84 protein-coding genes, 1 other RNA gene, 1 pseudogene and 1 riboswitch (1 of these 87 cut by a window edge) are annotated in these 115,343 nt (G+C 34.1%); of the genes and pseudogenes, 69 read left to right on the plus strand and 17 right to left on the minus strand.

Annotated elements, in window-relative coordinates; genetic code table 11:
* From JMUB898_RS07000 to JMUB898_RS07105, 22 genes are all read left to right on the plus strand, one after another.
* Positions 1–972: the 3' portion of an NAD(P)H-dependent glycerol-3-phosphate dehydrogenase gene (locus JMUB898_RS07000; RefSeq protein ID WP_002442972.1), read on the plus strand. 27 nt of this gene lie to the left of the window's left edge; the window shows 972 of its 999 coding nt (coding positions 28–999); its start codon lies off the left edge, out of view; it ends in the stop codon at positions 970–972.
* A 170-nt stretch (positions 973–1,142) separates the two neighbouring features.
* Positions 1,143–1,415, plus strand: coding sequence for an HU family DNA-binding protein (locus tag JMUB898_RS07005; protein ID WP_001043863.1), 273 nt, complete (start codon positions 1,143–1,145; stop codon positions 1,413–1,415).
* Positions 1,416–1,750: 335 nt separating this feature from the next.
* Positions 1,751–2,332: a hypothetical protein gene (locus JMUB898_RS07010; RefSeq protein WP_002442970.1), complete on the plus strand. Its 582-nt coding sequence runs from the start codon at positions 1,751–1,753 to the stop codon at positions 2,330–2,332.
* Positions 2,325–3,050: a demethylmenaquinone methyltransferase gene (locus tag JMUB898_RS07015; protein ID WP_037541456.1), complete on the plus strand. Its 726-nt coding sequence runs from the start codon at positions 2,325–2,327 to the stop codon at positions 3,048–3,050. Before JMUB898_RS07010 ends, JMUB898_RS07015 begins: the two co-directional genes overlap by 8 nt.
* Before the next feature lies 1 nt (position 3,051).
* A complete protein-coding gene (locus JMUB898_RS07020) occupies positions 3,052–4,011 on the plus strand; it encodes a heptaprenyl diphosphate synthase component 1 (protein ID WP_172594857.1) in 960 nt (319 codons plus the stop codon).
* Positions 4,012–4,156: 145 nt separating this feature from the next.
* Positions 4,157–4,606 carry a nucleoside-diphosphate kinase gene (gene ndk / locus JMUB898_RS07025; protein ID WP_037541453.1) on the plus strand — a complete coding sequence of 150 codons (450 nt, stop codon included), beginning with the start codon at positions 4,157–4,159 and terminating at the stop codon, positions 4,604–4,606.
* 197 nt (positions 4,607–4,803) lie between these two features.
* Positions 4,804–5,970 (plus strand): chorismate synthase, encoded by a 1,167-nt coding sequence (gene aroC / locus JMUB898_RS07030; RefSeq protein WP_037541452.1) that lies wholly within the window; start codon positions 4,804–4,806, stop codon positions 5,968–5,970.
* A 27-nt stretch (positions 5,971–5,997) separates the two neighbouring features.
* On the plus strand, positions 5,998–7,062 hold the full coding sequence (gene aroB, locus JMUB898_RS07035) for a 3-dehydroquinate synthase (protein ID WP_002442959.1): 1,065 nt from the start codon (positions 5,998–6,000) through the stop codon (positions 7,060–7,062).
* A 9-nt stretch (positions 7,063–7,071) separates the two neighbouring features.
* A complete protein-coding gene (aroA, locus tag JMUB898_RS07040; protein WP_037541451.1) occupies positions 7,072–8,373 on the plus strand; it encodes a 3-phosphoshikimate 1-carboxyvinyltransferase in 1,302 nt (433 codons plus the stop codon).
* 3 nt (positions 8,374–8,376) lie between these two features.
* On the plus strand, positions 8,377–9,621 hold the full coding sequence (locus tag JMUB898_RS07045) for a tetratricopeptide repeat protein (RefSeq protein WP_002442955.1): 1,245 nt from the start codon (positions 8,377–8,379) through the stop codon (positions 9,619–9,621).
* 19 nt (positions 9,622–9,640) lie between these two features.
* Positions 9,641–10,204 (plus strand): YpiB family protein, encoded by a 564-nt coding sequence (locus JMUB898_RS07050; RefSeq protein ID WP_126501959.1) that lies wholly within the window; start codon positions 9,641–9,643, stop codon positions 10,202–10,204.
* Positions 10,201–10,800: a DUF1405 domain-containing protein gene (locus JMUB898_RS07055; protein WP_002442950.1), complete on the plus strand. Its 600-nt coding sequence runs from the start codon at positions 10,201–10,203 to the stop codon at positions 10,798–10,800. The genes JMUB898_RS07050 and JMUB898_RS07055 overlap by 4 nt, the downstream gene beginning before the upstream one ends.
* Before the next feature lie 44 nt (positions 10,801–10,844).
* The gene (locus JMUB898_RS07060) at positions 10,845–11,540 is read left to right on the plus strand and encodes a zinc metallopeptidase (RefSeq protein ID WP_002442948.1); all 696 of its coding nucleotides are present in this window, start codon (positions 10,845–10,847) and stop codon (positions 11,538–11,540) included.
* A 165-nt stretch (positions 11,541–11,705) separates the two neighbouring features.
* Positions 11,706–12,023: a nucleotide pyrophosphohydrolase gene (locus JMUB898_RS07065; protein WP_002442946.1), complete on the plus strand. Its 318-nt coding sequence runs from the start codon at positions 11,706–11,708 to the stop codon at positions 12,021–12,023.
* A gap of 27 nt (positions 12,024–12,050) precedes the next feature.
* The gene (gene bshA / locus JMUB898_RS07070; protein WP_126501960.1) at positions 12,051–13,181 is read left to right on the plus strand and encodes an N-acetyl-alpha-D-glucosaminyl L-malate synthase BshA; all 1,131 of its coding nucleotides are present in this window, start codon (positions 12,051–12,053) and stop codon (positions 13,179–13,181) included.
* Position 13,182: 1 nt separating this feature from the next.
* On the plus strand, positions 13,183–14,385 hold the full coding sequence (locus JMUB898_RS07075) for a CCA tRNA nucleotidyltransferase (RefSeq protein ID WP_037541449.1): 1,203 nt from the start codon (positions 13,183–13,185) through the stop codon (positions 14,383–14,385).
* Positions 14,372–15,343, plus strand: coding sequence for a biotin--[acetyl-CoA-carboxylase] ligase (locus JMUB898_RS07080; RefSeq protein ID WP_002442939.1), 972 nt, complete (start codon positions 14,372–14,374; stop codon positions 15,341–15,343). Before JMUB898_RS07075 ends, JMUB898_RS07080 begins: the two co-directional genes overlap by 14 nt.
* A gap of 25 nt (positions 15,344–15,368) precedes the next feature.
* Complete coding sequence (locus JMUB898_RS07085) at positions 15,369–18,071, plus strand: helicase C-terminal domain-containing protein (protein WP_002442937.1); 2,703 nt, start codon at positions 15,369–15,371, stop codon at positions 18,069–18,071.
* A gap of 126 nt (positions 18,072–18,197) precedes the next feature.
* Positions 18,198–19,490 carry an asparagine--tRNA ligase gene (asnS, locus tag JMUB898_RS07090; RefSeq protein ID WP_002442935.1) on the plus strand — a complete coding sequence of 431 codons (1,293 nt, stop codon included), beginning with the start codon at positions 18,198–18,200 and terminating at the stop codon, positions 19,488–19,490.
* Between the two features lie 97 nt (positions 19,491–19,587).
* Positions 19,588–20,280 carry a DnaD domain-containing protein gene (locus JMUB898_RS07095; protein ID WP_002442934.1) on the plus strand — a complete coding sequence of 231 codons (693 nt, stop codon included), beginning with the start codon at positions 19,588–19,590 and terminating at the stop codon, positions 20,278–20,280.
* On the plus strand, positions 20,270–20,929 hold the full coding sequence (gene nth / locus JMUB898_RS07100; RefSeq protein ID WP_002442933.1) for an endonuclease III: 660 nt from the start codon (positions 20,270–20,272) through the stop codon (positions 20,927–20,929). The genes JMUB898_RS07095 and nth overlap by 11 nt, the downstream gene beginning before the upstream one ends.
* Positions 20,930–20,933: 4 nt before the next feature.
* Entirely contained in the window at positions 20,934–21,269 is a 336-nt protein-coding gene (locus JMUB898_RS07105; RefSeq protein WP_002442932.1) for a YpoC family protein, read from the plus strand.
* Positions 21,270–21,389: 120 nt separating this feature from the next.
* Here the strand turns inward: JMUB898_RS07105 and JMUB898_RS07110 are convergent, their stop codons facing one another.
* Both JMUB898_RS07110 and recU read right to left on the minus strand, forming a co-directional pair.
* Complete coding sequence (locus JMUB898_RS07110; RefSeq protein WP_002442931.1) at positions 21,390–23,636, minus strand: transglycosylase domain-containing protein; 2,247 nt, start codon at positions 23,634–23,636, stop codon at positions 21,390–21,392.
* Positions 23,633–24,259 (minus strand): Holliday junction resolvase RecU, encoded by a 627-nt coding sequence (gene recU / locus JMUB898_RS07115; protein ID WP_002442930.1) that lies wholly within the window; start codon positions 24,257–24,259, stop codon positions 23,633–23,635. The genes JMUB898_RS07110 and recU overlap by 4 nt, the downstream gene beginning before the upstream one ends.
* A 348-nt stretch (positions 24,260–24,607) precedes the next feature.
* On the opposite strand from recU, the gene JMUB898_RS07120 reads away from it, so the two are divergent.
* The 9 genes from JMUB898_RS07120 to ebh all read left to right on the plus strand — a co-directional run bounded on the left by JMUB898_RS07120 (position 24,608) and on the right by ebh (position 63,785).
* Positions 24,608–24,940 (plus strand): DUF1798 family protein, encoded by a 333-nt coding sequence (locus JMUB898_RS07120; RefSeq protein ID WP_002442925.1) that lies wholly within the window; start codon positions 24,608–24,610, stop codon positions 24,938–24,940.
* Between the two features lie 11 nt (positions 24,941–24,951).
* Positions 24,952–25,518 carry an SLOG family protein gene (locus tag JMUB898_RS07125; protein ID WP_037541447.1) on the plus strand — a complete coding sequence of 189 codons (567 nt, stop codon included), beginning with the start codon at positions 24,952–24,954 and terminating at the stop codon, positions 25,516–25,518.
* 11 nt (positions 25,519–25,529) lie between these two features.
* Positions 25,530–25,868 carry a cell division regulator GpsB gene (gene gpsB, locus JMUB898_RS07130; RefSeq protein WP_037541446.1) on the plus strand — a complete coding sequence of 113 codons (339 nt, stop codon included), beginning with the start codon at positions 25,530–25,532 and terminating at the stop codon, positions 25,866–25,868.
* Between the two features lie 51 nt (positions 25,869–25,919).
* Positions 25,920–26,303, plus strand: an RNA gene (rnpB, locus tag JMUB898_RS07135) — RNase P RNA component class B.
* A 200-nt stretch (positions 26,304–26,503) separates the two neighbouring features.
* Entirely contained in the window at positions 26,504–27,640 is a 1,137-nt protein-coding gene (locus JMUB898_RS07140; protein ID WP_002442920.1) for a THUMP domain-containing class I SAM-dependent RNA methyltransferase, read from the plus strand.
* 152 nt (positions 27,641–27,792) lie between these two features.
* Positions 27,793–28,437 carry an SDR family oxidoreductase gene (locus JMUB898_RS07145; protein WP_269471255.1) on the plus strand — a complete coding sequence of 215 codons (645 nt, stop codon included), beginning with the start codon at positions 27,793–27,795 and terminating at the stop codon, positions 28,435–28,437.
* A gap of 172 nt (positions 28,438–28,609) precedes the next feature.
* Positions 28,610–32,050 (plus strand): dynamin family protein, encoded by a 3,441-nt coding sequence (locus JMUB898_RS07150; RefSeq protein WP_126501962.1) that lies wholly within the window; start codon positions 28,610–28,612, stop codon positions 32,048–32,050.
* A gap of 21 nt (positions 32,051–32,071) precedes the next feature.
* A complete protein-coding gene (locus JMUB898_RS07155; RefSeq protein ID WP_002442914.1) occupies positions 32,072–32,950 on the plus strand; it encodes a 5'-3' exonuclease in 879 nt (292 codons plus the stop codon).
* Positions 32,951–33,323: 373 nt separating this feature from the next.
* The gene (gene ebh / locus JMUB898_RS07160; RefSeq protein ID WP_126501963.1) at positions 33,324–63,785 is read left to right on the plus strand and encodes a hyperosmolarity resistance protein Ebh; all 30,462 of its coding nucleotides are present in this window, start codon (positions 33,324–33,326) and stop codon (positions 63,783–63,785) included.
* Between the two features lie 68 nt (positions 63,786–63,853).
* Here the strand turns inward: ebh and JMUB898_RS07165 are convergent, their stop codons facing one another.
* On the minus strand, positions 63,854–64,246 hold the full coding sequence (locus tag JMUB898_RS07165; RefSeq protein ID WP_002442902.1) for a ribonuclease HI family protein: 393 nt from the start codon (positions 64,244–64,246) through the stop codon (positions 63,854–63,856).
* Positions 64,247–64,450: 204 nt separating this feature from the next.
* A complete protein-coding gene (locus tag JMUB898_RS07170) occupies positions 64,451–65,155 on the minus strand; it encodes a queuosine precursor transporter (protein ID WP_002442901.1) in 705 nt (234 codons plus the stop codon).
* 273 nt (positions 65,156–65,428) lie between these two features.
* On the opposite strand from JMUB898_RS07170, the gene JMUB898_RS07175 reads away from it, so the two are divergent.
* The 30 genes and pseudogenes from JMUB898_RS07175 to JMUB898_RS07315 all read left to right on the plus strand — a co-directional run bounded on the left by JMUB898_RS07175 (position 65,429) and on the right by JMUB898_RS07315 (position 94,371).
* Positions 65,429–65,623, plus strand: coding sequence for a zinc-finger domain-containing protein (locus JMUB898_RS07175; protein WP_002442900.1), 195 nt, complete (start codon positions 65,429–65,431; stop codon positions 65,621–65,623).
* 12 nt (positions 65,624–65,635) lie between these two features.
* Entirely contained in the window at positions 65,636–65,890 is a 255-nt protein-coding gene (locus tag JMUB898_RS07180) for a NifU N-terminal domain-containing protein (protein WP_002442899.1), read from the plus strand.
* Positions 65,891–65,923: 33 nt separating this feature from the next.
* Positions 65,924–67,036 (plus strand): conserved virulence factor C family protein, encoded by a 1,113-nt coding sequence (locus JMUB898_RS07185; protein WP_002442898.1) that lies wholly within the window; start codon positions 65,924–65,926, stop codon positions 67,034–67,036.
* A gap of 19 nt (positions 67,037–67,055) precedes the next feature.
* A complete protein-coding gene (brxA, locus tag JMUB898_RS07190; RefSeq protein ID WP_002442896.1) occupies positions 67,056–67,493 on the plus strand; it encodes a bacilliredoxin BrxA in 438 nt (145 codons plus the stop codon).
* A 187-nt stretch (positions 67,494–67,680) separates the two neighbouring features.
* On the plus strand, positions 67,681–68,637 hold the full coding sequence (locus JMUB898_RS07195) for a thymidylate synthase (RefSeq protein ID WP_002442894.1): 957 nt from the start codon (positions 67,681–67,683) through the stop codon (positions 68,635–68,637).
* 51 nt (positions 68,638–68,688) lie between these two features.
* Complete coding sequence (locus JMUB898_RS07200; protein ID WP_002442893.1) at positions 68,689–69,174, plus strand: dihydrofolate reductase; 486 nt, start codon at positions 68,689–68,691, stop codon at positions 69,172–69,174.
* Positions 69,175–69,184: 10 nt separating this feature from the next.
* Complete coding sequence (locus JMUB898_RS07205; protein ID WP_002442890.1) at positions 69,185–70,027, plus strand: DegV family protein; 843 nt, start codon at positions 69,185–69,187, stop codon at positions 70,025–70,027.
* A 115-nt stretch (positions 70,028–70,142) separates the two neighbouring features.
* Positions 70,143–70,670, plus strand: a complete 528-nt coding sequence (gene msrA / locus JMUB898_RS07210) for a peptide-methionine (S)-S-oxide reductase MsrA (RefSeq protein WP_037541445.1) — start codon at positions 70,143–70,145, stop codon at positions 70,668–70,670.
* Complete coding sequence (gene msrB, locus JMUB898_RS07215; protein WP_002442886.1) at positions 70,663–71,091, plus strand: peptide-methionine (R)-S-oxide reductase MsrB; 429 nt, start codon at positions 70,663–70,665, stop codon at positions 71,089–71,091. The genes msrA and msrB overlap by 8 nt, the downstream gene beginning before the upstream one ends.
* Before the next feature lie 14 nt (positions 71,092–71,105).
* A complete protein-coding gene (locus JMUB898_RS07220; RefSeq protein WP_002442884.1) occupies positions 71,106–71,606 on the plus strand; it encodes a PTS sugar transporter subunit IIA in 501 nt (166 codons plus the stop codon).
* Positions 71,606–71,830, plus strand: coding sequence for a YozE family protein (locus JMUB898_RS07225; protein ID WP_126501964.1), 225 nt, complete (start codon positions 71,606–71,608; stop codon positions 71,828–71,830). The genes JMUB898_RS07220 and JMUB898_RS07225 overlap by 1 nt, the downstream gene beginning before the upstream one ends.
* 386 nt (positions 71,831–72,216) lie before the next feature.
* Positions 72,217–73,614 carry a S41 family peptidase gene (locus JMUB898_RS07230; protein WP_454271643.1) on the plus strand — a complete coding sequence of 466 codons (1,398 nt, stop codon included), beginning with the start codon at positions 72,217–72,219 and terminating at the stop codon, positions 73,612–73,614.
* A gap of 231 nt (positions 73,615–73,845) precedes the next feature.
* Positions 73,846–74,349: a GNAT family N-acetyltransferase gene (locus tag JMUB898_RS07235; protein ID WP_002442879.1), complete on the plus strand. Its 504-nt coding sequence runs from the start codon at positions 73,846–73,848 to the stop codon at positions 74,347–74,349.
* Between the two features lie 18 nt (positions 74,350–74,367).
* Complete coding sequence (locus JMUB898_RS07240; protein WP_002442878.1) at positions 74,368–75,441, plus strand: undecaprenyldiphospho-muramoylpentapeptide beta-N-acetylglucosaminyltransferase; 1,074 nt, start codon at positions 74,368–74,370, stop codon at positions 75,439–75,441.
* 12 nt (positions 75,442–75,453) lie between these two features.
* Positions 75,454–76,068, plus strand: coding sequence for a phosphatase PAP2 family protein (locus tag JMUB898_RS07245; RefSeq protein WP_002442877.1), 615 nt, complete (start codon positions 75,454–75,456; stop codon positions 76,066–76,068).
* A gap of 351 nt (positions 76,069–76,419) precedes the next feature.
* Positions 76,420–77,511 (plus strand): ABC transporter ATP-binding protein, encoded by a 1,092-nt coding sequence (locus JMUB898_RS07250; RefSeq protein ID WP_002442876.1) that lies wholly within the window; start codon positions 76,420–76,422, stop codon positions 77,509–77,511.
* Positions 77,508–78,464 (plus strand): ABC transporter permease, encoded by a 957-nt coding sequence (locus JMUB898_RS07255; RefSeq protein WP_002442868.1) that lies wholly within the window; start codon positions 77,508–77,510, stop codon positions 78,462–78,464. Before JMUB898_RS07250 ends, JMUB898_RS07255 begins: the two co-directional genes overlap by 4 nt.
* A gap of 11 nt (positions 78,465–78,475) precedes the next feature.
* Positions 78,476–80,164, plus strand: coding sequence for an extracellular solute-binding protein (locus JMUB898_RS07260; protein WP_002442866.1), 1,689 nt, complete (start codon positions 78,476–78,478; stop codon positions 80,162–80,164).
* A gap of 15 nt (positions 80,165–80,179) precedes the next feature.
* Entirely contained in the window at positions 80,180–81,076 is an 897-nt protein-coding gene (locus JMUB898_RS07265) for a carbohydrate ABC transporter permease (protein ID WP_002442864.1), read from the plus strand.
* Between the two features lie 13 nt (positions 81,077–81,089).
* Positions 81,090–81,944, plus strand: coding sequence for a metallophosphoesterase family protein (locus JMUB898_RS07270; RefSeq protein WP_002442862.1), 855 nt, complete (start codon positions 81,090–81,092; stop codon positions 81,942–81,944).
* Complete coding sequence (locus JMUB898_RS07275; RefSeq protein ID WP_044466265.1) at positions 81,931–83,256, plus strand: MATE family efflux transporter; 1,326 nt, start codon at positions 81,931–81,933, stop codon at positions 83,254–83,256. Before JMUB898_RS07270 ends, JMUB898_RS07275 begins: the two co-directional genes overlap by 14 nt.
* Before the next feature lie 6 nt (positions 83,257–83,262).
* Positions 83,263–84,030, plus strand: a complete 768-nt coding sequence (locus JMUB898_RS07280) for a DeoR/GlpR family DNA-binding transcription regulator (protein ID WP_002442858.1) — start codon at positions 83,263–83,265, stop codon at positions 84,028–84,030.
* Between the two features lie 587 nt (positions 84,031–84,617).
* Positions 84,618–84,754, plus strand: a pseudogene (locus tag JMUB898_RS12845) (hypothetical protein); the annotation flags it as partial.
* Positions 84,755–84,962: 208 nt separating this feature from the next.
* Positions 84,963–85,622 carry a response regulator transcription factor gene (locus tag JMUB898_RS07285; RefSeq protein ID WP_002442853.1) on the plus strand — a complete coding sequence of 220 codons (660 nt, stop codon included), beginning with the start codon at positions 84,963–84,965 and terminating at the stop codon, positions 85,620–85,622.
* The gene (locus JMUB898_RS07290; RefSeq protein ID WP_044466266.1) at positions 85,619–86,989 is read left to right on the plus strand and encodes a HAMP domain-containing sensor histidine kinase; all 1,371 of its coding nucleotides are present in this window, start codon (positions 85,619–85,621) and stop codon (positions 86,987–86,989) included. Before JMUB898_RS07285 ends, JMUB898_RS07290 begins: the two co-directional genes overlap by 4 nt.
* Before the next feature lie 208 nt (positions 86,990–87,197).
* Positions 87,198–90,002, plus strand: coding sequence for a 2-oxoglutarate dehydrogenase E1 component (locus JMUB898_RS07295; RefSeq protein ID WP_037541444.1), 2,805 nt, complete (start codon positions 87,198–87,200; stop codon positions 90,000–90,002).
* A 17-nt stretch (positions 90,003–90,019) separates the two neighbouring features.
* Positions 90,020–91,294 (plus strand): dihydrolipoyllysine-residue succinyltransferase, encoded by a 1,275-nt coding sequence (gene sucB, locus JMUB898_RS07300; protein ID WP_002442845.1) that lies wholly within the window; start codon positions 90,020–90,022, stop codon positions 91,292–91,294.
* 190 nt (positions 91,295–91,484) lie between these two features.
* The gene (locus tag JMUB898_RS07305) at positions 91,485–92,693 is read left to right on the plus strand and encodes a Fic family protein (protein ID WP_002442843.1); all 1,209 of its coding nucleotides are present in this window, start codon (positions 91,485–91,487) and stop codon (positions 92,691–92,693) included.
* A gap of 149 nt (positions 92,694–92,842) precedes the next feature.
* Positions 92,843–93,673 carry an ATP-binding cassette domain-containing protein gene (locus tag JMUB898_RS07310; RefSeq protein WP_002442841.1) on the plus strand — a complete coding sequence of 277 codons (831 nt, stop codon included), beginning with the start codon at positions 92,843–92,845 and terminating at the stop codon, positions 93,671–93,673.
* A complete protein-coding gene (locus JMUB898_RS07315; protein WP_002442839.1) occupies positions 93,670–94,371 on the plus strand; it encodes a hypothetical protein in 702 nt (233 codons plus the stop codon). Before JMUB898_RS07310 ends, JMUB898_RS07315 begins: the two co-directional genes overlap by 4 nt.
* 45 nt (positions 94,372–94,416) lie before the next feature.
* Here JMUB898_RS07315 and JMUB898_RS07320 read toward each other — a convergent pair whose 3' ends face one another.
* Positions 94,417–94,587 (minus strand): hypothetical protein, encoded by a 171-nt coding sequence (locus tag JMUB898_RS07320; protein WP_002442837.1) that lies wholly within the window; start codon positions 94,585–94,587, stop codon positions 94,417–94,419.
* Positions 94,588–94,784: 197 nt separating this feature from the next.
* Between JMUB898_RS07320 and JMUB898_RS07325 the strand changes: the two genes are divergently transcribed.
* The 5 genes from JMUB898_RS07325 to brnQ3 all read left to right on the plus strand — a co-directional run bounded on the left by JMUB898_RS07325 (position 94,785) and on the right by brnQ3 (position 100,175).
* Positions 94,785–95,594, plus strand: a complete 810-nt coding sequence (locus JMUB898_RS07325; protein WP_002442836.1) for a VOC family protein — start codon at positions 94,785–94,787, stop codon at positions 95,592–95,594.
* Between the two features lie 29 nt (positions 95,595–95,623).
* A complete protein-coding gene (locus JMUB898_RS07330; RefSeq protein WP_002442835.1) occupies positions 95,624–95,827 on the plus strand; it encodes a DUF6501 family protein in 204 nt (67 codons plus the stop codon).
* Between the two features lie 112 nt (positions 95,828–95,939).
* Positions 95,940–96,731: an ATP-binding protein gene (locus JMUB898_RS07335; RefSeq protein ID WP_002442834.1), complete on the plus strand. Its 792-nt coding sequence runs from the start codon at positions 95,940–95,942 to the stop codon at positions 96,729–96,731.
* A 12-nt stretch (positions 96,732–96,743) separates the two neighbouring features.
* On the plus strand, positions 96,744–98,633 hold the full coding sequence (locus tag JMUB898_RS07340; RefSeq protein ID WP_002442833.1) for a vWA domain-containing protein: 1,890 nt from the start codon (positions 96,744–96,746) through the stop codon (positions 98,631–98,633).
* Positions 98,634–98,831: 198 nt separating this feature from the next.
* Entirely contained in the window at positions 98,832–100,175 is a 1,344-nt protein-coding gene (gene brnQ3, locus JMUB898_RS07345; RefSeq protein WP_002442831.1) for a branched-chain amino acid-like transporter carrier protein BrnQ3, read from the plus strand.
* 144 nt (positions 100,176–100,319) lie between these two features.
* Here the strand turns inward: brnQ3 and JMUB898_RS07350 are convergent, their stop codons facing one another.
* The 3 genes from JMUB898_RS07350 to JMUB898_RS07360 are packed head-to-tail and all read right to left on the minus strand — an operon-like array spanning position 100,320 to position 102,397.
* A complete protein-coding gene (locus JMUB898_RS07350; RefSeq protein WP_037541557.1) occupies positions 100,320–101,453 on the minus strand; it encodes a toxic anion resistance protein in 1,134 nt (377 codons plus the stop codon).
* Between the two features lie 22 nt (positions 101,454–101,475).
* The gene (locus JMUB898_RS07355) at positions 101,476–102,102 is read right to left on the minus strand and encodes a 5-bromo-4-chloroindolyl phosphate hydrolysis family protein (RefSeq protein ID WP_037541443.1); all 627 of its coding nucleotides are present in this window, start codon (positions 102,100–102,102) and stop codon (positions 101,476–101,478) included.
* 25 nt (positions 102,103–102,127) lie between these two features.
* Positions 102,128–102,397 carry an acylphosphatase gene (locus JMUB898_RS07360; protein ID WP_002442828.1) on the minus strand — a complete coding sequence of 90 codons (270 nt, stop codon included), beginning with the start codon at positions 102,395–102,397 and terminating at the stop codon, positions 102,128–102,130.
* A 159-nt stretch (positions 102,398–102,556) separates the two neighbouring features.
* Here JMUB898_RS07360 and msaA point away from each other — a divergent pair, with 159 nt between their 5' ends.
* Positions 102,557–102,865 (plus strand): regulatory protein MsaA, encoded by a 309-nt coding sequence (msaA, locus tag JMUB898_RS07365; RefSeq protein ID WP_037541442.1) that lies wholly within the window; start codon positions 102,557–102,559, stop codon positions 102,863–102,865.
* A gap of 182 nt (positions 102,866–103,047) precedes the next feature.
* Positions 103,048–103,248 carry a cold shock protein CspA gene (cspA, locus tag JMUB898_RS07370; protein WP_002433901.1) on the plus strand — a complete coding sequence of 67 codons (201 nt, stop codon included), beginning with the start codon at positions 103,048–103,050 and terminating at the stop codon, positions 103,246–103,248.
* Between the two features lie 364 nt (positions 103,249–103,612).
* Here cspA and lysA read toward each other — a convergent pair whose 3' ends face one another.
* The 9 genes from lysA to JMUB898_RS07415 form a co-directional block, all read right to left on the minus strand.
* Complete coding sequence (gene lysA / locus JMUB898_RS07375) at positions 103,613–104,878, minus strand: diaminopimelate decarboxylase (RefSeq protein ID WP_002442824.1); 1,266 nt, start codon at positions 104,876–104,878, stop codon at positions 103,613–103,615.
* The gene (locus JMUB898_RS07380; RefSeq protein WP_126501965.1) at positions 104,879–105,955 is read right to left on the minus strand and encodes an alanine racemase; all 1,077 of its coding nucleotides are present in this window, start codon (positions 105,953–105,955) and stop codon (positions 104,879–104,881) included. It lies immediately after the preceding gene.
* Between the two features lie 5 nt (positions 105,956–105,960).
* Positions 105,961–107,112, minus strand: a complete 1,152-nt coding sequence (locus JMUB898_RS07385; RefSeq protein ID WP_126501966.1) for a M20 metallopeptidase family protein — start codon at positions 107,110–107,112, stop codon at positions 105,961–105,963.
* A 182-nt stretch (positions 107,113–107,294) separates the two neighbouring features.
* Complete coding sequence (gene dapD / locus JMUB898_RS07390; RefSeq protein WP_002442818.1) at positions 107,295–108,014, minus strand: 2,3,4,5-tetrahydropyridine-2,6-dicarboxylate N-acetyltransferase; 720 nt, start codon at positions 108,012–108,014, stop codon at positions 107,295–107,297.
* A 26-nt stretch (positions 108,015–108,040) separates the two neighbouring features.
* The gene (dapB, locus tag JMUB898_RS07395; RefSeq protein WP_002442816.1) at positions 108,041–108,766 is read right to left on the minus strand and encodes a 4-hydroxy-tetrahydrodipicolinate reductase; all 726 of its coding nucleotides are present in this window, start codon (positions 108,764–108,766) and stop codon (positions 108,041–108,043) included.
* Positions 108,763–109,650, minus strand: coding sequence for a 4-hydroxy-tetrahydrodipicolinate synthase (dapA, locus tag JMUB898_RS07400; protein ID WP_002442813.1), 888 nt, complete (start codon positions 109,648–109,650; stop codon positions 108,763–108,765). Before dapA ends, dapB begins: the two co-directional genes overlap by 4 nt.
* Position 109,651: 1 nt before the next feature.
* Positions 109,652–110,641 carry an aspartate-semialdehyde dehydrogenase gene (locus tag JMUB898_RS07405; protein WP_002442811.1) on the minus strand — a complete coding sequence of 330 codons (990 nt, stop codon included), beginning with the start codon at positions 110,639–110,641 and terminating at the stop codon, positions 109,652–109,654.
* Between the two features lie 68 nt (positions 110,642–110,709).
* The gene (locus JMUB898_RS07410) at positions 110,710–111,912 is read right to left on the minus strand and encodes an aspartate kinase (protein WP_002442809.1); all 1,203 of its coding nucleotides are present in this window, start codon (positions 111,910–111,912) and stop codon (positions 110,710–110,712) included.
* Positions 111,913–111,998: 86 nt separating this feature from the next.
* Positions 111,999–112,175: riboswitch (Lysine riboswitch) on the minus strand.
* Between the two features lie 305 nt (positions 112,176–112,480).
* Complete coding sequence (locus JMUB898_RS07415) at positions 112,481–114,088, minus strand: ABC-F family ATP-binding cassette domain-containing protein (RefSeq protein WP_002442807.1); 1,608 nt, start codon at positions 114,086–114,088, stop codon at positions 112,481–112,483.
* Between the two features lie 217 nt (positions 114,089–114,305).
* On the opposite strand from JMUB898_RS07415, the gene cvfB reads away from it, so the two are divergent.
* Complete coding sequence (gene cvfB / locus JMUB898_RS07420) at positions 114,306–115,202, plus strand: RNA-binding virulence regulatory protein CvfB (RefSeq protein ID WP_002442805.1); 897 nt, start codon at positions 114,306–114,308, stop codon at positions 115,200–115,202.
* Positions 115,203–115,343 lie beyond the last annotated feature (141 nt).

Below are 115,343 nucleotides of genomic sequence, written 5' to 3' on the forward strand. Positions count from 1 at the left end.
GGTAGTTTTGGTACTGCACTAGCTAATGTCTTAGCACAAAATGGTCACGATGTATTAATGTGGGGTAAAAATAACGATAGTGTAGAAGAATTAAATACACACCACATGAATAAGAACTATTTAAAAGAAGCAAAATTAGAAGAATCTATTCAAGCGACGACAGATCTTAAACAAGCTACACAATTCTCAGATATTTTTCTTATGGCATTACCTACAAAAGCAATGAGAGAAGTCGCTTCAAACATAGATGAAATGCTTGAATCGAAGAAAACATTTATCCATGTTGCTAAAGGTATTGAGAATGGGACGTTCAAACGTGTATCTGAGATGTTAGAAGATTCTATTTCACCAGAGCATAATGCTGGTATTGGAGTGCTTTCTGGTCCAAGTCACGCTGAAGAAGTTGTAATTAAACAACCAACAACTGTAGCAGCATCTTCTAAAGATAAGAAGATTAGTGCTTTAATTCAAGATTTATTTATGAATGACTATCTTAGAGTCTACACAAACAACGACCTTGTCGGCGTAGAACTTGGTGGTGCACTAAAAAATATTATTGCTGTCGCAAGTGGTATTGTTGCAGGTATGGGCTTTGGAGATAATGCTAAGGCTGCATTAATGACACGTGGATTAGCAGAAATTAGTCGCTTAGGCGAAAAGTTAGGCGCTGACCCTATGACTTTCTTAGGTTTAGGTGGTATAGGCGATTTAATAGTTACATGTACGTCAACACATTCTCGAAATTTCACACTTGGTTATAAATTAGGCCAAGGTAAAACAATGGACGATGCATTAAAAGAAATGAACATGGTTGTTGAAGGTGTTTACACTACAAAATCTGTTTATCACTTAGCTAAAGAAGAAAATGTAGATATGCCAATTACAAGTGCATTGTATCGAGTATTATTCGAAGATATACCTGTTAAAGATAGTGTTAAAGAATTGATGGGAAGAGATAAAAAAGCTGAATAATTAGTGTATTATTACTATTTTTGAGCGAATATTTATAAATTTAATTGCAAATCGCGTAAAATCAACGTTTCTGTTGTATAAATCGTTGCGATGACAGTAATCAGTGTGTTAAAGTCATAGCATAATGATATCAAGCATATCATTATAAAACCTCAGGAGGTGAATTCATAATGAATAAAACTGATTTAATTAATGCAGTTGCAGAACAAGCAGACTTAACTAAAAAAGAAGCTGGTTCAGCAGTTGACGCTGTTTTCGAATCAATCCAAAACTCACTTGCTAAAGGTGAAAAAGTACAATTAATCGGTTTCGGTAACTTCGAGGTACGTGAACGTGCTGCTCGTAAAGGCCGTAACCCTCAAACAGGTAAAGAAATTGACATCCCTGCAAGTAAAGTACCAGCATTCAAAGCTGGTAAAGCATTAAAAGATGCTGTTAAATAATTTTACTTACAAAAAGCCCCTCAGGGGCTTTTTTAATTATTTTAGAACGCCTAATTTTTAAAAATTATAGGCGTTCTTATGCATTAGTCATTAGACTAATGTAATCCTTTATATTTTTTAAAATATAGGCGTTCCAATTATATAACATTTAATCTGAACCTATGAAGGCCCACAATGTAATAGGTTCATTTTTTTACATAACTAAATATAAATGTGATTTTTACAACCTAACATATAAATAGATGCGTAATTACTACAAAAGAACAACTCCTATAGATTTTATTTTCATACATATAATGTTACTATTAGTTATGATAATATCGTGAGGTGTGAACATGGAAACGACAATAAGCAAACTAAACAGACAAATAGAACATAAGCTTAAAGGGATTAATGATTATGAATCAATACATATTAATTCATCTTTAAGTGCTTTATTAGATTCATATCAAATTCCTGAGATAGCTAAACTTGCTTGCCTCACTATTGACACTTCAATGCGTCATTTAGATGATATTACTAAAAATAACTTATCAAAGAACGCAATTTTAATAGGTGATTTATTAAGTGCTCATTATTATACCTTGCTAGCAGAAATGGATGATCCTTCATATCAATTAAATATGAGTAAAGCTATAGTAAAAGTGAATGAGCTTAAATCTTCGCTTCATCAACACGCCCTGCCTAAACGAGACATGAATGAAGCTATCATCGATATTGAAGTGCTATTCCCATATATTACGATTTCTCATTTCAAAGATGACGTTGATAAATTCGTTTTATTTGAAGACTTAACTTCAAAATATGATGGTTATTATCCATCATATTTAAAACAATATACGAAAGATGCAATTGATCAATTTTTCAAAGATATTAATCAAAGCTATACAAAAAGAAGAGGTAATGAACATGGCTGAAAATCAAGCAAAAAAAGAACAAGTACATACAGTTTTTCAAAATATTTCGCAAAAATACGATAGATTAAATAATATTATTAGCTTTGAACAGCACAAAGTTTGGAGAAAACATGTGATGAAAGACATGCGTGTCGAAGAAGGTAGCAAAGCCCTAGACGTATGTTGTGGCACAGCTGACTGGACAATTGCGCTAAGTAAAGCAGTAGGTGACAGCGGTCAAGTGACTGGTTTAGACTTCAGTGAAAATATGCTCGAAGTTGGTAAGGAAAAAACGGCTTCATTAAATAACGTTGAACTTGTACATGGTGATGCGATGAATTTACCATTTGAAGACAATACATTCGATTACGTGACTGTAGGATTTGGACTTAGAAACGTCCCTGATTATTTAGGCGCATTAAAGGAAATGCACCGTGTACTTAAACCAGGCGGTAAGGTCGTATGTCTTGAAACAAGTCAACCAACATTACCAGTATTTAAACAAGTTTACAGTCTTTACTTTAAATTTGTTATGCCTATTTTCGGAAAAATGTTCGCAAAATCAAAAGAAGAGTATGAATGGTTACAACAATCGACATTTAATTTTCCTGATAAACAAACGTTGAAACGTTTATTCTTTGAAGCAGGATTAAACGATATCAAAGTACGTAGCTTTACAGGTGGCGTTGCTGCAATGCACCTTGGCTATAAAGAAAAAGATTCTACCAAAGGTGATTAACGTGGCAAAGTTAAACATTAATAACGAAATTAAAAAGGTTGAAGACCGTCTACAACATGCGATTAAAAGTTCTGATCAAACTTTAGAGGATGCTGCTTTCCATTTATTATCTTCAGGTGGTAAAAGGGTTAGACCTGTTTTTGTTATTTTAAACAGTCAATTCGGTGATAGTAAAGACACTTCAGAGAATACGTATCGCGTTGCCGTAGCTTTAGAACTTATTCATATGGCGACTTTAGTTCACGACGATGTTATAGATAAGAGCGACAAGAGACGTGGACGTCCTACGATTTCTAAGAAATGGGATCAAACGACAGCCATTTTGACAGGTAACTTTTTACTTGCTTTAGGTCTTCAACATTTATCTGAAATTAAAGATAGCCGTGTACATAACATCATCTCTAAATCTATCGTTGATGTATGTAAGGGTGAATTGTTCCAATTCCAAGATCAATTTAATAGCGACCAAAATATCACTAATTATTTGCGACGTATCAACCGTAAAACTGCGTTGTTGATTCAACTAGCCACTGAAGTTGGCGCTCTAACTTCTAATGCTTCAGACGAAGTGGTTCGTAAATTAAAAATGATTGGTCATTATATTGGAATGAGTTTCCAAATCATTGATGACGTATTAGATTTCACAAGTTCTGAAAAGAAATTAGGCAAACCTGTAGGGAGTGACCTCATGAATGGTCATATTACTTTGCCTGTACTTTTAGAAATGAGAAAAGATCAAGCGTTCAAACAAAAAGTTGCTGATTTAAACCCTGAAAGCCCACAATCAGCATTTGATGAATGTATCGAAACGATCAGAACATCACAAAGCATTGAAGAGTCAAAAGTTATAAGCGAAAAATATTTAAATAAAGCAATTAAGCTTATTGACGAGTTAGAGGACAACCCAAATAAAGCACTATTTAGAAAATTAATTAAAAAAATGGGCAGTAGAAATAAGTAAGTTCTGTGACAAGAGTTGAAAGCGTTTTACTATCCTGTTACTATGGAAAGGTGGCAGGATAAATTGCTTATCTTGTTAAATAGGATTTATTACCTATACATATTTCGGTAAATGAATGAAACATATTCACAGGGGGAAGCACAAAGTGGAACGTACATTTTTAATGATTAAACCAGATGCAGTACAAAGAAATTTAATTGGAGAAATTGTTTCTAGAATTGAAAACAAAGGGCTAAAACTTGTAGGCGGTAAACTAATGCAAGTTCCTAAAGAATTAGCTGAAAAACACTACAGTGAACATGAAGGAAAACCTTTCTATGAAAAGTTAATTTCATTTATTACTTCAGCTCCTGTATTTGCAATGGTGGTAGAAGGTGAAGACGCTGTTGCAGTATCTCGTCACATTATCGGTAGTACAAATCCTTCTGAAGCAGCACCAGGCACTATTAGAGGTGATCTTGGTTTAACAGTAGGAAGAAATATTATTCACGGTTCTGATTCTGTTGAATCCGCACAACGTGAAATTAAATTATGGTTTAGCAGTAATGAGATTGCTGACTACACTTCACCAAGAGAAGATTGGTTATACGAATAAAAATTTATATAAATGAATTTCATTTTATCCACATAGAACTGATTTAACTTATGTTAAGTCAGTTCTTTTTGTGTTTTCTTTTGGAAAATATAATTGACGATGAGAACTTCCAAGACTTATGTTGTGTGAATGAATATGATAATATATTAAACATATTACAATTTAATGCAATAAAGAATAGAAAGGAGTGTGCGCTCATGAGATACCTCACTTCTGGTGAATCACATGGTCCACAACTTACAGTCATCATTGAAGGTGTACCAGCTAATTTAGAAATTAAAGCTGAAGATATTAATAAGGAAATGTTTAAACGTCAAGGCGGATATGGACGAGGACGACGCATGCAAATCGAAAAAGATGCTGTCGAAATTGTATCTGGTGTAAGAAACGGTTTTACACTTGGTAGTCCAATCACTTTGGTCGTCACTAATGATGATTTTACGCATTGGAGAAAAATAATGGGCGCCGCACCAATCAGCGATGAAGAGCGAGAAAACATGAAGCGTACAATCACGAAACCAAGACCCGGCCATGCCGATCTTGTTGGGGGAATGAAGTATAATCACCGTGATTTACGAAATGTTTTAGAACGTTCATCCGCAAGAGAAACTGCAGCACGTGTTGCAGTCGGCGCTGTGTCTAAAATTTTACTAGAACAACTAGATATTCATATGTACAGTCGTGTTGTAGAAATCGGTGGTATTAAAGACGAAGGGCTATATGATACTGAGACGTTCAAAGCAAATATAGACAAAAATGATGTACGTGTGATTAATGAAGACATAGCACAACACATGCGCGACAAAATCGATGAAGCGAAAAAAGAAGGAGACTCCATCGGTGGCGTAGTCCAAGTCATGGCAGAGAATATGCCTGTAGGTGTGGGAAGTTACGTTCATTATGATCGTAAACTAGATGGCCGAATTGCACAGGGTGTCGTCAGTATTAATGCCTTTAAAGGGGTCAGTTTTGGTGAAGGATTTAAAGCAGCTGAAAAACCTGGTAGCGAAATACAAGATGAAATACATTATGATAGCGAGAAAGGTTACCATAGAGGCTCTAATCATCTCGGAGGATTTGAAGGCGGCATGAGTAACGGAATGCCTATTATCGTCAACGGGGTAATGAAACCAATTCCTACACTGTATAAACCTTTAAATTCTGTTGACATTAATACGAAAGAAGATTTCAAAGCGACAATAGAACGATCTGATAGCTGCGCTGTCCCTGCTGCAAGTGTAGTTTGTGAACATGTGGTTGCTTTCGAATTAGCGAAAGCTTTACTGGAAGAATTCCAATCTAATCATATCGACCAATTAAAAGCTCAAATTGAAGAACGTCGCCAATTGAACATTGAATTTTAACCCCACCATGCTAATAGAGGTGATAAGATGAAACTTGAAACAACTTATGAAAATAACAACTATCCGATTATAGTAGAAAATCATGCCATTAAATATCTGGACACATATATTAAAGATTATGACAAAGTATTCTTAATTATTGATGACAATGTGTACCATCAATTTTCCGAAAAAATCAATAGCTTGATTTCTAAACATCACGCAGAACACATCATCATACCTGCTGGTGAACAATCTAAAACATTTGCACAATATCAACAAACAATTGAATCATTATTAAGCAAACAACTCACACGTAACACATGTATCATCGCATTAGGCGGCGGTGCAACAGGGGATTTCGCCGGATTTATTGCAGCTACATTATTGAGAGGTGTTGGATTTATCCAAGTTCCGACGACAATATTAGCGCACGATTCAAGTGTCGGAGGTAAGGTGGGCATTAACTCGCAGCACGGTAAAAATCTGATAGGTGCATTTTATCGTCCAAATGCCGTCATCTATGATTTAGATTTCTTAGAAACTTTGCCTTATAGCGAAATATTGAGTGGATATGCAGAAGTTTATAAGCACGCCTTACTGAATGGTAAGGAAGCAACCACTCACATCGAGCACAACTTCAATACCCACGACGATTTATCATCTTTGAAGAACTTAGACGACTACCTATTCAAAGGCATTCAAACGAAATTAAACATTGTCGTTGAAGATGAAAAAGAAAAAGGTACAAGAAAATTCCTTAATTTAGGGCATACTTTTGGTCACGCAGTTGAATATGAACATAAAATACCACACGGTCATGCTGTAATGATTGGTATTTTATATCAATTTATCGTTGCAAATGAGATATTGGGTACAAATTATGATGTTCAACACTTTATCCAATACATGCAACGTTTGGATTATCCCTTAGACATCATATCTCAACTTAATTTTGATGACACATATCGCTTCATGTTACTAGATAAAAAGAACAATAAAGAAGGTATCCAAATGGTTTTACTTCAAGATTGGGGTAAACCCACTGTTGTTCATGTTGATAAGGCAACACATATTAAAGCATTTCATGTATTACAATCATATATAAGGTAGGTGAACAACATGTCCACAAGTGAAATCATTGATATTCACGGCCCACTGAAAGGTGAAATTGAAGTTCCCGGCGATAAATCTATGACACATCGCGCGATAATGCTCGCCTCTCTAGCCACTGGGCAAACAACAATATTTAAACCTTTGTTAGGCGAAGATTGTCGCAGAACCATGGAAATCTTTAAATTATTAGGCGTTTCTATCACTGAAAATGAAGACACAATCGTTATCGGTTCCCCTGGTTATCAACATTTTCATACGCCACATCAAGTGTTATATACTGGTAATTCTGGTACAACTACGCGTCTGCTCGCTGGGTTACTCAGCGGATTGGGTATCGAAAGCGTACTTTCAGGTGATGTTTCAATTGGTAAACGTCCAATGGATCGGGTGCTTAAGCCATTATTAAAAATGAATGCACGTATATCAGGAGTAGAAGATAATTACACACCTTTAATTATTAAGCCATCAACCATTAAAGGTATCGATTACCAAATGGAGGTTGCGAGTGCTCAAGTAAAAAGTGCGATTCTATTTGCGAGTATCTTTTCAAAAGAAGCAACGACAGTAACTGAAATTGATGTAAGTAGAAACCATACTGAAACAATGTTCGAGCATTTCAATATACCAATCAAAGTCGACGGCAAAACAATCCAAACATCTCCAAACGCCATCCAACATATTAAAGCAAAGGATTTCCACGTCCCTGGGGATATCTCATCAGCGGCATTCTTTATCGTTGCAGCACTCATTACTCCAGGTAGCGACATCACAATTCATAATGTTGGCATTAACCCTACACGTTCAGGTATCATAGACATCGTTGAACAAATGGGAGGAAACATTGAACTCAGTCATGTCACTGAAGAAGCTGAACCCACAGCATCGATTCGCGTGAAATATACACCGAATTTAAAGCCATTGACGATTGAAGGCGATATCGTTCCAAGAGCGATCGACGAACTACCTGTGATTGCGTTATTGTGTACACAAGCTTCAGGTACATGTATCATCAAAGATGCAGAAGAATTAAAGGTCAAAGAAACGAATCGTATCGATACGACTGCAGATATGCTAGGTATGTTAGGATTTAGATTGCAACCTACAAGTGATGGTTTGATTATACATCCATCTGAATTTAAAGCGAGTGCAACAGTTGATAGTCAAACAGATCACCGTATTGGCATGATGTTGGCAGTTGCTTCACTTTTAAGTTCCGAGCCTTTAACCATTGAGCAATTTGATGCTGTCAATGTCTCATTCCCAGGTTTCTTACCAAAATTTAAGCTTTTAGAAAATGAGGGAAAATAAACCATGGAAGATATCTATAAATTAATAGACGATATCAATCTACAAAAATTAGACAATTTAGACTCTCGTGTGAATGAAGCATTAAGTTCTAACAATGACGATGCATTATTCATTCTTGGTGAAACCCTCTACAATTTCGGGTTAACACCTCAAGGTTTAGAAGTTTTTAGAACGTTGTATCATAAATATCCAGACGAAAGTGAGTTACTCATTTACTTTATCGAAGGACTCATGTCTGAGAATCAAACAGATGAAGCATTAGAATATTTAGCTGAAGTAGAAACGTCTACAGAAAAATTAATGCTCGAAGCTGATTTATACCAACAAATCAATATGTTGGAAGTCGCGATTGATAAACTTCAAGACGCATTAGAACTTGAACCAAACGATCCGATTATTCATTTTGCTTTAGCGGAATTACTTTATTACGATGGCCAATATTTACGAGCTACAACAGAATATGAAACTGTTTTAGAAACTGGTGAATATCAAGTCAATGGTGTAAATTTATTTTCAAGAATGGCTGATTGCAGTTTACAAAGTGGTAACTATACGGATGCCATTGGTTTATTCGATGAAATCAGTGAAGAGGAAATGGTTTCAGAAGATTATTTCAAGAAAGCTATTGCATATGAGAAGAATGACCTCACTCAAGAAGCAATTAAAATTATGAAGACTTTACTTTCTAAAGATCCAGACTTTATACAAGGGTATTTCTATCTTCAATCTCTCTACGAAAATGAAAAAAATTACCCTGATGCGATCGAAACTGGTAAAGAAGGGCTTCGACTTAGCCAATTCTATAAAGAATTGATGGTTTCTACAGGTAGCTTGGAAATTGAACATGGCGATGCCAATGAAGGTGTCGAATTATTAAAACAAGCATTAGAAGTTGACAATGCGTACCATGAACCGTTATTAATCTTAAGTGATTTATATCGTAGCGAAGAAGATTACGAAGCGATTATTGAACTTCTCACTTTCGTGGATGAGGAAGATTTAGACCCTGTATTTATGTGGCATTTAGCGTATGCATATGGTCAAGAAGAAAGAGACAAAGAAGCACAACATTTCTTTGAACTCGCATATCCGACATTACAGACGCAATCGGAATTCTTAGGTGACTATTACTTCTACTTATTAGAAATCGGTCACAAAGACAAAGCGAAAGCGATTTTAAATCAATTATTAGACATTGATCCTAGTAATGAAACTTGGCATGATGAAGCTATGAGAATGCAATCGTAAGTGGAGTGGGTGAATATAAATGAATGAATCGCTCATACGAATGAAACAAAGTTTTCTAGAATACCTGTTGTTTCATTATCGATTCAAATCGAGAATTACCGTTTGGGTGTTAAACTATTTGAAAGCCAATCATGATAAACTCAATTTGGTACATTTTGTAAATGACAAAATTAAACAGCATCATACATTAGAAATTGCAGAAGTGAACACACACGCTTCTGCAATTCAATTTACGACAGAAGATGAAACGTATATTAATACAAATGAAATCTTTGATTATATCGCAAACCATACTATTCGTTTAGATATTCAGATTCATTTTGCAAAAAACCACCAAGAACCACGTCTCGATGATTTAATATTAGCGCAACTCGTGCATTCGTCTAGTTATTCTTCTTATGTGCAAGATTTATACGCCATTTCTATGAATCAAAGAAAGCAAACGTCACTAATTGAGAATATTCAAGATAATATCGATTTAAGTTTACAAATGAATGAACCTGAGCGGTTTTATCAGCTCACACAAATACTAAATGCCTTAAAAGCAAGACATGTGGATTCAACTTATGAGGAAGAGCGATGAATACGTACAAGTGGATATGGGAGACAAGCCTTTACCAAAGATGGATAATCATCATACTGCTCATATGTAATATATTAGGAACCATCTATGGATATGATTGGTATAGCGGACAACTATTTATCACACCAAACTATTTCAAACCATTTGTACCAGATAGTCCTACAGCTTCACTATTCTTGTGTATATCCATCCTATTCATGCTATTTAATAGAAATATAGCTATCATTGATGCTTTAGCATTTGTGACACTGTTTAAGTATGGTGTATGGGCTGTGATTATGAATATTTTAATGATTGCAGAACAAGGCGAAGCTACAATCAATGGTGTGATGCTGATACTTTCACATGGCATAATGGCGTGCGAGGCAATCTATTTTTATCCGAGATTTAAAGTGACTATTTTGGGTTTTATTGTTAGTTTTATATGGGTGTGCATCAACGATGTCATAGACTATGGTTACGGACAATTCCCATACTATGATTTTATTGCTTCACATACAGCACAAATCGGGGTATTATCAGTATGTCTCAGTTTCATTGCTTTAATTTTATATTTATTTTTAAAGCGATTTTTGAAAGTTAAAACATTTGATTAAACATTAATTTGACAGTAAAATAATACTAAAGGAGAGTGAGTTTATTGTCTTTAATATCTATGATTATATATTTCGTAATATTAATGGTCATCCCAATGTGGGCTCAACACAAAGTTAAATCTAATTATGAAAAGTACTCACAAGTGAGATCCACAAGTGGTAAAACTGGACGAGAAGTTGCTGAGGAAATTCTACATGCTAATGGCATTTACGATGTCGATGTAGTTAAAGGTGACGGATTCTTAACAGACCACTATGACCCTAGTAAAAAAGTTGTTTGTTTATCTCCTGCAAACTACGATAGACCTTCAGTTGCTGGTACAGCAATTGCAGCCCACGAAGTTGGACACGCAATTCAACATCAGCAAGGTTATGCACCATTAAGATTTAGAAGTGCATTAGTACCTCTAGCAAATATCGGTAGTTCATTAAGCTACATTGTTATTATGTTAGGTATCGTGTTAACTGCATTCGGTAGTGTATTTGGTTCAACTGCACTTTGGATTGGTGCTGGGCTAATGTCACTTGCAGTATTATTCTCAATCGTGACATTACCTGTAGAGTTTAACGCAAGTTCTCGAGCTATGAAGCAAATTACTGCGTTAAATATCGTAAATGAGAAAGAATACAAACATGCTAAGAAAGTGCTATCTGCCGCTGCAATGACTTATGTAGCTTCTACAGCAGTAGCATTAGCTGAACTTGCACGTATTATTTTACTTGCAAGATCAAGCGACTAATTAAATACGAACACTTCAACCTGGTTGAGTTTACATTCCGATGTAACACTTGCCAGGTTTTTTTATTTTTCAAAATAACAAATGATTCTAAATTGCACTTGAAATGCATCAGCCACTAAATTGTAATATACTATATGAGAAACGCATTAAAGGAGATTGTCATTTATGAAATCGATGGAGCAAATGCAAAGGGAAGTCGACGAATATATTAGTCAATTTAAAGCTGGTTATTTCTCGCCACTCGCAAATCTTGCAAGAATGACAGAAGAAGTTGGAGAATTAGCGAGAGAAATTAATCATTATTACGGTGAAAAGAAAAAGAAAGATTCCGAAGCTGACAATTCAATTAAAGCAGAATTAGGCGATAACTTATTTGTATTATTATGTATCGCCAATTCACTAGGTATAGACATGACCGAGAGCTTTAATGAAACAATGGATAAATTTAATACACGTGATAAGAATCGTTTCGAAAGAAAATAAGTTAAGTTAAAGAAAGGATGGGCGCAAATGAAAATTGGTATTACTTGTTACCCGTCCATTGGAGGCTCTGGAATTATTGCTACAGAGCTAGGCATCAAATTGGCAGAACGCGGTCACGACATTCATTTTATTACTTCAAATATTCCTTTTAGAATCCGCAAGCCATTGCCAAATATTACTTTCCACCAGGTTGAAGTAAATCAGTACGCTGTTTTCCAATATCCACCTTATGATATTACATTAAGCACGAAAATATCAGATGTTATCCAAGAGTATGATTTAGACATCTTACATATGCATTATGCTGTACCACATGCAGTTTGTGGTATTTTAGCGAAACAAATGTCAGGAAAAGATGTCAAAATAATGACGACACTTCATGGTACCGACATTACTGTTCTCGGTTACGATCATTCCTTGAAGAATGCCATTAAATTCGGTATTGAAGAAAGTGATATTGTAACAAGTGTAAGTCGTTCGCTCGCACAACAAACCTATGAAATTATAGATACAGATAAAGAAATTGTACCGATATATAATTTCGTTCGTGAAAATGAATTTCCAACATGTCATAACGAAGAATTAAAAGAAAGTTATGGTATCGCACCTGAAGAAAAGGTCTTAATCCATGTTTCAAATTTCCGAAAGGTCAAACGTATCGATACCATTATTGAAACGTTTGCGAAAGTACGTGAACGTATACCAAGTAAATTAATATTACTGGGTGATGGTCCAGAATTATTAGATATGCGTCAAAAAGCGCGTGAGCTCGATGTAGAAGAACATGTGTTATTCTTAGGCAAACAAAATGATGTCAGCGCATTCTACCAATTATCTGACCTTGTGCTACTTTTAAGTGAAAAGGAAAGCTTTGGTCTCACATTATTAGAAGCAATGAAAACAGGTGTATTACCGATTGGTACAAATGCAGGTGGCATTAAAGAAGTGATTAAACATGAAGAAACAGGTTACATCGTGGATATTGGCGATAGTGAGCAAGCAGCACAATATGCAATACGATTATTAGAAGATGAGGCACTTTATACAGAGATGCAATCACGTATGCTTGATGATATACGTGACCGCTTCGCTTCAGAACTAATTACAGATCAATACGAGCACTATTATCAAAAAATGTTAGAACAAGGTGAAAACTGAGATGAGATACGAGTTATTTGAACGTGCTAAACCTATCTTAAATCAAATACAACAACACGGCTTTGAAGCTTACTATGTTGGTGGATCTGTGCGCGATTATTTAATGGGACGTGAAATTCATGACATAGATATCACGACCAGTGCTACGCCAGATGAGATTGAAGACATATTTGATAAGACGATACCTATCGGGAAAGAACATGGCACAATTAATGTCGTTTATAACGATGAAAATTATGAAGTAACCACGTTCCGTGCCGAAGAAGACTATGTCGATCATCGAAGACCAAGCGAAGTACATTTCGTACGTGATTTATATCAAGATGTTCAACGTCGCGACTTCACAATCAATGCCATCGCCATGGACACGAATTACAACACATATGATTACTTTGATGGGGAAGACGATATCAAAGCAAAACAGATTCGTACTGTAGGGGTAGCCCGAGAACGCTTTGAAGAAGATGCACTTCGTATTATTCGAGGTCTTCGCTTTCAATCTCAGCTTAATTTTCAAATAGTTAATGAAACGTTTGAAGCAATGGCCACTCAAATCTCAGATATTCAATATTTATCAATCGAGCGAATTGTTGTTGAATTAAAAAAATTAATCAACGGAATCAATGTTTCTGAAAGTTTTAAAAATATGAAAGAGATTCAGGCATTTAATTATATTCCGTTTTTCAAGGCGTTCAATATGAATAAAGTGTTCATAAACGAACCGCTGTCCTTTGAAATCTGGATTGCATTGATGTTAGCGCAACAACCAATAGAAGACTCACTCAAAGCACTTAAAATTAGTAATCTAGAAAAATCTAATATCCAAAATTTTGTCAATCTCATCAAAATCTTGCCAAAGGTAGAATCTAAACAAGATTTAATTACAGTCGTCTATGATTACAATCTGAGTGACATAGAATGCGTATTAACAGCAAATGACACATTAAAGGAAAACGGTTTAGAAATTGCCAATCCTTTAATAATCAATGCGACATCAATCAAGGAAACCGATGCACAATTACCAATCCACACTCGAAAGGAAATGGACGTAAATGGGGGAGATATCATCAAACACCTCCAAGTCAAATCAGGACCTTGGTTAAAAGATGTATTGAGACAAATAGAACTTGCGATTATTACACAACAAATGAATAACACTAAATTAGAAATACTGGAATGGGTGGATGCGAATGTCAAAGTATAGCCAAGATGTTGTAAGAATGTTATATGAGAATCAACCAAATCATATTTCCGGACAATTTATCGCCGATCAACTGAATATTTCTAGAGCTGGCGTTAAGAAGATTATCGATCAATTAAAAAATGACGGTTGCGATATTCAATCGGTGAATCACAAAGGACACCAACTGAATGCCTTACCTGATCAATGGTACAGCGGTATTGTTCAACCAATTATTGAAGAATTAGATACCTTCGATCAAATTGAAGTGTATAGCACAGTAGATTCTACACAATTAAAAGCGAAACAAGCACTCGTTGGGAACAAAAATTCATTTTTAATCTTAAGTGATGAACAAACAGAAGGGCGAGGACGCTTTAATCGCAATTGGAGTTCTTCAAAAGGAAAAGGGCTGTGGATGTCCCTAGTATTACGACCTAATGTTCCATTTGCACTTATACCTAAATTTAATCTTTTTATTGCATTAGGCATCCGAGATGCGATTCAACAATTCTCTAATGATCGTGTGGCAATTAAATGGCCAAATGATATTTACATAGGCAATAAGAAAATTTGTGGTTTCTTAACTGAAATGGTTGCTAATTATGATGCTATAGAGGCCATTATTTGTGGTATAGGTATTAATATGAATCATGTTGAGAACGACTTTAATGAAGAGATTCGTCATAGAGCCACAAGTATGAGAATGCATGCTGACGATAAAATAAATCGGTATGATTTTCTTAAAACGTTACTTTATGAGATTAATAAACGTTACAATCAATTCCTAAATCAACCATTTGAGACGATTCGAGAAGAATACATTGCTGCGACAAATATGTGGAACCGTCAATTGCGCTTCACGGAAAATGACCATCAATTTATAGGTGAAGCCTTTGATATAGACCAAGACGGATTTTTACTTGTGAAAGATGATGAAGGTAACTTACATAGGTTAATGAGTGCAGATATAGATTTATAAACGATAAAGACAAGGAGAGAGCGCTATGGGAATAGCAACATATGCAGTTGTAGATTTAGAAACGACTGGTAATCAGTTAGATTATGATGAAATCATTCAAATCGGGATTACTTTCGTACGTAATCAACAAATTATTGATACGTATCATTCAATGATTCGCACTGATCTGGAAATCCCACCATTTATCCAAGCCTTAACATCGATTGAAGAGGAAATGCTTGCGCAAGCACCTTATTTCAATGAAGTGGCTGAGGATATATACAACCAAATTAAAGATTGCATTTTCGTTGCTCATAACATTTCGTTCGATCTAAATTTTATTAAAAATGCGTTCGACAATTGCAACATTCAATTCAGACCCAAAAAGGTCATGGACACGCTTGAATTGTTTAAAATTGCATTCCCGACAGATAAAAGTTACCAATTGAGCGAACTCGCACAATCACACAATATTCCATTAACCAATGCACATCGAGCTGATGAAGATGCAACGACGACAGCTAAACTGATGATTAAAGCATTTGAAAAATTTGAAAACCTGCCTTTAGATACGCAAAAACAACTTTACTATTTAAGTAAAGATCTGAAGTATGATTTATACAATATTTTGTTTGAAATGGTTAGAAACAATCAATCTAAACCATTAGATGAGAAATTTGGTCAATTTGAACAAATTATTTATCGTAAACAAGTTGACTTGAAAGGGCCAGTCACACGTTTCGACGGTTCACTCAAGACGCTCTACACTAAAGCCATAAAAGCACTCGGTATGACATACAGACCTCAACAACTTTACTTATCTGAAATTATTCTTGATCAATTGATGCATAGTGATAAAGCAATGATTGAAGCACCACTAGGCAGCGGTAAATCACTGGCATATCTTCTTGCAGCACTCATGTACAATATAGAAACAGGCAGACATGTCATGATATCTACCAATACCAAGTTGTTGCAAAGCCAATTACTTGAAAAGGATATCCCTGCACTTAATGACGCACTTAACTTTAAAATTAATGCATCATTAATCAAAAGTAAAAATGATTACATTTCATTAGGATTAATTAGTCAAATTCTCAAAGATGAAACAAGTAATTACGAAGTAAGTATTCTAAAAATGCAATTATTGATTTGGATCACGGAAACAGCGACAGGCGATATTCAAGAATTAAACTTAAAAGGCGGACAAAAAATGTACTTTGATCAGAAGATTGAAACGTATGTTCCAGTTCGTCATGACATTCATTATTATAACTTTATTAAGCGCAATGCTCAGAATATACAAATTGGTATTACAAACCATGCACATTTAATACATTCAGACGCTGAAAATTCTATTTATCAACTTTTTGATGATTGTATTATTGATGAAGCCCATCGCTTACCTGATTATGCACTTAACCAAGTTACAAACGAGTTGAATTATTCAGATATTAAATATCAATTAGGTTTAATTGGTAAAAATGAAAATGAAAAACTTCTTAAAGCTGTTGATAAACTAGAACAACAACGTATATTAGAGAAACTTGATATCGCACCAATTGACGTCTTCGGATTAAAGACAAATATCACTGAAATTCATGATTTAAACGAACAATTATTCAATACGATCTACGAAATCATTCAGTCTTCTGAAGTCTACGATGACGATGTTCATAAATACCATTACGTCTATCAATTTGAAACTGACAATATTTTAAAAGATTTACATGCGATTATTGATAAACTGAATAAGACGCTTGAAATTTTTAATGGTATTAGTCATAAAACAATCAAATCTATTCGTAAGCAATTGTTATATCTCAATGACCGATTTAAACAAATTGAACAAAGTTTAAAAGATAATCATACAAGTTATATTTCAATTAAAAACTTGTCTCAAAAGTCTACCATTCGCTTATTAGTCAAAGACTATGAAGTTAAAGATATTTTAACAAAGCAAGTGCTTGATAAATTTAATTCACTTACATTTATCTCAGGTACGTTAACATTTAATCATTCATTTGATGCCTTCAAAAATTGGTTTAATGATCATACAGAATTTAACACTTACGAAGTTTCAACTTCGATGACAGCAGCGAAAAATACCAACGTATTTATTCCTACTGATGTTGCATCATACAATTATAAGAACATCGAAGACTATGTTGCTTCAATTGTGGATTATCTAGTGGAATATGTATCCATCACCAATTCAAAATGTCTTGTCTTATTTACAAGTTATAAAATGATGCATATGGTACAAGACATGTTAAATGAATTACCTCCATTTGAAGACTACGTAGTACTAACTCAACAACAAAATCAAAATTATAAAATTGTTCAGCAATTTAACAACTTTGATAAAGCGATATTGCTAGGTACTTCAACATTTTTCGAAGGCTTTGATTTTCAAGCAAATGGTATCAAATGTGTCATGATTGCGAAATTACCATTTATGAATAAACATAATACGAAATATTGGCTTATGGACACTGAATTCACGTCGACATTCAAAGAATATGTGCTTCCAGATGCTGTGACACGCTTTAGACAAGGCTTAGGACGTCTGATTCGCCATGAAGATGACAAAGGACTTATTGTGTCATTTGATGATCGACTCGTAAATAGTAATTTCAAGAATTTCTTTGCCCAAACCTTGGAGAATTATCGCCAGAAAAAAGGGAATATCAAACAATTTAATAAATTAGTCGGACAAATTCAAAAGTCCATGAAAAAGAAAAAATAAATTCGAATTTCTACTGAGGCAGACATTTTCAGCAAAAGATACAAAAAGTCAACATGTAGAAGTTAAACAGAGATTTTGTTAAAATAAATGAGTATTAAAAAAGAATAGAAAAATAGGAGTTTAGTTATGAAGACTACGATTAAACAAGCAAAACAACATCTTAACCAAGAAGTGACAATTGGTGCTTGGTTAACAAATAAACGCTCTAGTGGTAAAATCGCGTTCTTACAATTACGTGATGGTACTGGATTTATGCAAGGCGTTGTAGTGAAATCTGAAGTGGATGAAGAAACATTCCAATTAGCTAAAGATATTACGCAAGAATCTTCACTCTATGTGACAGGTACAATTACTGAAGATAATCGTTCAGATTTAGGATATGAAATGCAAGTGAAATCAATTGAAGTGATTCATGAAGCACATGACTATCCAATCACGCCTAAAAATCATGGTACTGAATTCTTAATGGATCATCGTCATTTATGGTTACGTTCTAAGAAACAACACGCCGTAATGAAAATTAGAAACGAAATTATTCGTGCTACTTATGAATTCTTTAATGAAAAAGGCTTTACTAAAATTGATCCACCTATCTTAACAGCAAGCGCACCTGAAGGTACGAGCGAACTATTCCATACTAAATACTTTGATCAAGATGCATTCTTATCTCAAAGTGGTCAATTATATATGGAAGCAGCAGCCATGGCTCATGGACGTGTCTTCTCGTTTGGTCCAACTTTCCGTGCTGAGAAGTCCAAAACACGTCGTCACTTAATCGAATTCTGGATGATTGAACCAGAAATGGCATTTACAAATCATGCTGAAAGTCTTGAAATTCAAGAACAATATGTGACACATGTCGTACAATCTGTACTTAAAAATTGTGTTTTAGAACTTAAAGCATTAGATCGTGATACAACTAAATTGGAAAAGGTAGCAACACCATTCCCTAGAATTTCTTATGATGATGCGATTGAATTCTTAAAACAAGAAGGCTTTGACGATATTGAGTGGGGCGAAGACTTTGGCGCACCTCATGAAACAGCTATCGCAAATCACTACGATTTACCGGTATTTATTACGAACTATCCAACGCGTATTAAACCATTCTACATGCAACCAAACCCAGATAACGAAGACACTGTACTATGTGCAGATTTAATCGCACCAGAAGGTTATGGTGAAATTATTGGTGGTTCTGAACGTATTAATGACTTAGATTTACTAGAAGAACGTATTAAAGAACACGAATTAGACGAAGAAAGTTATAGCTACTACTTAGATCTTCGTCGTTATGGTAGTGTACCTCATAGTGGCTTTGGTCTTGGTTTAGAAAGAACAGTCGCTTGGATTTCAGGTGTCGAACACGTACGTGAAACGTCACCATTCCCACGATTATTAAATCGTTTATACCCATAATAGAAGCGAATTTTGCGCTTCATTTTAGAAGGATTAGCAGAAACGTCCAGTCAATTCAAACGGCTGGGCGTTCATTTTAAATAGGAGGGAATCGCACTTGGATTTGTTTCAACTTAAAACGCGTCCTGTCGTTATTCGAAGAGAATTGTTGGATCACTATGCAGAATTAGGTATGGACGAACAAGATTTAGTCATCTTAATCAAACTCATTTATGCTTCAGAGACGTCTAATAAACAACCCTCTATAGAAACACTTCAACAAGGGTCTTCGATGCAACCGCGTCAAATCACTTCCGTCATCCAGAATTTAATTCAGCGTGAACTGTTGGAATTAAATGTGAGGAAAGATGAGGAAGGTAAATTCACAGAATATATGAATTTGGACCCATTTTATGAAAAGTTAAGTCAAATACTGAAAAAGCAAAATTTAGATCATCAAGAATCGGATAGTGTAGAACAATTTAAACAATTATTTCAATTGATGGAACAATCTTTCGGCAGACCACTTTCGCCATATGAAATAGAAACTTTAAATCAATGGATTGATGTAGACCAACACGATTTATCTGTGATTCAAGCAGCGTTAGACGAAGCACTTAGTCAGAATAAACTAAGCTTTAAATACATTGATCGTATCCTATTAAACTGGAAAAAGAACAATGTCAAAACAGTAGATGACTCAAAAAAAATAAGAGAACAATTTAATCAAAATCAACCCAAAATGAAACATGTTGTAAAAAAAGTACCCAAATTTGATTGGTTAAATGGAGAGAAGCCAGATGATAAGTAAGAAAAAAGGTTTAGAAATGATAGATGTCATCGCTGATATGTTTCCTGATGCTGAATGCGAATTAAAACACGATAATGCATTTGAACTCACCATTGCTGTATTATTATCTGCTCAATGTACGGATAATCTAGTCAATCGTGTAACGCGCACACTTTTTGAAAAGTATAAAACACCGGAAGATTATTTAAACGTCAGTGATGAAGAATTACAAAATGATATTCGTTCCATAGGTTTATATCGCAATAAAGCTAAAAATATTAAAAAGTTATGCCGTTCTTTACTAGATCAATTCGACGGAGAAATTCCTCAAACACATAAAGAATTGGAAAGTTTAGCTGGTGTAGGACGTAAAACTGCGAATGTAGTGATGAGCGTTGCATTTGGCGAACCCTCTTTAGCTGTCGATACACACGTAGAAAGAGTATCTAAACGTTTAGGTATTAACCGCTGGAAAGACAATGTAAGACAAGTTGAAGATCGTTTATGTGACATCATTCCTCGCGAACGATGGAATAAAAGTCATCATCAACTCATATTCTTTGGAAGATATCATTGCTTAGCCAGAAAGCCAAAATGTGATATTTGTCCGTTGTTAGATGATTGTCGCGAAGGGCAGAAACGTTATAAAGCAAGTTTGAAAGAAGCGTGATTCCATGATTGAAAAAAGTGATTTCGAACAACTTGAAACACAATTAGATGCATATGCAAGTCAGAAAAAATTAAAATCACAAGAAGCTCAACCAGTCATTGATGATTACTTTGAAATGATATTGAATTACTTTAAACAAATTAACGAAATTGACCACATCAACTTTGATAAGCTTAGCGAATATCCTGTAGTACCAATGAATTTTGACGAACGTTATCATTATATGGTCTCAAGAAAATATCATTTTATGGGGTATCGCCAGATGAAAACGTTAAAATCTGAGTTGATTAAAATGAATGCATCTTATCAAATAAGAAAGAAACGACAAAACAATAAATAGTAAATAAACCCTCACTTATGACTAAAAGGCATTAAGACCTATAAAGTGCATAAATGAGGGTTTTTGTATACAAAAAGAATCCCAATTTTGAAGTTCAAAATTGGGATCTTTTTAAATGAATTATGATGCTTTATCATCAAAAATTGCATTTAAGTTAAATAGTCGTGTCAGTGCATTACCTGAGCTACTTTGAGATGAGCCGTTAGTATTGCCTGAACTACTGTTAGAGCTTGATGATGAACCGTTGCTTGAACTTGAAGAAGAAGTATCGCTATCTCCGTGAACACTGCGGTTCGTAGTGTTATTGTCAGGGTGTCCTGCAACAGATAAGTTATCACCATCGCTACCATTAACATCTTTAGGTTTCTTGAAGTCTTCGCCATCTTTAGAAGAAATATCTGACATTACATCTTGGAAAAGATATTGTGGATATTCTTGTTGAGAGTGGCCGACAAATGAGTTAGTACCGTATTGTTTAACTTTATTGAAGCCCATCCATACTGACATTGTGTATTGAGGACTAAATCCGTTAATCCATACGTCTTTAGCTGCACTATCTGGTAGGTTATATTGTTGATAAATTTCAGCACCATACGTACCAGTACCAGTTTTCGCACCTAAATTAACTCCAGAAACACCGTGTCCATACGCTGAACCGTATGCTTTAAATGTACCTTTTAAGATTTCAGCTAACATGTAAGCTGTATAATCTTTCATCGCTTTGTGACTAGAATGATCATATTCAATCGTGTCACCATCGTGAGTAACAACTTTTTGAATAGAGTGGGCATTGTTATAAGTACCACCATTAGCAATTGCAGCGAATGCAGAAGCTAATTGAGTAGGTGAGAATTCAGAAGATGAACCACCGAGTACTTCTGATGGACCTATTTTACCACTATAATCTAAGCCAACTTTTGAAGCGAATTTCTTAGGTGCATCGTTTCCTGCTGATTTTTTAACTTGTTGCCAAGTTTTAAGGGCAGGAATGTTGAAACTTTGACGTAAAGCATCATAAGCAGATACATTACCATGACTCTTAGTGTCATAGTTTCTAAATTCTGAGCCATCAACCCAATATGATGATTCGTCTTGAATCGCATGGTTTGTAGCCCATTGCATGTTTTCAATAGCTGGTCCATAAGCTAAGAATGGTTTTAATGAAGAACCAGTAGGGTGTGCATCAGTAGCTTGGTTACGTTCAACTACGTTTTTGTAATTACGTCCACCAGATATAGCTACGAGTCCACCAGTTTTACTATCTAAGATAGTTGCACCGACTTGTTGGTCATCATTTTTATAGTAGTTAGAACCACCATTATCAATACGATCTTGAAGCGTTTTTTGAACATCTTTGTCCATGTTAGTGTAAATCTTAATACCACTTTGTAAGACATTACCTAAGTTTTTGTCTTTGAAGTATTTGTTGTTCATTAATTCTGATTGAACAAAGTTAACATATGAATCATACTCTGTATCTTTTTCATTACCGTTAACTTGACGTTCTTTCTTAGTACGTTCAACTAAGTTCGCTTTAAGATTGATCTTCTTAGCATCAGCATATTGCTTGTCACTAATTCTATGATGTTTATGCATTAAGTAAAGAACTGTATCTTTACGATCGTTAGCTTCTTTTGGATTGTTATAGATGTTATAAAGGTTTGGAACCTGTGGTAAACCTGCAAGATAAGCTTCTTCAGCTAAGTTTAAGTCCTTCAAGTCCTTGTTGAAGTAATACTTAGCAGCAGCTTTAACACCTGTTACACCGTCAGAATAGTAAATTTTATTCAAGTAAACTTGGAAAATTTCATCTTTACTATATTCTTGTTCAAGACGGTAGGAGAGGTAAGCTTCTTGAGCTTTACGACCGATAGATTTTTGTTGCGTTAAGAATGAGTCTTTAACAACTTGTTGTGTTAATGTTGACGCACCTTGAGCACCGAATCCACCAGTTAAGTTTTTCCCAACAGCACCAAATAAACGTTTATAATCTAACGCACCATGATGATAGAATCGATTATCTTCTGTAGCTAAAACGGCGTATTTCATATTTTTAGGCACGTCTTTAATATTGACGTGTTCATGACGTTGGCCGTTATCCAATGTTTTAACCAGATCTCCATTTTTATCGTAAATCTTAGCTGGAATTGGATCTTCTAATTTGGACTCGGTAAAAGCTGGTGCTTTCCATGCATAATAAGCAAACAACAAGATACCAAGTAGCAACAGAACGAAAAATGCGATAATCATAAAGCCAATGATCTTGATGATCGTTCTCTTAACATTCCTATTCTTTTTTCCGTCGGACTTCCCACCAGTTTTACTATTATTCTTTTTAGGTTGAGAAGACCCTTTATTTTCCGTCATACGCGGTCCTCACTTTCATCTAATATCAACTTATCAACTGCTTTGAGGTAATCCAATCTTGGTTGATATTGATAAGGAATATGGTAACCATTTTTCCGAATTTCTTCAACAGTAATCGATTTTTTAATTTCTTGGATGTATCTTTCCCAATAAAATTCAAATTTTGAATAAGGCAAAATATAGACTTCATCAAGCGTTTTAAAACGTATCATAAGAAAAACAATTCCCTTTTGAAGATATGTATTTTTCATATGTTCAACTTGATGCGAGTGAATATTATTTAATGGAAAAGAAGTTTTATTCTTCGTTTCCTTTGCCTCAAAATCGATATAATAACCATTATAAACACCGTTATAATCGGTTGTTGAAGGTGTACGAAAATAAGCTTCATTTATCACAGCCTTACTTCGTTTAGGATAGTGAACATTCACTATTTGAACGGGGGTAGGCTTTTTGTGAATGACTGCTATGCCACTCTTAAGATAATAAGCATTAGAGTGCTCAATATCTTTCTCCAGTGACATCCCGCGTCCACCGTATTCAATGTTACTTGAAAATGGCGATGGGTTGCGTCCGTCCAAAGACTTATTTTTAGAGTATGGTTTACCATTAGGATAATTCATTATATTCACCACACAAGTTTGATTAAAAAATAACTGCTATATAATAAGAAAAGATTCAATCAAACTCTAGTTTTTGAATGTATATGTCATTAAACAAACATACATCATTCACTATTTTAACGTGATTAAGTTATTCTGTCACGGTTTCTTTCACAAATGAAAGATAAATGTAACCTTTAAGTTATTCAATTTTTATAATTTAAATGACGCTCTCAATAATTTTTCAATTATCATTTTCCAACATCTATTAACATCCTCTCGCAAAAGAAAACATTCAATGAAATTATATACGTTTACATGACTTACGCTTTCATGTTGTGTTAAATTAATTTTGTAGGAGGCATCCTTATGCAACATTTAATAGAACAACTCATCATAGAAATCACTGAAATGAATCATCGTTTTGAAAGAGTTAAAGCATCAGAGATAGATTACGATTTTTACGACGTCGTACAACCTTACACAAAATCAATCGATAGCAAACTCGATGATTTAAAAAATTATGATAAACAGATAATTAATATGCCGTATATGACACCAACAAAATTCAATTTACTCATATCTAATATTCAATCTTTATCTGTAGAATGTCATTTTAAACGTACAAGTCGAAAACTTTTCACTGAGAAAATCAAAAGTGTACAGTACGATTTAAAAAATATTTTAACGCATCATGTTTAATGAGGGTGAATATGGTTAAAACTGTTTATGTTACTGGATACAAATCTTTTGAATTAAATATATTCAAAGATGATGCTCCAGAAGTTTCATATTTAAAGAAATTCATAGCACATAAATTAGAACAATTATTAGATGAAGGTCTAGAATGGGTTCTGATTCAAGGACAAATGGGTATTGAATTATGGACTGCTGAAGTTGTAATTGAACTTAAAGAGAGTTATCCAGAATTAAAGTTAGGAATTATTACTCCTTTTCTCGGCCATACGAATAGATGGAATGAACAGAATCAGGCAAAGTACACATCCATTGTGCAGCAAGCTGATTTTACGGAAAGCATTCATCATTCAGAATACCAAGGTCCATATCAGTTCAAACAAGCTGATCAATTTATGCTAGATCATACAGACTATACCATTCTAATTTATGACGAAGAACAAGAGGCTAGCCCAAAGTTCTTCAAAAGGATGTTAGTTGAATTTATGGAAAAAACAAACTATACTTGTGATATTGTGACGTTTGATGAACTCACTGACTTCATCAACGACTTGCAGTGGTCTCAAGATCAAAGTTTCGAATGAGGTGGAAAAAGATGTCAGATGTTTCATTAAAATTATCAGCAAAAGATATTTATGAGAAAGACTTCGAAAAAACTATGGCTCGTGGCTATAGAAGAGAAGAAGTAGACGCTTTTTTAGATGATATTATTACAGATTATCAAAAAATGGCAGACATGAATAATGAAGTTGTTAAACTATCAGAAGAAAATCATAAACTAAAAAAAGAACTTGAAGAATTAAGACTTCGTGTTGCTACAACAAGACCACAAGAAAATAAAAACTTTTCTTCTAACGGTGCCAATAACTCATCAAACAATGTAGATATTTTAAAACGTATTTCTAATTTAGAAAAAGCGGTATTCGGTAAATAATCAAATTTATTTACTTATCGACTTAAAATTGTGTTATAATCGCAAAAGTGATATTTCGGGTAATCGCTATAGCAATATAGAGGAAAGTCCATGCTCACACAGTCTGAGATGACTGTAGTGTTCGTGCTTGATGAAACAATAAATCAAGGCATTAAATTGACGGCAACGAAATAACCTAAGTCATTTGATATGGTTAGAATAGTTTGAAAGTGCCACAGTGACGTAGCTTTTATAGAAATATAAAAGGTGGAACGCGGTAAACCCCTCGAGTGAGCAATCCAAATTTGGTAGGAGCACTTGTTTAGCGGAATTCAACGTATAAACGAGACGACTTTCATACGAACGTGAAAGTATGTAGACAGATGGTTACCACCGACGTACCAGTGTAACTAGTACACGATATGAGTACAACGGTACAGAACATGGCTTACAGAAATATTACGACTAGTTTAGCTCTCCCCATTGTGATGGAGAGCTTTTTTAATTTTTAAAAATTACCATTAAACACCTCAATGTCATCAATCAACGCAGACATTTTCCTAAATAACAGTAAAATGATTACAATAAATTGAAAGTATTAAAATTGATATATAAATTTGATAAAATACAGACAACACGTATAAAGGAGTAAAGACATGTTTCAATTATTAGCAGTGTGCCCAATGGGACTTGAAGCAGTTGTAGCTAAAGAAATACAAGAGCTTGGATATGATACACAAGTCGAAAATGGACGCATCTTCTTTGAAGGAGACGAAACAGCAATCGTCAAGTGCAACTTGTGGTTACGAACGGCTGACCGTATCAAAATTGTCATGGGCCGTTTTGATGCGAAAACATTTGACGATTTATTCGAACAAACTAAGGCGTTACCTTGGGAAACAATTATCGACAAAGAAGGTAATTTCCCAGTGCAAGGACGTAGCGTTAAATCAACATTACACAGTGTACCTGATTGCCAAGCCATCACTAAGAAGGCAATAGTTGAACGCCTTAAGAAAGCGTATCAAGAAAAAGGTTGGCTTAATGAAACCGGCGCCAAATATCCAGTTGAAGTAGCGATACTCAAAGACAATGTGTTATTAACAATTGATACTTCAGGATCTGGACTCAATAAACGTGGCTACCGCATGGCACAAGGTGAAGCTCCGATTAAAGAAACATTAGCTGCGAGTTTAATTCGTTTAGCAAATTGGAAGGGAGATACGCCACTTATCGATCCTTTCTGCGGTTCAGGTACCATCGCAATTGAAGCATGTTTAATTGCTCAAAACATTGCGCCAGGATTTAATAGAGACTTTGTATCAGAAGAGTGGAATATGATGCCACCAAATATTTACGATAAACTACGTGACGAAGCTGATCAAATGGCTGATTATGATAAAGAAATAGAAGTCTATGCTTCTGATATCGATCCAGAAATGATTGAAATTGCGAAACGTAACGCTGAAGAAGTAGGACTCAGTGACATTATTCAATTTTCAGTTAAAGATGTGAATACGTTAACCATTGATTCTGAAGGCCCTGTAGCCCTAGTAGGAAATCCACCTTATGGTGAACGTATCGGCGACCGTGAAGAGGTTGAAGAAATGTATCGCTATATCGGAACGTTAATGAAAGAACATCCTTACTTATCTACTTATATTTTGACAAGTAATAAGGAATTCGAGTATTTAGTCAATCGTAAAGCGACGAAACGCCGTAAATTATTTAATGGATATATTGAATGTACGTATTATCAATATTGGGGTAAAAAACCTGAATCTAAATCATAAGGTTTACTTTTTGTTCTTTTCGTGTAATAGTAATAACCTTGTAAATCAATTCATTCGCACTCTTATCGCTACTGTAGTACAGTTGAATAAGAGTGTTTTAATTTTTTAAAAAATAATAATATAAAATAAATAAGACGACCAGAAAGGGGAATATCAATATGAAAACTGTATTAATTATCGGCGCTAACGGTAGAGTTTCTATCGAAGCTACTAAAATTTTTCTTGAAAACTCTAGCTTTAACGTAGACTTATTCTTAAGAAATGCACATCGTATCCCTGACTATGCTTCTAATAGAGTGACAGTGTACGAAGGAGATGCCAAAAATAAAGAAGATCTCGAAAAAGCTTTAAATGAAGTTGATGTTGTATTTGCAAGTTTATCCGGCTCTTTAGATAAACAAGCTGAAACAATTGTCCAAGCTATGGTTAGTAAAAACGTTAAACGTTTAATCTTCGTTGCGGCTCCTGGCATCTATGATGAATTACCAGAGTCATTTAATGAATGGAATAAACAACAATTTGGAGAAAAATTAAGTCTCTACCGTAAAGCTTCTGATATTATTGAAAGCTCAGATTTAGACTACACAATTATTCGTCCAGGTTGGTTAACTGATAAAAATGAAAATGTCTTTGAAATTACAACAAAAGACGAAATATTTAGAGGTACGGAAGTTTCAAGAAAAAGTATCGCATCATTAGCTGTTCAAATCGCTAAAAATCCAGAACTTCACTCAAAAGAAAACATCGGTGTAAATAAACCTGGAACAGAAGGCGATAAACCCGCATGGTTTGAATAATAAATCTAGTATTTTAACATAGGTTTTATTCAGCCTATGTGATAAAATTTAAAATATCATAACTTTTGAAAATTAGGGTTTGTCATTGAGACTAACCTAATTTTTTTAATTTTTTTCGCTAAATAAACCAAGCGTTATCTTTTATCGATGGAACTAAAGGGGATTCAAACACATGGATAATACTGAACAATTAGACATTTTATATAAATTAAAAAAAGAAGTAGAGAAATCAAATAATGATGCATTAGTTAATACAATTAATCAGGTTATAAAAAAGGTATATCTCAATCAATTTACCGCTTCGTTTGTGGGGCACTTTTCAGCGGGTAAATCAACATTAATCAATTTATTACTTGAACAAAATATATTACCAAGTTCACCTGTGCCAACGACAAGTAACACGGCGATTGTTTCAGTTGCTGACGAGCCAGGCATCATCGCAAATCTACCACATCAACAATACACAAAATTAAAAACGTATGACGAAGTGAAACAAATGAATCGTCAAAATGTCGATGTAGAATCAGTTGAGATTAATTTCCCATCAGACAAATTTAACAATGGATTCACGCTTCAAGATACACCTGGTGTAGATTCCAACGTCGCAACACACCAATCTAGTACAGAACAATTTATGTACACAAGTAATATTTTATTTTACACAGTTGACTATAATCACGTGCAATCTGCATTAAATTTCAAATTTATGAAACGCATTAACGAAGTAGGGATTCCTGTCGTTTTCGTCATCAATCAGATTGATAAACACAATGAGGAAGAAATTACATTCGACACATTTAAAGCACGTGTTGAGAAATCAATCAATGATTGGGATATTCATCTTACTGATACATACTACGTCTCTAAATTTGATCATCCGGAGAATCAAATTGATGAATTATCCAACTATCTCGTTGAAATGGATAATAACCGTGAATCTGTAGAAGATTATGTTCATCGTACGGTCGAATTCATTACTGATGCGCAACTCGCTTATATTCAAAATGAAATCCAAGATATTCTCGACACATTGGACATCGAAGAAGAGGGTTTCGAGCAAGCCTACGTTAAGTTCCAACAGAATCAAGAAGTGAGCGAAGAAGCACAACTCTTAAATGATGACGATAAATTGCTCAATTATTTGAAACAAAAGCGTAAAGATATTCTAGAGAATGCGTATATTATGACACATGACATGCGCGAATCATTGAGATCTTACTTAGAAAGTAAGTCTGATGATTTTAAAGTTGGTGGACTGTTCAATAAGAAAAAGAAAAAAGAAGAAGAACAAGAACAGCGTTTAAATAAAGCCACTGATGAACTACAAGATAAAGTCGATCAACAAATTCGTCAGCCTCTTCGCGAAGATATGTCGTTCTTAACGCGATTCATCAATAGCAGTGAGGTCAATGAACATATTTTAAATCAGGATTATCGTATTCAACCCAAGCTTATTTCTGATTTATACCAACCGCAAACAAGTATTAGTAACACTTATGTTTTAACATTCTCAGATGAAGTGGTAAAAGCTTTAAATAAATTCATTGAAAATGAATCCAACCTAATCTTTAAAGAAGCAGTGAACCATGCGCACGCTAGCGAACTCACTACTGATGACAATGAAGATAAACAAGAATATGAAAAGTTCATCGAATTCAAAAACTTAAGAGAGTCGCTGACAACGAAGAACTATCAGCATTATTACATTCATTTAGATGATTCTCTTGATAAATTAATCGGAAGAACTGAAGCGAATTTCGAACTTAAAGAAGAAAACTCGACAGCTTTTCATCAAAAGCATGAAAAAAGAGAACAAGTTGAGGCAGAAACAGCTAATCAAGTTGATATTCAAAATGCACTTGAAGTTGTCGAAGACGTTCCACTCTTCGATCGAACTAAAAAAGATATTAAAGATACGATGCATCGCCTTAATCACCAAATCACTAAAATTGGTGTGTTTGGTACATTTAGCGCAGGTAAAAGTAGCTTAATCAATGCATTACTCGGTGGACAATATTTAGTAAGTTCACCTAATCCAACAACTGCCGCTACTACAGAACTGTCATATGGCGATGAAAGTCAAATTACCCTAAAATCTGCCGACCAATTACTCGAAGAAATTAACAACGTACTAGAATATTATGATACATCGTTCGATTCTTTAGAAGCTTTCATTCATAGTGATTTAAAGAAATTAAAGGCACAACTTGAGAAGAATCAACTCGCATTTATAAATGCGGTTGAGCAGCATTACGATATGTATCTAGATATGCTTAATGAAGGCGAAGTTCACACCGTTTCTCAAGATGATGTTAAAAAATGGAGTGCCGAAGACGAATATGCGACATTCGTTAAGACCGTCCATCTTAATCTGCCACTCGAATGGCTCAAAGGTAAAATCGTCGTCGATTCGCTTGGTTTACATTCAAATAACCAACGTCATACTAATGAAACTGAACAAATTCTTACATCATCAGATTTAATTCTATATGTAAGTTATTTCAACCATTCATTCACTGATAATGACAAAGCCTTTATCGAACACATGAAAGATATGAACCAATTAAATGAGAATCAAGCCTTTAAGATGGTTATCAATGCGGTTGATTTAGCTGAAAATGAGGACGACCTTAACGCAGTACATGATTATGTCGCTGATGCACTAGGACAAGTGAATCTACATTCTGAAATATTTAATGTCTCAAGTCGTAAGGGGCTTAAAGAAGGCGATCAAGGCATAGACGATTTACGAAATAGTATCCAACGTTTCGCTGATGTAGAATCTAAAACCATTTTAGAACAACAAATGGTTCATCAAATTCAGCAAATGAATGATTCATACAAAGAAATGATAGAAGAATTCCATAACAACAAAGATCAAATTGCAGCGAGACAAAATAAATTATCACAAATTAAAGATGAAGATAGACTCAATCAACAATTAATTAATACTACGTCACAACATACGTCTAATGAAGTGGAAGAACAAATTTACCATTTAAATGGTCGCTTAAAATTACAACTTCTAGATGAAGTTAAATCGGTTTACAACAGTCAAATGACTCAAAATAGTGACTTTAATGAAGAAAAGAAAATTTCATCTAAAACGTACTTAGACCAAATTCATCAACGTCTATATTTAGAACAATCATTAATTACTGAAAGAATTAAAAAATATTTTAATACACAATTAGAAGAACAAGTTGCTCCTATAATTAAGAAGTTGAATAATATTCACGTGTTAGTTAAGGCGGATTTCAATATAGAATCTGATGTAGAAGAAGCACCATTTTTAAGAATAGATTTAAACGAGATGGTCGGTGCACTTCCGAAACAATTAACCAAACGTAAATTATTAAATCCAAATTCACAACGTGACATTCAAGAACAAATTTCAGATACGACATTGAAATTATTGCAAAATGGCATGAGCGCGTTTAAACAACAACTTGATAGTTATGTACATCAAATGTCTCGACAAGCCGAAGATCAATTTAAAGAATTAGAACAACATATTCAAGAACAAATTGATGAACTGTTATCATTCAAACTTGATGATTCACTGATTCAACAACTTGAAACAAAATCAAAACAACTAGACGAAATCTTATAAAGAAGAAAGAAGGACGCTTTAATGGAACAAAGAGTATTACTTGTAGATGGAATGGCGCTACTCTTTAGACATTTCTATGCGACAAGTTTACACAATCAATTTATGTACAACTCTAAAGGGATACCGACAAACGGCGTTCAAGGGTTCGTTAGACATATTTTTAGCGCGATTAAAGAAATCAACCCTACACATGTTGCAGTATGTTGGGATATGGGACAACAAACCTTCCGAAATGAAATGTTTGAAGGTTATAAACAGAATCGACCAGCTCCACCAGCCGAACTCATCCCTCAATTCGATTATGTCAAAGAAATCTCTCAACAATTCGGATTCGTTAATGTAGGCGTCTCTAATTATGAAGCGGACGATGTGATTGGTAGCCTTGCCAAAGAATACTCAGAACACAATAATGTTTATATCATCACTGGAGATAGAGACATACTTCAATGTATTAATGACAATGTAGAAGTTTGGCTTACTAAAAAGGGGTTCACGATTTACAATCGATATACGTTAAATCGTTTTAGAGAAGAATACGGATTAGAACCGAAACAATTAATAGATGTTAAAGCATTCATGGGAGATACAGCAGATGGGTATCCAGGTGTTAAAGGTATAGGAGAAAAAACAGCGATCAAATTAATTCAGAATCACCATACAGTTGAAAATGTAATCGAAAATATTTCAACGTTAACGCCTGCACAACAGAAAAAGATCAATGATAACATTGATAATCTGCATCTATCTAAATCATTAGCAGAAATCCATACACAAGTTCCTATTGAAACAGAAAAGCTATTCGAAGAGATGACATACGCTCATGAATTAAATGATATCTTGTCGATTTGTAACGAACATGAGTTATACGTTTCTGGAAAATATTTAGCAAGCAATTTTTAAAATATAAACCAAATGATTCGTTGGAAATTTTTTCCGATGTATCATTTGGTTATTTTTTTACATTTTAATGATAGTCACTAACAACATTCACTTTTATTTTATAAAAGTTATGTGAATTAATTTCACAATCCTATATTAAAATGATATTATTATTTAGAACGAATAAAATATTGTTCCAGACGCTATTGTGATAAATGAGAGGGCATACCGATATCAAATTAATTTTGAAATGACGTCAATTGCTCTTTTTTATTGAGTGCAATTTGAACGATATCATTTCATTTAAACAACTTCGAAATACTTATTTGCTCAGATTCGACTATCACATTAAACACCAAAGACAAAACATCAAGAAGAGGAGTGGACAATAGCTTTGAATAATCGAGACAAACTACAAAAATTTAGTATTCGTAAATACGCAATTGGAACATTTTCTACAGTCATTGCGACACTAGTGTTTGTTGGTTTCAATCCTGGACAAGCACATGCCAATGAAGTGAGCCAAAATCAAAAGGTAATCGAACAACAAGAAGACTCGCAAATTGATGAAGACAATTCAAATTCTAAAGCTCATCAATTATATAGCCAAGTTGACAATAATCAAAGTCGTTCCAGCGAAAACAATCAACCAAACGCACTTGATAAAACGACATTAACAAATAATGACGAAAATCAAAACGCAATACAAAGTCTTGAATCAGAGCAAGCATCGACAAATAGCGATGAAAACAATATCAATAACCAATCTTTACTTTCTCAAGAAGATTTAAGAATTAACAAAGACGTGATTAATGCTAAGAAACAAGAAGAGGAAGAAAAAGAAAATCAAGATTCTTCTAAAAAAGATAACCATAAAATGATTAAGCAACAATTAGCTGAAAAACGTGCTAATAAAGATGATAAAAACAAAGATTCTGTTAAAAAGAAAGCAAAAAATAGACAAGCTCAATCACCAATTGATAGAAACAGTCTCCAAGCTTTATTAGACTCTTCATATCATGAATACAAAATGATTGATAGAGACAAAGCAAACGCAACTGAATTTAATAAAGTGAAAGCTACATTTGATAAAGTAAATGAATTATTAGGTAAAGAAGATAACGCTACATCAGATGAGCTTACTTTAGTATATCAAGAGTTAGTACAAGCAATAGAATTGGCACGTACATTACCACAACGTTCTATAGATAGTAATACTCTTAAACGTTCAACTCGAGGTGTCAACTCTGACAGAGCTGCAAGAGGTAGCGTCTCATACCAAAATGCCTACACTGAATATTATGTTTCTTCTGATGATGATGGTTCAGGCTATCCACCTGGAACATTTTTACATGCTTCAAATAAAGGTGCACCATATTATTTACCTACAACACCATATAATTTGTTGCATGCTTCAGACGTTAGAAACATTGCTTACATTACTACTAAAAGATTAAAAAACGGCTATCAATGGGACGTATTATTTAACCTTGGACACTCTAACCATGAAAATATGATTTATTGGTTTGCGATACCTCGTGATCAAACACCTGCGGGTCCAGTAACCTTAACAATTATAAATAAAGACGGGCGTGCCACTTCATATGATGGCTCTGGTTCTGGGTCAGGTAAGCCTTTACCAAAATTTTGGGAAACTGCAGGTGGCATAAATCCTAGTGTAGCAAATTATTTTAGACATGGTGCAGCACATGGTTATCAATTTTATAATACTCCATATTATCAATTGAACAAATTCTGGGATTTCGCTCGAGGCAGTGATGAATTTGCGCCAAATTCATACTTCAACAGAAACGGCGCGTCTAGCACAGCTAAGTATTATGGTGATGAAAACTATGCTTTTCTTAATGGCGATAGACCTGAACAAGGACAAGGCTTAGATTCTATTTATTGTTTTATAGGTAAAGGAGATGTAAGTTATCGCATATCCTTTAAAACATCTGGATTGCCAACTGAACGTTTATATTATGCGGCAGGTGGACGAGCATTAGAGTTCAACCAACTTTATAACTATAACCAACTATATGTAGAACCAATGAAAGTTTATCAAGAAAGAATTAAATCGTTTGTAGAAGTTAAGAATCGTACAATGCATTTAGGTAACACTGAATATACTTATGATTCAACACTAGGTAAATATGCTAACCGTGCTATCTTGGATAGTGATGGAGATCATACAACTGATTATGCCGATGATCCGTTAAGCTATGTGAAAAATATAAGTGACACTATAATGGGATTCATGCCTCCAAACGCCCAATATGATAGTTATCGCGTATTTGGAGTCAATGATTTAAATCCAGTAGAAATTGAAAGCTTATTCGCACAAGATAAACTTGAAGAAGCTGCACGTACAGGAAAACCTATTAAATTAATGATTGGTTTTAATGCTCGAGACAGTTCTAGTAATCCTGAAACTTTAGTTCCAGTAAAACTATACGTTAAACCACAATTACAACAAAAGATTAGTTATTGGCATAACAATGAAGGTACGAGTATTGATACGTATACTGAGTCTCGTAAAGTTGGACATCCTGTTTATCAAGTAATGGCAGGTGATATGCATAATAACTCTGTAGAACAACAAGAAATACGTATCAAACTTACAAGTAATGAACCGATAAAAGATAATGATTGGTTAATATATGGTTATCCACATACATTAAGATTGGAGAAATCTACTGGCAGAAATAATAATGCAAAAGAGAAAAACTTCTCTTTAGTAGGAACATTAGAGCCTGGAGATTACTTCATAACTGTGAAGTTAGGAGATAAAGAAGAACAATTTGAAGTAAGAGCTAAACCATATCCTCCAACTTTAGTCACAACTGCCTTACAACTTAAAGGTAAGGCCGGACAAAAACCTGATATTGTAGTGACAAATGTTCCACCTCAAACGAACGCGAAAGTTTTATTAGTAGTAGGTGGCGTTAATGGTCGAACTGATGCTTTTTCTGACCCATATACTAAACCTGAAGGGTACACTGTAATTGCTAGAGCAGACGCGACAAGTCATGGAACAGTTACAATTACATCTAAAGATTATTTGCAAGGACTTCCACGCTCTGGAGAAATTAAAGCAATAACTTACTTTGATGACAATGTTCAATCGAACTTTAGTAATGCCATTACGTTAATAACTGATGAAACACCACCTACAATTGGAGAACCTGTAGGTTTGAAAGATAAATATTATAGAGATAATCAAGTGCATTTCACTATTCCTGTTAGTGATAATCAAGATGGTTCTGGTGTCAATCAAGTGACAATAGAAGGTCTTCCTTCTGGATGGACACATTCCTTTGTCAAAGCTCAGAATGGTCAAAGTGGCACTTTAACAGTAAGTGGAACGATAAGTCACGCTCAAGCATTGAATAGTACTATTAGATTAAGATTGTCTGCTTCAGATATGGATAATAATGTTACAAAGGGCGATCAAATTAAAACGATTAATATCAATGTAAGTAGTTTAGCGGTTGATTTCCCTCCATTACCTTTAACTAATGGTAATAGAGTTGTTGTAGTTAATCCGACTATTATCAGTAATGATGAGAAAGCTATCGCGAAAGATCGTTTAGCTAGACAAAATGCAAGTAGAAATAATGTCTTAGCAGTAGCTAACACTTTCCAACCACAAGATAATGGTAATGTATTAGTAAATTATAAAGATGATTCTCAAGCAACGATGAATGAAGGTAATGTATATACTTACGAACCTATTCGCAAAAATCAGTTTTCCGAAAGTGGAATTACAGATAAAAAAATAGCAACGATTTACGTTGCTAAAGGAAGTAGTTTTAATATTGGTAAAGACATGAGAAACTATTTCTCATTAAGTAATGGTCAAGATATACCTAATGTGCCATTTACTGTAATGACACCTGCTGATCCATTACCTACACCAGAACAAGTATCGCAATTCGGTGATGAGTCTCATCAATATAGAGTTATGGCATTCAATGCTTATAACAAAAGTATAGAAAATTTATATATCCGTATAAAAGCAATTGACATCGTAGCACCAACCGGAAATCATAGAGTATTCCGTGTCAATCCTATTAAACTTAGTGACGAGGAAGTACAAGCAGTTAAACAAGCCTTTGTAGATGCCAACCCGAAATTACATTTACAAACAGCAGATATTGATGTTTCGAATCCTACAAATGGGACTGGTGTGAGCACTGTAACTGTATCTGTTCATAAAGACCAATATACTAAGACCTTTACTTCTTCAGCTAACGACATGAATTTCTTAAGATGGCCTAATATCAGAGAAGATTATTCAATCACTTGGTCTAGCGATAAACTACCAAATCGAAACACTGATGGTGGTTTTTCTTGGTCACCTGATCATAAATCAATTATTTATCGTTACGATGCAACAAAAGGAATTGCTATCAATACAAACCAAGTATTAAATTTATTTACTGCAACGACTACAGTTCCAGGGTTGAGAAATAACATTACTGGTAACGAAAAGATTTTAGCAGAAGAAGGTGGCACACCAAGTTACAAACCGAACGGTTATTCATCACAAATTAATAGTGATGATAGACAACGTAGCTTCACTAAAGATGGACAACTTATTCAAGTTTTAGATTTAGTCCAAACAGGAACAGGATTCGGTAATGCCGTTGTCAACCATTCTAATATTGTTTATAACCAAAGTAATTCTCAAGTTGTAAATGGAGAAGTTCCTGCAGCAAACGGGGCAGCTGCTTTTCAATTAGAAAAAGTAATAAAATCGAATTATGTATCAGAAGGTATTATGGGTGTTGTATATAAAACGCATCTATTTTTAACACCATATGGCGCTAAACAATATATCGAACGCACTGGCAGTACAATGGATACCACTACTAATGTCTACGATGTATATTTTGTACCTAGCGATAATGTTAAACCTACAATCACGTTTGGGGATTATTCTCATAATGAAGTATATTCAGACGAAACATTTAAAAATACAATAAGCGTCTCTGACAATTACGGCGTTCAGTCGGTATCTATTCCAAACGACAGCGGAATAAGAGTATCTATCTCTAACAATAATACTCAAGTGAGTGGCACAGCACCTAATGTAACTTCAGTTACAAATAAATCAGTAAAAGTTACTGCTATAGATAAAAGTAATAACCAAATTATTGAACAATTTAATGTTCTATTAAAGCCTTTAAAAGATAAATATCGTTTAACTACAAGTTCAACAAACCAACATCCAGTTAGATTAAATAATATTCAAAACGGCGCAACTCTATCACCAGCAGAGAGACAATCTGTAATAGATTCTGTATCTGTGACTAATATCGCGCCAAGAAGAAGCTATATCACTGAACCAGCTAATGAAGTTCAATCAAAAGAAGTTAGTAATGTAATTAGACCGAGAAATGATGATACTGTTACTGTGACAGTGACATACAAAGACGGTACAATAAATCAAATATCTGTACCTGTTAAGCACGTCTTACCTGAGGTCGTATCAGTACCAAGATATACGGTTCAAGGACATAACTTCCCACAAGATAATGGAGCAGCACCTAGAGATTTCTTTAGATTACAAAATGGAAACACATTCACTGCAAGAGTAAACTGGGTTGGAAACAATGCTCCAAACATTAATAGCAATCAAATCGGTGTTGACATTCCGTTAAGTGCTGAGATTTGGTTTGATGGTGAAACTACGCCAATAGTGAAACAGACAAGTTATAAAATAGTAAAATCTGAGCCAAAGAAAGTTTTCGAAACCACTATCAATGGTCAATTTGTTAATTCTAATGACAATCCAGGTAACGCAGGTTCATATATAAAATCTATTAATAACTCATGGCCAAACGGTATGTATTTCGATTGGGCTCAAGGCTCAAGTGCTCCAACTTCAAATACACCAGGAGCTTTTGTAAGAACTGCAACAGCTATTTATCCAAATGGCGAAAGAGAAGATGTGAAGATTCTTTTTAAAGTCCAACCTAGTAAGCCACAAATTGATGCTAATAGTGTCATTGCTAAAGGTGGATTATCTAATCAACAGGTCATCGTAAGAAACGTGCAAAATAATGTAGATGTAAAACTTTATCAAGCAAACGGTAGCGTTATACCTAATACTACGTCTGTAATAGCAAATGGTACGGCAACTATAACAGTTCAAGGAACTCTACCAACAGATAATATTTACGCTAAGTCTTCTATTACAACTAATAATCTAACTTATGCAAAAAGAACAAATAATGATGTTTCAGATACAACCGAAAACGTAACTGTAACTTCAGAGAATAGCGATCAAGTTAATGTAACTGTTGCAATGGAAGCCAAAAACGGTGGTATAAAATTAGTAAAAGGTATAGATTTTAACTTTAATAATTTTAATAATTTTATTAGTAATGCACCTGCTAACTCTCGTTTTGCATGGGCTCAAAGTCCTGATACATGGAAAGGTAATATCGGACAATCGAATAAAACAGTCAATGTTACATTGCCTAATAACCAAGGAACAAGAACTGTAGATATACCAGTCATGATTTATCCATCTGTGACTGCTAAAGCTCCAGTAAGAGATAAAATAGGTCAAAATTTAGAACGTGGTACAGATGTCTATAATTACATTGAATTCGAAGATGGCAAACGATATAACGGAACGGCTACCTGGAAAGATAATCGACAACCAGATAAAAACGTAGCTGGGGTTCAAAATTTAACTGCGCTTATTAATTATCCTGGAATTACAACTCCAGTAGAAGTTCCAGTCAAAGTATGGGTTTATAACTTTGATTTCGCTCAACCAGTTAACATAATAGAAGTTGGTGATACTTTCCCTAAAGGTACAAGTGCTGCAATGTACAAACATTTAGAAAATGGCGAAGGTTTGCCAATGGATGGATTTAAATTTTATTGGAATCCAGAAACTGGTACTAGCTCAAACCAATGGCAATCATTAGCATATACAAGCACTCCATTCGTTAAAACAGGAAGATATGATGTGCTTTATTCAGGTAATCGTGATTTCCAAACATCGCAACCAGGTAAATTCATTGTAAAAAATGGCACTCCTAATCCACCTATTATTACTGAATCTAATGCAGGTGAAATTACAATCACACCTGGAGCGGTCAGACAAATCCCGATTAAGGGTAGTGGCTATTATGCTCAATCAAATGCTGATAAAATCGTAATTAATAGAAATGGCAGAAAATTAACTACTTTCATTAAAAATCAAGACGGACGATGGGAACTTTTAACAGGTGAACCAGATATTAGAGGCATATCGGCAAAAGATGACGGAAGCGCCATTTTAATAAATCGAACTGCTATCTCTGAAGGCGATACAATCCAAGCTATTGCGACTGAAGGTTCAGGGGAGATAATCAGTAGTCCTGCAGATAGTGGACCGTTTATTGTTAAAGCACCACAACCAGAGAAAGCTACTGCTAAGATTTGGCAGAACGGAACTTTTGAAGTCACACCTGATAATGCTACAAATACTTTTAACCCAACAAAAAGGGTAGAAGTTAGCTACACAGAAAAAATAGGTAATAATGAAGCAAACAAAACATTTACTATCACTAAAAATAATAATGGTAGCTGGTCTATTAATAACAAACCAAGCTATGTAACATTTAACCAAAGTAACGGTAAAGTTATCTTTGATGCTAATACTATTAAACCTGACTCACAAGTTACTATTACTTCTAAAGCAGGTAATGGTAATACGGAAAGTACAAATCCAAATATAGTTTCTGCGCCAGCGTCCCATTCTGTGACTATCAGAGAAATTATAAAAGAACAAGGGCAAAGTGTAACTAATGCAGATGTTAATAACGCTGTTCAAGTCGAAAATAAACGTATAGCAAGTATTAAATCAGGTACAGCATTACCTTCAAATCTAGCTGGTGGTAGTACAACACATATTCCAGTAGTGATTACCTATAATGATGGAAGCACTCAGGAAATCACTGAAACTATTAAAACAAAAGTAAATAAAACTGAATTAATTAACGCTCGCAACCATTTGGACGATACTATAAGTAAAGACAATAAAACGCCTGCAAGTATAAGAAGCTTTGAACAGGCAATGGAAAGAGCGAAAGCACAAATAAATCAAGCGAAAGCTGAAGCGGATACTGTGATTAACACTGAATTTGCTACACCACAACAAGTAGCTAATGCATTAAATCAAGTTAAAGCAGCTCAAGCTAAAATTGATGAAGCTAAAAACTTATTACAAACTAGAGCTGATAATTCACAATTGGTTAGAGTGAGAGATGAGTTACAGCACACACTTCAACCAGCTGCTTCAACAGAAGGTATGACTCAACAAAGTGCTCAAAACTATAATTCAAAACGACAAGCTGCTGAACAAGCAATTCAAAATGCTAATTCTGTAATCAACAATGGAGATGCAACTTCTCAACAAATTACTGAGGCTAAAAATAAAGTAGAGCAAGCTCAAAGAGAATATGTTGAAGCTAAAAATGGTTTAAGAGCGGATAAATCTCAATTAGAAACGGCATATCATCGATTAACGCAAAATGTAATCTTAACAGATAAGAAACCAGCATCTGTAACTCGTTATAATCAATCATTAGCAGGATTTAGAAACGAATTAGATACTGCTAAAAACGAGGCTAATAGCGTTCTACAAAATACTAATCCTTCTGTAGAACAAGTGAGAAATGCGTTAAATAAAGTTAATGCAGTACAACCAAAAGTTAATCAAGCTATAGCTTTATTACAACCAAAAGAAAATAACTCTGCTTTGGTTCATGCTAAAAATCAATTACAAAATGCTGTGAATGAATCTGACCCTACTCGTGGCATGACATCTACCACTGCAAATAATTACAATACTAAGAAACGAGAAGCTCAAGCCGAAATTCAAAAAGCTGATCAAATCATTGCAGACGGAGATGCAACTGCTAAACAAATTTCTGATGAAAAAAATAAAGTTGAACAAGCATTGCAAGCTTTAAATAATGCTAAAAGTGATTTGCGTGCTGATAAGTCACAATTACAAAATGCTTACAATAAGTTAACAGAACAAGTGAGCACTAACGGTAAAACACCTTCAAGTATTAAAAAATATGAAGCAGCGCGTAAAGCGATTGAAACTCAATATAATGAGGCTAAAAATGAAGCTGAGCGAGTGCTCAGAAATAACAATCCAAGCGTAAACGAAGTTACTCAAACTCTTGAAAAAGTGAATAATATTCAATCTAGAGTAAACGAAGCCGTTCACATGCTTCAAAACAAAGAAAATAATAGCGAGCTAGTAAGAGCAAAAGAACAATTGCAACAAGCTATTAACGATCAACCTTCAACTACTGGTATGACTCAAGATTCTATAAGTAATTACAATTCTAAACGTCAAGAAGCTCAAAATGCAGTATCTCAAGCCGAGACTGTAATCAATAACGGCGATGCAACTGCTCAACAAATCTCAACTGAAAAATCTAAAGTCGAACAAGCTTTAACGGCTTTAAATGATGCAAAACATCAACTAACTGCTGACACGACAGCTTTACAAACAGCAGTCAATCGTTTAGACAGAAGAGGCGACACTAACAATAAGAAACCGAGTAGCATAAGAGCTTATAATAAGGCTATTCAATCAATACAATCACAATTGGATAATGCTAAAAATAATGCAAATGCTGTGATTCAAAAACCTATTCGCACAGTGAATGAAGTGGACAATGCATTACAAGAAGTTAACCGAGTTGAACGTGAATTAAGTCAAGCTATCAATCAACTTCAACCTTTAGCTAATAATGAGGCACTTAAAGCAGCAAGAACTCAACTTGAAAATAAAATAAATCAAGCAGTTCAAACTGATGGAATGACGCAACAATCAGTCAATGCATATAATCATGCTAAACAAGAAGCGCAAAGCGAATCTAATACAGCTCAAACGTTAATCAATAACGGCGATGCTACTGATCAAGAAATTTCTTCAGAAACTGAAAAAGTAAATCAAAAATTTAAAAATTTAGAGAACGCCATAAATGGATTAACTGTCAATAAAGCTCCGTTAGAAATCGCAAGAAATAATATTCAGTATAATATTATCCATGCGTCAAGCACTGAAGGTATGACACCACAGTCTGCTCAAGCATATAGACAAAAGCTCCAAGAAGCTAGAAATGAAATTACTAGAATTAATCATGTGCTTGATAATCATCCTGATGTCAATGCTATTAGAACTAATGTAGCTTCAGCAGAACGAATGAAGAATGAATTAATACAAGCTAAAAACAATTTACAAGTAGATACTCAACCTTTAGAAAATGCTCAAAGAAATATCCAAAGTGTTATCGATCAAGGTTCTAATACAGATGGAATGACAGCGGATTCTGTAAATGATTTTAATGACGCATTAGCAGCTGCTATAATCGAAAAAACTAAAATCAATAAGTTACTTAAAAATAAAGATTCGATTACTGTAGATAAAGTTAAACAAGCTGTAGCTGAAGCGAACGACGTAATTAAAAACTTAAAAGACGCACGTGCTTCACTACTTCCAGATAAAAGTGATCTTGAAGCTGCTAAACAAGCGCTTGAAAATAGTATTAATCATCCTACAGACACAGAAGGCATGACGCAAGAATCATTACACAACTATAACGAGAAACTAAATGCTGCTCGAGAAGAACTAAATAAAGTGAATGGTATTTTAAATAATAACCCTACAGTAGCAGTTATTAGATCTACTACTAATGAAGCAAATAACGTTAAAGCGGCTTTAGATGAGGCAAGAACTCAGTTAGTTTTGGATAGACAACCATTTATTAATCATATTAATAGTGAGGATAGTCTTAATACGCCTCAAAAAGAGAACTATAAAAATCAAATTAATAATGCAACGAATCACCGAGAGTTAGTAAACATCCAAAGTAACGCTGATACGCTTAATCAAGCTATGAAAAAGTTAAAAGAAAGTATTGCTGATTATGAACAAGAAAAATTAAAAGAAAACTATATAGATGCTTCAGATAACAAACGTCAAGCGTATGATAATGCTGTAAATGCAGCTAAAGGAATTATCAATCAAACTCAAAGTCCAACTATGAGTAGTGATACGATTAACCAAAAAGCGAACGACGTTAAACAAACTAAAGATGCTTTAGATGGTAACCAAAGATTAGCAGCCGCGAAACAAGAAGCAGTACGTCATCTAAACGACTTACATGATTTAAACGAGGCACAACGTCATGCGCTTACTACTGAGATTAATAATTCTAATAATATTGCAGCTGTAAACCAAGCTAAAGATAAAGCTAACACTGTAAACACTGCAATGACTGGATTAAAACATAGCATTGCTGATAATGAACAAGAGCTTCGAAATGGCAATTATATTAATGCTGATAAAGACAAACAAGATGCCTATAATAGCGCAGTAAATAATGCCAAACAAGTTATTAATCAAGCAAATAATGATACTGCACAACTTAATCCAACTGAAATTAATAAACTTGCACAGAAAGTTAATACTACTAAACAAGAATTGAACGGTAATGAAAAATTAGCAGAAGCAAAACGAGAAGCTAACACTACAATCGACGGATTAACTTATCTCAATGATGCACAACGTGCGAAAGCTAAACAAAATGTTGGCAACGCTACAACAAGAACAGACATTGCTAGTCAATTAGGAAATTACACTAAATTAAACAACGCGATGAAAGAATTACGCGATAGTGTTCAAAATGTTAACCAAATAAAAACAGGTAGCAATTATATTAATGAAGACAATGGTCCTAAAGAAGCATATAATCAAGCAGTAACAAATGCTCAAAACATAATCAATGCTCAATCTAATCCTGAAATGAGTTCGGATGCTATTAAGCAAAAAGCTCAAGCAGTGACTAATGCTCATAATAATTTACATGGTCAACAAAAATTAGAAGAAGCTCAACGCAATGCAAATAGGGAAATAGATAACTTATCTAACTTAACTTCTGCTCAAAAGTCAGCTGAAAAAGCATTAATTAATAGTAAACAAACAAGAACAGAAGTTCAGAATCAACTTAATGATGCTAAAGCTTTAAATGGTTCAATGGGTACATTAAAAGAACTAGTGAACAAACAATCAGAAGTTCAAGGAACAAGTAATTATATTAATGAGGATGGACCAGAAAAAAATGCGTATAACAATGCAATTTCAACAGGGCAAACAATCATTAATAAAACGACTGATCCAGTACTCGATAAGACTACTGTTGATGAAGCAATTAATAATATTAGTACTAAAAAGTCAGCACTTCACGGTGAACAAAAATTACAAACAGCTAAAACAAATGCAACAAACGCAATTAACACATTGTCAGATCTCAATACACCGCAAAAAGATACTCTGAAAAATGCAATTAAAACTTCTAGTACGCGATCTCAAGTGGCTGAAGAACAGACAAAAGCGAATGCCATTAACGATGCTATGCACGTATTAAGACAAAATATAGCTAACAATGAAAACGTGAAAAATCAAAGTAGTTACATTAATGCAGAACCTGAGAAACAAAACGCTTATACAGATGCTGTGAATGCTGCAAACGCTATTATTAATGAACAAACTCCAACTTTAAATGCGAATACAATTAATCAAAAAGCGCAAGAAGTATTAACAACGAAAAACGCTTTAGACGGAGAAGCACAACTTCGCAAAGCGAAAGAGAACGCTACTCGTGAAATTGATGGCTTAAATCAACTTACACAAGCTCAAAAAAATAAAGAAAAATCATTAGTTAACGAAGCACAAACGAGACCAGCAGTTGCAACGCAGTTAAGTGAAGCTAAAGAACTAAATAAGGTTATGGGGCAATTAAATAGCTTAATTAATAACCAAAATGAAATTAAAGGCAGCAGTAAATACATTAATGAAGATCCCGCTCAACGAAATGCTTATACAAATGCGATTTCTAACGCTGAAACACTTAAAAATAGAACGCAAACTCCAGAATTAGATAAATCTGTAATTCAAGGTGCGATTAATAACATTAATACAGCTATCAATAATTTAGATGGTGAAACTAAACTTGCTAAAGCTAAACAAGATGCCAAAGCTACAGTTAATGGACTAAATAGTTTAACTAATGCTCAAAAAGTAAATGAGAACAATTCTATTGGTAACGCAACAACTCGCGATCAAATCACAAATATTCTAAACAGTGCTCAAGCGTTAGACCAAACGATGCAAAGATTACGAGAATTAGTAAATGCCAAAGATCAAGTTCACAAAACAAGTGACTACATTAATGAAGATGCCCAACAACAAAATGCCTATAATAGCGCTATCACAAATGGTGAAGCAATCATTAGTGGTCAACAAAATCCTACAATGGACAAATCAAAAATTGAACAAGCCATTAATCAAATTAATGCTGCTAAAAATAATTTACATGGTGCCACTAAACTTCAAAATGATAAAAATGCTGCTAATCAAGCAATTGCTCAATTAGGATCTTTAAATGATCCACAAAAAACTGGCGAAGAAGCATTAGTAAATGGTGCACAAACTAGAAATGACGTTTCAGCTCACCTCAATAATGCTAAAGCGTTAAACGACGCCATGAAAAAGCTTAAAGATAAATTCGCGGAAAAAACTACTGTTAAACAAAGTAGTGATTACATTAACGGCTCATCTGAACATCAAAACGCATACAATCAAGCATTACAGAATGCCGAAGCAATCATTAATCAAAATAGTAATCCTACATTAGATAAATCAGAAGTTGAACAAAAATTACAAAGTTTAACTCAAGCTCAAAATGCACTTGACGGTGTACAACAATTGGCTAATGCCAAACACTCGGCGACTCAAGATGTGAATGGTTTAACAAGTCTCAACGATGGCCAAAAACGTGAGTTAAATAAATTAATCAATGCTGCGGACACACGCACTAAAGTTCAAGAAGAATTAACCAAAGCTACTGATTTAAATAGTGCTATGAAAGCTCTAAGAGATAGTATTCAAAATGTTGAAGAAGTTAAACGAGGTAGTAATTATGTAAATGAAGATCAAACTGAACAACGTAATTACGATAACGCTGTTACTAGTGCTCAAGGCGCTATAAATAACAATAGCAATCCTGTGTTAGATAAAAATACAATTGAAGGTTTAACTCAAACTGTTCACAACACTAAAGATGCCTTACATGGTGCTAATAAATTAAGCCGTGATCAACAAACTGCAGAAAATGAAATTCGTGGTTTACCTAATCTTAATAAACCTCAAAAAGACGCTGAAATAGCTAAAGTAAAAGCTGCATCAACACGTAATGAAGTAAGTAACATACTTCAAGGCGCTAAAACTTTAGACACTGCAATGCACGGTTTGAGAGAAAGCATTAATGATAAATCTGAAATAAAAAATAATAGTAAGTATATAAATGAAGACCAACCAGAGAAACAAGCTTATGACAATGCTGTTAATAACGCTCAACAAGTTATAGATGAAACAACAGCTACAATTAATCCAGAGACAGTTAATAATTTAACTAATGCTGTGACACAAGCTAAATCAAATCTTCATGGTGATACCAAACTTCAACAAGACAAAGACACAGCTAAACGAACAATTGCGCAGTTACAAAACTTAAATGATGCACAAAAAGGCTTGGAAGATACTATGATTGATGGCGAGTCAACTCGTACTCAAGTACAACATGATTTAGCCGAAGCTCAAGCTTTGAATGGTTTAATGGGAACATTAAAAGAAAGCATAAAAGATAATTCAACAATTACTGGTGATGGTAACTACATCAATGCTGATCCAGTTAAAAAACAAGCATATGATAATGCGGTTAAAGAAGCTCAAAAAATTATAAATGGAACAAACCAACCAACTATAAATAAAGACGATGTCTCTAACGCAACTCAATCAGTAAAAACTACAAAAGATGCTTTAGATGGTAATCACAGATTAGAAGAAAATAAACAAAATGCAAATCATGACATAGATAATTTACCAAACTTAACTAATGCTCAGAAAACAGCTGAAAAAGCATTAATTAATAATAAACAAACACTAACAGAAGTACAGTCTCAACTTGATAAAGCTAAAGCTTTAGATGGTTCAATGGGCACATTAAAAGCATTAGTGAACAAACAATCAGAAATTCAAAGAACAAGTAATTATATTAATGAAGACCAACCAGAGCAATCTGCGTATAATAACTCAATATCAATGGGACAAACAATCATTGATAAAACGACTGATCCAGTACTTGATAAGAATAATATTGATGAAGTAATTAGTAATATTAATACTAAAAAGTCTGCACTTCATGGTGAACAAAAATTACAAACTGCTAAAACAAACGCAACAAATGCAGTTAATAATCTAACAAATCTCAACACACCACAAAAAGACGCTTTAAAAAATGAAATTAAAGCTTCTAGTACACGAACTCAAGTAACTGCAGAACATGCAAAAGCGACTGCCATTAATGATGCTATGCAGTCATTAAGACAAAATATTGCTGACAACGAAAATGTAAAAACTCAAAGTAATTACATTAATGCAGAACCTGAGAAACAAAACGCTTATACTAATGCTGTGAACGCCGCAAATGCGATTATTAATGAACAAAACCCAACTTTAGATGCGAATACAATAAAACAAAAAGCGCAAGCAGTACTAACAACTAAAAATGCTTTAGACGGAGAAGCACAACTTCGTAAAGCGAAAGAAGACGCTAATCGTGAGATTGATGGTTTAAATCAACTTACACAAGCTCAAAAAAATAAAGAAAAAACATTAGTCAATGAAGCACAAACGAGACCAACAGTTGCAACGCATTTAAGTGAAGCTAAAGAACTTAATAAAGTGATGGAGCAATTAAATAGTTTAATCAATGGTCAAAATACAATTAAAGGTAGCAGTAAATACATTAATGAAGACCAAGCTCAACAAAATGCTTATACTAATGCGATTACGAACGCTGAATCACTTAAAAATAAAACGCAAAATCCAGAAATAGATAAATCTGCGATTCAAAATGCGATTAATACTATTAATACAGCTATCAATAATTTAAATGGTGAAGCTAAACTTACTAAAGCTAAACAAGATGCTAAAGCTAATGTTAACAATCTCAATAGTTTAACTAATGCTCAAAAAGCAAATGAAAACAGCTCTATTGGCAACGCAACAACTCGAGATCAAGTCACAAATATTCTAAACGGTTCTCAAGCGTTAGACCAAACAATGCAAAAATTACGAGAATTAGTAAACGCCAAAAATCAAGTGTACAAAACAAGTGACTATATCAATGAAGATACGCAACAACAAAATGCTTATAACAATGCTATTGCAAATGGTGAAGCAATCATTAGTGGTTCACAAAATCCTACAATGGACAAATCAAAAATTGAACAAGCTATTAATCAAATTAACACTACTAAAAATGCTTTACATGGTGCCACTAAACTTCAAAATGATAAAAATGCTGCTAATCAAACAATCGCTCAATTAGGATCTTTAAATGATGCGCAAAAATCTGGCGAAGAAGCATTAGTGAATGGTTCTAATACAAGATCAGATGTAGCTACACAGCTCGATAAAGCTAAAGCATTAAACGAAGCAATGAAAAAACTTAGAGAAAAAGTTGCGGAAAAAACTACTATTAAACAAAGTAGTGATTACATTAACGATTCATCTCAACATCAAAATGCATACAATCAAGCATTACAAGATGCCGAATCAATCATTAATCAAAATAGTAATCCTACATTGGATAAATCAGTAGTTGAGCAAAAATTACAAGGTTTAACTCAAGCTCAAAATGCATTACAAGGTTCACATCTCCTTGAAAATGCTAAGAATAACGCTGTTACTGAAATCAACAAATTAACAGCTTTAAACGATGCACAACGTCAAAAAGCGATTCAAAATGTTCAAGCACAAACTACAATTCCAAACGTTAACCAACAATTAACGACTGTTAAAGAATTAAATAGTGCAATGCAAGCATTAAGAGATGCAGTTGGACAACAAAATGACGTGCATCAACAAAGTAATTATTTCAATGAAGATGAACAACCTAAACAAAATTACGATACCGCTATTCAATCAGGTCAAGAAATCATCAATAAATCTCAAGACCCAGTAATGAATAAAACTGAAATTGAACAAGCGACTAATCGCATTAATTCAACTAAAGATGCTTTAGATGGCGCTAATAAGTTACACAGCGATCAAGAAAATGCTAATAGACAAATAGAAGGTTTAACAAGTCTCAACCCAGCTCAAATCACAGCTGAGAAACAATTAATTAACCAAGCGACAACACGTACAGATGTGGCTCAAAAATTAGCAGCAGCTAAAGAATTAAACAATGCTATGAAAACTTTGAGAGATGGCATTCATAATAAAGATGACATTAAACGAAGTAGTGCTTATGTCAATGCAGATCCAACAAAAATTTCTGCATATGACCAAGCTTTACAAAATGCTGAAAATATAATCAACGCTACACCTCAGGCAGAACTTAATAGATCAACAATTGAACAAGCATTAACTAGAGTTCAACAAGCTCAAAATGCACTTGACGGTGTACAACAATTGGCTAATGCCAAACAAGCAGCGACTCAAAACGTCAATGGTTTAACAAGTCTCAACAATGGCCAAAAACGTGAGTTAAATCAATTAATCAATGCTGCAAACACACGTACTAAAGTTCAAGAAGAATTAGCTAAAGCTACTGCTTTGAATAATGCTATGAAAGCTTTAAGAGATAGTATTCAAAATGTTGATGAAGTTAAACGAGGTAGTAATTATGTAAATGAAGATCAAACTGAACAACATAATTACGATAACGCTGTTACTGGTGCTCAAACTACTATCGATAATAACAACAAACCTGTGTTGGATAAAAATACAATCGAAAGTTTAACTCAAACTGTTAACAACTCTAAAGATGCTTTACAGGGCGCTAAAAAATTAAGCCGCGATCAACAAAATGCAGAAACTGAAATTCGTGGTTTAACGAGCCTAAATGAACCGCAAAAAAATGCAGAAATAGCTAAAGTAAAAGCTGCAAATACTCGCACTGATGTAAATAACCTACTTCAAGGCGCTAAAACTTTAGACACTGCTATGCACGGTTTAAGAGAAAGCATTAAAGATAAATCTGATATTAAAAATAGTAGTAAATATATAAATGAAGACCAACCAGAGAAACAAGCGTATGACAGTGCAGTAAACAACGCTCAAAAAGTTATTGATGAATCACAAGCTACTTTAAGCCCAGAGACAATTAATAAATTAACTAATGCGGTGACACAAGCTAAATCAAATCTTCATGGTGATACTAAACTTCAACAAGAGAAAGACCAAGCTAAACGAACAATTGAGCAGTTACCGAACTTAAATAATGCTCAAAAAGGCTTGGAAGATACTATGATTGATGGCGAGTCAACGTGTACTCAAGTACAACATGATTTAGCCGAAGCACAAGCTTTAGACAGTTTAATGGGAGCATTAAAAGAAAGCATAAAAGATCATTCGACAGTTACAGGTAATGGTAATTACATCAATGCTGATCAAGCTAAAAAACAAGCCTATGATAATGCGGTTCAAAACGCTCAAAATATTATAAACGGAACAAACCAACCAACTATAAATAAAGGCGATGTATCTAACGCAACTCAATCAGTGAAAGCTACAAAAGATGCTTTAGATGGTGATCACAGATTAGAAGAAGCGAAAAATCACGCTAACCAAGAGATTACGAACTTACAAAACTTGAATAATGCTCAAAAAGAAGCTGAGAAAAATGCAGTTAACACTTCACCAACACTCGAACAAGTTCAACAAAACTTACAAACTGCACAAAATTTAGATAGTGCGATGGGCGCTTTAAAACAAAGTATTGCTAATAAAGATCAAGTAAAATCTGAAAGTAAATATCTTAATGAAGACCCAACTATAAAAGCTAACTATGACAATGCAGTTCAACGTGCCGAAAATATTATTAACGCAACTCATGACCCTGAATTAAATAAAGCTAACATTGAACAAGCAACTCAAGCTGTTCAACAAGCCGAACAAGCACTTCACGGTGTTGAAAAATTAACTCATGATAAAACAACTGCTTCAAACGAATTAGACGGCTTGACGAACTTAACAGACGCGCAACGTGAAAAGTTAAAAGAACAAATTAACAATTCTACTAGTCGCGATGACATCAAACAAAAAATTGAACAAGCGAAACAACTTAATAATTTAATGGATCAACTTAAACAACAAGTTGGTCACAAAGACGACGTTCATTCAAGTAGTAATTATTTCAATGAAGATCCCGATAAGAAAAAAGCTTATGATGATGCGATTAAACGTGCAGAAGAGATCATTAAAAATTCAACTGATCCTAATTTGAATCCACAAGATATTACAAATGCACTTAATCAAATTAACCATGCTAAAGATAATCTTCACGGTGACGATTTGCTTCAACATCAAAAAGATACTTCAAACCAATCAATTGATAACTTAAATCATCTTAATCAACCTCAAAAAGATGCATTAAAACAAGCTATCAATGGCGCTACAACAAGAGAACAAGTAGCAGAAAAATTAAAAGAAGCACAAGCACTTGATGAAGCAATGAAACAACTTGAAAACCAAGTAAGCAAGGATCCTTCAATCACTTCAGGAAGTCCATTTGTTAATGAAGATACTGACAAACAAAAAGCTTATAATGATGCAGTTCAAGCAGCTAAAGATTTAATAAATCAAACTTCTAATCCTACTTTAGACAAACAAAAGGTAGAAGAAGCACTACAAAAAATTCAAAATGCTGTAAACGATTTACATGGTGAGCAAAAATTAACTCAATCTAAACAAGATGCGAATGATCAACTCTCTCATTTTAATAATCTGACTGATGAGCAAAAGGCACATTTCAAACCATTGATTGATAATGCCCAAACTAGAGGAGAAGTAGACAAACAAATCGCTTTAGCTAAACAATTAAATGATGATATGGGTACCGTTAAAGGACAAATCTCATACAAAGATAAAGTTCATCAATCAAGTGATTATATAAATGCTGATCCAGCTAAAAAAGAAGCTTTCGATAATGCTATCAAAGAAGCAGAAGATTTACTTCATAATAATCCTGGAATATTAGATCATAATACGCTTCAAAACATCATTAATAAAATTGAAGAAGCTCAAAATGCGTTAAATGGACAAGCGAAATTTGACCAAGCACAAAAAGAAGCTCTAAAAGAACTAGGTCATTTAAATAGTCTAAATGCACCTCAACGTGAAACAGTTAAAACGAATATCAATCAAGCAACTACATTAGATGGATTAGGTCAAGAATTGCAAAAAGCCAAAGATCTTAATAACGCTATGAAAGCAATGAGAGATAGCATTGCTAACCAAGAACAAGTTCGTCAAGGTAGTAATTATACAAATGAGGATCATACACAACAGCAAGCATATGATGATGCAGTAAATAACATCAATCGTATTATTACAGAATCTAATGCTACGATGGATCCTCAAGCAATCAATCAGGCTACTCAAACTTTAAATAGCGCGAAACAAGGTTTACACGGTGATCAAAAACTTCAAGACGATAAAAATAATGCGAAACAAGAAATTGACAACTTAACTGGTTTAACAAATGCTCAAAAACAAACGCTTAATGACGCTATCAACCAGTTGACCAATAGACCTGATGTAAAACGAAAATTAAGTGAAGCTAAATATCTAAACGGCAAAATGGAAGAGTTAAAAGCTATTGTGGCGAAAGCTCCTTCAGTTAGACAAAATAGCAATTATATCAATGAAGATCCTGCTGAAAAAGAAGCTTATGATAATGCAATTAATAAAGGTCAAAAAGTTATTGATGCAGCGAACAATCCAACTACGGATTCAGTTGTTATCAGTAAAATCATTCAAGAAATAAATAGTGCTGAACAAGGTCTCAACGGAGCTCAGAAACTTAGACAAGATCAAGCAGATGCTATCAACAAAGTTTATGGTTTAGATACTCTGAACCCAGCACAAAAATCTAAAGAAGTACAAGATATACAAGCTGCTACAACTAGACCTGCTGTCACTCAACAATTGGAAGATGCGAAAGCCTTAAATCAGGCTATGGAACAACTTAAACAAAGTATTGCTGATAAGAATAAAACGCTAAACTCTAGCAATTATATTAATGAAGATCCTGAGAAAAAATTGGCTTACGATAATGCATTAAGCAAAGCAGAGCAGCTACTAAATCAACAAAACGATCCAACAATGGATAAAAATGAGATCAATGCTGCAACTCAAAAAGTTAAAGAAGCCAAAGACGCACTTCATGGCGCTGAGAAATTAGCTCAAAATCAAACTGAGTCTAATGCTACTGTTAATCAATTACCAAACTTAAACGATAAACAAAAACAAGCTTTAAATGACTTAATTAACAGCGCGCCTAACAAACAAAAAGTTGCTGAAATCATTGCACAAGCAAATGAACTCAATAATGCAATGAAGAAACTAAAAGATTTAGTAGATGAGCAACCTCATGTTCATCAACAAAGCAATTACTCTAATGAAGATCCTAATGTTCAAACTGTTTATGATAATGCGATTCAAAATGGTCAAAATATTATTGATGGAACAACAGGCGAACCTTTAAATAAAAATCAAATCGATAACGCAATTCAAAATATCGAACTTGCTAAAGGCGATCTTCACGGAGAACAAAAATTACAACATGCTCAACAAGATGCGAATAATGAAATTGATCATCTTTCAAATCTAAATAATGCACAAAGACAAGGCGAACATAACGAAATCAACACTGCACCATCAAGAACTGAAGTAGCCAACGATTTAAATAATGCTAAAGCGCTAAACGAAGCAATGCGTCAATTAGAAAGCGAAGTTAACCATGCAAATAATATTAAACAATCAAGTGACTTCATTAATGAAGATGAAGGCCCACAAAATGCATACAATAACGCACTTCAAAAAGCGAAAGATATTATCAATGCAGTACCAGATGGTACTTTAGATAAAGCTAGAATTGAACAAGCATTAACAGAATTACAGCATGCAAGAGAAGCTTTACACGGAGAACAAAAACTTCAAGAAGCAAAAGATCAAGCCAACGCTCAAATTGACGGATTAAATGCGCTAAACTCTGGTCAAACTCTTGCAGAGAAAGACTTGGTTAATCAAGCTAAGACTAAACCTGCAGTTCAAGAAGCGCTTGAAAAAGCTAAAGAACTCAATGAGGCGATGAAAGCATTAAGATCAGAAATTTCTAAAAAAGATCAAGTTAAAGGCGAAAGTAAATACATTAACGCTGATAATAATAAGCAATCAACGTATGATAGTGCACTTAATCGCGGTTCACAAATCATCACAACAACTCAACCGCCAGAACTTGATAAAGACGCAATTAATAGAGCAACTCAAGCTATTACCAACGCTGAAAATGAGTTAAACGGTCAAGCTAAATTAACAGAAGCAATTTCTAACGGTAAGCAAGAAGTTAATAACTTACATGGCTTAACACAAGCTCAAAAAGACAAAGAACATGAATTAATCAATCAAGCACCAACTAAATCACAAGTAGCAGAAATCATTAATAATGCTAAACAATTAGATAATGCTATGAATCAATTACAACAAGCCATAAATAACGCAAATCCAACCAAACAAAGTGGTAATTATATCAACGAAGATCCTGCTCAAAAAGAAGCGTACAACCAAGCGATTCAAAAAGCTAAAGATCTAATCAATAAACAACCACCTACAATGGATAAACACGAAATTGATCAAGCATTAGATAATATTAACCAAGCTCAAAATAACTTGAATGGTAATAAGAAACTATTCAATGAACAAAATGAAAAAACAGATCAATTAACAAATCTTAATAGCCTTACAAACGGTCAACACGATGCATTAGTTAATGACATTTTCAATGCGCCAACGAGAGAAGAAGTTGCAAAACGCTTTGAAAAAGCTGAACAATTAAATAACACGATGAAAGCATTGAGAGATGCTATCAAAGATAATCAACAAGTGCTTCAAAGCAGTAATTATAAAAATGAAGACCCTGCTCAACAAAATGCTTACAATCAAGCAGTAGCTAAAGCCTTAGATATTGTCAATGATAGACCTACGCCAACTTTATCAAATGAAACTGTTCAAAAAGTTGTGGATGAAGTGACTCAAGCTAAACAAAACTTACGTGGCGAACAAAAACTGGCAGACGATAAAGCAAATGCAGAAAGAACATTGAATCAATTAACGCATCTCAATCCTGCACAACGTGAAGACTTAGAAAATCAAATTCACAATGCGACGATTCGACCAGAAGTTCAAGATGCAGTTAACTTAGCTAACCAGCTTAATGATGCAATGAAGAAATTAAAAGATGCGCTTGATGGTAATGAAACGCTTAAACAATCTAGTGATTACATTAATGAAGATACAAATGAAAGAGGCAACTACGATCACAATATTGAAAAAGGTAAAGAAATAGTTGACCAACAAACAAACCCAACGATGTCACCAAGCTATATTAATGAAATTACAGATAAAATTAATAACGCTAAAAACGATTTACATGGTTCTCAAAAACTAGAAAAAGATAAACAACAAGCAACTGAAAATATCAATCAAATGACAGGTTTAAATCAAGCTCAAAAAGATCAATTAAATAAAGAAATCCAACAAGCTCAAACTAGACCTGACGTTGAACGTGTCATCAATAAAGCAAAACCATTAAATCAATCAATGGAGAATTTACGTCAAAGCATTAAAGATGTGGATAATGTAAAACAAACAAGTAATTACATTAATGAAACTCCAAGCGTTCAAAACAATTACACTAGTGCTGTAGATCAAGCGAAAGAAATCATTGATCAAACGTCTAACCCAACGATGAATCCATTAGATATTAATCGTGCTATATCTAAGGTTCGAACAACCAAAGATGATCTTCATGGCGAACGTAAACTCGACAATGATAAACATACGCAAACGTATGCAGTTAATCATTTAGATCACCTTAACCAAGCGCAAAAAGAGGCTTTAGCACATGAAATAAATCAAGCAACTACCGTCACTGATGTAGATAATATCTCCAACAAAGCTAAAGCGTTAGATGATGAAATGAAGAAACTTAAAGACATCGTTGCACAACAAAATAGCGTAAGACAATCAAGCAACTATATCAACGAGGATAGCGCTCCTCAACAAGCATATAATGACGCTATTAACGATGCACAAGCTATCATTGATCAAACGACTAATCCAACAATGTCTCATGATGACATTGAAAATGCGATTAATAAAATAAAAGAAAAAGTTGCAGCATTAGATGGAGAACATAAATTACAACAAGCGAAAGAAAATGCAAATAACCTCATCGATAGCTTAAATAATTTAAATACACCACAGAAAAATGCTGAAAAAGCACTCATCAATAATGCAAAAACAAGAGACAAAGTGACTGAACAAACTCAAGTGGCACAAGAGCTCAATAATGCAATGGGCGGTTTAAGAAACAGTATTCAAGATCAAGGATCTGTGAGACAAGATAGTAAATATGTCAATGAAAATTACGACAAACAACAAGCATATAATAGTGCTGTACGTGATGCAGAATCTGTCATCAATGAACAAACTGCAACATTAAACAAAGATACGATTACACAGTTAACTCAAGCTGTTAACAAAGCCAAAGACGCATTAAACGGTGTTAAATTGCTCAATGCAGACAAACAAGCTGCACAACAATCACTACCTACATTGAGTCATTTAAATCAAGCGCAACAAGAAGCTTTCAATACTCAAATTAACAATGCACATACACGCTCTGAAGTTCAGCAAATCATTGGTCAAGCTCAAAATCTGAATAATGTGATGAAATCATTAGAAGATAGCATCCAAGATAAAGACCAAGTGAAAAAATCTAGTAACTATATCAACGAAGATCCTAATGAACAACAGGCTTACGATAATGCAGTGACTCAAATTGAGAATATTCTTCACCAAACATCTCAACCAACAATGTCCGTTGATGATCTTAAAAATGCGATCAATCATATCAAAAACGCTAAAGACCAACTTGCAGGACAAAGTAAACTTGATAAAGCAAAAGATCAAGCAGATAAAGAATTAAGTAAGCTTGTCGATTTAACTTCATACCAAAGCAGTAACGTAGGAAATCAAATTTACACTGCTAAGACAAGAACTGAAGTTGCTCAAGCATTAGAAAAAGCAAAAACTTTAAATGATGCGATGAAAGCTCTAAATGACGTATATAAACAAACATCTAAAGTCATCCATAGCAGTCAATTCATTAATGAAGATCAACCAGAGAAAGATGGATACAAACAAGCGATTAAAGATGTTGAGGCAGTCATTTATAAACAAACGAATCCAGAAATGGATCCGACAGTTATAAATAATTTGACTCACCAACTTGAAAATGCACAAAACAATCTCCATGGTGATCAAAAACTTGCTCAAGCAAAACAAAATGCTGCCGACACAATAAATGGTTTAACACATTTAAATGAAGCTCAACGCGAAGCAATCATTAACCAAAATACAAACGCAACAACTCGTGAACAAGTGAAGAAAAACTTAGATAATGCGCAAGCACTCGATCAAGCAATGGCATCACTGGATAATGTAGTTGCAAATAAAAACAACGTTTTAAATAGTAGTAAATATTTAAACGAGGATCCTAAGTACCAACAACCTTATGATCAAACGATTGCGGCTGCCGAACAGTTAGTCAACCAAACTACTAACCCAACACTCGACCCTAATCAAGTTGACATCATTAAGAATAGAGTACTCACTGCTGAAGATAATTTACATGGAGTTAAAAAGTTAGACTCTGATAAAGCTATGGCGAAATATGACATTGCTGACATGAAAAATCTTAATGACGCTCAAAAACAAGCAATCACTCAATCAATTAATAACGCGACATTAAGAACAGAAGTTAAACAACTTCTACAACAGGCTAAAGATCTTAACTCAGTAATGAAAGACCTAAAAGACAAAACGAAACAAACTGAGGCTGATAAAACTTCACCAAACTATACTGAGGCTTCAGATGATAGAAAAGAAGCACTAAATCAAGCACTCGCTGACGCACAAGCAATGATTGATAAAGCACACGGATCAAATGCTACGCATGACCAAGTTCAACAAGTTCTAGACAAGCTTACTCAAGCGAATCAAAATCTCAATGGTAATAAACGTGTAGCTGAAGCTAAAACTGATGCAAGTAACACTATCGATCATCTTAAATATTTAAATCCGAGCCAACAACAAACTGCCAAAGATAATGTAGAACAGGCAACGAAACTTGCTGAGATTGATGCAGCTAAAGCCAATGCTCAAGTATTAAACAAATCAATGGGTCAATTACAACAATTTATCAATGATGCTCAATCAGTTGAAAACAGCGATAATTACAGACAAGCAGACGATAGTAAAATTTCAGCTTATGACGATGCTCTAGAACAAGCTCAAGCTATAGTTCAAAAGAACGCAACGGAAGATGAAGTTAAACAAGCAATTCATCAAATAAGTCAAGCTAAAAATAACTTAAATGGTATTGCAAGACTCGATGAAGCTAGACCTAAAGCATTAGATTATATAAACTCACTTGATAAAATAAATAATTCTCAAAAAGCTGCCTTAATCGATAAGGTTAACCAATCACACGACCTTATAGAAATAAATCATTTCGTTGATGATGGAACAAACTTAAACGATATCATGCATGATTTAGCACAAGCAATCATCGATAATTACGCACCAACAAAAGCGAGCATTAACTACATTAATGCCGATAGCCAACTTAAAGATAACTTTAATCAAGCGATCAATAACGCTCGTGACGTACTTAATAAAGCTAAAGGTCAAAATCTAAACTTTGAAACAGTAGATTCACTTAAAGATGCTATTTCAGAGGCGAAAGATGCGCTTAATGGTATAGAACGACTCAAAGCTGCTAAAGCTAAAGCGGACAAATTCATCGAAAGTCTCGCACATATCAATCAAGCTCAACTCGCACATGCACTCAAAGAAATCGCTAATTCAGATACATTAACGAAATTAGCTCGCATCGTCGATAAAGCAAATGTTTTAGATGAAGCTATGCAAGCACTGAAAGACGAAATCACTCGGAATGCAGCTCCTGTTCAATCTAGCTTAAATTACATTAATGCTGACGAGGATCTCAAAGATCAATTCGATCATGCTTTAAGTAATGCTAGAAAGGCGATTGTCAAAGCTACAGGTAAAAACTTAGATGAAACTGAAATTGAAGGTCTTAAACAAGCAATTGAAGATACTAAAGATACACTTAACGGGGAACAACGTTTGGCTGAGGCTAAAGCGAAAGGTCAACAGTACCTACAAACTTTAACTCATTTAAATGATGCGCAACGTAATGCTGCTGAAAATGAAATAAAAACATCAGAAGATCTCACTTCATTAGCTGAGACAATTTCAAACACTACTAACTTAGATGAAGCAATGAAAGATTTACATGAAACATTAGTAAATAATGCTACACCTGTCCATGCGAGTGTTAATTATGTCAATGCTGACGATGATTTAAAACAACAATTTGACACAGCACTTCAACAAGCTAGAAATACGCTTGCTAAAGCTACAGGCGAACCAGCTTCAATCGATGAAGTTCGTGGACTTTCACAAACAATCGAAGACACTAAAGATGCACTAAATGGGGAACAACGTCTAGCTGAGGCTAAAGTTAAAGCTGAAAAGGTATTAAAAACATTTAAAGACCTAAATAATGCGCAACGCGAAAGCTCTATGTCTCAAATGAAAGCTACAGATAATTTACAAGATTTAACACAAATTGTTGCTACAGCTTCTGATTTAAATGATGCTATGAGAGATTTAAGAGATAAATTAAAATCTACAGTTAATCCGGTTAAAGCAAGCATCAATTATCAAAATGCTGACTATAACTTGAAACGTCAATTTAACAAAGCAGTTAAAGATGCAAGAGAAGCACTAAGTAAAACAAAAGGCGAAAATCTTAACGAAAGAGATATACAAGGCTTATCACAAGCGATTGATGACACAAAACAAGCATTAAACGGTGAACAACGTCTTACTGAAGCTAAAATAAAAGCGGACAAATTCATTAAACAACTTGATGCGCTAAATGATGCTCAAACTGACGCTTTAACTCATGATGTTAATGCTTCTGACAACATTAAAGATATTACTCAAATTGTTAATGATGCTTCAAACTTAAATGAAGCTATGAAGACTTTACAAGATACTGTAAATCAACTAGATCAACCTACGAAGAACAGTATCAATTATCAAAATGCTGACGAAGACTTAAAATTACAATTCGATCATGCTATACAAGTCGCTCATGATGTACTGAACAAAAAAGATGGTTCTAACTTAGATATCGATATCATCAATGGAATGACTCAGGCAATTCAAGATGCTAAGGAAGCTCTAAACGGTGAACAACGCCTTAACGATGCTCAAACTAAAGCGCACAAAGCCATTGACGATACACTCAAACATCAACTTGATGAAATTAACAAAGCTAATGCGACTGACGAGTCAAAAGCACAAGCTAAAAAAGCAGCTGAAGATGCGGCTAAAGAAGCGCATACAAATATTGATCATGCGAATTCTAACAAAGCTGTTCAAACCGCTAAAAATGACGGCACAATAGCTATTAACAATTCGCATGCTGATGAATTACCTAAAGCTAAAATTGATGCGAATAATGAAATTGATCAAAAAGTAAAAGATATTTTAAATAATATAGATCAAAATCCTAATTTAACTGCTAAAGAAAAAGACAAACTTAAAGCTGATTTAGAACATACAGTTAACGACATCAAAAAACGTATTGACCAAGCAACTGATAAACAAACGATTTCAGACGAAAAAGCTAAAGTCGATCAATTGCTTAAAGATACACAAGCAATCATCACTGCAAAAGAACAAGCGAAACAAGCAATTAAAGAGTTAGCACAACACAAACGTGACGCTATCAAAAACAATCCTGACTTAACAGATGTTCAAAAGGCACACGCACTCGCCGAAATTGATAAAGCAGAGCAAGAGGCACTTAAACAAATTGAACAAGCAAATTCTGTCGATAATATTAAACAAACCAAAGATGACGGTCTCAATAACATTGCTCAAATTACAATTTGGGATACTGACCAAGCACCATTAACACTTCATCGACCAGAGTTAAGCCTCCAAGATGCACTCGTCACAGGAAATGTTGTTGTTCATAGAGATGAAACGATTACGATGAATGACATTGAACACGCATTAACTTTAACTGACGATCTCAAAGTGAAAATTATTTCACTACCAAATACCGATAAAGTTGCCAATGATTTAACTGCAAAAGTTGAAATTACACTTGCCAATGGTTCACAAGTGATTGTCGATGTTCCAGTAAATGTAATCGAAAAAGAACTTCAAGTTGCTAAAAATGAAGCATCTCAACAAATCAACCAAGTTACACAACAAAAACTTGATGAAATTGATAAAGATCAATCATTAACTGAAAAACAAAAAGAACAAGCAAAAGCGGAAGTTCAAAAACTTAAAGAACAGGCACTTAACAACATCAATCAGTCTACAACCGTTGCAGATGTTGAGAAAATCCAACAAAAAGATAAAGATGACATTTACCATTTTGATTCTAAACAATTTATTTTAGACAAAGCTAAAAAAGACAATAAAGCTAATGTTCAGAAAGCAACTGAAGAAGGCGTTAAAGAAATTAAACACATTACAGATTTAACACCAGATGAACAAGCGAAGTTTGCAAAACAATTACAAGAACTTCAAACTAAAGTGAATGATAAGATTAAAAATGCTAAAGATTTAGATGAATTAAAACAAATCATCAAAGATTTCAATACACAACGTGATCAAATTATTGCTCAAGCTCATTTGTTAGGTGAAAAACATAAAGCAGACCGTAAATTAGATAATGTTGTAAATAATAGAACACAACAAATCTTAGACAATATGTCTGCTACTCAATACCAAAAACAATTAGCTATTAGTCGCATCAAACAAATTCAACTTGATACAATGAATGCAATTCACAAAGCTAAAACAATTGCAGAAGTTCAAGAAGCTTTATTAAATGGTATTCGACGTATCTTAGCTGTAGGATTTGATAATTCATTCGATTCTATATCTAATCAAACAAATGCGCTATCTCATAGAAATCTGTTTGAGGTGAGATTGAAAGACCAAGATGTACAAAGCCATATTGGTCAAACTGAAACTTATAAAGAAGTATTAAGTGGTGCCGGCGTTGAACCAGGTAAGAAAAAACATAAAGAAGATGGACCTAAACATGTTAATCATCATGATGATAGTTTCATCGACAGAATAATCGATGATTTCGGTAAAGCTGTAGGATTTATAACTCTCACTGGTTTACTTTCTGGATTCTGGTTAGTATTTGCTAAAAGACGTAAAAATGAAGAAGAGGAAGAAAAACTTAGAGATAACAAAGATCATCAAATTTCCGATTCTAAAAAAGCAGCGCCACTCATAGTAGCTAAACGTAAAAAAGATAAAAATGAAGAAACACAAATAGACGAAGATGATAAAAAGGGAATTCCTGTTGCAAAACGCAAAAAAGACAACCAACAGGAAAATAAGGAAGTTAAACAACAAACAAAGAAAAAAGTTCAAATTTCACAACCTAAATCCAAATATTCTTCACGCACTGCATCCAAAAGCAAAACGACGAAAAAAGCTACAAACCAAGTTACGAAAAAAGGGGCAAAAAATAAAAAACGCTCAAAAAAATAAAACTAAATAACAGAGAGAAATAAATAAACAGGTTATAGGGAGTCATTCCTATAGCCTGTTTTTTATGCTTATTTAGTTAATTTATATAATGCTTGTTGTGCATATTGATTCGCTTCTTTATTTTGTTCTCTAGGCACCCACTTAACAAACATTAACTCAAAACTTTGCTCTAAAATTTCCATATTATCAAAATAAGGTTTAAATTTAGCATTTTTAACGCGACCACTATTCACGCTATCCTCAATCAATTTAGAATCTGTATAAAGTAAGGCATTAATAACATTTAATTCTCTAGCATGTTCCAGCGCATGCAACATCGCTGCCCATTCTGCACTGTGATTATCCATTTCTCCTAAATCATGGGTGAAAACATGTCGTTCTGATTCTTCTTTCACAACGATTGCGCATGCACTTCGTCCTGGATTACCTTTCGTTGCAGCATCAAAATATATTTTTGCCATCTCGTTTACACCTTCATTCCATAAATTTATTTTTATTGTAGCAAATCTTCAAATGATAGAGTCAAAAGATAATCATTAAAGCCATACGAAATATAGCATCATCACGAGATTACGCATTATCTTTCTCCCACGTTCCGTTTACTCTTTTTAATTTTAAAAATAAAAACTGTCGACTAAGTTATAAAACAAAGCCAACAGTTATATTTAATAGCCTTTATCAAGTTTTTGAATCTTACCTTTGCGATAGAAAGATTTAGCAATGTATCCAAACGGTACATTGAATATAGTTGAAATAAGTTTTAATAGGTAAGTAGTTATAAATATTTCGAATACTGCCATGCCTGGTAATGTACCCGCAAATGCAATAATAACGAATAATGCTGTATCAATAATCGAACTTAACATTGTACTTCCGTAAGCTCTGATGATAAACGTTTTATCTGAACTAAATATCTTTTTAATCAGTGAAAAGATAAATACATCAACATGTTGACCGATGATATACGCAACAATAGAACCTAGAGCAATTCTTGGAACTAAATCAAATATTGTCTTAAGCGCACCCTGCGCAGTATCTTCAGGTGCTGGAATAAAATGTAATGACATTTGCATAACAATAATCATCACTAATGTTGATGAAAATCCTAACCATACAGCACGTTTAGCAACTTTTCTACCATAAATATCATTTAAAATATCAGTTGCTAAATATATGGAAGCGAACATGACATTCCCAAGTGTCGCTGAAATTCCGAATATATGAATCGTTTTAATAACTTGAATGTTAGCTATAATCGTTCCCATTGCGACCCAAGCAATTAAACCGTGTTTCCCAAAACATCGATACATGAGAACCATTAAGATAAATGTAACAATAAATGAAGCTACACCAAAAATTTCATTAAACATCTTACTTCCTCCTAAATTTTGTTAAAGCGGGTGTTTAGAAACCGCAAAAAAACAACTTACTTAGTTTACTCGAAATATAAAAAATATGCAATAGGGTAACAAAAAATTACAAAATACAAACTTCTATGCTTTCATATGAACCCTATCTAAATTTCGTTTCAAAACGACCGATTAAATACGAATTGATTATTTCAAATTACCACACTTTCAATGCTATAATACAACCATGCAAAATATGTGATGAATCATTTAAAAAGTTTATAGCTAAAGGAAGTGGAAGCTATACTCACTTATTCAGAACAAAAAGCGATTAATAAAATCGATCGACTAATGAACACTTATTGCTATCAATGTCCCTTAAAGTCTCATAATAGAAAGACTGAAGGTAAGACACAGGCACATCATTTTTGCATTAATGAGTGTTCAGTAGGTAAACAAATTAAACAAATCGGGAACGAGCTACAATAGGAGGACATCTTTATGGAAATCGTAGCAATTTCAGAAACACCTAATCACAATACAATGAAAATTTCTTTAAGCGAACCACGCCAAGATAATTCATCAACAACATATACTTCTGCGAAAGAAGGCCAACCAGATTTCATCAATCGACTATTTGAAATTGACGGCGTTAAATCCATCTTTTATGTGATGGACTTCATCTCAGTTGATAAAGAAGATGACGCAAATTGGGATGATTTACTACCGCAAATTCAAGACGCTTTCAACGAATAATAGTTTGTTTTAATCAAAAAGGGGGCCATACAGATGGAAATTGTTCGTGTAGAGCCTACGCCCAGTCCCAACACAATGAAAATTGTATTATCTGAAAAACGTGAAGATAATCAATCGAACACCTATACTGAAGTACAAAATCATCAGCCACAATTTATTAATGATTTACTTCAATTAGAAGGTGTAAAATCCATTTTTTACGTGATGGATTTTTTAGCAATAGATAAACAACCTAAAGCTGATTGGGAAAGTGTACTACCACAAATTACATCTACACTCAACAACGAGTCTAATTTAGAACAGGAAACTCAACCAGACGAACATTATGGTGAAGTTCGTGCAGAAGTATTGATGTTTAAAGGAATTCCTTATCAAATCAAACTCACAACTAGTAAAGAAGAGAAACGTCAACAGTTGCCAGAAATTTATATCGATAAAATGTTAGAAGCACAAAAAGACAATGATAATGTCGTTTTCTTAAGAAAGTGGGAAGATTTCGGTATTAGATACGGGGATGTATCAGAAGTGATGGATGATGTGTATGAAGAAGTGATTGCACTTTATCCTGAAGAGCGATTAAATGAACTCGTAAAAGTTGCACTTGAAACTGACATCGTCGTACCTGAACAACATTATCAACACGTGACATTAGATGAATATAATAAAGCTGAAGATTGGAAAGCTCGTTTAAGAATGCTTAAATCCTTTCCAACGCCAACATTTGATGACATACCTTTATTAGAAACTGCTTTAAACGAAGACAAAATCCCTTTAAGACGTGAGGCAGTCGTTCTATTAGGTATGATAGAGGATGAAGATATTTTACCTTATATTTATCGAGGACTACATGATAAAAGTCCAGCCGTACGCCGAACAGCAGGCGACTGCTTAAGTGACTTAGGTTTCAAAGGAGCTTTACCCGAAATGGAGAAAGCACTTGATGATCCACAAAAAATTGTCAGATGGCGTGCTGCTATGTTTGTATTTGATGAAGGAAATGAAAATCAATTATCTTCTCTTAAAGCTCATGCAGACGACCCTGCATACGAAGTTAAATTACAAATTGAAATGGCAATTTCTAGAATTGAAAATGGTGATGAAGCACTAGGCTCAGTCTGGAAACAAATCGCCAATCGCGAAAGATAATGCATTAAGGAGTGTTTATATGAACGGTTACGAATCTTATATGAGAGAATTAGCTCAGCAAATGCGTGCAGAGCTCACTGAAAATGGATTCAAAAGCTTAGAAACAAGCGATGACGTCCAACAATATATGAAAGATGTAAACGAAGACGAAACAACTTTCGTTGTGATTAATTCAACATGTGGCTGTGCTGCAGGATTAGCTAGACCAGCTGCCGTAGCAGTCGCAGAACAAAATGAAGCAAAACCAACACATAAAGTGACGGTTTTTGCTGGACAAGATAAAGAAGCCACACAAACTATGCGTGATTACATCCAACAAGTACCTTCAAGTCCATCTTATGCTTTATTTAAAGGTCAAAACTTAGTTCACTTCATTCCACGTGAACATATAGAAGGTCGCGACATCAACGATATTGCCATGGACTTAAAAGACGCTTTTGATGACCATTGTCAATAAATGAAATCCATTATACCGAGTACACATGTAATCGCTGTGTAGCTCGGTTTTTTTATACAAAATAGGAAATTTGTAATCTTAAATGGCTCTCCCTATAAACAGTTAACGTTTTCTAGTATAATATTCAGTAATATCATTTATCATAATTCATTTTTAAAAACGTTATTCACATAAAGGAGCTGTACACATGCATAATCCATTCGATGAAGCATATCATAGCTTATGCGAAGAAGTATTAGAAATAGGAAACCAACGTGATGATCGTACACATACAGGTACAATTTCTAAATTCGGACATCAACTCAGATTTGACCTTTCAAAGGGGTTTCCATTACTCACAACTAAGAAGGTTTCATTCAAATTAATAGCCACTGAATTGTTATGGTTTATTAAAGGTGATACAAATATTCAATATTTACTTAAATATAATAATAATATTTGGAATGAATGGGCCTTTGAAAATTATATTCAATCCAACGACTATCAAGGTCCAGATATGACGGACTTTGGTCATCGTTCTCAACAAGATCCTGAATTTAATGAACTGTATAAGGAAGAAATGAAAAAATTTAAACAACGTATACTGAATGATGACGATTTCGCACGTCAATATGGTGATTTAGGTAATGTATACGGTAAACAATGGAGAGATTGGGAAGACAAAGACGGTCGTCATTTTGACCAACTTAAAACAGTGATCGATCAAATTAAGACAAATCCTAATTCTCGACGTCATATTGTGTCTGCTTGGAATCCTACAGAAATCGATACAATGGCCTTACCACCATGTCATACAATGTTTCAGTTTTACGTGCAAGATGGTAAGTTAAGTTGTCAGTTATACCAACGTAGTGCAGATATTTTCTTAGGCGTACCATTTAATATTGCAAGCTATGCCTTACTTACGCATTTAATTGCGAAAGAATGTCATCTTGAAGTAGGAGAATTCATTCATACGTTCGGTGATGCACATATTTATTCTAATCATATTGATGCAATTGAGACGCAACTCGCACGAGAAAGTTATCAAGCACCGACACTGAAGATTAATACAGACAAATCTATTTTCGATATTAATTATGAAGATTTAGAAGTCGTTGATTATGAATCACATCCTGCGATCAAAGCACCTATTGCAGTTTAATTTTACTAACAATGATGCACTAGCAATTCATAATAAGAAAGGGGGAGGACGATGACTTTATCAATCCTCGTCGCACATGATAAACAAAGAGTTATCGGTTACAAGAATCAATTACCTTGGCACTTACCAAGTGATTTGAAACACGTTAAAAAGTTATCAACAGGGCATACTCTAGTTATGGGAAGAAAAACATTTGATTCAATCGGCAAACCTTTGCCTAATAGACGTAACGTTGTACTTACGAATAACCCATCATTTCAACATGAAGGTGTAGATGTCATTCACTCAATTGATGATATTTATAACCTTCCTGGCCAAGTTTTTATATTCGGTGGACAAACACTTTTTGAGGAAATGATAGATAAAGTAGATGATATGTACATCACAGTCGTTGATGGAAAGTTCCAAGGCGATACATTCTTCCCACCTTATACTTTCGAAGAATGGGAAGTCGATTCTTCCGTCGAAGGTCAGTTAGATGACAAAAATACGATTCCGCATACGTTTTTACATTTAGTGCGAAGAAGTAACCAATAGGAGGGGAATTATGACTAAACAAATTATCGTCACAGACTCAACCTCTGACTTACCACATGAGTATTTGTCTGAACACAACATTCATGTCATACCATTAAGCATTACAGTTAACGGCAAGGCTTACACAGACCAAGTCGACATTACCTCTAAGGAATATATTGAATATATAGAAGCAGATGCTGACGTCAAGACAAGTCAACCTCCTATTGGTAGATTTATCGAGAAATACGAGGAACTCGCCAAAGAAGATGTTGAGGTCATTAGTATCCATATGTCATCAGGTTTAAGTGGCACTTTCAATACAGCTCTTCAAGCGAGCCACATGGTTGAAGGTAGTAACATCACTGTCATCGATTCGAAATCCATCTCCTATGGGTTAGGTTATCAAATTCAGCATATTGTTGATTTAATTGAAAAGGGTACACCAACATCTGACATCATCGAAAGCGTCAAACAACTACGTGAGAATATCCAATTATTTGTTGTCATTGGTCAACTCAATCAATTAATTAAAGGTGGCCGTATTAGTAAAACGAAAGGTTTAATTGGTAATATCATGAAAATTAAACCCATTGGTACATTAAACGATGGTAGATTAGAACTTGTTCATAATTCCAGAACACAAAATTCAAGCGTTCAATATTTGAAAAAGGAAGTTGCAGAATTTACTAAAAATCATCGAATTAAATCTATTGGGATTCCACATGCCAATGTTATAGAATTCGTGGATAAAGTTAAAAAATCATTTAGTGAAGCATTTCATTTTAATCAATTCGACGTGAATGTCACTACACCAGTCATTTCGACGCATACAGGACAAGGTGCCATTGGACTCATCGTTTTAAGAGACTAATTCCTGGAGACCCTTAACGCTCCAACTTAGATATACAATGTTGAGTAAAACACTTTAAATTCAATGACGTATAGCGTAAATTATAAAAAAAGAGACAACATAAGGAGGTAATATGATGGCATATGCAACATTAGCAGGAGGTTGTTTCTGGTGTATGGTTAAACCATTTTCATCTTATCCAGGAATAAAATCTGTCGTTTCAGGATACAGTGGTGGTCATGTCGAGAACCCAACATACGAACAAGTATGTACAAATCAAACGGGGCATGTCGAAGCCGTACAAATCGAATACGATTCTGAAATTACTTCCTTTGAAAATATACTAGATGTGTATTTCAAAACTTTTGATCCTACTGACGATGGTGGACAATTCTTTGATAGAGGGGAAAGTTATCAACCTGTCATCTTTTATCATGATGAAGAACAGAAAAAGGCAGCAGAGTTAAAGAAACAACAAATTAATGAGCAAGGCATTTTTAATAAACCTGTCATCACACCGATTAAACCATATAAAAACTTTTATCCTGCTGAAACGTATCATCAAGATTATTATAAGAAAAATCCTATGCATTACGAACAATACCAACGTGGATCTGGCAGAAAGGCATTTATAGAATCACATTGGGGGTCACAAAATGATTAAAAAAAGCAAAGATGAATTGAATGATATGGAGTATCTTGTTACTCAAGAAAACGGTACAGAACCTCCATTTCAAAACGAGTATTGGAATCACTTTGATAAAGGCATTTATGTCGATAAATTATCAGGCAAACCTTTATTTACATCAGAAGAGAAATTTGAATCCAATTGTGGTTGGCCAAGTTTCTCAAAAGCTTTAGACGATGATGAAATTGTTGAACTTGTCGATAAATCTTTTGGTATGATTAGAACTGAGGTACGTTCTGAAGATGCGAATAGCCATTTAGGACACGTATTTAATGATGGTCCTAAAGAAACTGGCGGATTACGTTATTGTATCAACTCAGCTGCTATCCAATTTATTCCATATGAGAAGTTAGAAGAACTTGGATACGGTGAGTTAATTCCACACTTTGAAAAATAGGAGTGAACAACTATATGTTTAAGAAATTATTTGGTAAAGGCAAAGAAGTAAATAAGAATATTAAAATTTATGCACCTTTAACAGGTGAATATGTCAAAATTGAAGACATTCCAGACCCTGTCTTCGCACAAAAAATGATGGGCGAAGGTTTCGGCATTAACCCTACAGAGGGAGAAGTCGTGTCACCGATTGAAGGTAAAGTCGATAACGTATTCCCTACAAAGCACGCTGTCGGTTTAAAGGCAGATAATGGTTTAGAATTATTAGTTCATATCGGTTTAGACACTGTTCAACTCGACGGAGAAGGCTTTAAAGTGCTTGTTGAAAGTGGAGATACAGTCAATGTAGGCGATCCACTTATCCGTTTTGATTTAGAATATATTAAAAATAATGCTAAATCTGTAATTTCACCAATCATTATTACAAACTCAGATCAAACGGAATCACTACATTTAGAAGATGTAGAAGCAGTAGTTAAAGGTGAAACAGAAGTCATTGATGTGACTGTAAGCTAATGGTTAAAAATTACTCATTCTATCAATTTGTAATGACTGTTCGAGGACGTAAAGACGACAAAGGCAAATTAGCTGAACAAATATTCGATGATCTCGCGTTTCCGAAACATGAAGATGACTTTAATACACTTTCTGAATACATTGAAACGCAAATCGAATTTACTGTGCCTATGTCTGTTTTTGACGATTTATACGAAGAATATACTGAATGGTTAAAATTTTAACACGCAACAAATGAATGATTAAGCTATGGCGGGAGTGGATTGATGAATTCAACTTTTAGTATTGAACCTGATTCACTCCCACATTTGTGCTTATTTTGCACGTGATGAGGACGTATAATTGAATTGATTGCGTTGAATCATTTAATTTTATAATTTAAGAATACGTCTTCCGACTCATGAATCTTAACTTCAGTTATTGAATAATGGTAATGACGCCATCTATTACACTTCATTTTCTGAAAATGAAATACTACAAATTACATAGAGTAAACGTTAAATTTAGCAAATATAAGGGATGTGATATAGTGAGTGAATATTTAGGACACAACGTAGAATCACACCATGGTGATGGAAACAATTCGTCGCCTCACGGTAAAAACAAACAAGTGAAACTAAAATTATGGCAACTCATATTACTACTTCTGGCAGTCATTATATTAACAGCTGGCATAACCGTTGCAGCGACAATATTAATTAGCCATAAAGTAAGTGGACTTACCAAAGATCAACGTGCTGACTTAAAAAAGATAGAATATGTATATAAAACTTTAAATAAAGACTATTACAAGAAACAAAGTTCAGATAAATTAACACAATCAGCCATTGATGGAATGGTCAAGGAATTAAAAGATCCTTATTCAGAATACATGACAGCAGATGAAACAAAGCAATTTAATGAGGGTGTGTCAGGAGATTTCGTCGGTATAGGTGCTGAAATGCAGAAGAAGAATGATCAAATTAGTATAACTAGCCCTATGAAAGACTCGCCAGCTGAAAAAGCAGGCATTCGCCCTAAAGACGTGGTAACCAAAGTGAATGGTAAATCCGTTGTAGGCAAACCTCTCGATGAAGTCGTTAAATTAGTGAGAGGTAAAAAAGGTACAACCGTTACTTTAACAATTAAACGTGGTTCTCAAGAAAAAGACATTAAAATCAAACGTGGTACGATTCATGTTAAAAGTGTTGAATATGAGAAAAAAGGCAACGTTGGCGTAATGACGATTAATAAATTCCAAAGCAACACATCAGGAGAGTTAAAATCTGCAATTATTAAAGCGCATAAACAAGGTGTACGTAAAATCGTCCTAGATTTACGTAACAATCCTGGTGGTTTACTTGATGAAGCCGTCAAAATGGCTAACATTTTCATAGATAAAGGCAAAACTGTAGTACAACTGGAAAAAGGTGACGACAAAGAGCAGCTTAAGACTTCTAACGATGCATTGAAACAAGCCAAAGATATGGACGTGTCAATCTTAGTTAATGAAGGTTCAGCAAGTGCATCTGAAGTATTTACAGGTGCGATGAAAGATTATCATAAAGCAAAAGTCTATGGCTCAAAAACATTTGGTAAAGGAATTGTTCAAACAACTCGTGAATTCGATGATGGTTCATTACTGAAATACACAGAAATGAAATGGTTAACGCCAGATGACCATTATATCCATGGTAAAGGGATTCAACCAGATGTGAAAATACCGACACCTAAATATCAATCTCTTAACGTGATTCCAAATAATAAGACATATCAGTTGGGTGACGACAATAAAAATGTTAAAACTATGAAAATAGGACTGACTGCTTTAGGTTATAAAGTAGATAATGAGTCCAATAAATTTGATTCAGATTTAGAATCTGCAATTAAATCATTCCAACGAGACAATCATCTAGATGTTACTGGTCAATTTGATAAAAAGACAAACGACAAATTCACCCAAGAATTAGTTGAAAAGTCCAACAAACACGACACAGTATTAGACAAATTACTAGATAAGCTAAAATAGAATTTATATTACTTTGTGAAAAGTGACTGTCGCAAGCGTAGTATTAAGCGGACTGGGACGAAAGCATCATTTTGTGTCATTATTTTCATTGTCCCAGTCTTATACGATTGCAAAATGCAAAAGACTTTTCTGAAAATTGTAAGTTTAAAATACGCCTCATTTGTTAAATTATATAAGAAATGAGGCGTTTCATTTTTATTCACTATTTTAAAAAAGAGGTGTTTTGGTAAGATGATCAGATTAGCAACTAAAAAAGATTTACCTGTTATTGAGCAACTTGTTGATGAAGCTAAAGAAAAAATGAAAGAATTCAACCATAATCAGTGGGATGATAAATATCCTGTAACTGAACACTTTGAAGAAGACATTGAAACCGAAACACTTTACGTATTAGATGTAGACGATAAAATTTGCGGATTTATTGTTATCGACCAAAATCAATCAGAGTGGTATGATGACATTGAATGGCCAGTAAATCGAGAAGGTGCATATGTGATTCATCGATTAGCTGGATCTAAAGATTATAAAGGGGCTGCGACGGAACTTTTCCAATTTGCAGTCGAATTAACAGAAGAACATGGCATTCATGTGATTCTCACAGACACATTTGCGTTAAATAAACCCGCTCAAAATCTATTTGAGAAATTTGGTTTTACAAAAGTAGGCGAAGCTGAAATTGATTACCATCCATTTAATAGAGGAGCACCATTTTACGCTTATTATAAAAACATATAAGAATAGAGGTTGTCATTTATGTCTAAAATTGCATTTACCGGTGGCGGAACAGTAGGGCACGTTTCAGTGAACCTAAGTCTTATTCCCACTGCTATAGAAAAGGGACACGAAGCGTTTTATATCGGGTCTAAACAAGGGATTGAAAGAGAAATGATTGAGTCTCAACTCCCAGATATAAAATATTATCCGATTTCTAGTGGTAAATTGCGTCGCTATTTATCATTTGAAAATGCGAAAGATGTTTTCAAAGTATTGAAAGGAATCTTAGACGCACGTAAAATACTCAAACAACAAAAGCCTGATTTACTATTCTCTAAGGGTGGTTTCGTCAGCGTTCCAGTTGTCATCGCTGCGCGCTCATTAAATATCCCAACCATTATCCATGAATCAGATTTAACACCAGGTTTAGCCAATAAAATTGCACTCAAATTCGCTAAGAAAATTTATACAACGTTTGAAGATACACTTAACTATCTTCCGAAAGAAAAAGCTGATTTCGTAGGTGCAACTGTTCGAGAAGATTTAAAACAAGGTAACAAAGATCGCGGTTATCAATTAACTGGCTTCAACTCTAATAAGAAAGTTTTACTTATCATGGGCGGAAGTCTTGGAAGTAAAAAACTTAATGAAACAATCCGTGAAAATTTAGAATCTTTACTTCACGAATATCAAATTATTCATTTAACTGGTAAAGGTTTAGTCGATGATTCTATTAATAAAGAGGGCTACGTCCAATATGAATTTGTTACAGATGACTTAACCGATTTACTTGCTATTACAGATACGGTAGTAAGTCGTGCAGGCGCAAATGCGATTTATGAGTTCTTAACTTTAAGAATACCTATGCTATTAATACCATTAGGTTTAGATCAATCTCGCGGAGACCAAATTGATAACGCTAAGAACTTTGAATCTAAGGGTTACGGTCGTCATATCCTTGAAGATAAACTCACTCAAGTTGGATTAATACAAGAATTAAATGATATAGAATCCAATCGTGAAGCTATTATTAATCAAATGAAAACATATAAAGAAAGTTACACGAAAGAAGATTTATTTGATAAAATTGTACATGATGCATTAAACAAGTAGGAGGCACCAGGCATGAATCGTTGGACACGCATTTCGTTACTCATTGTCTTTACACTTATATTCGGGATTATCGCCTTTTTCCATGAATCGCGTCTTGGAAAGTGGATTGATAATGAAGTGTATGAATTTATTTATTCGTCAGAAAGTTTTATCACCACATCTATTATGCTTGGTGCAACAAAACTAGGTGAAGTGTGGGCAATGTTATGTTTATCTCTTACATTAGTCGCATATTTAATGCTTAAACGTTATCAAATCGAAACATTATTTTTCGTCATTGCAATGGGATTATCAAGTGTACTTAATCCTGTTTTGAAAAATATCTTCGATAGAGAACGTCCAACACTCTTACGTTTAATTGATATTTCAGGATTTAGCTTTCCAAGCGGCCATGCAATGGGCGCAACCTCTTTCTTCGGAAGCGCTATATATGTAATTAACCGTCATGATTCTGGTATCTCTAAAGGCGTGTTAATCGGTTTATGCGCGCTTTTCATTTTATTAATATCAACTTCTAGAGTGTATCTAGGCGTTCATTATCCTACAGATATCATTGCTGGCATTATTGGTGGTGCCTTCTGCATTGTTTTATCAACGTTAATATTGAAGAAACAACTCGTCGTATAAATAAGCGCGATTGGAATTTTAAATTAAATAGCAATTGACCTAACCACTGAAATGATTGTGATTCAACAATGATTTTAGTGGTTTATTTAGTATATTCAAATTGGTCGTTTTTGAATAAATACGATTTGTAATCTCAATATTAATAATATTTAGCTTATATTAATTTCTTTGTTTTCATTTTTGTTAATTAAAGACTGAAAATGTTGTCCTATAAACGTTTTTAGTCTTTTTATTTTTGAAAAATTACAAACAAAAAATTTTGATTTACGAAAACTTAAATTTGAAAAAAGTTTACTTTAATAGTGATTACTTATACTGAACTTGTGATTAAATCTTCAAAGGAGCAAAGACATGATACAAATCAAGGATTTAAACAAAGTTTACGACAATGGTAGTCACGCAGTTAAAGATTTCAATCTAGATATTGAGGACAATGAATTTGTAGTATTTGTAGGACCTTCGGGATGTGGGAAATCAACAACGTTACGTATGATTGCAGGACTTGAAGACGTGAGCAAGGGGACAATTAGTATCAACGATAAAGTGATTAACGATTTACAACCTAAAGATCGTAATATTGCTATGGTCTTTCAAAATTATGCCTTATATCCACATATGACAGTTTATAAAAATTTAGCTTTTGGCTTAAAAATGCGAGGAATCAAAAAGAAAATTTACGACGAAAAAATTCAACATGCAGCTCAAATATTAGAAATTGAAAACCTTCTCGACCGTAAACCTAAAGCTTTATCTGGAGGACAACGTCAACGTGTGGCACTTGGGCGTGCTATCGTCAGAGAAGCTCAAATCTTTCTCATGGATGAACCACTTTCTAATTTAGATGCTAAATTACGAAGTAATATGAGAAGTGAAATCATAAAAATACATAAACAAATGAAAGCAACGACGATTTACGTGACACACGACCAAACTGAAGCTATGACAATGGCATCACGTATTGTCATTTTAAATCAAGGCGAAATACAACAAATCGGTACACCTGAAGAAATTTATCGTCATCCTGTCAATGAATTTGTTGCCACTTTTATTGGTAGCCCATCAATGAATATGATTCCAATGACCTATCACATGGATGCTTGGTACTTCGATGGACAAAAAGTGGCTGATGCTTCATCACTTCAGCTTGCATCGCATGCACAATACAGACTTGGTATACGACCTGAAGACTTACATCTTGTTGAGGATAACGAAATAAGTCATTATCCAATCCAACTGTCTCAATTTACTGTAGATTTGGTTGAGTTAACGGGTTCATACAAATTACTTCACTGTCATCACAACGAACATAAAATTGTAGCAGCTGTAGATAGTAATTTGGATTTCGAATTAGGCCAAACAGTTTCCTTCGGTATAAAAACTAAAGATGCACACTTTTTCGATTCTGATTCAGGCGAAAGAGTACAAGAGGAGGTTTTATCGTGAGTAAAATCAAAAAACAAAGCCTTCAATCCACTCATCAAAAACCTTTGTTAAAAAGAATGTGGGAACATAAAGTACTTTACTTAATGATTTTACCTTGTTTACTCTTTTTCTTGATTTTCAACTATATTCCAATGACAAGTCTTGTTCTGGCATTCAAAGATTTCCGCTTCGATACTGGTATCATCGGCGGTGATTGGAAAGGACTATACTATTTCAAACGATTTTTCTCTGACCCTCGCTGTATTCAAATTATTATGAATACACTAATTATAAGTGGTATGAAATTGATTTTAGCTCTACCATTTCCAATTATTTTAGCCATTATGTTTAACGAAATTAAAGATTCTAAATTAGGTAAGATCAGAGGTCTATTTCAAGGTGTGCTTTATATTCCTCACTTTTTATCATGGGTTGTGGTCATCGGTATTTTCAAGAAATTACTCGCTCCTGATGATGGACTTATGAATCAACTGATCCATCAATTTGGTGGCGACGGGTCGACTTACTTTATGATGAATCCTGAGTATTTCCACACCATCATGTTTTCTAGTTATATTTGGAAGAATGTAGGTTGGGATTCCATTATTTATTTTGCAGCAATTATGAGTATTAATCCTGAAATTTATGAATCAGCTGCGATTGATGGCGCGAATCGTTTCAAACAAATTATACATATTACCTTACCTATGTTAACGCCAACAATTGTTATCTTATTCATCATTTCTCTAGGCGATATTTTAAAAGCAGGGTTCGATCAAATCTACCTACTCAAAACACCAGGTAACGCTAACGTCTCGGAAATACTTGATACATTTGTTATTCGTACTGGTATTGAGCAAGGCGATTTCAGTTACGCAATTGCTATTGGTCTATTACAAGGCGTAATAGGACTTATCGCTGTCGTCATTATTAATAAATTCGCAGATAAGAAGCTGGATACATCATTATATTAAGGAGAATGTACATGTTTAGAAAATCTATGCTCATCTTAATGATTGCAGTCATTTTATTCGTAACAGCATGTAGCAAAGATAAAACGCAAGATGAAGAGAAAAGAAAAGCAGATGCTAAAGGTAAACCAGATACATGGATTGCAGATAGAAAACTAAAAGGACTTGTGTTTCAAAGTGATAACGATGCCTCACCTAAAATGAATAAAGAAGTCGCTCAAGAACTTAAGAAAAAGACTGGCATCACGTTAGAACTCCAAACCGTTTCTAATGAAGATTCCACAGAAGCACTAACGTCTGGACTCGCTTCAGGAGATTTACCCGATTTCATCGTTTATTACTTAGACGATAGTGGACGTCCTGAAATGAAAGTACTAAATAAAGCAGCGAAACAAGGTCGACTCACAGACTTAACAAAAATGCTTAAAAACACAAAAATTTATAGTAAGTACTTCAAAAAAGGATATCTACCAAAGGATACGAAAGATAACATCATGTTTAATAAAGAACAGGATGGAACGTACCTTGTACATATGGGGATCAACCGTCATCCAGGACAAGAAGAACGTCGTACTGTAGGTGGTCCTTACGTCAGAAAAGATATCATGGATAAACTTCATATCAACCCTGCATCTATCAAGACGTCAAAAGATGTTGAAAAACTTGCTGAGAAGATGAAAGAACACCACTTCAAAGATGATAATGGTAAAGAAATCACACCTATTGGCCCAACAGCATGGGGCGGTGACGATCGTACTAAATTCTATAATGACCTTGTTTGGACTGGTCAGTCTGATGAGAAATTTTTAAATAAAGGTAAGAAAATTGTACATGAATCACAAACTGATTATCCACTTAAACGTGTACATTACGTTAAAGACCTTATGAAAAAGGGCTTAATGACGAAAGAGTTCTATACAATGGAAGAAAATAAAGCAAAAGAAGGACTAGTTAATGGTTCATGGGGCATTGTTTCAGATTTACATAACTACGTTACTGAAAACCAAAGTATGAAATACGTTCCACTTGGACCACTCAACACAGTCAAAGGTAAATTTAGAGTTGAAAAGCCATATAAATCAGGCGCAAACGGTTGGGCTGTACCAAGTACGACTGAACATCCTGAAGACGTCGTTAAACTCGCTGATTTCCTTGCAAGTCGTGAAGGTAAATTACTCGGTCAATACGGTATTAAAGGACGTGACTATACTTTAGATAAGAAAGGTAACCCTCATGTTAAACCTGAAGTTTTAAAAGAAGTTGAGAATAATCCAGACGAAGCTAAAAAACGTGGTTTTAGAGGTGCAGGTTCTTATTGGGCAGATCATCTTGGTTATACCGATATCGATAATAAAGCTGATTTTGGTGAAACTGAATACGGAGATAATACAAAAACGAAAAAAACTACTCCTGAAAAGATTGCTGATATGTGGCATTACGATGAAAAACAGAAACACGCCAAAATCGTAAACGGACTCACAGTAAAATCGTTCCTATCTAAATATGAATATGGAGAAGATTTAGAAGTTGCACTCGATGATTATAGTGACGCTATTAAACGTGCATATTATTCTCAATCAGACAAAGAAGCAAAACAAATTATTGATAGTGCTAAGCAACGTTTAGAAGAGGCAGGCTTAAATCAATTTGAAAGATACGTTGAAAATCAAAGAGATAAAAAAAGAACTCAAATCATTTATTAAGAGGTGGCATAGACAATGAAAGTTTCACAAGATAAAAGTGCAATTGTCATTCGTATTATCTCATTAATCATTATTATTGGCTTAGTGATCACAATTATCCTACCGATGATTAATATCTTTGCCTTAGCATTTAACTCTGGGGTAGATGCTCAAAAAGGTGGCATCACTTTCTACCCGCGTAAATTTTCGCTAGATAATTTTAAGGAGATATTTAAACAAGGTACGTTATTAAACGCATTATTCATTAGTATCGCGAAGACAGTCATAGGAACAATATTAAGTGTGATATTAACGGCTATGGCGGCATACGTTCTAACAATCAAAAGTTTACCATTTCGAAGAATCATCTCATTCTTCCTAGTATTTACGATGTTATTCAGTGCCGGTGTTGTACCACTTTATATCCTATTAAATCAACTACATTTAACAGATACATTCTGGGTATACATTTTACCGTCACTTTATAGCGTTTATAACATTTTAATTATGCGTACATTCTTCAATCAATTACCTAGTAGTGTAATTGAAGCCGCTAGAGTAGATGGTTGTAATGACTTTCAAATCTTTTGGAAAATTGTCTTACCCATGAGTAAACCCGTGGTAGCATCCATTACATTATTTAACGCGGTGAGTCAATGGAATGATTGGTTTACGGGGGCATTCTTCGTACGTAATCCAAATCTCAAACCGTTAGCTACTGTTTTACAAGATATGTTAACGAAACAAGCCGCCATTGCAGACGCTTTAAAACAAAAGTCAGGTTCATATGCAATGTTAGACAAGTTGACAATTACAGGTGACTCAATGCAGATGGCAATGATTGTACTATTAACCATTCCAGTACTATTCCTTTTCCCATTCGTTCAGAAGCATTTTGTAAAAGGTATCAATATCGGTTCGACAAAAGAGTAAAGGAGACGAAACAATGACTACAATTCTACAATTAAGTGATTTACATATTGGGCCACACAACGATGAAAAAGATCAAAAAACTTACGATTTAATTCATCATATGATGACACACTATCAACCTGACATAACAGTATTAACAGGTGACCAAATTTGGTCTGAAGGCGTCATTGATTCAGGTCGCGTTTACAAGGAATTGATGGAGTATTTAAATCAATATGATACGCAAATTGCAACGACATTTGGTAATCACGATACCGAGGGACACCTCAAACGTTCAGACTTACGCGATATTGAGGACCAATATTCTACTAACTACGTACAGAAAAATCATAGCCTCATTGTTGATGATAAAGAAGCTTATACAATAGAAGTTAAAAGCAATGACACAGTCACACATGTACTTTATGTCATTGACGGTGGAGACTATAATCCATTTGGCATAGGTGATTATGATTTTATAAGACCTGAACATGTGAATTGGCTTAGAGAAACACACCAAACATATCAAACTCAATTTCAACACAACTTTCAACATAACTTATTATTTACGCATATTCCGTTACAAGAATATAAAGAAGTTGAGAATATTGCTGAATATCATGGCATTTTCAATGAACCCATTGCGTGCTCAAAAATTAATTCCGGATTATTTAGTCAGATGTTATTAAACGGTGATATTGAAGGTGTGTTCTGCGGTCATGACCATGACAATGATTTTACGATTAATTTATATGGTATTCGCCTTAGCTTTGGTCGTGTTGGTGGTTACAATACTTATGGTGATTTACAACGTGGGGCAAGATTAATTGAGTTGCAACCTGACACTATATATAAATCGAAAGTGTTAGAATTTGATGATCGTTTCTAAAAGAACGTTTCGGGCATTATACATTCCTATTTTAATAGAACAACTTTTCATACTCATCATGGGACAAGCTGATACATTGATGTTAAACAGCTATAGCACTGATGCCGTTGCTGCTTCGGGAATGATAAGCCAAATACTCATGCTCATCACGTTTCTAATTACAATCATTCATGTGGGTACAAACATACGTATTGTTCACTTGAAGGAACATCAACCATCAAGTATTTCACAAGAGATTTATCATAATTTGTTATTCAATATCATAGTATCTATCGTATTTACGATTGTGATTGGGCTCGCATTCGAACCTATCCTACGACTTTTTCAAGTACCTCAAGATATATTCAAACTGACCTATCAATTTGGACTGATTATATTGAGTGTACTCACTTTAACGACTTGTCAAATGTACATTGGTACCGTATTACGTGTCATGAATCATGCAGCATCAGCGACACGCATTACTATCATTAGTAATGTGACTAATATCATTCTAAATGGTGTTGTACTCTTTATTATTCCAGAATATGTAGGTAACCCTGTATTAGGAGTCGCGGTGGCAACAGCGCTCAGTCGTTTATTGGGATGTATTTTAGCTTTGATTGCACTGATACAAATTTTCCGTCCACTTAAGCACTACTTCAAGCTGAGCTGGAAGACAATATACCAGGTTTCGACATTAGGTATCCCAACAGCAGGTGAACAAATTTCTTATAATTTTGCACAGACATTTACAACTGCATTTATTGCGATGTTAGGCACTCAAGTCATCGCTGCGAAATCTGTTTCCACTGTACTAAGTGGCCTGTCCTTTAGTTGTGCTATGGCATTTAGTGCTGCTAGCCAAATTTATTTAGGAAAATTTATATCCCGACGTCGTTACCGCACTTTAAAGAAAGTTGTTTTAAAAAGTATTTGGTTTAATATCATACAATCCTTCATGATTATGACGTGTGTACTTATAGGATTTATTGTGTGTGGACGTTGGATAACACACGACTTACAAACCTATCATTTAATTATTTACTATCTTGTTATACTTTTTGGATTAGAACCGATACGTGCAATTAATAATTTAATTGTAGATTTATTAAACGTGGCAGGGGATGTACGTTATCCAGTCACAGTGAGTATTGTCACCACTTGGCTGTTATTATTACCTGGAAGTTATCTATTAGGGATTCATTGGGGATTTGGCTATACAGGAATTATTTTAGTGAGTATTGCAGATGAAGCGCTGAGATTTATCATTATGTATCTTAGATGGCGTAAAGATCGATGGCAAGCACGTATGAAGCAGATTGGAGTATAGATAATTATGTATAAAAGAAATGAACGTTTGAATCTCATTCGTAAACGTGTTGATCAGTACGGGCAGGTGGCCGTAAAAGATTTAGCTATCTTTTTACAAGTGACGCCTGAAACCGTGAGAAAGGATTTAGAAACCTTAGAAAATGATAAACTGATTACACGTACACATGGTGGTGCGATTCAATACAATCATATTAATAAAGAGAAATCATATGCGAATAAGTGGCAGAAACAATCACAAGTAAAAGAACGTATTGCTAAGAAAGCTGCTTTACAAATACAGTCTGGAGAAATTATTGTCATCGATGGAGGGACAACAACAGGGCGAATTCCTCAATATCTCAATGATATTACTCAGACCACGATTGTGACAAATTCTTTGAAGATTGCGGATGAATTGAATCGTGCTATCGAGGAGCAACGAATTCAAGCAGAAGTGATTATGCTTGCTGGAAAGACGAATACTGAACAAGATGTTGTGCGCGGGCATATGACGAATGAATTACTACAACGTTTTAAATTTGATAAAGCTTTTATTTCATGTGGTTCGTTTGATACGAGTGATTGTTATGAATTTGATTTGGAAGAAGCCCATGCGAGTCACATCATGATTCAACAAAGTCAACTGAGTTATCTCTTAGCAGATAGTAGTAAACGCGATGCGCATGCGTCGTATCGTATTGATGGGTTTAGCGAAATTGATTATATGATTTCTGATTATGCTAAACCGCAGAATATGGAATATTTTAATCAGAAGCATTGGTTGCAGATTTAACTTATTGAAAATGAAGCCTGAGACTTCGTCTTTATTAACGAAAGAAGACGTCTCAGGCTTTATTTAATTTTATGAATGGTAAACATACCTGTTTAACATTCACAGTATAGTTTTTTACCAATACTACGTATTGCTTTAGCTCCCTTGCCGCGGGCATGGCTTGGGAGTGATACAGAATTCTAGAATTTAAGAATTCGTATTATCACCCCCGCAAGGATGATTAGATGTCGAGCCATTTTGTGAGCTCAATATCAATCAGCTACTGCGTAGCCTGTCTTTTAAAAATCAACTGACTAACAAGTAGTCTCAAGACGCATGCTATTCCTGCAGGCGTGTCGCTATCAATACTTCGTTATCTGTTAATTATAAAACTTTCATCTTATTATTTAAATATCACTAGAAACCAGTTATAGTAGTAACACTTGAGGCTTTGCTCAAGTATAAGTGCCACTAGCAACGAATATCTTATTCGTTGCAGTGGCACTAAAAAAGCAGTAAACCTCAAGTGTCAAAGGTCTACTGCTTTTATTGAAACGTTGTTTCTCAACGTTAGTCTTTTACGGGCATATAAAAGGGGATAATTGAAAATGACCAATCCAATAAGAACGAAATATATGTGGGGGGGAATGTTCTAGTCGGTATTGATAATCATTTTCAACTAGTATTATACATGACTGAGAATCGTTGTCAATTAGAATCACAAACTTTTTTTATAAATTTCATCTAACATAATATAAACGCTGTCATATCAACACTTCATAGATTTTTAATTTTCCAAACTAAACTTTCATTAATGATAAAATCATTGAGAATGAATTGTGATAAAATAGATAAAGCAAATAAAGAGAAATTATTAACAAATTCATAACAATTAAAGAATACATCTTTTTCAATCATATGCTATTAGATAAGATGTATCATGAGGTGCAAATATGACAAATATTTTAATCGTAGAAGATGAGCAAAACCTTGCTCGATTTATAGAACTTGAACTCACACATGAGAATTACAATGTAGATATAGAAAATGATGGTCGCACAGGTTTAGATAAAGCATTAAATAAATCATATGATCTAATTATTCTTGACTTAATGTTGCCTAACATTAACGGCCTAGAGATTTGTAGACAAATTCGTCAAGAATATTCAACGCCAATTATTATTATCACCGCTAAAGGTGAAACATATGATAAAGTTGCTGGACTCGATTATGGCGCCGATGATTACATCGTTAAACCTTTCGATATTGAGGAACTGCTCGCTCGAATTAGAGCTATCTTACGTAGACAGCCTCAAAAAGATGTCATTGACATTAACGGAATTATCATTGATAAAGATGCTTTCAAAGTTACAGTTGACGGTACACAGCTCGAATTGACGAAGACGGAGTATGATTTGCTATATGTTTTAGCTGAAAATAGAAATCACGTCATGCAACGTGAACAAATTTTAGACCACGTGTGGGGTTTCAATAGTGAAGTTGAAACGAATGTCGTAGATGTTTATATCCGATATTTACGTAATAAATTAAAACCTTTTAATAAGGAAAAATCGATTGAAACCGTTCGTGGTGTAGGGTATGTGATTCGATGATTAAACGTCGTAAGTTAAAATATAAATGGATGATGATTACGACACTCATTACATTTACGACAATATTGTTATTTTGTTTGATTATCATTTTCTTCTTAAAGGATACATTGAGAAATAGTGAATTAGACGAAGCTGAGAGAAGTTCGAGTGATATTGCAAATTTGTTTCATTCTAAATCTTTAGATCAAATCTCACCGCTCGATTTAAATGCTTCGTTAGAGAACTTTCAAGAGGTCATCATTTTTGATGATAGAGGTAAAAAATTAATACAAACATCTAATGAAAATGCCATCAATTATGACAAAAAGGTTGATATCAATCATCCTGAACGTATTCACATCCATAAAAGTCATGGTATCAACTACTTAATTATTACTGAACCAATACATTCAAAGGACTTTTCCGGATATAGCGTATTAATCCATTCACTACAAAATTACGATAATCTAGTGCGGTCACTTTATATTGTAGCCTTAGCATTTGGACTCATCGCTACAATCATTACAGCAGGAATTAGTTATATCTTCTCATCACAAATTACAAAGCCCATTGTGACAATGTCCAACAAAATGAATCAAATCCGACGTGATGGTTTCCAGAATAAACTTGAATTAACCACAAATTATGAAGAAACAGATAATCTTATCGTGACTTTCAATGATATGATGTATCAAATTGAAGAATCCTTCAATCAACAGCGCCAATTCGTTGAAGACGCCTCTCACGAATTAAGAACACCTTTACAAATCATTCAAGGCCATCTCAATTTAATTCAACGGTGGGGTAAAAAAGACCCAGAAGTTCTAGAAGAGTCACTGGATATATCTATTGAAGAGGTAAACCGAATTACTAAACTTGTTGAAGAATTACTGATGTTAACCAAAGATAGAGTGAACAGTAATGTACTTGAATGTGAAAATGTAGATATAAATAATGAAATTCAAACCCGCGTCAAATCACTTCGACAACTACATCCTAAATATACATTTGAAACAGAATTAACTTCTAAACCTATTCACTTGAAGATCAACCGACATCAATTCGAACAATTACTACTTATCTTCTTAGATAATGCGATGAAGTATGATACTGATAACAAATATATAACGATCACTACACAGTTAAAGAATAAACTTGTTAGTATCGAAATTACCGATCATGGTATGGGTATTCCTAAAGCAGATTTAGAGTTTATCTTTGACAGATTTTATCGTGTAGACAAATCACGTGCGCGAAGTCAAGGCGGTAACGGGTTAGGTTTATCGATTGCCCAAAAAATCGTACAATTAAATGGTGGAACAATTGAAGTAAGCAGTGAAGTTCAATCGTTTACTACTTTCAAAATTCAGTTTCCATTACAAAATTAGGTAACTAAATATAATTTTTTGGATAGCTCCATTGCGTCTTTAAATCGAATCGACGAAGCAACTCATTCCATTTTTTAAAATAACGCAGAACCAATCTATATTTGGTTCTGCTTTTTGTATATAAATAGGTAAATTGACTTTAACAAAATTTGAAATAATGCTATTATTATCTTGTAAGCGTTTCAACATTTTTGTGGAGGGTGTAAAAATGACAAAGGACAAAAAGGAAGTTACAGAGGCGCCTGTAAACTTCGGTGCAAATCTCGGCTTAATGCTAGATTTGTATGATGATTACCTACAAGATCCATCATCAGTTCCAGAAGATTTACAAGTTCTATTTAGTACAATTAAAACAGGGGAAGCTCATATCGAGGCTAAACCGACCACTGGTTCAAGTGGTTCACAAGCGGGAGACAGCACGATTAAACGTGTGATGCGCTTAATCGATAATATACGTCAATACGGACACTTAAAAGCAGGCATTTATCCAGTTAATCCTCCAGAGCGTAAACATGTCCCTAAATTAGGAATTGAAGACTTTGATTTAGACCAAGAAACTTTGGAACAAATTTCAGCTGGTATTGTATCAGAACACTTTGAAGATATTTATGACAATGCCTATGAAGCGATCGTCCGTATGGAAAAACGCTATAAAGGACCAATTGCTTTTGAATATACACATATTAATAATAGTAAAGAGCGCGTTTGGTTAAAAAGACGTATAGAAACGCCTTATAAAGCGAATTTAAACAATAATCAGAAAAAAGAACTTTTCAAAAAATTAGCGCATGTTGAAGGATTTGAAAAATACTTACACAAAAACTTCGTTGGTGCAAAACGTTTCTCTATTGAAGGGGTAGACACGTTAGTACCAATGCTTCAACATACTATTACTTTAGCGGGTAATGAGGGAATTAAGAATATTCAAATCGGTATGGCTCACCGAGGACGATTAAACGTATTAACACATGTGCTTGAAAAACCATATGAAATGATGATTTCAGAATTCATGCACACAGATCCTATGAAATTCTTACCTGAAGACGGTAGTTTAGAATTAACTTCAGGTTGGACAGGCGATGTTAAGTACCACTTAGGTGGCGTTAAAACGACTGACTCATACGGTACTGAACAACGTATTTCTCTAGCTAATAACCCAAGCCACTTGGAAATTGTAGCACCCGTTGTTGAAGGTAGAACACGTGCTGCACAAGATGAAACACATCAAGCTGGTTCACCATCAACTGACTTCCATAAAGCAATGCCAATTATCATTCATGGTGATGCGGCTTATCCAGGTCAAGGTATTAACTTTGAAACAATGAACCTAGGTAGCTTACAGGGTTATACTACTGGCGGTTCACTTCACATCATTACAAATAATAGAATTGGATTCACAACTGAACCTGTTGATGGACGTTCAACAACTTATTCAACTGATGTTGCTAAAGGTTACGATGTTCCAATTTTACACGTTAATGCAGATGATGTAGAAGCAACAATTGAAGCCATCGATATCGCGATGGAATTCCGCAAAGAGTTCCACAAAGATGTCGTTATCGATTTAGTAGGATATCGTCGTTATGGGCATAATGAAATGGATGAACCTTCTATCACAAACCCTGTTCCATATCACAATATTCGTAAACACGAATCAGTCGAAATTTTATATGGTAAGAAATTAGTAGAAGACGGTATCATTTCAGAAGACGAAATGAATGAAATAATTGATAATGTTCAAAAAGAAATGCGTGCAGCGCATGACAAAATCGATAAATCAGATAAGATGGATAATCCAGATATGGAAAAACCTGAGTCACTTCAATTACCATTACAAAGTGACGAGAAAGATTTCACATTTGATCATCTTAAAGAAATCAATGATGCAATGCTCACATATCCTGAAGATTTCCATGTACTTAAAAAGCTAAATAAAGTACTCGAAAAACGTAGAGAACCATTTGAAAAAGATGGCGGATTAGTTGATTGGGCTCAAGCAGAGCAACTTGCTTTCGCCACTATTTTACAAGATGGAACTTCAGTTCGTTTAACTGGTCAAGATAGTGAACGTGGTACTTTCAGTCATAGACATGCTGTTCTACATGACGAAGAAAATGGTGATACTTATACACCATTGCATCATGTACCTGATCAAAAAGCGACTTTTGAAATTCACAACTCACCATTATCTGAAGCTGCTGTTGTTGGTTTCGAATATGGTTACAACGTTGAGAACAAAGGAAGTTTCAACATTTGGGAAGCTCAATACGGAGATTTCTCTAACATGGCACAAATGATTTTTGATAACTTCTTATCAAGTTCTCGTGCTAAATGGGGAGAACGTTCAGGTCTAACATTATTCTTACCTCATTCTTATGAAGGTCAAGGTGCTGAACACTCATCTGCTCGTTTAGAAAGATTCTTGCAACTTGCTGCTGAAAATAATAGCACAGTAGTAAACTTATCTAGTTCAAGTAACTACTTCCACTTATTGCGAGCACAAGCAGCAAGCCTAGATTCTCAAGAAATGAGACCATTAATCGTAATGTCACCGAAAAGTTTATTACGAAATAAAACAGTTGCTAAACCAATCGATGAATTTACTTCTGGTGGTTTCAAACCTATCATTACTGAAGAACACGATGCAGAAAAAGTTAAAAAAGTTATTTTAGCTTCAGGAAAAATGTTTATCGATTTAAAAGAACATTTAGAGAAAAACCCTGATGAATCTACTTTACTTGTTGCAGTAGAGAGATTATATCCATTCCCTGAAGAAGAAATTAAAGAAGTTCTAGAATCACTACCAAATCTAGAAAAAGTATCATGGGTTCAAGAAGAACCTAAAAACCAAGGCGCTTGGTTATTTGTTTATCCTTATCTTAAAGCACTTGTTGCTGATAGATATGATCTTAGCTATCATGGTAGAATTCAAAGGGCAGCACCTGCTGAAGGTGATGGAGAAATTCATAAACTTGTTCAAAATCGAATTATTGAAAGTAGCATTAATAATTAACTAGGGGGAAATTAAGTATGCCAGAGGTAAAAGTTCCAGAATTAGCAGAATCAATCACAGAAGGTACCATTGCAGAGTGGTTAAAGAACGTTGGAGATAGCGTAGATAAAGGTGAAGCTATCTTAGAATTAGAAACAGATAAAGTAAACGTTGAAGTTGTTTCTGAGGAAGCAGGCGTACTATCTGAACAATTAGCCGAAGAAGGCGATACAGTTGAAGTAGGTCAAGCTGTAGCTGTTGTAGGCGAAGGTAGTGGTAATGCATCAAGTGGTTCATCAGAAGACACTCCACAAAAAGATGAATCTAAAGATGCAGGACAAACTGAAGATAAATCAGAACAAAAACAAGCTTCTTCAGATAATAAACAAGATAGCCAAGATACTAACAATCAACGTGTCAATGCTACGCCATCTGCACGTAGACATGCACGTGAAAATGGCGTTAACTTAAGCGAAGTTTCTGGTAAAGGAAATGACGTATTAAGAAAAGATGACGTTGATAATAGTCAAAAACAAGCAAGTCAACCAGCTAAAAGTGAAAGCAAATCACAAGACAGTGGTTCTAAAAAATCTAATGACAATCCATCTAAACCAGTTATTCGTGAAAAAATGTCACGTCGTAAGAAAACAGCTGCTAAAAAATTATTAGAAGTATCTAATCAAACAGCAATGTTAACAACATTCAACGAAGTAGACATGACAAATGTTATGGAATTACGTAAACGTAAAAAAGAACAATTCATGAAAGATCATGATGGAACAAAACTTGGTTTCATGTCATTCTTCACTAAAGCAGCAGTAGCAGCACTTAAGAAATATCCTGAAGTCAATGCTGAAATCGACGGCGAAGATATGATTACTAAGCAATTCTATGATATCGGTATTGCTGTTTCTACAGATGATGGTTTATTAGTTCCATTCGTTAGAGACTGCGATAAGAAAAACTTTGCTGAAATTGAACAAGAAATTGCTAACTTAGCTGTCAAAGCACGTGATAAAAAATTAGGCTTAGATGACATGGTTAACGGTTCATTCACAATTACGAATGGCGGTATCTTCGGTTCAATGATGAGTACACCAATCATTAACGGTAGCCAAGCTGCTATCTTAGGTATGCACTCAATCATTACTCGTCCAATCGCAATCGATAAAGATACAATTGAAAACCGTCCAATGATGTACTTAGCTTTAAGCTATGACCACAGAATCATTGATGGTAAAGAAGCAGTAGGATTCTTAAAAACAATCAAAGAATTAATTGAAAATCCAGAAGATTTATTACTAGAATCATAATTCTGAACTAAATATACTCTATAAATACTGATACAGCGGCGTTCGACGTCGCTGTATTTTTTGTATTTAATATTTATTTTAAACTTTGCTTTAATTTAAAGTAAGTTTTTTAGAATTTATAATATAAATGTTGTACTAGGACTACCTAAGTGATAAAATTTAATGAAACTATAACTTAGTAGGTGAGAATATGGAGTTCATGTATAAATATTTTTATAAATTTCCTAAAGAACATGAAAATGAGTATAAGAAAAGATTTGAATCACCAAGTGCAGAGATATTAGAGCTTAAAATCAGACCTTATAGACATAACGAATTATACAATTTATATTATATTCCTACTTCTGAAATATTAAATTTGGTATATACAATAGAAAAAAACAACTCGAATTTGGTGAAATTAACAAGCAACTTGCCGGATGTAGCTACTAAATCTCTGCATCAAGATATTATTGTTAATGAATTGTATTACACTAACCAAATAGAAGGTATTAATAGTAATAAACAAGAGATCGTGCAGAGTATGAAAGAATTAAAAGAAAATCCTAAAAAAGATATACGATTTAAAAGTATGTTAAATTCTTATTTTGGCATATTATACGGTAAAAATAACCTTCCTCAAGTACCAAAAGATATTAAAACTATTTATGAGATGATTGCAGAAGAGGAAGTCGATAATGAAAATAAACCGGACGGCGAATTATTTCGGAATCACCCGGTCAACATTGTTACCTCTACTAATAAAGTTATACATGAAGGCATTACCCCGCATAGTAAAATTGTAAATCATCTACAATTGTTATTAAATTTCTTAAATATACCCAGTAAAATCACACCAATTATAAAAATTGCTATATCACACTATTACTTTGGATATATTCATCCATTTTATGATGGAAATGGACGTACTTCACGCTTTATAAATAGTTTATATTTAAGTAAAGAATATGATGAGCTAACAGCAATTTCATTATCAAGTATGATAGAAAATAATAAAAAAACATACTATGATATGTTCGATAAAACAAACAGTGTAATAAATAAAGGTGAACTCAACTATTTTATTAACAACTTTTTAAGCTTTATTAAGGAAGGACAAGAAAGTTTAATTGAAGAATTAAAAACAAAAAATTCACAATTAGAGTTCGCTTACAAAAAAATTAACGACGATCCTAAATTAACATCATTATCTGAGAAACATAAAAATATCATGTTTATTTTAGCTCAAATTCAATATTTTTCTTTAGAAGACCATACGACAGTACAAGAGCTTTCAACATATTTAAATACTACTAGTCAAACTACAAGAAAGTTGTTAAACGAATTAATCAAAATTAATATTGTTGAAAAGACGGGAGAGCGCCCTGTACTATATAAAGCTATAGATGGATATTTCTAATTAAATTACAGATTTCTATTTCCTATACAACGACCATAGAGTCCGTTGTATTTTTACACCTTAAATATGACTAAAGTATGATTATGTTTATAGTTCTTAGTGCTAAGATATAAGAGTGAAAGAATAAGTCACAGAAATTGGGAGTAAAAATGTCTAATATTGCAATCAAGTTTTATCACATCTCAAAAAGGATAAATAAGCAAATTATTATCAAAAATAGCAATTTTATTATTCCAAAAAATTCCATCACTTTAATAAAGGGGCATAATGGTTCAGGGAAAAGTGTAACTTTAAAGATTATTGCTGGTTTAATGAATTATCAGAATGGGAGTCTTTCTGTTAAAGGACGAGTAAGTTATGCGATAGATTACTTTCCTGACAATTTAAATTTAACTATTAATGAATACTTTAAATTTTTATTAAAAACATACCCATCTGACCAAACACAGGTAAATCTTAATTCCTTTATTCAACACTTCAATTTATCACCATTTTTAACTCAAAAAATTAAAAATTGTTCAAAAGGCACGAAACAAAAGGTAAATATGATTCAGTGTTTGCTTAAAAAAGCTGATATTTATATTTTAGATGAACCATTTTCTGGACTGGACCAAGAAGCTACACAATTTCTATTAGATTATTTAAGTCAATTAAAATCTATAGCTACAATAGTATTAACGTCTCACGAATCATTTTTACATCAAAAAATCACTACGCACATTCTTAATATTGAAAATGGAGAATTTCATACTGTTGAAAGTGATATAAACGAAATCTCACAAATTACTAAATTAGTTATTATTAAATATAACGCTAGAATTTCTAAAATTTTATCAAAGTATCATCATCTTAACTCTATTCAAACTGTAGATGATAAGTTGCACATTCAAATTAATGCATCTTATTTGAATACCTTACTTAAAATATTACTTGATCAGCAATGTGACATCATCGAAATAAAGGATGTGACTGGTTCATGATAGCGTTTATTCAATATCAATATAAGAAATACCTTCGCTCTTATCAGTTCATACCGCCGATGATGATTTTTATAACTTGGATTATTATTCAATATCTTTATAGTGGCCAACCAATATTGTCTAGTTATGCTTCAAGTTGTTTGGTGTTGCTTATTATTTCATGTTGGCTTACCATAAATATTTTAAATTTAGAAACGTTAAACGAAAAATATTTACTTTTTATACAGTTTGAGTCTAAACTTAAGTATCTTTTTGGTAAGTTACTATTTATATTTTTGGTAAACTGTATGTTAATTGTTTTTTCGATGCTTTATCCAATTTTAATACATAGTTTTAAGGATAAAGTATCTTTAAAAGAGGCCACACTGGCAATTGCCTTACACATCATTGTTTGTTTAACTGCAACCCTAATTTCTACATTCATTGCGAATATTAATGTGTTATCAAAAAAATATAAGTGGTTACTTATTGCTTTAATCATTTTGGTAAGTATTTTACGTCCATTTTTATTACAAACGTACACTTTTCTTAAATATATATTGTGGATTGTACCACCAATAGGTGACTATATGTCAGTTTATAATACAGAAATACTCGCTCATTTTAACTATCTATCAATAACATTAATTATGATAGTCTATATTTTAGTTTTATTTGGACTCACCATATTTATTTTCTTAAAATCCGAGCAAAAATAAACGTCCTAACCCAATTGGCTAGGACGTTTATTATATTATATATGATTAAGAAAGAAATATAATTTCAATAATTGCAAGAATTACACAAACTACAAATGCAATTGTAAAATATTTAAAACTAGGCTTTTGTTTATTATCTAAATTAGTGAAAACTTGAATACCTGAATAAACTGCAATAAGTACTGTAATTGCAAATAAAATCCATAAGTTAGACATATGTACGCCTCCTTAAACATGTCTTTACATATATTTTAATATATACAAAAATTTTATCCAATGTGTAATTTCAATTTTCAAACAAATGACAATGTTGACTTAAAATAACCCACATAGAATAAACTTTCAGCATATTCATTAGCCTTAAAATACGTTATAATATTGATTATAAAGACAAAATCTAGGAGTGTCAGTTTATGAGCGGACTTAGAAGTGTCACTATAGGGACGAGTGACCTATCTAAAACTAAAGAATTATTTAGTAACATCATCGGATTGCAATATACTGATAAAAATGAAAATGCTTTAAGATTTGGAGATGCTAATTTAAGCCCAGGTACTCGACTACATTTTGTAGAAATTCCTACTAATGATTACATAAATCAACATATTGATAGTGTAGGCTTACGCACACCTTCTGATTTAGGATTAGATGAGTATCAAGAAATCCTCTCAAATCACAACATCTCTTATAGCTCAATGACTGAACTCAATGGTAATAAACATTTTAGTTTTGAAGATGACAATCATCAAACATTCGATATTTACTCAAATGAACATAATACAGGTGTCGGTCTTGGCATGCCTTCATTTGATAGTTCAGTTAATCCACTTCATCAAGTGCAAGGTTTAGGGCCTGTGATACTTAAAGTCAACGAATTAGCGATTACTACATCTATTTTAACGAGAGTATTTGGTCTGGATTTATTCGCAGAGTATTTACCAAGTGAAGACGCCGATGAAAATATTCAAGTTTTCAAAATTGGTGAAGGTGGCTTAGGTGGTGAACTTCACTTATATGAAGCCGATAAAGATATTGAAATGTCTGATGTCGGTCCAGTAGAACAAGTCGAATTCTCAACGCAACATCGTGAAGCTTTTAATCAAGCTAAAGAACGTTTAGATGAAATCGGTATACCTTACCAAACGTTAGAACAAGGGGATTCAGAATCTTTAAGAATCACTGAAAACAGTGGTATCTCATTTATTTACACATTAGAAAAGTAAATCATTTTTTTATAGAGGAAGGTTATACAATGTTACATGAAACATGGAAAGAACGTACACCTATCAAAAAAGTAGAAGTGACAAATACAGATGCTAAGAAATTTACAGTTTCTGATATGTTAACAGTTGGTAAACAATACGATGTTATCAATGAAACTGAAGAGTATTATCAAATTATTGATAACTCTGGCTTAGTGGGCGGATACTTCAAGGACTACTTTAAAGAAGTATAGAACGCGCCATGCAATTGAAGTAGTGATGACTTAACATTATTAATAGGGCTAAGACAGGTCTGTGGAGACTTAGATGTCTTAGCCTCTTTTTATACATAAAGGAAGGGTAACGATGGTACAAACAATTTATAAAAACTCAGATGAATCTGTATTTCAAGATGCGAAAGTGCTTTTTGAATTAAATAAAAATATTTTATTAAAAGGCCCTACAGGTTCTGGGAAAACGAAGCTTGCTGAGACACTTAGTCAGGAAGTTCAACGGCCTATGCACCAAGTCAATTGTTCAGTTGATTTAGATACTGAAAGTTTACTCGGATTTAAAACTATTCAAACAAATGAAGAAGGCCATCAAGAAATTGTGTTTATAGATGGACCTGTAATTAAAGCAATGAAACAGGGTCATATTCTCTATATTGATGAAATTAATATGGCGAAACCTGAGACGTTACCAATTCTAAATGGTGTTTTAGACTATCGACGTCAAATTACTAACCCATATACTGGTGAGGTCATTAAAGCTGCACCAGGCTTCAATGTTATCGCTGCAATTAATGAAGGATATGTTGGGACGTTACCTATGAACGAAGCACTCAAGAACCGTTTTATCGTCATAGAAGTTGATTATATTGATGGGGATATTTTGAAAACGGTGATCAAAGAGCAAAGCCGATTGCAAGATGATCAAGTGATACGACAAATTATCAAATTTAATGAAGATTTAAGAACAATGACGAAGCAAGGACAAATTTCCGAAGAGGCTGCTAGTATACGTGCACTCATCGACTTAAGTGACTTAGCTACTGTTATACCTATTGAACGTGCGATTAAACGTACTATTATCGATAAGTTAGAAGATGAACGTGAGCAACAAGCCATTGTTAACGCAATTGAGTTAAATTTTTAAAGAGGGATACGTATGAGTGATCGTTTTATCAAATTCAACGATGAACAATTAGATGCTAAGCAAGTCATGATGTTACAAGACCTAGCACGATTGCTTTTAAAAAATGAACAAACACAAGTCAAAATCCAAAAATTTCCATATTATAATCCATTTAGCAATACTTTAATCACAAGTTGGTTTTGGTCTCATCGGCCACCTCAAGTTGAACAAGCAGGGCTTAAAACTGACGTACTATTAGCTGCATATGGCTACCATCACATGGATGTAGATATTGTAAACGAAGTCCTACATCATAGTGATTTCCAACATCGTAAATTCTTTCATCAGTTGTTCAAGTTATTGGAAGATGTGCGTATCTTCGACATCATCCGTAACGAACGACCAAGTACTGCTAAGTATATCGATTTACGTTTAAATACGCGAATGGCTTTCACAGATTCACAAATCAATGTGTATAAAACTAAAACTGTTTATACAGATTTATTATTCCTTTATTTAGAGCGTGCCTTTCTAAGTCAAAACTTCTTTGACATACCAACAATACATCCGTTATTTGATGATATTTTAGTTAGCATGTATCAGTATCTGCCTAATATTTTCCAGAATCAATCTTCAGAAGATAATATGTACCTCGCTGAACGTATTATGTACCAAGTTGATGATTTACTCAAAGAAGATATGTTAAATGAATATTATTATTTACCACAAAAGTTATACGAAGATATTCAAACTACTACATTTGACGATTTGAAACGTACAGATGCAAGTCAAACAGATGGTAACGATACCAATAATTCCGAAGAAGATATTGAAACTGCAGAAGCAGAAACAAAGTCAGCGGATAGTCAATCCAAAGGCGGTGCTTATCTAGAAATGGAACTTCATGAAGGTGAAAATAGTGAAGTCATGGCGGATAATGACACAGCTCGAGAAGGCGACAGCACTGATGATATGACCGATATGATGACTAAGAAAGGAAAGGGCTCTCAGAGTACTTTAGATCATGATGAAGGTGGTTTAATAGGCCAAAATCAAGCATTTGCCTTAGAAGGAATCAATAAGAATGTAAAAATTGAATGGAAAGTACCTGATATTCAACCTCAAGACATCATAAATTACCAATCTTCGAAGAATGATGTGCAATATGAGATTAAAGATTTAATTCAAATCATTAAAAAAACAATTGACCGAGAACATGAAGATGAACGTCGCAATCTCACTAAAGGGCGGCTTCAAAAAGATTTAATCAACTGGTTTATTGATGATCAATTTAAATTATTTTATAAAAAACAGGACTTAAGTAAGACGTTTGATGCAACCTTCACACTGTTAGTAGATGCCTCTGCGAGCATGCATGACAAAATGGACGAAACGATCAAAGGTGTCGTTTTATTCCACGAAACATTGAAAACTTTAAATATTAAACATGAAATTTTAGCTTTTAATGAGGATGCCTTTGAAGCTGATGATCGCGAGCAACCTAATATTATTGATGAAATTATTAATTATAATTATTCAATTTTTGAAAAGGAAGGCCCTCGAATTATGTCATTAGAACCGCAAGATGATAATCGCGATGGCGTGGCAATCAGAGTCGCAAGTGAACGTCTTTTACAAAGAAGTCATCAACAGCGTTTTCTTATCGTGTTCTCAGATGGTGAACCATCAGCATTTAATTATAGTCAAGATGGCATCATTGATACGTATGAAGCTGTTGAAACTGCACGTAAGTTTGGGATTGAAGTTTTTAACGTCTTCCTTAGTCAAGAACCAATTACTGAAGATATTGAGCAAACCATTCACAATATCTATGGTCAATTTTCAATTTTTGTTGAGGGCGTGGAACATTTACCAAGTCATTTATCGCCATTATTGAAGAAACTATTGCTGAAGTCCTTTTAAACTTTTGAAAATAGTGGGATGCGTAAGTGTTGGATTGCACTTCGTTTTCTTAATTAGAAGATATTTCGCTTTAACTTTAAAATATGAAAATATTTACATTATATAAGTTTTTAAATTTTCTGAAATTATATAGACTTATAAATCTTAATTATGATAGAATGTTGAATGTTGCATTATTAGATAAAAAGGAGCAGCATTATGAATAAAAATACTTGGATTATAGGTTTTACCTTATTTGCCATGTTTTTCGGTGCGGGAAACCTTATTTTTCCAACAAATCTCGGTCTCGATAGTGGACATTTCTTATGGCCGGCTATACTTGCATTTGCTTTAACAGGTATAGGTCTACCTTTATTAGGTGTCGTCGTAGGGGCTTTAGACCATCAAGGTTATATCGGGGCATTAAAGAAAATTTCACCAAAATTTTCTTTAATATTTTTAATTATTATATACTTAACAATCGGACCATTGTTTGCAATTCCTCGTACAGCTTCAACATCATTTGAAATGACGATTACACCAATTGCTCATACAAATGGAAGTTTAGCTTTATTAATTTTTACTATCATCTATTTTTTAATCGTTCTTTATTTATGTCTCAATCCAAATAAAATGATTGATAGAATTGGTTCATTACTTACACCTTTATTGCTCATAACTATCTTAGCTATGATTATTAAAGGTTTTGTAGATTTCGGAGGGCAGACACCAGATGCTGGTAACACAAAACTGTTCCATTCTGCATTTGGTAGTTTCTCACAAGGCTTTACTCAGGGATACTTAACAATGGATGCAATAGCTTCAATTGCGTTTTCAATGATTGTCGTTAATGCGGTGAAGGCTACTGGCATTCAGCATGCTGATAAGATTTTCAAACAGACGATGATAGCAGGGCTTATCGCTGCTGTAGCTTTAGTTTTTATTTATATTTCATTAGGATTTATCGGTAATCATATGCATGTCACTCCTGGGAAAATGAAAGAACTCACAGCAAACGATCAAAACGTGGGTACTTATTTACTAACTACGATGGCAGCTACCGGTTTCGGTACTTTTGGTAAATACTTATTAGGTATTATTGTTGCACTAGCATGTTTGACTACAGCTTGCGGACTTATTGTCTCAGTGAGCCAATATTTCCATCGTATTTTACCTAAAATCCCTTATAAAGTGTATGTCATTATTTTTACTTTAATAAGTTTCATCCTAGCAAACCAAGGGCTTAATTCAGTAATAACGATGTCTGTACCGGTGTTGAGTATTGTTTATCCAATCGCCATTACAGTTGTCTTGCTCATATTAATTGCTCGTTTTGTTCCAACCAAACCCATCGCTCAACAAATTCCGCTTGTTGTTATAGCGATTGAGTCTATTTTAAGTTTAATCACTACGCAAGGCTGGATTAAAATATCATTTATAGATCATTTACCATTAAAACACTATTCACTTGAATGGTTCCCAATTGCTGTGGTTGCTACAATCATTGGTTATATTGTTTCTTACTTTGTTAAACAAAAGACCATCGCATATCAAAAAGAGTAATACCATAATAAAAATTTAAATATGACTATGTAAAAGGCACTCATAACGGAAGTAATATTTTAGAAGTGCACCCAAAAGTTGGACTTAAATCTAACTTCATGGGATGCACTTTATTTCTACTTCGTGTGAGTGCCATTTTTATATTTATTCTTTTCTCATAGATAACAAGTGTTGCTTTAAATCTTGTTCTAGACCATTCAGTTCTTTTTCAGCAGCTTGACGTTTTTGACGTCCGTCTTGCTGAATTTGTAACGTTTGTTCAATTGTTTCTATGATATCACTTTGTGTTGCTTTTAGTGTTTCAATATCAACAATACCACGCTCATTTTCAGTAGCCGTTTCGATTGCATTCTGTTTAAGCATAGAAGCATTCTGTGTTAGTAAATCATTTGTCGTATCTGTAACGGCTCGTTGTGCTGAAACTGCATTGCGTTGGCGCATTAATGTTAAAGCAATTGCCATTTGATTCTTCCATAAAGGAATACTTGTAAGAATTGAGCTTTGGATTTTTTCAGCTAATGCCTGATTAACATTTTGAATCATACGAATTTGTGGTGCAGTTTGAATCGCAATTTGTCGAGATAATTGCAAATCGTAAATTCGCTTTTCTAAACGATCTACGAATTGTTCCATATCAGCAACGGCTTGAATATCCATTTGATTTTCAGAGTGTTGCACTTTGTCCTGTAACTCTGGTATCGTTTCTGATTGAATCTGCTGTTTCTTACGCTGAGCTGCTGCAATATATAGTGTTACATCATCAAAATATTTTTTATTTTGATCGTAAAGACCGTCTAACAACTCAACATCTTTCGTTAAATTACCTTTATGCTTGTCTAGCTGAACCGTAATTCGATCAATTTGCGAACTTACAGATTGCATTCTAGAGAAAACTTCATTTATAGAAGCTTTCGTTCTTCTAAATAGTCGTTTAAGCTTAGATTGTTTGTTTGGATCTAAATCGTTAGGATTAACAGACTTTAATTTTCCCATTAATTGATTAAGAGAATCACCAACCGGTCCCATATCTTTAGATTGAACTTCATCTAACATTTGATGAGAAAATTGAGACATGCTTTGTTGTAAATTCGTACCAAATTGTAATAAACCTTCATGATCTAAAGGTTTAATTTGCTGACTAATTGTTTCTATTTTTTGTTTGTCTTCCTCACTAAATTGAGGTTCAAAGTCTTGAGCGACTGTTGGATTTTGAGTTGAATTATCTTGAATATATTGATCGAGTGGATGCGATTGATTGCTGTTTAATTCGCGCGTCATCTCATTCATCTCTCCATTTCTGTTATACATCTTTACGACGTTCCTGTTCTAATTTATTTAATTCCATTTCAATATCGAGTCGTTCATAATCTTCCTCATTTAAACGTTTCAAATCTGCTACTAACGTTCGTTTCACTTCATCCAAAGTAATTCGTGTTTGTTCAAGCTTTTGCTTTTCTTCTTTTGACTTTCTTGGCATGCGAGCTAAACGTGTATACGAGTCTACCAAATTGAGTGCATTGTCTAAATGAGAATAAAAGAAACCTTCTACTTTGAAAAACATCCCTGGACGTTGTTTAATACTCGTATATATTGAACGAGAAATACGATAAATATCATTAACCTGTCTAAAATCTTTAATAGATCGTATATTTATAAATGATTTTAAAATGTTTCTAATCTTTAATTGAGCTTGGTTAAGCTGCGCTCTAACATATCTATAGTCTCTTCGCGATAATCCGATTTCATTAAGATATTTACGTGAAGTGAGTCTTTGAGTAGGGAAGTAAGATGCTAAAAAACCAACTATCCCTATAACACCATCAATTAAAAAGGATAAATCCCAAGCAAAAACAGTAACTAACCAAACGACAAAAGCTACTGGTATACCCACTAACACTCCAAATATACGAGAAATGTTATATCTCAAATGTCATCTTCCTTTATATTAAAGTTTAAATCGTTTTAAATTCTGTTAAGGAGTCATCGGTATCTAAATCTTCAATAGTATAATTCGTAACCGATGAAGCAGGTGAAGCACCTTTAATTACCGATTGTATAAATTGTTCTAATTCTTTATTATTACCTTGCGCATATATATCTACGTAGTCTTCAACATTCTGAACTGTCCCTTTAATATTGTATTCTCTAGCGATACGTTCAGTATAGAATCTAAATCCCACACCTTGAACAGTTCCGAAAACTTGAATATGTTTACGTTGCATAATATCACCTCATGTTTTCATTATACGTATTTTGGTTGTAAAAAACTAATAATTGCTATACGTACTATCGGCCAAAAGTATGAGTCTTGAAACTTGATTTTGAATTATGAAAAGTTACAATTGAGGTTATAGGTTTTAAACATGGAAGGGGATTTTGAAATGTGGACAGTTGCAAAGATTAGGGCTGACTACGAAGGTTGGTGGCTATTTAGCGATTGGCCCGAAAAAGTTGTTGAAAGATTAGATTTTAATACCTATGACGACATGTTGGCAAGGTACACAGAATTACTTCAAGAATGTAAGAATTGTTTTGATAATTATGTAGTGGGAAAGTACAATATTCATGCCTTTTACAATAATTGCGACTTGAATTTTTGCGAAGATTGCGAAGAAGATTTACAAATATTTTATAGTTTTATTATTTTAAAAAATAATGAGGTTTATTTTAATCTTCCAAAAATTGATTAAATGATAATTTTCTATAATTGTATTGCAATTTAGCTATGACTAAACTATAATGATTATTAAGCAATTGTTTTATTCCATATTGCAAAGAATATTTGGATTTATCATACATATAAGCACACGTATTTTTTGTAATATGCGAATAACGCATATTGAAAGAATTTAGTCTTGGAGGTTTCAGAATTATGAAACAAGGTACAGTTAAATGGTTTAACGCTGAAAAAGGTTTCGGCTTCATCGAAGTTGAAGGAGAAAACGACGTATTCGTACACTTCTCAGCAATCAACCAAGATGGTTACAAATCATTAGAAGAAGGTCAATCAGTTGAATTTGAAGTAGTTGAAGGCGACCGCGGTCCTCAAGCTGCAAACGTTGTTAAACTATAATAAATAGATTGTAATTATTGACTTTAACTAACACCTTACCAAGATGTAGGGTGTTTTTTATATCAATACATACAGTATCTCAGAAAGAAATGGGTGTTAATTTCTTTCTGTTTTTTTATGCCCAAAAATAAGAATTAAGAGTATCTAATAATTTTTTGCATGTCTGTGTCTAAAAACAGAGTCTCTAATATCTTTTAGCAATTACGATATTCAGAAAAATTCAATTTTAAATTTCATTTAATTTAAAGTAAGTAAAAACGCCTTGGATAGGTTCAGTACATCATCTATCCAAGGCGTTTTCAAATTGTTTTTAATTAAAATTATATTGATAGTAGGTGAGCTTTTACTCGCTCATTTTTCACTATTATTTCGTATCATTTATAATTAATTGTCTCAGTGATTGACGTTTAATCACTTCACGTGCTTTTCCATCTTTTAAGAAAAATACGGATGGCTTTTGCATTTGATTATAATTGGAAGCCATTGAATAATGATATGCACCTGTAGACAAGATAGCTAAGTAGTCTCCTCGTTGAACTGAAGAAGGTAATTTAGCATTTTTAATTATAATATCTCCAGATTCACATAATTTACCAGCGATTGTCACAGTATCATCCGCTTCTTCATGTCTATTAACCAATAACGCTTGATATTTAGCATCATATAACGCAGTACGGATATGATCACTCATACCACCATCCACTGATACATATTTATTAACTTCAGGAATCTCTTTAATTGTACCAACCTCATATAACGTAATTCCTGCTTCACCTACAATTGAACGTCCAGGTTCAATACCAATTTCAGGTAACTCATAATTCAATGATTGTACTGTCTCTTTGATAGCATCAGTAATTTCAGCAATGCCTTCTTCAATAGGGAAACTTACATCTTCCTCAACGTATTTGATTCCAAAACCGCCACCTAAGTTAAGTAAGTCTACCTGTATATCATTGTCAGATAACCAATTCAACACAATCTTAGCCGTTTCAATCATTGCTTCAGTTCCTTCAATTTGAGATCCTATATGGAAGTGAACACCTTTTAATTGTAAGTGCTTAGAAGTTTTTACTTTATTGACCGCTTCAAGTGCTAAACCATGCTTAATTGAAAGACCAAACTTACTATCTTCTTGTCCTGTTTGGATAAATTCATGCGTATGCGCCTCAACACCTGGATTAACGCGTATAACGACATTCACATCATTACTTGCATATTTATCGATTAAGTCAATCTCTTCTAAAGCATCGATCACGAAATAACCAATACCATTTTCTAATGCATATTGGATTTCACGTTTAGTTTTGTTATTCCCATGGAAGTGGATACGACTTGCATCAAAGCCAGCTTCTAACGCAGTATAAAGTTCACCTTCAGAAACAACATCTAATTGTAAATCTTCTTCTTGAACAAGTTTTACCATTTGAATACACGTAAATGCTTTAGAGGCATACGATATATTATATTTTAAACCGCTTTTCTTAAATGCTTCATGATATCTGCGCATTTGAGTACGGATTTGATCTTCATCATAAACGATAGTAGGGGTACCAAAGCTTTGAGCAACCGTCTTTAAGCTTGTACCTTCCATAGTTAATTCACCATAATCATTATATTCTACTGCCATTTATATGTACTCCTTTATTAGAGAATCGTGGTTCATAGCGCTCAGTTGTTCAGAATTCGCGCCCACACCTTTGAATGTAAATTCATCAATGCGTATATCATTATTATATAATACTACTTCATCTTGTGCATGAACTTCGTCATCTACTTCAACAAACATATGACTCATCATTAGCGCTCTAATTGGATAACGTTTTCCGTTTATCATAGCTTCATGTCGTGCCCTTGATTTAAGAATACCATCACCATATCCAACATCAACGACGGCTAATCGTGTATGGTCTTTTGTGGCTTCAAAGGCAAAGCTATACCCACAATAATCTCCGGCATTTACTTCACGTGTCTGAATCACATTTCCTTTAACTGTTAAAGACTGTTGAATACGACTTGTATCTAACTTTCTATAAGGTCTAGACCCGTAAAGCGCAATACCCACACGTGCATGAGTATGATAGGGAAGAACTTGTTGACCTTCTCGATAGTAACTCGCACTATTTTGCGCATGTATCATTTCAAATGTATAGCCTTCCTCGAGCAAAGTATTTAATACATTTAACCAAGCTTCACGTTCAATACCATATTCCGGCACATCAAATTCATCTGCATATCCGAAGTGTGTCCATAGACCCGAAATAATCATTTTTTCGCTATTGTCATTTTGAGTATGGTCTTCCAGAACCTCATGTAGCTCATCTAAATTTTTAAATCCTGAGCGATGTAATAAATTCTCAAACTCTAAATGAACATGAATACCTTTTAAATCCTCTTTGTACTCGTAATAATATACTAAAGAGGGAAGGGTCATGTGAATTTGATATTCTCTTACAGTATCAAAGTCATATACTGCATTCATTAGGAAAATGGTTGCATGAGGTGCGATTTCTCTCACACGTACAGCTTCTTTCAATGACGTAGTACTAAACGTATTAATACCTGCCTTCAAAAATTGTTTCACTGCAAATTCTAAACCGTAATGGTAAGCGTTGTTCTTAACAACTGCCATAATAGGTTGTTCATTTCTAACGTTTACAGCATTCTGATAAAACGCTTCTGTATCTACTGACCAAATTGCTGTCAATTGCCTTACACCTCTTTATAATTTCTTAGTAATTGTTCATAATAATTCGCTACATCAATTAATACCTTTTCGTCAAAATTAAGATGAGAGGTATGTAAACCTGTGACATAACCTTTATCTTTATTCTGAGTACCTACAAATGCAAAATAAGATGGCGCAAGTTGTTGACCATAAAAACTGAAATCTTCACCAAATAAGAACGGGGTAGGTTTATCAATAACTTCTAAATTAGCACCTTCTAAAGCACGTTCAACACTTTCACGCAACTTAGGGCTATTCATTGTAGGTGGGTAACCTTCCTCAAATTTGACTTGGCATTCTACATTAAATAGCAACTGTACACTTTCAGCAATCTTATTCATCTGCTGTTTAACCACGGTTAAATCATCTACGTCATAAGTACGGATTGTACCTTCAAGATAACCATGACTTGGTACAGTATTGATGGCTTCTCCCGCTTCAAAGTGACCCATATGAACGATATTACGTTTCAAACCATTGAGGTGATATTGTTGAATCTGTCCTACTTGAGTTAAAACATGCTGAAGCGCTTCACCACATGAATGACCTTGCTCCTTATCAGCAACATGACTAGATAAACCATCTAAATAGAAGCGATATTCTGTGGCGCTTGCTGTAATTTCTTCATCACGAATAACAACTTTTCCTTCTTCAGCAAAAGGATTCACATGAATGCCGAATACAGCCTCGATAGGATATTTATCGAATGCGCCTGCTTTAATCAATCGATTGGCACCTCCGCCAGTTTCTTCGGCAGGTTGGAAGATAAAGACCACATTATGAGGTAGTTCTCCTTTATCGGCCATCGCTTTACAACGTGTTACGAATAACATCAACGCCGTCGTATGGCCATCATGTCCACACGCATGCATGACATTATCCGTTTTGCTTCTATATTCTACTTCATTTTCCTCAAATATAGGTAAAGCATCAATATCTGCTCGAAAGGCTATAGTATGATCACTTTGACCTTCTAAATAAGCAATAGCGCCCGTTTCAAGAGGGCGGTCGTATGTCACTCCCAATTCATCTAGAAATTGCGTAATATATTCCGTTGTTTCAAATTCATGTAAACTTAATTCTGGATATTGATGTAAATGTCTTCTATGTTTCGTTACAAATTCTAATTCATTCATCTTAATCATTCCTTGTATGAAGTTTTATTCTTTAATTATGTATTTATAACTAGAGGGGGTGCTTCATTTTATAATAAAAAGGTGAAACAAATGAATAGAACCCAACATCAGCGTTCGATAGTATCATTTGCTTCAACCTTTAACATTCATTTATTGGAAAATGACTAACACATAACTACTTATTAATCATTTAACTTTCTTAAAGCAGAGACAATTTCACGTTTAGAGTCTTCAACTTCAGACGTTTGTTTAATCACCTTAGCAGGCGTTCCAGCAACTACAGCACCAGCAGGGACATCTTGAGTTACGATTGCACCAGCTGCCACAATAGCACCTTCGCCCACACGTACACCTTCAAGAATAACTGCATTGGCACCAATTAATACATTATCTTCAATGACCACTGGATCAGCGCTTGGTGGTTCAATAACACCAGCTAGTACGGCACCAGCACCCACGTGAACATTTTTACCTGTTGTGGCACGACCGCCTAATGTCGCATTCATGTCTACCATTGTGCCTTCACCAACAACTGCACCAATATTAATCGTTGCACCCATCATTACAACAGCACCATCTTCAATGATTGCTTGTTCACGTATAAATGCACCTGGTTCAATACGTGCATTAGTATGAGTTAAATCTTTAAGTGGAATTGCTGAATTACGTCGATCCATTTCAATTTCTACATCTTCAATGCGAGTTTGATTTTGTTCATAGAACGGTTTCCAATCATCCGCTTCACAAAAGATAACTTTAGAATCTGCTGAACCAAAGACTTTAAATGATTCAGGGAATGTGACATCATCAAAACGACCATTGACATATACTTTTAATGGCGTTGTTTTCTTAGCATCACTGATATATTGAATAATTTCCTGTGCAGTTAAATGTTGTACCATAGTTTATATTCTCCTTTGTTTAACGTTTATAAATTATCGAAAGTGTAATAACCATTTTCTTTGTGGATTAACTTTTCAGCAGCGCCTATAGCTCCATTTGCGAAAATATCTTTCGATTGCGCTTTATGTGAAATGGTAATCGTTTCATCAGTACCAGCAAATAAAATATCATGCTCGCCAACGATAGTACCGCCTCGAACTGCGTGTATACCTATTTCATCTTTTGAACGTTTCTCAGTTTTATCATGTCGGTCATATACTGGAGTGCTTTGCGCTCTGAGTTCCTTGATAACATCATATAATTTGACTAGTGTGCCACTTGGGGCATCGACTTTTTTATTATGATGTGCTTCAGTTAATTCGATATCAAAATCTTGAAGTAAGGGAACAGCCGTTTCTAAGATTTTAGTAAGGGCGTGAATGCCATAACTCATATTCGCACTAAAGAAAATAGGCATATTTTGACTTAACTTTTCCAATTTAGTAATTAACGTATCCTTCTCACCAGTCGTAGCAATCACCAAAGGTAAATGAAATGTATCATTTAATAATGGAAATAGTAATTCCGGATTAGAGAAGTCAATTGCAACATCCGCATGTGCTTCAGCTTCTGCAATACTGTTGTAATGTGTGTACGGTGTCGATGCTTTAGGAGTTCGATCTATAACACCAACGATTTCATGACCTTTTTCTTCAGCTAATCTTGCAACACGTTGATTCATAGCACCATAGCCTATAAGTAGTATCTTCATGATTGTTCACCTGCTTTAAACTGATCATAAGCTTGCTCTAATACTTTGCGCTCTGCATTTTCTAAAGGAATAAGCGGTAATCTTAATTCATAATTACCAAATCCTAAGTGTGCAGTAAGGGCTTTAATTGGAATAGGATTGACGTCTACTGATAGTGAATCTAATAATTTTCTAATAGGTTCAAACTGTGTTGAAATATCCTCTCCACTTTGTTTAGCATCATATAAATGTTGGAATTCTTGTGGAATAACATTTGCGATAACTGATATAACACCTTTACCACCGCGTTGATAGAATTCAACGACATTGTCATCATTACCACTATATAATGCGAATTCGTCTTGATTAATACGTTGTTTAACTTCTTCCATATAATCAAAATCATTTGTCGCATCTTTAAGCGCTACAATATATTCGTTGTGACTAAGGGTTTCTACAGTTTCAGGTTCGATTGTCATATTTGTACGAGAAGGCACATTATATAAGACGACCGGTAATTTCACTTCATTTGCTATCGTTTCAAAATGTTTAATTAAACCACGTTGATTCGTTTTATTATAATAAGGTGTAATCAGCATAACTGCATCTGCGCCTATATCTTTTGCACGTTTCGATGCTTGAATAGATTTCTGAGTATTATTCGTACCAGTTCCTGCAATAATAGGAACTTTATGATTTACTAATTTCACTACTGTTTCAAGTACTTGTTCTTTCTCTTCATCAGTAAGAGTAGGGCTTTCTGCTGTTGTACCATTCACTATAATCGCTTGAGTTTGATTTTCTAATAAAAATTGTACATGTCTTTCTAATGCGTCGTAATCAACTTCATTATTTGTAAAAGGAGTAGCAAGAGCTACACCAACGCCTTCAAACATGTGTGTCATATTATCGAGCTCCTTTCAAAGTTAAAACTTGTTCTAATACTTGTACTGCGTTTAATGCTGCTCCTTTAAGGAGATTGTCAGATGTACACCATACATGGAATGTATTATCTAATGAATCATCGCGACGGATTCGACCTACAAAGACTTCATCTTTACCTGTAGAGTGAATTGCTAATGGATATTCATTTTTCTCAGGATTGTCTACAAGTACAACTCTGTCATCTTGTTCAAATAAACGTTGAATATCTTTGACCGTCGCGTCTTTATCTAATGTCACGTCAATTTCAATACTATGACTGTCTTGAACTGGTACACGTACACAAGTTGCAGTCACTTTCAAATCTTTATCGTTTAAAATTTTTCTTGTTTCATCAATCATTTTTTGTTCTTCTTTGGTATAACCATTTTCAAGAAAAACATCGATGTGAGGTAAAACATTATTATAAATCGGGTGAGGGTATGCCTCCGGTTCTTTACCATTAGCGCCCTCAGATAAATCTCTTTTACCCTTGATACCTGAGCCTGAAACCGCTTGATAAGTCGTATAAGCCACGCGTTTCAATCCATAAGCATCTTTTAAAATTTTAAGAGGTACTACTGATTGAATAGTTGAACAGTTAGGGTTTGCAATAATTCCACGTGTGAATTTAGGTTCATTCACTTCTGGAACAACTAGGTCTACATCTTCAGTCATACGCCATTGGCTTGAGTTATCAATAACTATGGCACCCGCTTGTTCGAAGAGTGGGGCAAAATGTTCACTTGTACCACCACCTGCACTCATTAACACGTAGTCGAAATGTTCACTTGCTGCTTCATCTGTTAATTCTTGAACGGTATATGTTTGACCTTGGAATTCAACTTTCTTTCCAGCTGAGCGTGCTGATGAGAAGAGTACAAGCTCATCGAAAGGAATATTTTTACGGTCCAATGTTTCTAACATTTTTGTTCCTACTAAACCTGTTGCTCCGGCTACTGCTAATCTTGTCATAATAAAGTCACTCCATTTGTAATATTGGTAATTTTAAGAAAATTCTTAATAAATATATTATATCAACTTTAGATATCAAAGGCTTTGTATAATTCTTCGACTGCTCTTTGACCATTTTCAGCATCAATCACATACGAGATACTAATTTCTGAGGTAGTCGTTTGATAGAATGGTATCTTCGAATTAATGAGAGTCATAAATGCTTTAGAAGCTACACCTGACATATCTCTCATACCTGAACCGATGAGTGAAATCTTAACGTATTCTTCATTGATTTTATAATCTAACGCGTCAAATTGTTCTGATAAATTTTCAAGAATTGAAGAAATTTGATGAACGTCACTATCTTTAATTGAAAATGATAGCTGTAATCCTTCAAGATTCACGATTTGAGAAATCATATCGACATTGACTGAACCTTCTTCTAATTCTGTAAATAATTGAGTGAGTAAGCGATTATCTGGAAGGGGATAACTAATCGTTACGTGCATCATGTGTGTATCTAAAGCTACCCCTGTGACGGCTTTTTTCTCTAATAAATCTGTTCTAGACATAATCCATGTTCCTTTCAAATTTGATAATGTTCTTCCTAAATAAAGCGGGATATCATAGTTCTTAGCAAGCTCAACGCTTCGCGTTTCTAGTACGCCTGCACCAAGCGCGCTCATTTCCATCATTTCTTCATATGAAACATATTCTAAACGCTTCGCATGACTTAATATTCTAGGATCCGTCGCATAAACACCATCAACATCTGTATAGATTTCACAAGGCGTTTGGTTACTTGCTGCTAAGGCTACTGCGGTTGTATCTGAACCTCCACGACCTAGTGTAGTTAATTCGAATTCATCGTTAATGCCTTGGAATCCTGCAACCACAAGTACATCATGTTTTTCAAATGCTTGATTAAATGTTTCTGGATCAATCTCGGCAATTTTACTTTTTAAATGATGGCCAATCGTTTTAATTCCTGCTTGATATCCTGTCATTGCTTTAGCACTTACACCAATGTCATTGAGTACCATTGAAAGGTAGGAGACGGTTTGTTGTTCGCCAGTGGTAAGTAAAAGCGCAAGTTCTTGATCTTTAGGTGTGGAAGTCAATGAAGACACATTTTCCATTAATTGATCAGTCGTTTTGCCCATTGCACTGACCACAACGATTAATTCTTCTCCTTTGTCTACACGTGTTTTAAGCATTTCAGCAATATTTTTTATTTTTGTAAAATCGCTGACGGAAGAACCGCCAAATTTCAAAACACTTCTGTTCAATTTTAGTCCTCCTGTTTAATAAGGAAGGCACACACGATGTAAAAAAAGAGCAAGTTCGGAATGCGCGAACTTGCTCTACATTTATGTACAAGTGATGCACTCCATTATTTAATAATAATGACAAACTTTTAGCTCTTAACCAAAAAGTCCAACGACTCATAACTGCTATTATGAATTGTTTCGGCATCGCACCCTTTCAAAATTAGTTGCTAGCAGGCAAAATTCTAAATTTTACTCATGATTGATGCGCCTCATCAAAATCTTATTCAATTGATATGTGTTTATTATACATAGAGTACATATCTCTGTAAACCAATATGTTAGATTTTTTGAAATATACTGAAAATTTTCGGGGTGAGTTCACTTCATATGTGATTTAATTTTAAGAAATATTTTTATAAGTAGTAGCATTTAATAGTTTTAGTTTTTAATCAGCAAGGGGTGGTGTGAAAGAAGTTTGGCAAAAGAGAGTAAAATCGTTTATTAAAGAAATGCAGTCCAGTAAAACATAAGGTAATACAAAAACCTCTCGAGAATCTTTTGACTCTCAAGAGGTAACATTGCTTCATTAATTATTTTGTAAAACGCCAATTTCTTGTAAATATTCTTCGTAAGGGACTTCTTTAGATAAACCACCTTGTTGATTTAAATCAATCACGCGATTTGCGATTGTATTAATAAATTCGAAGTCATAAGAAGTGAAAATGATAGAACCTTTAAATGATTTTAAACCATCGTTTACTGCAGTAATACTTTCTAAGTCTAAATGGTTTGTTGGCTCATCAAGTAATAAAACATTCGCACTTGATAACATCATTTTACTTAACATACAGCGAACTTTTTCACCACCGGATAAGACGCTTGCTTTTTTCTTAACTTCTTCGCCGCTAAATAACATACGTCCTAAGAATCCACGTAAGAATGTTTCAGTTTGTTCGTCTTCAGGTGCATATTGACGTAACCAATCTACTAAATTCATGTCTACACCATCAAAGAATTCAGAGTTATCTTTAGGGAAGTAGCTGAGCGATGTTGTGACACCCCATTTGAATGTACCTTCATCAGGTTCCATTTCACCAGCTAAGATCTTAAGTAAAGTTGTTTTAGCAATTTCGCTATCACCAATTAAGATGGCTTTATCATTCGGATTCATTGTGAATGAAATGTTATCTAATACTTTTTCACCATCAATTGTTTTAGAGAGATTTTCAACTGTTAATAAATCATTTCCTATTTCACGTTCAGGAGTAAATTTAACATATGGATATCTTCTTGAAGATGGTTGGATATCATCCAATTCAATTTTGTCTAGTTGTTTTTTACGACTTGTCGCTTGTTTAGATTTAGAAGCATTCGCTGAGAAACGAGCAATAAAGTCTTGTAACTCTTTAATTTTTTCTTCTTTTTTCTTGTTTTGTTCTTGAGCCATTTTTTGAGCTAATTGGCTTGATTGATACCAGAAATCATAGTTACCTACATAGACTTTAATTTTTCCAAAGTCTAAATCGGCAATGTGTGTACATACGTTGTTTAAGAAGTGACGGTCGTGAGATACGACGATGACCGTATTTTCAAAATTAATTAAGAAATCTTCTAACCAACTAATAGCAGGGATATCTAGACCGTTTGTAGGCTCGTCAAGTAGAAGTACGTCAGGATCTCCAAATAAACTTTGAGCTAATAATACTTTCACTTTTTGATTGTTTTCAAGCTCAGACATTTTCTTGTCATGTAAATCCGCTTGAATACCTAAACCAGATAATAGGTTCGCTGCGTCAGCTTCCGCATTCCAGCCATTCATTTCTGCGAATTCACCTTCAAGTTCAGCTGCGCGAATACCATCTTCGTCGCTGAAATCTGGCTTCATGTAAATCTCATCTTTTTCTTTCATTACTTCATATAAACGCTCATGTCCTTTAATCACGACATCTAATACGCGCTCATCTTCGTATGCAAAGTGATCTTGTTTTAATACAGCTAGACGTTCATCTTTTCCTAATGAAACATGACCTGTTTGTGAATCAATTTCACCAGATAGAATCTTTAGAAACGTTGATTTACCTGCACCGTTTGCACCAATTAAGCCATAACAATTACCTTCAGTAAATTTAATATTTACATCTTCAAATAGTTTACGATCACCAAAACGTAAACTTACATCAGTTACTTGTAACATGCATTTGCTCCTTTATCGTTATTCTAACGGAGAAATTATATCATATAATAGTAGGAGTTTCGACCTCGTTGCCATAGTAATGATAGAATGCGTGACTCATGTTATAATTGAAAGGAATTTTATCGTATCGAATCATTTATTTTAGTTTGAAAAGAACTATTTATATAGAAGAAACATGAATGAAATTTAAAAATCACATGATTATAAGGAGAACAGAATGGCATTAGATAAAGATATCGTAGGTTCAATAGAATTTCTAGAAGTAGAAGGATTGCAAGGTTCTACTTATTTATTAAAAGGACCAAACGGCGAACAAGTAAAATTAAATCAGTCAGAGATAGCAGAAGAAGATGAATTCGAAATAGGGGAAGAATATAGCTTCTTCGTTTATCCTAACCGTTCGGGCGAACTTTTTGCTACACAAAATATGCCTGACATAACGAAGGATAAATACGATTTCGCAAAAGTATTAAAAACAGATCGTGACGGTGCACATATCGATGTAGGCTTACCACGTGAAGTATTAGTTCCATGGGAAGACTTACCAAAATTAAAAGAATTATGGCCACAAGCCGGAGATTACTTACTTGTTACATTAAGAATAGACAGTAATAATCAAATGTTTGGTCGTCTTGCGAGTGAAACAATTGTAGAAGGAATGTTTACACCAGTCATGGATGAGAGTAAACAAAACGAAATGATAGAAGCACGATCATATCGCTTATTAAGAGTAGGAAGTTTCTTATTGAGCAAAGATGGTTACAAAATCTTTGTACATGAATCTGAACGTAAAGAAGAGCCTCGTTTAGGTGAAAAAGTTGAGGTGCGCATCATCGGTCATAATGATAAAGGCGAATTAAATGGTTCATTCTTACCACTAGCTCATGAACGTCTCGATGATGATGGACAAATTATTTTCGATTTACTAGTTGAATATGATGGCGAGTTGCCATTTTGGGATAAATCAAGTCCTGAAGCTATTAAAGAAGTATTCAATATGAGTAAAGGCTCATTTAAACGTGCCATTGGTCATTTATATAAGAAGAAAATCATCAATATCGAAACAGGCAAAATTACTCTTACTAAAAAAGGTTGGAGTAGAGTAGAAGAATAGCATATTGGGTTAATACTTATTTCTTACAGCACGTAGGGAATAAGTATTTTTATTTATTAAGTAAAGTCCCTTTATTATTTCCATCTTTTATACTTACAATTTCTACTAAAAATCAATTTATAAATCATTATAAAAAACTAG

The sequence above is a fragment of the Staphylococcus caprae genome (assembly GCF_003966625.1).
Classification (GTDB): Bacteria; Bacillota; Bacilli; order Staphylococcales; family Staphylococcaceae; genus Staphylococcus; species Staphylococcus caprae.

Excerpts from the sequence above, each read along its gene's own strand:
- JMUB898_RS07005 (WP_001043863.1), top strand. The coding sequence starts at position 1,143 with ATGAATAAAACTGATTTAATTAATGCAGTTGCAGAACAAGCAGACTTA.
- JMUB898_RS07010 (WP_002442970.1), top strand. The coding sequence starts at position 1,751 with ATGGAAACGACAATAAGCAAACTAAACAGACAAATAGAACATAAGCTT.
- JMUB898_RS07015 (WP_037541456.1), top strand. The coding sequence starts at position 2,325 with ATGGCTGAAAATCAAGCAAAAAAAGAACAAGTACATACAGTTTTTCAA.
- aroC (WP_037541452.1), top strand. The coding sequence starts at position 4,804 with ATGAGATACCTCACTTCTGGTGAATCACATGGTCCACAACTTACAGTC.
- aroB (WP_002442959.1), top strand. The coding sequence starts at position 5,998 with ATGAAACTTGAAACAACTTATGAAAATAACAACTATCCGATTATAGTA.
- aroA (WP_037541451.1), top strand. The coding sequence starts at position 7,072 with ATGTCCACAAGTGAAATCATTGATATTCACGGCCCACTGAAAGGTGAA.
- JMUB898_RS07045 (WP_002442955.1), top strand. The coding sequence starts at position 8,377 with ATGGAAGATATCTATAAATTAATAGACGATATCAATCTACAAAAATTA.
- JMUB898_RS07050 (WP_126501959.1), top strand. The coding sequence starts at position 9,641 with ATGAATGAATCGCTCATACGAATGAAACAAAGTTTTCTAGAATACCTG.
- JMUB898_RS07055 (WP_002442950.1), top strand. The coding sequence starts at position 10,201 with ATGAATACGTACAAGTGGATATGGGAGACAAGCCTTTACCAAAGATGG.
- JMUB898_RS07065 (WP_002442946.1), top strand. The coding sequence starts at position 11,706 with ATGAAATCGATGGAGCAAATGCAAAGGGAAGTCGACGAATATATTAGT.
- bshA (WP_126501960.1), top strand. The coding sequence starts at position 12,051 with ATGAAAATTGGTATTACTTGTTACCCGTCCATTGGAGGCTCTGGAATT.
- JMUB898_RS07075 (WP_037541449.1), top strand. The coding sequence starts at position 13,183 with ATGAGATACGAGTTATTTGAACGTGCTAAACCTATCTTAAATCAAATA.
- JMUB898_RS07080 (WP_002442939.1), top strand. The coding sequence starts at position 14,372 with ATGTCAAAGTATAGCCAAGATGTTGTAAGAATGTTATATGAGAATCAA.
- JMUB898_RS07085 (WP_002442937.1), top strand. The coding sequence starts at position 15,369 with ATGGGAATAGCAACATATGCAGTTGTAGATTTAGAAACGACTGGTAAT.
- asnS (WP_002442935.1), top strand. The coding sequence starts at position 18,198 with ATGAAGACTACGATTAAACAAGCAAAACAACATCTTAACCAAGAAGTG.
- nth (WP_002442933.1), top strand. The coding sequence starts at position 20,270 with ATGATAAGTAAGAAAAAAGGTTTAGAAATGATAGATGTCATCGCTGAT.
- JMUB898_RS07105 (WP_002442932.1), top strand. The coding sequence starts at position 20,934 with ATGATTGAAAAAAGTGATTTCGAACAACTTGAAACACAATTAGATGCA.
- JMUB898_RS07110 (WP_002442931.1), bottom strand. The coding sequence starts at position 23,636 with ATGACGGAAAATAAAGGGTCTTCTCAACCTAAAAAGAATAATAGTAAA.
- recU (WP_002442930.1), bottom strand. The coding sequence starts at position 24,259 with ATGAATTATCCTAATGGTAAACCATACTCTAAAAATAAGTCTTTGGAC.
- JMUB898_RS07120 (WP_002442925.1), top strand. The coding sequence starts at position 24,608 with ATGCAACATTTAATAGAACAACTCATCATAGAAATCACTGAAATGAAT.
- JMUB898_RS07125 (WP_037541447.1), top strand. The coding sequence starts at position 24,952 with ATGGTTAAAACTGTTTATGTTACTGGATACAAATCTTTTGAATTAAAT.
- gpsB (WP_037541446.1), top strand. The coding sequence starts at position 25,530 with ATGTCAGATGTTTCATTAAAATTATCAGCAAAAGATATTTATGAGAAA.
- JMUB898_RS07140 (WP_002442920.1), top strand. The coding sequence starts at position 26,504 with ATGTTTCAATTATTAGCAGTGTGCCCAATGGGACTTGAAGCAGTTGTA.
- JMUB898_RS07150 (WP_126501962.1), top strand. The coding sequence starts at position 28,610 with ATGGATAATACTGAACAATTAGACATTTTATATAAATTAAAAAAAGAA.
- JMUB898_RS07155 (WP_002442914.1), top strand. The coding sequence starts at position 32,072 with ATGGAACAAAGAGTATTACTTGTAGATGGAATGGCGCTACTCTTTAGA.
- JMUB898_RS07165 (WP_002442902.1), bottom strand. The coding sequence starts at position 64,246 with ATGGCAAAAATATATTTTGATGCTGCAACGAAAGGTAATCCAGGACGA.
- JMUB898_RS07170 (WP_002442901.1), bottom strand. The coding sequence starts at position 65,155 with ATGTTTAATGAAATTTTTGGTGTAGCTTCATTTATTGTTACATTTATC.
- JMUB898_RS07180 (WP_002442899.1), top strand. The coding sequence starts at position 65,636 with ATGGAAATCGTAGCAATTTCAGAAACACCTAATCACAATACAATGAAA.
- JMUB898_RS07185 (WP_002442898.1), top strand. The coding sequence starts at position 65,924 with ATGGAAATTGTTCGTGTAGAGCCTACGCCCAGTCCCAACACAATGAAA.
- brxA (WP_002442896.1), top strand. The coding sequence starts at position 67,056 with ATGAACGGTTACGAATCTTATATGAGAGAATTAGCTCAGCAAATGCGT.
- JMUB898_RS07195 (WP_002442894.1), top strand. The coding sequence starts at position 67,681 with ATGCATAATCCATTCGATGAAGCATATCATAGCTTATGCGAAGAAGTA.
- JMUB898_RS07200 (WP_002442893.1), top strand. The coding sequence starts at position 68,689 with ATGACTTTATCAATCCTCGTCGCACATGATAAACAAAGAGTTATCGGT.
- JMUB898_RS07205 (WP_002442890.1), top strand. The coding sequence starts at position 69,185 with ATGACTAAACAAATTATCGTCACAGACTCAACCTCTGACTTACCACAT.
- msrA (WP_037541445.1), top strand. The coding sequence starts at position 70,143 with ATGGCATATGCAACATTAGCAGGAGGTTGTTTCTGGTGTATGGTTAAA.
- msrB (WP_002442886.1), top strand. The coding sequence starts at position 70,663 with ATGATTAAAAAAAGCAAAGATGAATTGAATGATATGGAGTATCTTGTT.
- JMUB898_RS07220 (WP_002442884.1), top strand. The coding sequence starts at position 71,106 with ATGTTTAAGAAATTATTTGGTAAAGGCAAAGAAGTAAATAAGAATATT.
- JMUB898_RS07225 (WP_126501964.1), top strand. The coding sequence starts at position 71,606 with ATGGTTAAAAATTACTCATTCTATCAATTTGTAATGACTGTTCGAGGA.
- JMUB898_RS07235 (WP_002442879.1), top strand. The coding sequence starts at position 73,846 with ATGATCAGATTAGCAACTAAAAAAGATTTACCTGTTATTGAGCAACTT.
- JMUB898_RS07240 (WP_002442878.1), top strand. The coding sequence starts at position 74,368 with ATGTCTAAAATTGCATTTACCGGTGGCGGAACAGTAGGGCACGTTTCA.
- JMUB898_RS07245 (WP_002442877.1), top strand. The coding sequence starts at position 75,454 with ATGAATCGTTGGACACGCATTTCGTTACTCATTGTCTTTACACTTATA.
- JMUB898_RS07250 (WP_002442876.1), top strand. The coding sequence starts at position 76,420 with ATGATACAAATCAAGGATTTAAACAAAGTTTACGACAATGGTAGTCAC.
- JMUB898_RS07260 (WP_002442866.1), top strand. The coding sequence starts at position 78,476 with ATGTTTAGAAAATCTATGCTCATCTTAATGATTGCAGTCATTTTATTC.
- JMUB898_RS07265 (WP_002442864.1), top strand. The coding sequence starts at position 80,180 with ATGAAAGTTTCACAAGATAAAAGTGCAATTGTCATTCGTATTATCTCA.
- JMUB898_RS07270 (WP_002442862.1), top strand. The coding sequence starts at position 81,090 with ATGACTACAATTCTACAATTAAGTGATTTACATATTGGGCCACACAAC.
- JMUB898_RS07275 (WP_044466265.1), top strand. The coding sequence starts at position 81,931 with ATGATCGTTTCTAAAAGAACGTTTCGGGCATTATACATTCCTATTTTA.
- JMUB898_RS07280 (WP_002442858.1), top strand. The coding sequence starts at position 83,263 with ATGTATAAAAGAAATGAACGTTTGAATCTCATTCGTAAACGTGTTGAT.
- JMUB898_RS07285 (WP_002442853.1), top strand. The coding sequence starts at position 84,963 with ATGACAAATATTTTAATCGTAGAAGATGAGCAAAACCTTGCTCGATTT.
- JMUB898_RS07290 (WP_044466266.1), top strand. The coding sequence starts at position 85,619 with ATGATTAAACGTCGTAAGTTAAAATATAAATGGATGATGATTACGACA.
- JMUB898_RS07295 (WP_037541444.1), top strand. The coding sequence starts at position 87,198 with ATGACAAAGGACAAAAAGGAAGTTACAGAGGCGCCTGTAAACTTCGGT.
- sucB (WP_002442845.1), top strand. The coding sequence starts at position 90,020 with ATGCCAGAGGTAAAAGTTCCAGAATTAGCAGAATCAATCACAGAAGGT.
- JMUB898_RS07305 (WP_002442843.1), top strand. The coding sequence starts at position 91,485 with ATGGAGTTCATGTATAAATATTTTTATAAATTTCCTAAAGAACATGAA.
- JMUB898_RS07310 (WP_002442841.1), top strand. The coding sequence starts at position 92,843 with ATGTCTAATATTGCAATCAAGTTTTATCACATCTCAAAAAGGATAAAT.
- JMUB898_RS07315 (WP_002442839.1), top strand. The coding sequence starts at position 93,670 with ATGATAGCGTTTATTCAATATCAATATAAGAAATACCTTCGCTCTTAT.
- JMUB898_RS07320 (WP_002442837.1), bottom strand. The coding sequence starts at position 94,587 with ATGTCTAACTTATGGATTTTATTTGCAATTACAGTACTTATTGCAGTT.
- JMUB898_RS07325 (WP_002442836.1), top strand. The coding sequence starts at position 94,785 with ATGAGCGGACTTAGAAGTGTCACTATAGGGACGAGTGACCTATCTAAA.
- JMUB898_RS07330 (WP_002442835.1), top strand. The coding sequence starts at position 95,624 with ATGTTACATGAAACATGGAAAGAACGTACACCTATCAAAAAAGTAGAA.
- JMUB898_RS07335 (WP_002442834.1), top strand. The coding sequence starts at position 95,940 with ATGGTACAAACAATTTATAAAAACTCAGATGAATCTGTATTTCAAGAT.
- JMUB898_RS07340 (WP_002442833.1), top strand. The coding sequence starts at position 96,744 with ATGAGTGATCGTTTTATCAAATTCAACGATGAACAATTAGATGCTAAG.
- brnQ3 (WP_002442831.1), top strand. The coding sequence starts at position 98,832 with ATGAATAAAAATACTTGGATTATAGGTTTTACCTTATTTGCCATGTTT.
- JMUB898_RS07350 (WP_037541557.1), bottom strand. The coding sequence starts at position 101,453 with ATGACGCGCGAATTAAACAGCAATCAATCGCATCCACTCGATCAATAT.
- JMUB898_RS07360 (WP_002442828.1), bottom strand. The coding sequence starts at position 102,397 with ATGCAACGTAAACATATTCAAGTTTTCGGAACTGTTCAAGGTGTGGGA.
- msaA (WP_037541442.1), top strand. The coding sequence starts at position 102,557 with ATGTGGACAGTTGCAAAGATTAGGGCTGACTACGAAGGTTGGTGGCTA.
- cspA (WP_002433901.1), top strand. The coding sequence starts at position 103,048 with ATGAAACAAGGTACAGTTAAATGGTTTAACGCTGAAAAAGGTTTCGGC.
- lysA (WP_002442824.1), bottom strand. The coding sequence starts at position 104,878 with ATGGCAGTAGAATATAATGATTATGGTGAATTAACTATGGAAGGTACA.
- JMUB898_RS07385 (WP_126501966.1), bottom strand. The coding sequence starts at position 107,112 with ATGAATGAATTAGAATTTGTAACGAAACATAGAAGACATTTACATCAA.
- dapD (WP_002442818.1), bottom strand. The coding sequence starts at position 108,014 with ATGGTACAACATTTAACTGCACAGGAAATTATTCAATATATCAGTGAT.
- dapB (WP_002442816.1), bottom strand. The coding sequence starts at position 108,766 with ATGAAGATACTACTTATAGGCTATGGTGCTATGAATCAACGTGTTGCA.
- dapA (WP_002442813.1), bottom strand. The coding sequence starts at position 109,650 with ATGACACACATGTTTGAAGGCGTTGGTGTAGCTCTTGCTACTCCTTTT.
- JMUB898_RS07405 (WP_002442811.1), bottom strand. The coding sequence starts at position 110,641 with ATGACAAGATTAGCAGTAGCCGGAGCAACAGGTTTAGTAGGAACAAAA.
- JMUB898_RS07415 (WP_002442807.1), bottom strand. The coding sequence starts at position 114,088 with ATGTTACAAGTAACTGATGTAAGTTTACGTTTTGGTGATCGTAAACTA.
- cvfB (WP_002442805.1), top strand. The coding sequence starts at position 114,306 with ATGGCATTAGATAAAGATATCGTAGGTTCAATAGAATTTCTAGAAGTA.